Source organism: Pseudoalteromonas sp. TAP-3C, assembly GCF_059888565.1.
Genome location: NZ_CM187618.1, coordinates 692,059 through 807,401, shown reverse-complemented (window position 1 = coordinate 807,401; position 115,343 = coordinate 692,059). Strand labels below are relative to the sequence as shown.

Sequence of the window (115,343 nt, the reverse complement as noted above, 5' to 3'; positions counted from 1 at the left end):
ACATTGGCTGCCCACTGGTGCTCGCAGGCCTTTGGCTTCAAGTGTTAAACCAACAACACGGGTTAAAATGCCTGCAACGGCAGGCGCTGGAATTTTAATATGCTGTTGGTATTGAGATAAGCGTTCGCTTAATGAAGTATCGCTCACAGACATGGCACGCCAATAAAAAAGTTAGATACCACTGTTATGCAAAAAACTATCCAATGTTTCTTTGACTCGCGTTTTCAAGGTCATATCTAAAGACGATAGCGTTGTTTTAACTTCACAACCACCGCGTTCTAAAGTAGGCTCTGCAATTAACTGCCAATGATTATCTTCAATAGCTTGTTCGCCATAACTGGTGTTTATCAGCGCAATATCGTCTGGATGTAGATGAATTCGGACCTTTTCTTGTTCCACATCGAGTGCATCTATGCATTTTTTCAAGGTGTGTAAAATAATATCAGGGGAGGTTTTTACTTCTTGATAAATAATCGCTTCACTTAGTACAGTAGCCAAATGTACAAGTTGCCTCTCTGCTTGCTCATCCACGTTTTTAAGCGGGTCGGTTAAATTGTCTAATAAGCTGCGCAGATTCGTTAATTGCTCATCGATTAATGGCTTAACGTCTTCTTGGCCTTGCATTTTGCCAAGTTCAACACCTTCTTTGTAACCCGCTTCTTTGCCCTCGGTTACACCTTTATCAAAACCATCAATATAGCCTTGCTCGTGCCCCTGCTTAAGCCCTTCTTCATAAGCGTCTTGACGAATACGCTCAAGCTCTGCCATCGTAAGCGAAGGAATTTCGGGTTCTTCAGGTGTTTCAACCTGTTCTTTAACGCTCTCTTTATGGTACAACTCAGCCAAAGGTGTGCCATACGCGGTAGAGCGATTACCAAAGCTACGCTCATCGGGAGCAACATCTGGTATCGGCCAGTTTTTTAATAACTCATCAGCTTCATCTGCGTGTAATGGGCGACCTTTAGAGTGACTCATAGATTATAAGAACTCCTCACCACCGCCACCACCAAGCTGAATCTCACCTGCATCAGAGAGGCGACGTGCCGTTGCTAAAATTTCTTTTTGCGCCGCTTCTACTTCACTTATACGTACCGGTGCCATGGCTTCTAAGTCATCGGCAAGCAGCTCTGCGGCACGTTTTGACATATTACCTAATAGTTTATCTTTAAGTGCATCATCGGTGCCTTTAATAGCTTTCATCAACACATCTTGTGGCACTTCACGTAAAATAGCTTGTATACCTCTATCCTCTACGTCAATTAAATTTTCAAATACAAACATTAAGTCTTGAATTTGTTGCGACATTTCTTCGTCATGCTCACGAATTGAATCCATTAATTGCCCTTCAATGTTAGTATCAAGGTAATTCATAATATTTGCCGCTGCTTTTAAGCCGCCCATTTTCGCAGCTTGCGCCCCCGCTTGACCGGCGAATTGTTTTTCCATAATTTCGTTAAGTTCTTGCAATGCTGCCGGTTGCACTTCTTCTAAATTGGCAATGCGCATGGTTAAATCAAGGCGCACTTTTTCAGGAAATTGCGCTAAAATTTCAGCCGACTGCTCAGGCTCTAAATAAGAGAGCACAATCGTTTGAATTTGCGGGTGCTCATTACGAATAATATTAGCCACCTGTTTAGAGTCCATCCATTTTAATGAATCAAGCCCTTTCGCACCTGAGCCCATGACAATTTGATCTATTAAGCTGGCGGCTTTATCTTCACCTAATGCGGCTGTAAGCGCTTTTTTAATGAAATCTTCAGACTGGAAGCCAATAGTACTAAAGCTTTGAATTTGCTCAATAAACAAATTATGAACCGCAATTATTTTAGCCTGCGACAAATCATCAATCGCCGCCATAGCCATCCCCACTTTTTGCACTTGCTTTGGCTCTAAATGTTTAAGAATTTGCGCTGCATCTTCTTCAGATAAGCTCAATAATAATATTGCTGCTTTATCGACACCATCGAGCTTATCAACATCAAATGCTTGAGGTAATTTTTTTTGTTCTTGATCAGTCATCTTCTGTTAACCACGCTTTGACTACTTGTGATGATAGTTCTGGTTCATTAGCTACCAGGGCGCGAACCGCTCTTAATAAATCTTCGTCGCCATGTAAATCTGGTAACTGTAGTTTACCATCGCTGGAGAAGCCAATAGAAGCAGAATCAAAATCATTGTTTAGCATATCTAAGGTACTATCGCCAATATCAACACCTGAGCTGAGAGAATCCTCATCGTATTCATCAAGCGTATTATCTGGGTAAATTAGGCGTTTAAGCATAGGTCTTACTACTGCCATAATCAACACAATAATAACCAGTGCACCTAATACTAAACGCAGCATTTTCATAAACCAATCTTGCTCCCATAGTGGGATTGCAAAATCAAGCGCTGAGTCTTCACGCACAAATGGCACCGTGACCACTTCAAGTGCATCACCGCGTTGCATATCAAAGCCTACCCCAGCTTGTAACAGGCGACGAATATTTGACAAGGCTTCAACCGAACGCGGAGTCATGGTTGTTTCACCGTTTTCACCCACTGTCGGTAAGTAATCAACAGCAACGGAGACGCTTATTCTGCGGATCACCCCTGTTTGCTGACGCGTATGCGAAATAGTGGTATCAAGTTCATAGTTGCGGGTTGCCTCTTTATGAGTACGACTTGGTGGAGTCGCCGTTCCTGCCCCGCCCTCCATCGCATCTTCAGGAATATCTGCATTAACAGGCGGCTGATTAGTCAGTGCCCCTGGAATACCGACCGCTAATCCGCCTATGTTATTTTCTTCAAATGTGGTTTCACTTCTTATTGCCGGTAAATCTGGGTTATACCGCCTTTGTGTTTCTTCAACCGCGCTAAAGTCCATACTTAAATCAACTTGTGCAGTGTAATTACCTAAACCAACCACTGGAATTAAGATACTGTCGATTTTTTCTAGGTATTCAAGTTCGCGTTTACGCTCTAAATCGTACTCTTTTCGAGAGCGCGCGGCCAAAGATGTTTGCGAACCTGAATTTAATAAGCGACCATTTTGATCGGTTACGGTTACGCGTGAAGGCTCAAGTCCTTGCACTGCTGAGGCTATCATATCAACCACAGAATCTACTTCTTCACTGTCTAATGAACGGCCACGTCTAAGGGTGAGTACCACAGTTGCAGAGGGTTTTTTCTCTCGACGAGCAAAAACATTTTCTTTTGGAATAGCGAGCAATACTCTGGCGCGATTAACATTATTTAGTTCTTCTATAGTGCGAGCAAGTTGTTGCTCGCGGCCGTGTTTAAGACGTTCACGCTCTAATCGTTGGCTTACTCCAAATCCCATGTCTTGCATAATAATGTCACTACCTGATGTGGGACCTTGCTCTAAACCTTCGCGGGCCATCAATAACTTAATATTTTGATACTGAGTTTCATCTACCGACACCACATCACCATCAAGTTGGTAGTCAATTTTTTGTGCATCTAAAAAATCGAGCGTTTCTATTAATTCTTGCGTTTGCATTTTGCCTAAAGGGCGCATATCTGGTTGGCGAGCCCAAATAATAACGAAAATAGCAATGGCTAAACAAATTCCCAGTGCAACAACTAGAGTAATTTGACGTAACACATCAACACCACCAAGGGCACTGAAATAGCCTGATTTTTGCTCTTGTTGATCATCATTATCACCTTGCTCCATGGTGTCATCAGCAAGTGCCAGATCTGTAGATTGATTAGATTGCGCCACAATAATTCTCCACTACCTAGTTAAACAGGCATGTTCATAATTTCTTTATAAGATTCAACAAGCTTATTACGAACCTGTACTGTAGCTTCAAATGCTACAGACGACTTTTGCGAAGCAATCATTGCCTCAGCGAGCGATACACTTCTGTCGCCCATTTCAACCGCTTTTACTTTTTGCCCGGTGTCTTGCTGTAACTCATGCACAGTATTGAGCGCATTACTGAGCATGTCACCAAACTGCGCCGTAGAAGTCGATTGAACTTGCGTGGCAAAATTATTAACCTGGTTACTACGTGTGGCCTCTGCAGCCATAGATTGCATTTCTTGAAATAAAGCATTGTTTTGAATTTTCATAATTGTCTCTGATAATGCAGTAAACTCTTAAATAGAATAAAGCACAAAGCATGCCAAAAATAAAAGCGCTTTAAAACAATGATTTAATATAAAAATAACGGGGTCAGAGTTTTGACAGCCCTAAATTTAACACTTAGGGCTGATGAGATTATGCAGGGAGGGAAATACCTAAATCGCGCATTTGCGCTAATTTGTAACGTAAAGTACGTGGGCTGATACCTAAGGTTTCGGCCACCTCTTTGCGTTTTCCTTGGCAACGCGCCAACGTGTCTAAAATAATGCGATGCTCTTTATCTTTAAGCTCATCTTTATAACTACCGGTATCAATAGCGAGTAAGTCATTTTTTTGCTCATCAGAGGCTACTTTTTCATCATAATAGGCGTTAATTTCATTGTTTTTTATAGGCTCTGCGGCTTTCGTTTCTGCCACAAATTGAGTCGCTGCCAAATTTTCAATAAAAATGGCATGCTCATCAATGCTATTGCCACTACGTAAAATTAAAGCGCGTTGAATCACATTATCTAGTTCTCGGACATTACCAGGCCAACTATGGCTCAGTAATTTTTGCTCGGCGCTACTGTCTAAATACGCCATTGGCTCTTTGCTTTTAGTTAAATGGCGCTCAATCAAGTGCTTAGCCAGCACAATAATATCGCCCGGGCGTTCACACAGTGGTCGCCATAACAGTGGAAAAACATTGAGCCGGTAATATAAATCTTCACGGAACTGATTATCAGCAACCGCCTCTTTTAATTCTCGGTTACTAGTCGCTAATACCCGCACATCAAGCGATATTGTTTTACGCCCGCCTAGTCGCTCAACTTCACGCTCTTGTAAAACCCGTAGCAATTTGGCTTGCAGGCCTAAATCCATTTCGGTAATTTCATCAAGTAAAATAGTGCCGCCTTGCGCTTGTTCAAATTTACCTGGGCACGCTTGTATCGCACCGGTAAACGCGCCCTTCTCATAACCAAATAAGGTGGCTTCAAGCATGTTTTCAGGGATTGCAGCGCAATTAATTGCCACAAATGGTTCGTTACAACGTTTTGACTTATCATGAATATAACGCGCCAATACCTCTTTACCAGAACCACTTGGCCCTAGCACCATCACACTGGCGTCTGAGCGAGCGACTTTAGCTGCAAGCTCTAATAACTGGATACTGCTGGGATCGGCTACAATGGGACCGTCTGTTTCTTTTTCCTTTTCAGGCAAGTAACGGCTCACCATATTTAATAATACTTCTGGGGCAAATGGCTTAGCCATATAATCAATCGCACCTAGGCGCATGGCCTCTACCGCATCATCAATCGTGGCATAGGCCGTCATCATCAATACAGGTAAATCAGGGTGATTTAATTTAATACTACGCAATAAATCTAAGCCACTCATTGCGCCCATTTGCACATCACTAACCACCAGTGAAAATACCTCTTTTTTCAATAGTAACATAGCTTGCTCTGCACTATTGGCCGCCACGCAGGCTATACCAGACATTTCTAAGGTATCAATTAACGCTTCACGAAGCCCGGCATCATCTTCAACAACTAAAATAGTGTTACTCATTATGACTCCCCTAATTTAGATGTGACACTAATGGGCAGCAACACATTAAAAATTGCTCCCCCCTCTGGGTTGTTATTTGCTTCAACACGTCCTTGATGTGCACTGGCCACTGAACTGACAACGGCAAGCCCTAAGCCTGTACCTTGGCTTTTAGTGGTATAAAAGGGTTCAAATATTTTTTCAATTTTTGTTATATCAATCCCTGGGCCGTTGTCACTGACACTAATGCGAACATAATCAGGGTTTTGCTTATCGCGTAAAGCACTTAAGTGCACCTGTGCACCACAGCCTATGACTTGAATACTGTTATGAATGAGGTTTTGAATAGCGCTTGCCAATGCTGTTTTATTACCCATAATTTCAATGTCGGGCTCAGGCAAGCTCACATTTAACTGGCTTTCATTGAGTGCGACCATGGCATCTGCACCCGTTTTAACCTCACTGAGTAACTGCTGCATCGACACATGCTCAACAACTTGCTGATCACCACTTTTGGCAAATAGCAGCATATCGTTTACTTGGGTTTCTAAATCTTTTAAGCGTGACATCAACTTAGTGTGAAAATTACCACGAGAGGCTTCAGGCAACCGCTTAGAGCCTAAATTAGCGGCATACAACATAGCTGCTGATAACGGTGTGCGTACTTGATGGGCCAAAGAGGCCACCATTTTACCTAACGCACTTAAACGCTGCATATGCGCGACGCGTTTTTGTAAGCGCCGTGTTTCGGTCAAATCGGTCATTAATATAAGTTGCCCGGGCTCTGGCGCAAGTGCGGTTATATCGAGTTTAATTAAGCGCCCATCTTTTAAAGACACTTCATGACCATCATCTTGATGAGGACGAAATGAGCGCTGAATAACATTAAACCATTTTTCACCTTCAAGGGGCTCACCGAGCATGTCAATGGCGATTTGATTGGCTTTGGCGATCATCCCTTTACCGTCAAGTACAATCACGCCCGCAGGCATAGTATCCACTAAATGAGAGAGCCAACTTGCTTGCTGACGCAAATCACTCAACTCACCAACATACTCCTCTTGCAGTAAACATGGGTTATACTGGTTAGCAGAAATAAACGGGTGTTTTAGCACACTTGCAAGGACCATAATCAACTCTCTAAAATAATCTTGTTATAATGGTTAATGCACAATATGTACCAAAAATATTTAACAATATATTCAAAAACTTAAGTAGACTTTAATACGTGACGTAAAAATGACGCGCTAAGGAATAAGCATGAATAAAGAGACTAACAATCGCTGCCCATGGCTCGATACCTCAAAACCAGACTATGTTGATTACCATGACCATGAATGGGGCGTGCCTGTGTATGACGATCAGCCGCTTTTTGAGTTTTTAACCTTAGAGTCGGCTCAAGCAGGATTAAGCTGGTACACCATATTATCGAGTAGGGTGAGGCTTTTGCCTCATCCCTCTCACAGAACCGTACGTACGGGCCTCGTATACGGCTCCTGTATTCCTCTATCCCTTCGGCTTATTTACTAAACGCCGATTGAGCAAGCCATCCTGTACTTACTTTTTCCATTGAATATAAACCTAGCTCTTCAAACCATTGGTTTGGCATTGCTACACTCGATAATGGACTTAGGGAGTTTCGCCATGAGTTCATTTTTATAAACTTAAATGGCGGCTTTTTCCCTAATTGTTTTAGTCGTTTATGCAATCTCGCTGGATTTTTCCACAACCTTAACTGAATGGCCCTTAATCGGCGTCTTAACCACCCCGCAAGCTGGTTTAATGCTCGTTTACAATTGGCTATACTGAAATAATTTACAAAACCACGCACCACTGGGTTTAGTCTTTTTATTATTTCAACTAAGTTCATGCCGCTATTTCGTTTTGTTAATCGTTTAACTTTTTGTTTAAAGCCTTTGAGTTTTGACCCTTGGATCCGTGTCCAATTACACCCTATCTCCACTCCCAAAAATTTTACCCCTTCACTGCTATGCGCTATGTGGGTTTTCTTTTGGTTGACTGTTAACTTCAAGTCTTTCTCCAGTATCTGAGTTGCTACAGTGAGTGCATGTTTCGCTGCTTTTTCTGTGCAGCATAAGATCAAAATGTCGTCGGCGTACCTCACTATTCTGTGATTTCGCTTTTTCATTTCTTGATCGAACGCATCTAGGTAGATATTTGCCAACAATGGACTGATAACCCCTCCTTGTGGACTCCCTACCTCACTCGCTTCCCAATGATTGCCTATCATTACCCCACTTTTTAAAAACTGATTGAGCAGCTTTAAAATGCTACCGTCTGTCACTTTACGTTTGACGCTGCTAATAATTAAATCGTGATCTAACAGGTCAAAGCACTTCGACAGATCCATATCAACCACCCACTCACGCTGATATTTACGAATAAATACCGTGGCTTTGCTGATGGCATCATGGCAGCTTCGTTTCGGCCTGTACCCATAACTTGATGGGTGAAAGTCGATGTCGAAGATCGGTTGGAGAATGTTCAATAGCGCTTGTTGTACTATGCGATCGCGAACTGTTGGAATGCCCAGCAATCTCACGCCGCCATCGTCTTTCGGTATTTCTATCCGTTTGACCGGCTGCGCGCGATACTGCTTGCTTTGCAGTTCTCGTTGCAGTTGTTTCAAGTTTTCTTCTAAATTCAAGGCGAACGCGGCTATGGACTGCCCATCTATTCCGGCGGCTCCTTTTGCTGTTTTCACTTTTTTGAATCCCTTGTACAGGTTATTAATATCTAATAATTGCCCATACAAGCTGTAGTAAACTGTCATCAATTGCCTTTGCTTGCGGTATGTCTGTCGTTTCACATTGATGTATAGTGGTGTCCTTCATGATGACATTAGGTGTGCTAGCCCAGTGGCAATCTGCCTAAGTGGTCAATCATTACTCCCGTGCTCGGCCTTTAATTCTCAGCGTCCACATTCCTGCTTAGCCGTCATCTCTTGCCTATTTCCGTCGAAATACATGTGAGCCTATACACCGATATTCCTGATTTTCATACACTTAAAGAATACTTCCCCCCTTCGCAATCAATTAAAACTTTTGATTTAAATTGACCCTATCAGACACGCTGCTGATAGTCGGCTTGGTTTTGCCCTCCACACCATTACTGGCTTTCATCGGCCTAGCCTTACTCACTACTACGGGTTCATCTGCCACCTCACACCGACGTTAAACCTTGGGTTTCCCCTTGAGTTTAGGCCACTTATTTACACTAAGTTTAGATGCCAGGCTTCCCCAGTTACTGTGCTGGCTCCCTGTTAACAATCCCACCCTCAAACACAGTATAGGTCTGACTGAGTATCGGGCTTTGCGCTATTTTGCACGCTTACCCACCTACACTGCCGAAACAGGTTCACTTGCGTTGTGTACTGTTAACTTCCTATCGCTTCCTTCAGACCCTGCCGTTGGCCAGCAACGCCCTTACGATTCGGATTATCTTCCCCTCAGTCGGGGTGATTCAGATTTCTTTCAACCTGACGGGTTTGCCAGCTTCGCTGGGCAAACAAAAAAACGCGCTGGCTATCGACGCGCATTTTTGGATTTTGACGTAGAAAAAGTCGCACAAATGAGCAACCAAGATATTGAGATCCAACAAGAGTTTGGCAGCTTTAGTAACTATCAATGGCAGTTTGTTGACGGTAAGCCATTAGTAAGTGATTTAGATAAACTGAGTGACTACCCTGCAATTACCGAGGCATCCACTGCTTTTGCCAAAGACTTAAAAAAGCGCGATTTTAAGTTTTTAGGCCCAACCACAGTGTACGCCCATATGCAGGCCTGTGGTATGGTCAACGATCATAGTAATAATTGTTTTAGGAAGGAAGAAGTTAAAAAGCAAAGCTAGCTGCGGGTTACGAGACGCGGGGTAAGCCCGCTGACAAGTGTAGTGCCGAGCTTGCATTGGACGCGGTGTTTAGTTTTTCTAACCTAACACCTACTACCTAACACCTGCCCTTAACCTTAATCTCTCGATAGGTTATATTTTTTCATCTTTTCAACCAGTGTAGTGCGCCTTACCCCTAGCACCTCAGCGGCACGGGCAACAACATAATCAAAGCGCTCCAATGCTTGGGTTATTAAGCTAATTTCAAGTTCGGCTAAGTACTCTTTAAGCTCAATACCATCATCGGGTAACAGGCCGGGCGCCGCTTGAACAAATTCATTTTCAAGTTCTAATTCGTTCTCATTAAACCCACTGCTAAATATATCGTTAAACGCGTCGCGCTCCATGAGCTCTTCTGGGTATTGTGGCTCATACGCTTCAACTTCAATGTAGCGATATTTGGTGGGTAAATCGGGGATATCTACCACTTTATCTGGGAACATAATTACCATACGCTCAACAAGATTAGCCAGCTCACGAATATTACCCGGCCACGAATGCTCTTTTAAACTATCAATAGCCCGCTCTGTAAATTTAGCCGTGGTGCCGCTTTGCTCATTTACGCGGCGCATCAACTCTTTTAATAATAGCGGAATGTCATCAGCACGCTGAGTAAGCGAGGGGCTTTCAATCGGGAAAACATTTAAACGATAGTACAAGTCTTCTCGAAATGAGCCTTTCTCTATCATATTTTCAAGGTCACGATGGGTTGCAGCAATCACTCGCACATCAGCCTGAATGGCTTTTGTTCCACCAACTCGCTCATAACTTCGCTCTTGCAACACTCGCAGTAACTTAACCTGCATTTGCAGTGGCATATCCCCTATTTCATCTAAAAATAGCGTGCCACCTTGGGCTAGTTCAAACCGCCCTTTACGAGCAGAAATGGCGCCAGTAAATGCGCCTTTTTCATGGCCAAATAATTCACTTTCGAGTAACTCACCCGGAATAGCACCACAGTTTACCGGTACAAATGGCCCTTTATTTCGCTTAGAAAATAAATGTACATTGCGTGCTACTACCTCTTTACCAGTACCCGACTCCCCTAAAATAAGCACATTAGCATCGGTTTTTGCAACCTGAGTAATTAAAAAACGTAAGTCTTTTACCGCTTTAGTTTCACCCACTAAGCCATCAAAAGTGCTTTTCTCTTTATTATGTTTATGCTCATGGGGTAGCATTCGCTGATATTGTTGGCAGTCATGTAATAGCTGTGTTGTTACTTCATGTGAAAATGGCTCGCAAATTAACCCCACTACATTAGCTATGCTTAGTAGCGGTTTAAGCGTTTCGCCAATTAATAAAAAAGGCAATGTAGGGTAGCGTTTAATTAAGCTTTCATGATCTAATGATTGCAACGCGCCTAGCACCACAATACATTCTTTGTTTTGATACTGGCTACATGCCTGTTCAAAATCTGCTTCTGTTTGCATCTGTACCGACTCACCAATAAACGTAAGCGATGCATGTAGCCCAATAGAGCGATTATTATTATTATCTAAAATTAAGATCATTCTTAGCGAGCCATTTATTTCACTAATTTATTTTATGTATCAAATTGTAAGCCAGTTAAACTTGGATGCAAGTAATAGCGGCGATTTTTTGACATTAACGCCAAAAAACAGACACCCACGCTACAAAATAAATACTTTATCATTAAAAATTCATGTATTTATCTAACAAGCCTACTCAGTTATACTGATTAATAAGATTATATCTGTTCATTTTATGATGTGTAATGCAGCGTAAAGAAAACCGATAAAAAGTGCTATTATTGCTTAAAGGTGTGACTGTTTTTGCCGATAAGTAATAGTCAAACTTATGTTGGAACTAAACTTGCTTAAGTTTAAAACATGTAATTAAAATTTGAGGAATTACCCATGGCCCATGCATCAATTAATAAATACCGTCAGATAACAGTCAGCAGCGTAAAAGAAATGACGCCTTACGAACAGGTTAAACTGGTGTTTGTGAATATTGTTGGCAAGCTCTCAGCTGCAAAAGGATTTATTGAACGAAAAGAGTTAGAAAAAAAAGGCACGGCTATTTCTGATTGTATTGTTTTACTTGGTGCGCTTCAGCAAGTACTTAATTTTGAAAACGACAACGAAATTTCTGCTAATCTTGACTCACTCTACGACTATTGCCAGCGCTGCTTACTTAATGCAAACCTTGAAAACGATATCAATAAAATTGATGAAGTAATCATTTTAATCAAAGAAATTAAGTCAGGCTGGGAAGCCATTCCGTTTGATCAAAGAGAAACGCAGTTATAATGGTTTTAAAACAAGTCACTAGCCCACAAGTTGCTGATAGTAAGACGCGCGAATATTGTAATGAGCTGGTAAGTTTAATTGCTGATACTCAGGATTGGGATATTGAGCAAGCGCTTACTATTCACAATCAGTTAGACAGCTACATGAGTGAATCTTTAAAGCATAACCCAGGTTTTTACTCTGAATCTGAGCTTGCGTTTTTAATTAACCTGACAAAGCAGCTATCTGCTAAAATAGAAGCTCAAAAGCAACTATTAGCAGTTAAAATAGTTGGTAATCAAAAAAATAAAAAAGCTGTTAATAAGTATAAATCTAACTCCTAAAAAGATTTTAAAATATTAGGCTGGTTATCTGTGGAGAAAAACACATGTTTAATGGAAAGGTTGTTTTAATAACGGGTGGAACCGGGTCGTTTGGTAAAAAGTACGTCAAAACTTTATTGGAACGATATAAACCAAAAAAGATTATTATTTTCTCTCGTGATGAGCTAAAACAATTCGAAATGCAACAAGATTTCGATCAGCCTTGTATGCGCTATTTTATTGGCGATGTTCGCGATAAAGATCGCTTACGCCGTGCGATGCGGGGAGTTGACTATGTAATTCATGCAGCTGCCCTAAAACAAGTACCTGCCGCAGAATACAACCCAATGGAGTGTATTAAAACCAACATTAATGGTGCGGAAAATGTTATAAATGCTGCGCTTGATAATGACGTTGAAAAAGTAATTGCACTTTCCACTGACAAAGCCGCAAACCCAATTAATTTATATGGTGCGACTAAATTAGCTTCTGACAAACTATTTGTAGCAGCAAATAACATTGCAGGTGGACATAAAACGACATTTTCTGTTGTACGTTATGGCAATGTAGTTTGTTCTCGTGGGTCAGTCGTGCCAATTTTTCAAAAATTTATAAATGAAGGCCGTGATCACATCCCTATTACTCACGACGAGATGACTCGTTTTTGGATAAGTCTTCAGCAAGGTGTAGATTTTGTTTTAACTAACTTTGAACGCATGCTTGGTGGTGAAATTTTTGTACCTAAAATACCATCAATTCGTATTGCTGATTTAGCGAAAGCAATGGCACCTGAGTTACCCATAAAAATTATAGGCATTCGCCCCGGCGAAAAGTTACATGAAGTGATGTGCCCTGCCGATCTTTGCTTTGAAACTTATGAATATAATGACCACTACGTCATTGCCCCAGGCATTAAATTTAGTAGTCGTAGTAACGACTTTACGGTTAATGCACTTAATGAAAAAGGTAAAAAAGTTCAACAAGGTTTTGAGTACAACTCTTTAAATAACCCACATTACATGACGATTAAAGAAATTGAAGCTTTTAATGTAGAAGCCATGATTTAGAAGTAAAAACCTTATGATCCCATACGGCAAACAAGTTATCTCCGAGCAAGACATCGCTGCAGTCGTTGATGTATTAAAATCAAACTGGTTAACACAAGGCCCTAAAGTGCCAGAGTTTGAACACGCTATTGCAGATTACTGTCGCGCGTTGTATGCGTGTGCAACCAATAGTGCAACATCAGCACTGCATATTGCTTGCTTAGCGCTGGGGGTTGGTGAGGGTGACACTGTTTGGACTTCACCTATCTCATTCGTCGCCTCGGCAAATTGTGCTTTATATTGTGGCGCTCAAATTGACTTTGTTGATATTGATTTAGCAACGGGCAATATGTCTACTATTGAGCTTGAAAAAAAATTGATTGTTGCCAAAAAGAACAATCGCTTACCTAAAGTTGTTATTCCAGTGCATCTTGCAGGCCAATCTTGTGATATGAAGGCTATACACAAACTAGCAATTGAGTATGGGTTTAAAATTATTGAAGATGCCTCTCACGCTATTGGCGCAAAATATAAAGGAAAGTCAGTTGGTTGCTGTGATTATTCTGACATCACGGTATTTAGTTTTCATCCAGTTAAAATTATCACCTCTGCTGAGGGCGGCATGGCGGTAACAAATTGCGATGTGCTTGATAATAAAATGAAACGCTTACGCAGTCATGGTATTACATCCAACGTAGATGAAATGAGTGAACCAAGTCACGGTCCTTGGTACTACCAGCAAGTTGAACTAGGTTTTAACTATAGAATGACTGAACTACAAGCCGCGTTAGGATTAAGCCAACTCACGAGACTTGATGAGTTCGTTGCCAAGCGTAACAATATAGCAAAACGCTACACTAATGAATTTAAAGAGTTACCGCTTGCACATCTTACACAATCCCCTAGCAGCTATTCTAGTTATCATTTATATATTATAAAATTAACGGGTAATGCAACTGAGCACCACAAATCCCTTATCTGTAATTTAAGAGAGCATGGTATTACGAGTCACTTACATTATATTCCCATTCATATTCAACCATATTATAAACAGCTAGGTTTTCAAGAAAATGATTTCCCAAATGCAATTGCCTATTATAATTGTGCGCTTACCATACCACTGCATCCTGAGTTAACAAGTGCAGAGCAAAGTCACATAATAAACACAATTACTGAACAACTATGAAAATCGCTTTAGGGACTGCCCAGTTTGGCTTAAATTATGGCATTAGTAACACCTGCGGACAGGTAAAAGCTGATGAGATTAAACAAATACTTAATATGGCACTAAAAGCTGGGATCACAGTGGTTGATACAGCATCAGCGTACGGAAACAGTGAGAAGAATATTGGTAACTCAGGTTTAAGCCAAGCTCTATCTATTATCACAAAAGTCTCATCTAAAAATGTTTATGAACAGGTAATAAACAGTTTAAAAAATCTAAACTGTGAAACACTAGACGCAGTATTATTTCATAATTGTGATTTGCTTTTAGGCGAAGCAGGTGAAGATTATTTTTCGCAGCTAGAACAATTAAAAGCTCAAGGAATCGTTAAGCGAATAGGTATTTCTGTTTACACCCCTGAAGAATTTGAAATACTAAGCGATAAGTTTAATTTTGATCTAGTTCAAGCACCTGTTAACTGGTTAGATCAACGCTTTATACAACCAAAAATCATCAATAGGCTACTAGAAAAAAATATAAAACTTCATGCTCGTTCAATATTTTTGCAAGGGCTGCTCTTAGAACCACATATTCAAAAAAGCGCCTATTTTTCCCAATTTAGTAATGCGTTTTCTCGTTACAATCGTATTATTAACGAATTGAACTGCAGCCGACTCACCTTTGCATTAGCAATCATTGCTCAAAAAGCGCCACATATTGAAAGTGCAATTATTGGCTGCTGCTCACAAGAGCAGCTAACACAATTAATAGATAGTTACGGTATTGCAAAAGAACTTACACTTCCCTCTGATGACGTATTAACTTCTTTAGCTTCAACTGAATTAGCATTGATCAATCCATCGCGATGGATTGGTTAATTAAGCGCTAGGATTAATAAACATGATAAATGCATTTATGCAAACAAGAACCGGGTCAACACGCTTGCCTAATAAAGTGTTGAAAGATCTTTTTGGTCTACCTATGTTCATCCAGCAAGCTAAGCGAGTTCAACAGGCCAAATTAATAGATGAACTTGTTATTATAACGAGTACCGATAAAAGCGATGACATTATCGAAGAGTTATGTAAAAAAAATCATCTATTATGCTTTAGAGGCAGTTTGAGCAATGTACTCAGCCGATACTTTAATGCAGAACTCAATTATCCTTGTGATGCTATTGTTAGAATTACCGCTGACTGCCCTGTGATTGATCCTGGACTGATAGATGATGTCATAAGTACGCATTTAAAAAACAACAACGATTATACTTCAAATTGTTTAATTGCTTCATACCCTGATGGTCTTGATGTTGAAATAATGAGTAAAAAAGCGTTACACGATGCGTATAAATTTGCAAAAAAACCGTCTGAATTAGAGCATGTTACCCCTTACATTACCAGCAACCCTAATACATACAAATTGCAAAATATAAAAAGTAAGCAAGACTTATCTAATTACAGATGGACGGTTGATGAACCAGAAGATTTTGCATTAATATCATTAATATATGAGCACCTATATAAAAAAAAGCCTAATTTCACTTACCACGATATATTGGCACTTTATACTCATAAACCTGAGCTAAGCTTAATAAATGCCCAAATTTTTCGAAATGAGGGAATGGTTAAATCATTACAAAAAGATAAAGAAGAAGGCTATGAATAATTACGCTAAATCAGGCCAATGGCTTCAAAGGGCAGAAAAAACAATTCCTCTTGGCTCTCAAACCTTTAGTAAAAGCAAAATTGCATTTCCACACAATGCTGCTCCCTTATTTATTGAACGCGGATTAGGATCTAAAGTGTGGGATGCTGATACTAATGAGTATATAGATTTTGTGAATGCACTGTTATCTGTATCTTTAGGCTATTGTGATATTGATGTAAATCAAGCAGTAACTGATCAACTCGCCTTTGGCGTCACTTTTTCACTTTCCCATAAACTTGAAATAGAAGTTGCAGAGGAGTTAGTAAAGCTTATACCTTGCGCGGAAATGGTACGCTTTGGTAAAAATGGCAGCGATGCAACATCAGCTGCAATAAGGCTTGCAAGAGCTTACACTAATAAAGAGCATGTTGCTGTTTGCGGCTATCACGGTTGGCAAGACTGGTATATTGGCTCAACAACGCGAAATTTAGGCGTCCCTAAATGCGTGCAAGCACTTACTCATGCCTTTACATATAATGATCTTAGCTCATTAGAAAAACTTTTTCTTGAATACCCAGATAAGCTAGCCGCTGTAATTATGGAGCCCATGAATACAACCTACCCTAAACCGGGATTTCTTGAGGGTGTAAAAGCCCTCTGCCTAAAATACGGTACTGTGCTTATTTTTGATGAAACTATAACCGGATTTCGGTTTGACTTGCATGGTGCTCAAGGATTATTTAACGTCACCCCTGACCTAGCAACTTTTGGCAAAGGAATGGCAAATGGCTTTCCTATATCAGCTGTTGTTGGTAAAAAAGAAATAATGACGTTAATGGAAGATATTTTTTTCTCAGGCACATTTGCTGGTGAAACAATGTCATTAGCAGCTAGCAAAGCAACATTAAAAAAAATACAACAACATAACGTACTTCAGCATATTCATGGTTTAGGTGAAAAGCTAATTTATGAGCTTAATATATTAATAGAAAAACACGATGTAAAAGATTGGCTGAGCACTGCGGGTCACCCATCGTGGTCTTTTATTATTATTAAAGACACGCAAAAATACTCTTCATTAGAGCTGAAATCCTTATTTATTCAAGAGATGTGTGCCAGAGGTATTTTAATTGGGGGAAGCCATAACCTTAGTTTTGCTCATACGGTTAGCGATATAGATAAGCTTATTAATGCATACGATGAAGTTATTGCCATTTTAAAAAATACAATAAAAGCGCATAACTTATATGATATTTTTAAAGGTGACTTATTAAAGCCAGTGTTTAAGGTTAGATAATGCTAAAAATATGCCACTTCTTTAATTATATCTCTGTAGGATAAAAAATATGAAAGTTGCAATAATTATCGCCCACCCTGACGATGAAACACTCGGCTGTGGTGCCACAATAGCGAGCCATATTGAAAAAGGTGATGATATATATATTCTGGCGCTTTCTAATGGAGTTAGCTCGCGTCTAAAGCACAATGAAACAGATATTGAAACACGACAAGCTGCCTTTTTAAATGCAACCCAACATTTAGGCATTTCACCTAAGCAGTTAACATCGTTGGACTTTCCTGATAATGAATTCGATACAGTGTCGCTGCTGAAAATAGCGCAAGCTATCGAACTATTTTTATCTAAAAATATAGTTACACGCGTTTATACCCACTATCATAGCGATTTAAATGTTGATCATCGAAAAACTTATGAGGCTGTTTTAACAGCCTGCAGGCCACAACCTGCACAAACCGTAAAGCAAATATTTTGCTTCGAAACACTGTCAAGCACTGAGTGGGCGAGTCACCGTTATGAGGCATTTAAACCCAACTACTTCGTCAATATCGAGCATGTATTTAATAAAAAAATAATGGCTTTAAAAGCTTATAGTGATGAAATGAGAGAAGCCCCACACACTCGGAGCATTGAGAATATTGAAGCCCTCGCTAAATTTAGAGGTATGTCTATAGGCATTCCACTTGCCGAAGCATTTTATATTGAACGTTTTATAGATTAACCAGGCTCATTACCCTCAATATTAAATCACAGTTTTAATAGGTACTTAGGATAGAAAATAAAATGATAACATTAAGGGAAGCCGAGCAAAGTGATTGTACTACTTTATACAAGTGGGTTAATGATCCCGTTATTCGCAGCTGCGCATTAAAAGACGAGACGATTTCCTTACAGAATCACTTAATTTGGTTTAAAAAACAACTAGCATCCCTTAATAGTAAAATTTATGTTGCGACTATCGACAACAAACCCATCGGACAAGTCAGATTTAACAAAACAGCCCCAAATACTTATGAAATAGACACGCATTTATCGCCCCTTAGTAGAGGCAATGGTTACGGTAAAGAAGTTTTAACACAAGCACTTAATCTGATAGATAAAAGTATAAAGAGTACATTTATTGCAACTATTTTAATTGAGAATAAAGCATCTATTAAATTATTCGAAGCCTGTAATTTTAAGCGTGAAAAGGAAACAACAATAGAAAATAAAAAATGTTTTATTTACATCCGTAAAGAGGTTTTAGAAGGTGAGTATTAACGTAGACAAAGGTAATTTCAAAAATCCCAAACAATTATTAAACATTGCTTTTCGAGTTGATGCTTCTTCAAATATTGGTTCGGGCCATGTGATGCGTTGCCTTACATTAGCAACAGCAATTAGCAAAGCTGCCAATGTTAATATTACTTTTTTCTGTCGCGATACCACCGGCAATTGCAATGAAAATATAATCCAATCAGGGTTTGAGCTTGTAAAAATGGCTCCTCCAAAAAGTACAATCGATTTAGAAAGTTACAGCTCATGGCTTGGTGCTAGCCTCGATGACGACAGTGAAGAATTTTTACAATTAACAGCCGGGATTAATTACGATTTAATCGTAATTGATCATTATGCTATTGATATCCATTGGCATAATAAAGTAAAAAACATAACCAAGAAAATTATGGTCATTGATGACCTTGCGAATCGAAAACACAACTGTGACTTATTATTAGATCAAACCTACCAATGTCCGACAGTTAAATACACACACTTGGTAAATAGCCATACTCAACTATTACTTGGCTCACACTTTGCTTTATTAAGGCCTGAGTTTTTAGAATTTCAAAAAGTCTCAACTGAAAAAAAAGAGCGCACCTTACTCATAATGTTTGGAGGGACTGATCCAGACAACTTGACTCTACAAGTTTTGATGATAATAGTTAAAATAAATTACTTTGAAAAAATAAATGTAATCCTAAATAAAACAGCAAAAAACGTAAAGTCAGTGTTTGATTTTGCCCAACTCCATGAGAAAGTCTCTTTATATATATCGCCAAACAACGTTGCAGAGATAATGTCAACAGCCACATTAGCGATTGGTGCAGCAGGAACAACGTCATGGGAAAGATGTGCTTTAGGCCTTCCTGCTGTTGTTATCGTACAGGCAAACAATCAGCAAGAGATAGCTAATGCGCTTCAATTAGCTGAAGTGATCCGCTTTATTTCAATTGCAGAGATTGAATGCAAGTTAATTAAAGAAGTTGAATTTTGGCAAAACAAACTAAAATTAGATAAAGACGTTTATAAAAATTGCATTAATATTTGTGATGGCAAAGGCAGTATAAGAGTCGCTAACGAAGTGCTAAAAATCATAACATAGCAATTTACTTGAAGCTGAATAATTATTAATTTGATTATAGAGATCACGTCTCTAAAACCGATAAGCGATTAAACATGAACAATTACGTTGTAGCTACAATTAAAGACTGGAATATTGCTCAATATAATAAACGCACGCCAGCTTACAATGGGAACTGGCATTTAATTACTGACAAAAAAGAGCTCACTTATAGTCACTTAAAACACCTAAACCCTAAGTGTATATTTTTTCCTCATTGGAGCTGGATTGTCCCAAAAGAAATAATTAACAACTTTAATTGCGTATGCTTTCATATGACTGATTTGCCTTATGGGCGGGGCGGAAGCCCAATGCAGAATTTAATTTCTCTTGGCCATACCACCACAAAGTTAAGTGCCCTAAAAATGGAAGAAAGTATAGATACAGGACCTATTTACCTAAAAAGGCCGCTATCTTTGGAGGGCACCGCGCAACAAATATTTTTACGCTGTTCAACCTTAACTTTTGATATGATTGAGTTTATTGTTAACGAAACCCCTCAAGTAACACCTCAAGAAGGCCCTGTAACAGCATTTTCAAGACGCAATCCAAGCCAAAGTGCTATTGATACGAACTTAGAGCTGGATGATATCTTTGATCATATTCGCATGTTAGATGCTGATAGTTACCCAAAAGCATATATAAAACATGGAAAGTATAAGCTTGAGTTTACTAATGCCAAAAAAGGCAATGGCACTTTAACTGCTAATATAAAATTAACTTTATTTGAGTAACAATGAAAAATAAATTTGTAGAAATTGATGGACGAAGAATAGGGTTAGATTATGAACCTTACATCGTTGCTGAGCTTTCAGCTAACCATAACGGCGATCTTAAAGAAGCGCTAAAAACAATCGAAGAAGCGGCTAAATGTGGAGCCGATGCAATAAAAATTCAATCATATACACCCGATACAATGACTATCGACTGCCATAAAGACGAATTTCAAATTAAAGGCGGGTTATGGGATGGATATAACTTATATGAATTGTATAAATGGGCCCATACTCCTTTTGAATGGCACAGTGCGCTGTTTGAAAAAGCCAAAGAAGTTGGTATTACTTTATTTTCAACACCATTTGATGAAACAGCAGTTGAGTTACTAGAACAATTAAATACCCCAGCTTATAAAGTCGCTTCTTTCGAATTAACCGATCTACCTCTCATTAAGCGGATTGCAGAAACAGGTAAACCTATCATAATGTCTACAGGTATGGCCAACGTCAAAGAGATAGAGGAAGCCATTAGCGCAGCTAGAGATAATGGCTGTGACGAACTTATAGTACTACATTGCATAAGCGCTTATCCAGCCCCATATGAGCAAGCTAACTTAGCGACAATCGCGGATATTGCAACACGCTTTAACGTTATTACAGGCTTATCTGATCATACCTTAGGCACAACGGCAGCAATTGCCTCAGTGGCTTTAGGAGCATGCTTTATTGAAAAGCATTTTATTTTAGATAGATCTAAAAAAGGGCCTGATTCAGAATTTTCAATTGAGCCTGAGCAGCTTAAATCAATTGTTTGTCAAAGCAAAGAAGTGTACAAATCGATAGGTAATCCAGGATATGAAGTAAAATCAGCTGAAAGCGAAAATCTAAAATTCAGACGCTCTATTTATTTTATTGAAGACGTACCAGCAGGTACAGTCATAACAAAAAAACACATAAAAAGAATACGCCCAGGCTTCGGTCTCTCCTGTAAGTATTACGATACGCTGATTGGTAAAAAAACTGCCGTTAATATAACAAGAGGAACAGCTACTAAATGGGGGCTAATTGATGAATAATCCAATTAAAATAACAAGTAATGAGGTGAAAGGTATTTTTTTACAAAGTATATCTTTAGACGATGCAAATGAAAATTATGTTGCTTGGCTTAATGACCCCTTAGTAAATCAATACTTAGAAACTCGTTTCAGTAAACAAAATCTTAACTCTGTTAAAAGCTATATCTCTGCTAATTTAGATAACCCACTTGAACAATTATTTACTATCAGAACGAGCAATAATGATAAGCACATTGGGAATATAAAAGTTGGAAATATAAATAAGACTCACAATATAGCTCAAGTGAGTCTGTTTATTGGTGAAAAAGAAAGCTGGGGAAAAGGCTATGCTTATCAATCTATTAGGCTAATAAGTCAATACGCTTTTGATATCTTATCACTTAGAAAACTAACGGCAGCAGCATATTTTAATAATATCGCAAGCACAAAAGCTTTCTTGAAAGCAGGTTACAAAATAGAATGTAGACTTAAAAATCATTATATTTTGAATGGGGAGGCTTGCGATCTAATTCAGGTTGCAATGTTTAAAAATGACATTGTTTTCCCCATTAAAGTGGTCAACATTTCAAATGAAGGCCAAAGTTAAACTTTGGCCGGTTTATTATAATTTTCAATAAACTCTAAATAAATCCCCTTAACGTGCTCATGAAACGCATTAATACATGCATTTATAAAGCCCGCGCGCTTTTCTAAGTCACTGTAATAGTAGCTACTCGTCATTATATACGCTTGAAAGTATCTAAAAGAGCCCTGAATTAACCAATAAACCACGATATCATCGGCACTACCATTACGTAGTGTCAGTAATATTTTATTTTGTAAGTTAAACGCATCGGCAAGCTGCTCACGTGTTTCAAAATATTGAGAGGTAATAGACAACTGCTGCTCAAGCACCTCTTTAGTTTTAGCTTTAATTAAATCCATCTTAGTGTTGATATTGCCTACTGATAATTGCTCCAAAGACGTGGCTTTATTGAGAAGCTTTGCTACTTCATTTTGCTTACTATTAATTGCCTTTATTTCACCTATCTGCTTAATATGTTTAGGCTCTGTGTATTTAATAAACACACCATTAGCAGTATTAAACACTTTAATGTTTAGGTGTTCTTGTAATAAGAGCTCTAGATTACCTTTTGATGAATCAAATATAGGTGTTGTGAATACCTCTTGTGTAAAGTTACCTTTAACAGCAAATGCACCTTCAATACCTTTTTCAACTGATTCTTTATGTTTAAAGTCCTTATCAAAATATATGCTGTGCCTAGAGTGGTGATGCTCTTTAGATACAAAGCCCAAGTCAGTACCAACTAAATATACTGTTTTAAAACCCAGCTCAATAGCCGTAGCAAGCGCGGTATTTGATACTGTAGGATTGCTATAATCAGGATAAGCAAATTGCTTTTTTGTATCCAAAGCACGAATAAAGCGCCCGCCCGCATCATTAACTTTTGATAACAAATGCGCGCTTTTAAAACGCTTTAAAATATTATCGTATACGGTATTAAGTGCAACAATATTAATTTCATCAAGTTTAATTGATATTTTAGAAGTACCATCAATCGATTCTATCCACTCTAACAGCCCAGCTGTACGTTCCATTTCAATGTGAATATCAGGCTTAATATTATTACTCAGTAACGCTCTTAAAGCGGTACCACAAGAAATGATAATAATATTATCTTGGTTCGTTTTTAAAAACTCAATAGCGGAGTCTAAAGATGGGCCATTAGCAACAATAAATACAGGGTGATCACCCAGCGAATTTTTAACTAGTTCAGGCTTTTTCAACACTGGAAATTTAGCTTTCAGATTAGCTAAGGTATGAGACACACCAATTATTTCATCTTCAAAAAATCCCCACCCGGCAGCCCAACGATGGCCAATGCCTTTAATTCGATCAATTGTTTTTTCAATCAACGGGCTATCATAATGTTTAAAAAACAATATTTGACTGATATTAAAGTGACCTTGATTAAATAAAAATCTAGAGATCTCGTTAATTACGCCATCTTCACCACCAGCAACGCGTATTGAAAACTGTCCGCCATTTGCCATACACTTTTCAAACAATGGCTTTAACTCTATACAATGTAATAGCGCATAAAAAGCATCTTTACTTGGCTCGAATAAAAATACATTAAGTACCTCTTTTTTATTGAGAAGCTCTTCAATTTGGTAACCTAAGCCTCCTCCTAAAAAGCAAACAAAATCAAGGCGTTTTTCCTCTGCTGGATTGTTTATTTTATTATTCGTTTCAGCAGTGCGTACATTGTAAATAGACTTTAAAAGTGCGGCATGTTCAAAAACAATTTCACTGTCAGGTTGGTGATTTAATTGATATTTAAAGTAAGGCGGGTCATTTAAAAATTCAACAACTTGTTTTTTTGCAAACTCTTTTGGTGCTTCTTGATAAACAAATTCATTATTATTAAAAAGGTTTACTTTATCAGTGTCATCAATTGCTACGCCAGTATCACTTGGCGTGTAATCTTTAAATACAGTGTATATAGCTGGCATTTGCTCTTGCAGTAGAGCTAAGTTTGTAAGCAATGTTGCTTGTAACATCATTTTTGTTAATTCTTGTTGATTAGCGTCCAAATTTTACTCCGCTTAACTTGATTTTTTAACTACCCCAGGCAAGTTTGCTAATTGTTGTTGCAAATAGCTGCCTGTTGAATTTAAATTAGCAACCAATAAATCCATGGCATTATATTGGCTATATAATCTTTTTTCATATTGCTCCATGCGACTATTAAAAGCATCAACTTCGTCTTGTAGCTTAACTAGCTGGGATTCACGCCCTTCAATACGTGAGCTTATAACGCCATCGGAGGCAGTGTAACCTTTAATGACCGTATCTAATTGAGCAACGAACCCCCCTTCTTCTTTCTCACCTACAAAAAACGTTTGGATGGCTTGTGGATCGCTTTCTACCGCTGCTTTTAATGCATCAGAATCTATGCTTAATTTACCTGAAAGCTCAGTTCTAATACCAAAATTCGCTAAAAAGTCTTTATTACCATTACCCGTGCTAAACTCTGAGGTTAATAGCGAGCGCACCTGATTCACGGAGCCCCTAAGTAATGAGTCACCAGCAAGCGGACCGACTCCTTTTTCGGCACTTGAGCGCCCAAGCTGTTCTGATAGTTCAATTAAAGCGTTAAATTTATCTACAAACGACTTTAACCCAACTGCAACATTATTATTATTTTCAGTTATGGTTGCTTTACTTAAATCATCATCTGCGCTGTGCATTTTTTTAGCATTAATAGTAACGCCTTCAATAACATCTTTAAACTCATTGGTGCTGCTAGTTGCCACAAGCGTGCCATCAATAGTAATGGAGGCATCGGCCGCGGCTGTAACTTCATTTAAGTTTTCAGCATAAGTTGTTGATGTTGTATCGTTATCATACGCTAAGCGCGATAAACCTGTCATATCTGTATTATTAGTATCAACGTCATCAGCCACAATTTTTATTGCGTTTTCAGAACCCGTCTCTTTGCTAGATAACACTAATCGCTGACCGGTATCGTCAGTAATAATAGTCGCATTAATGGAGTCGTTATCGGTTGAATCATTAATTGCATCACGGATATCGGCAAGGGTTGCAGTATCAGACACATTAATATCAAATGTGTTACTGCCTGACGTTAAAGATAATTTACCCTCTCCCACAGCTTCATCACTGGCTACAGCCGCTGATGTTAACTTATGGTTTTCAGCTAAACTATTAACTTTTATAGAATAGTTATTAGTTTGTGCATTTTTTTCAGAGCTTAACGTCACAAACTCATCACTACCACTGATAGTACGTTTTTGAAAGTTTTCAACATCCCCTAACGACTCTAGTGAGCCATTGAGCTCTTCTAAGGAGGCTTTTAATGTGCCTACTGCGGATATGTCGGTAGTATAGTTAGCTTGTTGTTTGGTAACACGTGCTTGATAAGGGGCTTTTTCAGCATTAACTAAAGCACTTACAATTTCGTTAACTTGTAACCCTGAACCTATACCTGTAAATGAAATAGCCATAACGCTTACCCTCTTAAATTGCTTTGTAACTAAACTTTAAAATCAACCAATACACCTGTAGCCTCAGCTAGTTTAGCGACAATACCAAGCACTTCTTCTGATGGGTATTGCTTAATTAAGTCACCGCTGTCTTTATCAATAACTTTAATAACATTACGGCCAGAGTCTTCATCAACCTTAAACTGTAAACTACGGTTCATTTCGCCCATAAACTCTTGCAATTGTTGTACCACTTTCTCGAGCTTATCGGGCGATAACTCAGTTTTAGATACAGCATTACTATTTTCAGCCTTAACAACTGGTAAGTTGTTATTTTTTTCAGCGTTTTGATTAGCTTGAGATGGGGCTTTATAACTTGAGGAAACCTCGCCTTTTTGCGCTGAGCTGATATTTAAATTTAAACTTTGCGTTTCCATAATTCGCTCCTACTATAAAGCGATAAAAGCTTTATACCTATACAAGAAAGGAAGGGTTGCCCCTTCCTTAGTAGTTAAAGTATAGAGCTTATTGTTAAATTAACCTAATAAGCTAAGTGCGGCCTGTGGTAACTGGTTAGACTGCGCTAATATGGTAGTACCCGCCTGCTGCATAATCTGATTTTTTGTCAGCTCTGCGGTTTCTGCCGCGTAATCGGTATCTTGAATACGGCTTCTAGACGCTGATACATTTTCAGATACGTTAGCAAGGTTGGCAATGGTAAAACCAAAGCGGTTTTGAACCGCACCTAAATCAGCTCGTTGAGCATCAATTTGCGCAAGCGCCGCATCAATAGTGTTAATTGCATCTTGCGCCCCTTTAGAAGTAGCACCTGAAATATCAATTGATTCAACTGAAGTAAGTGCACTTCCACCACCTGTAGACGCAATTGCTGCAGCACCTGTGCCAAAGATCTCATTAGCCGTTGTACCAGAAATACCAATCTTATCAGCTGAACTCAAATTAAGCTCTGATGATATACTTAGAGAACCATCCGTACTGGCGACTGCTTGACCGCCTATTTCAAAGCCACTTGTATCACCTACACCAGTAACATTTATACCATCGATGTTTGTTGCTTTAAAAGTAATAGTCTCAGTTGAATCATCATAAGTAGCGTCATAACCATCCGCTAGCATATCTTCGGCTAAACGATCCATACGACCACCATAATCACCTAAATCATACGAATCAACTGCTGTACCGCCTTTTGAAATTTCAATTGTTGAATTACTTCCTGTATCAATACCGCTAATGGTAGTTTCAAGTTTTGCTTCAGCTCTAACACCCGCACCAGATGAATTAATCGTATCTGCAATAGTGGCTGCACCCGTATTTGCACCAACAACAATGTCTGTTCCGTTAATGCTCAATGTATCTGTAGATGTAGCCATGTTTAGTGCCAATGAAAGTGTTTGAACATCACCTAGGGCTGAAACTGTTGAATTTGCAGGGCCTTTAATTTCATTCGCACCGATAGCATCAGCCGATACATCACGAAGGCTTACGTTAATAGTTTCATTAGCGTTTGAACCTACTTGAAACTGCTTAGTACCAAATGAGCCATCTAGTAAGCTAGTGCCACCAAATTTAGTGGTTTCTGCGATACGCGTTAATTCTTGTTGTAGTGCGCCTACTTCTTTTTGCAGTGCCGCACGTGCATCAGCATCGTTTGAACCATTTGCTGACTGCAGTGCTAAGTCACGCATACGTTGTAAGATATTTGATGACTCAGTCATCGCACCTTCAGCGGTTTGCGACATTGAGATGCCGTCGTTCGCGTTACGCTGCGCAACACCTAAACCGTTTATTTGTGAAGACAAACGGTTAGCGATTTGTAAGCCGGCCGCATCATCTTTTGCGCTGTTAATTCTCATACCTGACGATAAACGTTGCATTGATGTACCTAATGCTTCGCTCGATTTTGATAAGTTTCTTTGTGCATTGATTGATGCAACGTTAGTATTTACTGATAAAGCCATGTTATAACTCCTGATTACTTTCGTAATGCAACTAAGTGATTTTAACCAAGAGCCATCACAATAAATTCTGTTCAAGCTCCGTTCTAGTTAAGTTAACGGCATGAATGGAATTAACTTGAGGTTTATTTTAAAAAAATTAGTATTTTTGATTGTTTTTTTTTTAAGTATTTGCTTTGTATGAAATTAAATTTTAGGTGTTAGGTGTTAGATGTTAGATAGAGATTACAGAGCATCGCATTTAATACAAGCGCGGTGTTTAAAAAACAAAAGCGCACCTACATAGGTGCGCTAAATAAATTCTAATTTTATAAAAATAACGGCTTAACCACCTAACAAGCTTAATGCTGCTTGCGGTAACTGGTTTGCTTGCGACAAGATAGTGGTACCGGCTTGTTGCATTATTTGGTTTTTAGTCAGTGTCGCGGTTTCAAGCGCGTAATCGGTATCTTGAATACGGCTGCGCGATGCCGATACGTTTTCAGATACGTTGGCAAGGTTAGCAATGGTAAAGCCAAAACGGTTTTGCACCGCACCTAAGTCGGCCCGCTGCGCATCAATTTGCGCCAGTGCAGCATCAATCGCTTTAATTGCATCTTGCGCACCTGCCGAAGTAGCACCTGAAATATCAACATCTTCAATGCTTGTTAGTGAACTAGTACCACCTGACGATTGTATCGCAGCCGCGCCTGTACCAAACAACTCATTCGCCGTTGTTCCTGAAATACCTATTTTATTCGCTGATGACAGGTTTAACTCTGCAGAGACACTAAATGAGTTTGCGGTAGAGGTTACTGCACTACCACCCACAGTAAAACCGCTAGTATCTGTACCGGTAATATCAATTCCATCAATATTTGTTGCCTTAAAAGAAATTTCAGAAGTTGCAGGGTCATAGATGGCATCATAACCAGCTTGTTGCATGTCATTTGTTAGGCGCTCCATTTCACCACCATAATTACCTAAATCAAATGACTTTTCAACAGCACCATTTTTCTTAATTTCAATAACACCTTTACTTTCTGAAGTGATTCCCGCAAAAGTAGTATCAATTTTCGCCTCTGCAACCACACCTGCGCCAGACCTGTTGATTGTATCGGCGATTACAGCTGCACCAGAACCACCAGCAATAACAATATCTGTACCATTAATATTAACCGTATCCGCACTTGTGCCATGGTTAGTTGCTAAATTCACAGTTTGCACATCACCAAGTCGCGTGTTTGCATCTGCAGCATTGGCTGGGCCTTTAATTTCATGCGCACCAATTGAGTCAGCCGCCACATTACGTAAACTTACGTTAATGGTTTCATTTGCATTAGCGCCTACTTGAAATTGTTTAGTACCAAATGTGCCATCTAGCAAGCTGGTACCACCAAATTTGGTGGTGTCTGCAATTCGCGTAAGCTCTTGTTGCAAGGCTGCAACCTCTTTTTGCAAAGATGCACGGTCAACTGCACTGTTTGAACCATTGGCTGATTGCAGTGATAAGTCACGCATACGTTGCAGAATGTTTGCAGATTCTTGCATTGCACCTTCAGCGGTTTGCGCCATGGAAATACCATCGTTGGCATTACGCTGGGCAACTGTTAGGCCATTTACTTGAGAGGTTAGTCGGTTGGCAATTTGTAAACCTGCAGCATCATCTTTGGCGCTGTTAATACGCAAACCAGATGATAATCGCTGCATTGAGGTTTCAAGTGCCATGCTAGATTTAGATAGATTGCGTTGCCCATTTAATGATGCAACATTTGTATTTACGCTTAAAGCCATTTTACCATCTCCTAGTTTCAATCAGAATGTGGTTCAAAGTAACTAAGCAAAGACCACACGTTCTATGGCTAGGTAAATGCATTACTTGTGCCAACTGGTAAAAAAAAATTAAACCGATGTTTTATAACAACTAAATTACATTTAATGAGGGTTTTAATAAGCGGTGAGCTATTTTTTGACAGAGGATAAAAAGTGGGTGACAGTTTTTTGCCGCTTTGTTTTGGCAAGTTATTACCTATTTCGTAATAACTTGCTAAAGCAACGCTAATTTATAAGTAATCAAATAATGAAAGCTTAGCCAAGCGCCCAAAGGTAGCCTGTGAGGCTTGCAAACCAGACTCTTGTTTAATCAGTTCGCTGGCGGCTTTTGCAGGGTCAATTTCTATTAAACTCGAGCGATTACCTTGATTGTTTATATCCAAGGCACTGTTAGAATCAAACACGCGTTCAACAACATTCATGCGTCCACCTAAACTTGCTTGAATAAATACAATTTTTTCACTGGCATTCTTAAGCTGAATAAGGCCATCGGATAACACCTGGTTTAATTGTTTTTCATCAAGCAAATCATTATTTAAACCCGTAATTAAATCTTCCAAGGTGTTAAGTACATTTTCTTTACTTGGTTTTTCAAGTGTAAAATCAAGTTGCCCTGGCGCAGTGCCTTGAACTTGAATTTCCATACCGGCAAATTGAATAGGCTCATCTGTTACCTCTCCGGTAACCGGGGGAACTAGAGGAGTGCCATCACGTAATATTTCATATTGGTCGGGTGATGAGGGAGTGGCTCCTGGGATCACATTAATATTATAAGTATTGATCGTAGGTGAAATTAAGGGATCCGGATCTGCGTTATAATTCTCTTTGTGAAATTTATTAAACTCACCCTGATTTTCAACATACACAGTCCCGCCAGTAATACCACCGGTTGCCACACCCGCATTTGAAACAACATCAAGTCGAGCATCTACGCGTTCAAATACATCAAACCCGTTATCGCTAGATTTAATTTCAACGCCTTTAGCTATGGTAACTTCGTGCTGCCCTTGATCGCCTTGATACTCGTATTTACCATTAGTGCTATTAAATGAATAAGTTTGCATATCATCTTGATAGCCAGAAAATATATATTTACCATCTTCAGATTGGCTATTCATTAAGTTTAATAATGATTTTTGCAGCTCTTTTAACTCACCTGCAATTGAGGCTAAATCATCTTTACTGAGTGAGCCATTACCAGCCCGAATTGTTTTCATTTGGGCGTCTAATATGGTGTCGTTCATTCCTTTAAGTACACTTTCTTGCGTTGCTAAGCGGCCATTCAATTGCTTGATATTTTTAGTCAGTTGTTCGTTTATTTCTATTTTGTTGGTATACAGCATCCCTTGCGATACAGAAGCAGGGCTTTCTGACGCAGTTAAATATTTTTTACCTGTATTAACACGCTCTAACGCACCAGCAACCCCTTGCTGATTTTCTAGCATTTTATTAATACTGCTTTGATACATTAAGTTATTTGATAAACGCATAATTACCTCGCTGCACTAATTAAAGTGTCAAAAATAGCGCGCGCTGCAGACAATACCTGTGCAGATGCGGCATACGATTGCTGAAAACGCAGCAAGTTAGCCGCCTCTTCATCTAAATTCACCCCTGATAACGATTCATACCAAGCTTCTGATTGTTGCGCTAATGCATCAAATGCAGCCCCATTGGTTTTTGCCTGACCTGTCACCGCGCCAATATCGGTAACAAGCCCTGCATAGGATTGATTAAATGTTTTATGGTTATTGGCTGAGGTGCCAGCTACAACATTTTGACGGACAAGTTCATCATTTTGTAAATTGGCCAATTTTTGCCCATTGCGGTTATCATCAAAACCGCCCTCATTAAATTCTAGTTTGAAGGTATCGCCGGTTGCTGGTACACCTGCAATATTAAAATCAAAGCCGTAGCCATCGTAAGGGGCGCCTGCTTGGGCTAAAATATTATTAGCAGGAGGAGTTACCGTAAATGTGGTTGTACCGCTGCCATCGGTAAGTTGATATTCGTTAGCATTGGCGGTTTTAACAATATTAATGGCCCCATTTGCAAGCCCTAAAGGAGCAGTGGTAAAGCTACCTGTGGTCACATCATTTACATCACCGGGTGAAATATTAGCTGTCCCCGTATTATCAAGGCCATTGGCTGTTCTTATCGGGGATGCTAATGCAATATCTTCGCCTCGACCTGTAGTGAGTGATATGTTGCCCGCAGCACCACTATTAAGCTTTACCTGAAATTGGTCGCCTGCATTACCTGCCCCCGTAACACTTATTTGTAAGCCAAATGATTCACCACTGGTGATTGCTGCCGAGTCAATAATGCCACTGGGTGGAATAATTGCCAAAGAAGGCGTACCTAGAGGCTCGCCTTTATTATCAATTGGCTGAATACTCACTTCGTCAGGGTTACCCGTGTAAGTGATCACAAAATCGCTCGCAGGTAATTCACTTCCCATACCCGCCTCAACGGTGGCCGTTATTGAAGCCGCACCAGTATTTGCTTGATAAGCATAACCATTGACAGAAGGAATAGTAAAAAGGTCTTTGCCTAACTCACCGTTAGCATCCATTCCCAGGCGATTTTGCTGATTAAATGAATCGGCAAGTGCAATCCCCATTTGGCCTATTTGATTTTGTGTTGGTATTAAAATGTCATCTCTAAACGCCAGTAAACCACCAATTTTACCTTTGAGTTTACTTGCGTCTATTTCTACTGGTATAGCTTGGCCACCGTCTATATCAAGGCGAAGTTCTTTAAAATTGGCATCAGGGTCGCCACTAATCGAAAATAAATTAAACGAGCCATTTTGCATAACAACGGCTTCACCTGTGCCCATAAACACTTGTTTTTCACCATTTGGGCCATCGAGTGTTTCAATATCTATCAACTTTGATAAGTCGCGAATTGCCTTATCTCGTTCGTTATAAGCAGAGCTGGCATCAGCTTCATTTTTAGTGCCATCAACACCCGAAATTTGCTGATTAAGTGTATTAATACTTTTTATGAGTGTATTAGCTTCTTCTGAAAAAATTTCTAATTGCTCATTAACCACGGCTTTTTGCTCAGAAACTATGCCTGCCAGTCTGTCCATTTGATCAATTAAATTTTGTGCATCGCTCATTACTAACGAGCGAGCCACTGATGATGAGGGCTGGTTTAGCGCTTCTTGTACATTGTTAAACATTGAGTTAATACTGGTTGATAAACTATTGGACTCTTCAGAAAAAAGTTTATCGACCCGGTTTGCTTCGCTAACAAATTGATCAAAAAAACTTTTATTTGAGGTATCTCGATTTAATTGCTTTTGTGCAAACTCATTTAATAACCGATATGTTTGGCCGCGTCCCACTTGGTTATCAATCATAGTAGTAAATTCAGTGCGCTCACGCACATACCCTTCGGTATTAACATTTGCGATGTTTTTACTTGTCGTTTGCAAAAGCTCAGAGTTTGCTCTGATCCCTGAACCCGCAATGTTTAATAAATTAAACGACATATTACTCTACTCCTTGGCGAATAACGCCTGAGACGATATTCTTTAATTCGTTACTATTAAGCACTCTTTTTATTTTTTCAGCATAATTTGGATCGGTCGCATAACCTGCTTGCTGTAAAGAGTCTAAAAATTTATCTGGCTTTGCGGTGTTGTTTAGTGCTTCTTGATAGCGTGGGTTTTGCGATAAAAAATCGACAAAGTCATTTACACTGTCTTTAATCGAATCATACGCTCTAAAGCTCGCTTGTTTTTTAATCGCAGCGCCTTGTTCAAACTCAAGTGTTAATTTACTGGCTTTTTCGCCATCCCAACGGTTATCGGCTTTAATATTAAATAAATTATTGGAGCTATTACCATCGCCTTTATTAATAATGTGTTTACCCCAACCGGTTTCTAGTGCCGCTTGGGCAACCATAACCGCTGGATTTAAACCAATTTTTTTAGCCGCCGTTTTTGCGTGCTCCCACACTGTACTTACAAACTGCTGCGCATTTTCAAACGCTGCAGGAGATGCGTTTTGCTCGGCTTGCTCAGTTGAAGCAGCTAACGACGCTTTTTTAGTGGCCTTTTGATATTCTTGATGAGGTAAAGCACTCCCCGCACGTTGATCACTAAAAAAATCGGAGGTGGTGCGCAACACAGAACTCGGCATAAAGTTTTTTCCATCAGGCGATAATTGCTGCACAATTAAATCGGCAAGCCCTAAAGAGCCATTTGATGAAAGCTCTGTGGCAAGCTGTTGATCGTGCATGTCTTCAAAAAACTTAACACTACTGGAATTAAACGGGCTTTCTTTATCTTCAAACGCTTCATTGGCTTTACGCATACTTTTAAGCAGCATTTGAGTAAAAATAGCTTCAAATTGTGCCGCCGCTTTTTTTAAAGCCGCTTTAGAAGCATCAGTTGATGCATCACCACTTTTTAGTGCATCCTGACGCAACGTATTAAGGTTGCTTAAATCAAAAAAGTTTTGTTTATCTAGATGATTTGTTTCCATCAGCTTTTTGACACAATAATTAATAATGTATAAAGCTTTGCAAAAATTGAGCCAAGCGAAGTGAAAGGTTCTAGGTTCTAGGTTCTAGGTTCTAGGCAGAAATTCAGCCAAGTACAGTGAAAGACGCGAGGTAAACTCGCTGCTACTTATTGTGTAGGGTTATATTGCTGTGGTAGCAGCGGCTTTATGCCGCGTCTTTTTTAGGTTAACTGTTAAAGACCCTAAATAGGGTCTTATAAAGCTAAATTACGACAAGCTGACCGTTTATGGCGCCGGCTTCTTTGAGTGCTTCTAAAATTGCCATTAAATCACCAGGAGCAGCGCCTACTTCGTTTATGGCTCGCACTAAATCGTCAAGGGTTACACCAGGGTTAAATACAAACGCTTTTGAATTTTCTCTGTCTACATCAATAATGGTTTGGTTGGTAACTACCGTTTCACCCTCTGCCAGCGCATTTGGCTGATCAACATTTTGTTGCTCGGCAATACTCACTGTTAAACTACCGTGCGTAATTGCGGCTGGTTGTAGCCGTACATTTTTGCCAATAACAATCGTGCCTGTACGCGAGTTCACGATAATTTTTGCTGAAGTATCGCCGGGGGTAAACTCTAAATTTTCAAGGGTTGATAAATAAGAAACGCGCTGCGAGGCGTCACGCGGTGCAATAACTCGAACCGATGCCGCATCAAGTGCTTGCGCGCTGTTAGGGCCAATTAAATCGTTAATGGTTTTTTCTAAGCGCTTGGCAGTGGTAAAGTCTGGGCGGTTTAAATTAAAGGTTATGTAATCATTTTGCATAAACGGGCTTTTTACTGCACGTTCAACAGTGGCGCCATTAGGTATACGCCCTACGGTTGGGGTATTAATAACCACGCGACTGCCATCAAGGCCTTCAGCCCCTAAGCCACCTACAATTAGACTGCCTTGGGCAATGGCGTAAACATTGCCATCAACCCCCTTTAAAAATGTTTGTAATAATGTCCCGCCACGTAAGCTGCCTGCGCTACCAATAGATGAAACGGTAATATCAATGGTTTGTCCTGGTTTTCTAAATGCGGGTAATTCTGCATTTACGGCAACCGCGGCAACATTCTTAATTTTTGGTTTTAAACTCGCAGGTAACGTAATGCCAAAACTATTTAGCATGCCTTTAAAGCTTTGCTCAGTAAAGCGACTTTGCTCACCGGTACCAGGTAAACCCACCACCAGGCCATAGCCAACTAACTGGTTCGAGCGTACCCCCTCAACCATAGACACATCTTTAATTCGCTCAGCACTGGCAGTAAACTGCCACCCCAGTAGCACAGTAAAACAAAAAACTTTAAAACCATTCATAGTGAATGTCCTCTAAAAGGGAAATAATGAGCTACTAAAGAAACGCGTTAACCACCCAGCACTTTGTGCTTCTTGGGTTTGACCTTTACCTGAATATTGAATGCGCGCATTAGCAATACGGTTTGACTGTACGGTATTATCGGCATTTACATCTTGTGGGCGCACTAATCCTTCTAAACGAATAAACTCTTCGCCCGTATTCAGCGTTAACCATTTTTCGCCACGAATAACTAAGTTACCATTGGGTAATACCCGCATCACATTCACCGAAATATCACCCACTAAACTATTGGATTGATTTGATTTTGCATCCCCTTTAAATGATGAATCGCTACTAATACCAAATTGTAAGCTGTTACCTTTAAAGTTTACCGGTAAACCACCTAAACCAATAACAGGGTCTAAACTGGCATCCGTTTCTTTGTCGGTTTCTGTTTTAGCCGCTTTTGTTGCTTGGGTCGACTCTTGCAATTTTACCGTGATAATATCGCCTGTACGTAGTGCTTTTTTATCTGCATATAAATCATTGGATGACAAGGTACTAAATAACGAACCCGTTGCCACTATGGGCTCCATATTAGGCTCAGGATACATAGGCGCATAATAAGGGTCGTCTTGGACTACTTCATTATTTTGTGTGGATACACAACCGCTTAACAACAAGCTCCCTACAACAAATAACATAATATTACGCATACAACCCCCACTTACTATAACTGTTGATTGATGTAACTCATCATTTCATCAACGGCTGAAATCACCTTTGAGTTCATCTCATAAACGCGTTGGGTTTCAATTAAATTAACCAATTCTTCGGTTACATTCACATTAGAGGTTTCAAGTGCTCCTTGAACTATCGAGCCTAATCCTTCAACCCCTGGATTACCTTGCACTGGCGCGCCACTTACCGCTGTTTCGGTATATAAATTTTGCCCTATCGGCTCAAGGCCTGACGGATTAATAAAGTCGCTTATTACAATTTGACCAATAACTACGTTTTCAGCTTGGCCTTGAACACGCACTGACACTTCACCGTCTTGAGAGACTGTAATTGACTTTGCATCATCAGGCACTATCATTTCAGGCTGAACCACAAAACCAGCCCCTGAGGTAACAACACGTCCGTCTCCATCGGTAGTAAACTGGCCGTTGCGTGAATAGGCAATATTGCCATCGGGTTGCAGTACCTCAAAAAAGCCAGGCCCTGAGATCATCCAATCCAAAGAATTTTCAGTAGTGAGCATATTACCTTGCGAAAAGTTTTTTTGATTCGCTACCACTTTTGTACCTGCACCAAGCATCAAGCCTGAAGGCATTTCAGTATCTTGCGATGAGCGCCCACCAGGCTGGTTAATATTCTGATAGAGCAAATCCTCAAAAACAGCGCGGCTTTTTTTGTAACCCACCGTACTGGCGTTGGCAAGGTTATTAGAAATAACCGATATATCAGTTTGTTGAGCGTCAAGCCCTGTTTTACTTATCCATAATGCTGGATTCATAATAGTACCCTCACGTTAAAGTTAAACGATGCGCATTAGCTGCTCTTGACGTTCGTCAATTTCTTCAGCTGTTTTCATCAGTTTTACTTGTAATTCAAATTGGCGCTGATGGCTGATCATATCAACCATTTCATGCACAGGATTTACATTAGACATTTCTAGCGAGCCGCTTAACACTTGGACATTGGCAGTCACTTCTGCAACTTCACCTGGTTTTGGCCTAAATAAGCCATCATTGCCTTTTTCTAGCGTGGCATTATTGGCCTCAACCACTTTTAATCGGTCAACTTCTTCTAAAAAGTTAGCCGGTGCACCTTGAGGACGTACTTGAATTGTGCCGTCTTTACTAAATTCAATTTTTTCAATCGGTACAGGTAGAATGATAGGACCACCTTCGCCAATAACTTGACGACCATGACTGGTGATCAGCATGCCTTCGGCGGTGATGTTCAGCGTACCCACTTTTGTATAAGCTTCGTTACCGTTATCATCTTGAACACTCAGCCAAGCATCATCGCCCATTGCAATATCTAAATCGCGCCCAGTCGCTATGATCCCGCCCGCTTGCATGTTAGTGCCTGGGCGCTCTTGCATTGAAAACACACGCGTTGGTAAACCTTCACCAAACGCTTGCATTGAGCGTGCCTGTGCAAAATCAGATTTAAACCCTGTGGTATTGGCATTTGCCAAATTATTGGCTTTTAAACCCAACCCCAACAAGCTTTGCTTAGCGCCAGATGCCGCTATGTACAGCATTTTATCCATAACATCGACTCATTAAGAAATCTATATACAAACAAATGCAATATAAGTGCCAGATTAGATTCTGGCCTAAAATAACAACAAACATCGAGTAGGGTGAGGCTTTTGCCTCATCCCTCTCACAGAACCGTACGTACGGACCTCGTATACGGCTCCTGTATTCTTCTATCCCTTCGGCTTATTTACTAAACGCCGATTGAGCAAGCCATCCTGTACTTACTTTTTCCATTGAATATAAACCTAGCTCTTCAAACCATTGGTTTGGCATTGCTACACTCGATAATGGACTTAGGGAGTTTCGCCATGAGTTCATTTTTATAAACTTAAATGGCGGCTTTTTCCCTAATTGTTTTAGTCGTTTATGCAATCTCGCTGGATTTTTCCACAACCTTAACTGAATGGCCCTTAATCGGCGTCTTAACCACCCCGCAAGCTGAGTTAATGCTCGTTTACAATTGGCTATACTGAAATAATTTACAAAACCACGCACCACTGGGTTTAGTCTTTTTATTATTTCAACTAAGTTCATGCCGCTATTTCGTTTTGTTAATCGTTTAACTTTTTGTTTGAAGCCTTTGAGTTTTGACCCTTGGATCCATGTCCAATTACACCCTATCTCCACTCCCAAAAATTTTACCCCTTCACTGCTATGCGCTATGTGGGTTTTCTTTTGGTTGACTGTTAACTTCAAGTCTTTCTCCAGTATCTGGGTTGCTACAGTGAGTGCATGTTTCGCTGCTTTTTCTGTGCAGCATAAGATCAAAATATCGTCGGCGTACCTCACTATTCTGTGATTTCGCTTTTTCATTTCTTGATCGAACGCATCTAGGTAGATATTCGCCAACAATGGACTGATAACCCCTCCTTGTGGACTCCCTACCTCACTCGCTTCCCAATGATTGCCTATCATTACCCCACTTTTTAAAAACTGATTGAGCAGCTTTAAAATGCTACCGTCTGTCACTTTACGTTTGACGCTGCTAATAATTAAATCGTGATCTAACAGGTCAAAGCACTTCGACAGATCCATATCAACCACCCACTCACGCTGATATTTACGAATAAATACCGTGGCTTTGCTGATGGCATCATGGCAGCTTCGTTTCGGCCTGTACCCATAACTTGATGGGTGAAAGTCGATGTCGAAGATCGGTTGGAGAATGTTCAATAGCGCTTGTTGTACTATGCGATCGCGAACTGTTGGAATGCCCAGCAATCTCACGCCGCCATCGTCTTTCGGTATTTCTATCCGTTTGACCGGCTGCGCGCGATACTGCTTGCTTTGCAGTTCTCGTTGCAGTTGTTTCAAGTTTTCTTCTAAATTCAAGGCGAACGCGGCTATGGACTGCCCATCTATTCCGGCGGCTCCTTTTGCTGCTTTCACTTTTTTGAATCCCTTGTACAGGTTATTAATATCTAATAATTGCCCATACAAGCTGTAGTAAACTGTCATCAATTGCCTTTGCTTGCGGTATGTCTGTCGTTTCACATTGATGTATAGTGGTGTCCTTCATGATGACATTAGGTGTGCTAGCCCAGTGGCAATCTGCCTAAGTGGTCAATCATTACTCCCGTGCTCGGCCTTTAATTCTCAGCGTCCACATTCCTGCTTAGCCGTCATCTCTTGCCTATTTCCGTCGAAATACATGTGAGCCTATACGTCGATATTCCTGATTTTCATACTCTTAAAGAATACTTCCCCCCTTCGCAATCAATTAAAACTTTTGATTTAAATTGACCCTATCAGACACGCTGCTGATAGTCGGCTTGGTTTTGCCCTCCACACCATTACTGGCTTTCATCGGCCTAGCCTTACTCACTACTACGGGTTCATCTGCCACCTCACACCGACGTTAAACCTTGGGTTTCCCCTTGAGTTTAGGCCACTTATTTACACTAAGTTTAGATGCCAGGCTTCCCCAGTTACTGAACTGGCTCCCTGTTAGAAATTCCACCCTCAAGCACAGCATTGGTCTGACTAAGTATAGGGCGTTGCGCTATTTTGCACGCTGACCCACCAATGCTGCCGAAACAGGTTACGGTTAGTTGTGTACCTCTAACTTCTTATGGCTTCCTTCAGACCCCACCGTTGGCCAGTGACGCCCTTGCCATTCAGATTATCTTCCCCTTAGTCAGGGTGATTCAGATTTCTTTCAACCTGACGGGTTTGCCAGCTTCGCTGGGCAAACAAAAAAGGCTGCGTTAAGCAGCCTAAATAAATCAAAGTGTGGTTATCGGATCTGCAGAATATTCTGCTGAATAGTTGAGTTGACTTCAAGCGCTCGGGAGTTTGCTTGGAAATTACGCTGTGCGCTGATTAAGTCAACCAGCTCGGTGGTTAAATTAGTATTTGATTGCTCAAGGGCTGAGGAATTAATTTTACCCAAGGTGCCTGTTCCCGGCTCACCCGCTATAGGCTCACCTGAGGTTAAGCTTTTTTTCCACGAGGTGTCACCTACTTGTTGTAGCCCTTGCGAATTTGCAAATCGAACCATGGCTACTTGGCCCAAGTACGAAGAATCACCATTACTGTAGGAGGCCACCACTTTTCCATCTGTGCCAATATCAACACCCGCTAAACGTCCCACTGTTGCACCATCTTGAGCAAGTGCTTTTACTTCAAATCGATTCGCGTATTGTGTAGGTATTTTACCAGTTGTACCCGCCTCATCTCGCCACTGAATTGCAATATTATTAAACTGCGCGCCGTTGGTTAATAACCCTGAAAAATTCGCGGCATTTAAATTTACATCATCGAATGTTGAACCTGTAATAGGTACGCCATCGGTGGTTTCTGGTGTACCACTTGCGTTAAATCCAAACGTACTAAGCGGGCTAGGTGTTCCAGGTGGTGCTGGTGCCGCACCGGTTGCATCAAATGGTTTTTTATCTAATGTACCATGTACTTGCCATTCATTTGGCGCCGCTTTAACGAAATAAAACTGCATAACATGCGGCTCACCCAACGAATCATAAATTGTAGTTGAAGTTGAAGAATTATACGTAGTGCCGTCGGTCGCATCAAAAGGAACTGTTACTACGCTGTCACGAGAATCAACATTAAAAGAAGTGTAAACGTTCGAGGTTGAGCGTGGCGACCCTGATGAGTCGGGTATTTGTAGCGCAGATGATGTACTTAAACTAACCGAGGTCGTATTACCACTAACCTCATCAACAGGAAAGCTCTGCAAAAAGTTACCCTTGGCATCAACCACAAAGTTGTCTTTGTTAAGTTTGAAAGCACCTGCACGGGTAAAGCTAAAATCCTGTGAACCTAACGCTTGGCTAGTAGCAAAATAGCCATCACCGGTAATTGCTAAATCCAATGAGTTATTCGTAAACTGCAGTGAACCTTGATGAAACTGCTGGGCAACCATAGTGGTTTGTACACCATCACCACTTTTAGTTTTACCGGCACTGAATACTGATGATGCATACACATCGGCAAATTCAGCACGTGACTCTTTAAAACCCGTGGTATTTACGTTAGCAATGTTATTGGCGGTAACATCTAAGTCTTTTTGTGCGGCGGCAAGGCCTGTTAATGCAATATTGAAGCTCATAATTAACCTCTAACCTAAAGTATTTAGCCTACTGGCTAAATGATATATAAAATTTACTACGCGATTTCTGCGACATCCGTCAGCCTAACCGCACCTTCTTTTGTATTAATAATAATGCCGCTTGAGCCATTAATATTAACACTCTCAATATTTTTGAAGGTCGCAATAGGGAGGCTTGAAAATTCCCCATTAGTACTGCCTTCTGCTTTTACTTTGTATTCGCCCGGTGGTAGGCGCTCTCCCGCTTCATTAGTACCATCCCATGCAAAGCGAATAGCACCCGCAGGTTGTGTGCCTAAATCAATGGTTTTAACCAACTGACCTGATGCATCTTCAATACGAAGCATTAAACTATCAACTTCCTTTTCAGCAACAATCGAGCCTCGCGATTCACCAGATTCATTCAACTCAAGCGTATTCGATTCCAGTAACGCTTGCTTGCCTACTAACGTGGATGCTTGCAGTGCAGAATTTGATGTCATTGACGCTGCTAAAGATTCAAAGCGTGAATTAAGGTTGGATATACCCTCAGCCATAGTAAAGCTGGTCATTTGCGCAATCATTTGGTCGTTATCAGCAGGTTTACTTGGGTCTTGATACGACAATTGCTGTGTTAACAACGAAAAAAAATCTTCTTGGGTTAACGCATCATTCTCTTTTTTAGTTGGCACTTGCTTTTCTTGCCAACGTATAGCATCCATATAGGATGATGAGGTGTTAATATCGTTACTCATGAGCTACCCTCTGTTACCGCTGACCTAGCAGCAGTGTTTTACTTAACATTTGTTTAGCTGCATCAGCAACTTGAACATTTGTTTGATAAGAACGAGAAGCAGAAATCATATTTGCCATCTCTTCAACAACATTCACGTTGGGTTTATAAATATAGCCATTCTCGTCCGCACTTGGGTGATTGGGGTTATATTCAATTTGTAGTGGTTTATTACTCTCAACCACGCCTAACACTTTTACACCAACGGCAGAGCCCTGTGGATTACTTGCCGAAGCAGACGCTTTGGTAAGCTCGGCCGCAAAAACAGGGTGACGCGCTCGGTACGTTTCGTTTTGTGAAGAACTAATCGTATTGGCATTAGAGATATTACTTGCCGTAGTATTTAATCGCACATTTTGTGCGCTCATACCAGAACCTGCAATATCAAACACATTATATAAACTCATAATTAGGCTCCTTGACTACCGAGGGCTTTTTTCAGGCCTTTAAATTTACCATTAAGAAATTGAACACTGGCCTGATACTCCATAGCATTCTGTGTATACAAGTTCCGTTCCACCTGTATATCAACTGAGTTACCATCACCCGTATCCGCTTGATTTGGCGTACGAAATAATTCATTACCACCTACACTTCGGGTGCCACCGGCAATGTGTTTTTCATTAGTTCTTACCATAGTATTGCCGCTTAGTTGGTTTGACTTTGCCGTTTTTAACGCTGAGGCAAAATCGATATCTTTTGCTTTATAGCCGGGCGTATCAGCATTTGCGATATTAGTAGCGAGCATTTCTGCTCTTTGCGAACGGATCAACATCGCATGCGGATGCACACCTAATGCTTTATCAAAACTGATAGCCATAACTACCTCCAAAAAATTGACTTGGTTTTAATAAAGCAATAAATAAGCCAGCAATGAAGATAACATGGATATTAAACAAAAACGGCACATTAAGTGCCGTTTAAGGAAGGAGTCGTAAAGCGGATTTATTTCTTTTGGTAAATAATACCGGGGTTACAGCGCACCATATCAAAATCAGTACTTAAACCCGACATAGACTCTGAAGCACCTAAAAACAAATACCCTTTCGGGTTCAATGCTTGAGAGAATTGCGCAATGATTTTAGCTTTAACTTCTGGTGCAAAATAAATTAAAACATTTCGGCAAAATATAATATCGAATTTACCCATCAAAGAGTACGAATCAAGCAAATTTAAATGCCTAAAACTGACTTGTTTTTTTAATGAGTCAACAACTTGTGCCATCCCATTGCCACTGTCTTTAAAAAACTTTTTACGGCGCTCAGCCGACAGACCACGAGCAAGCGCTAATGCGTCATATTCTGCATTTTTACACATATCGAGCATGGTATTTGATATGTCGGTGCCAATGATTTGAGCCCCCATTTTTAGAACACCTGGGCTACTTGCCTGAAATTCTGCAACCGACATAGCTATTGAGTAAGGCTCTTGTCCTGATGAACTCGCAGCAGACCATATTTTTAGCGGTCTATTTAATGTTTTAAACTCAGGAAATAATTTAGTTTTGAGTAGCTCAAATGGATATTGATCTCTAAACCATAATGTTTCATTGGTTGTCATAGCATCGACAACGGCTGCACGTAATTGTCTTTCGTGCACACCAAGCGTTTTGCTAACCAGCTCTGATAATGAACCTACATTAAATCGCGACATTAACGGAGCCAAACGACTTTTAACCAAATATTGCTTATTCTCACCTAAAACAATACCGCATTGTTGTTCTAAAAATAAGCGAAACTGGTCGTATTCGTTTTGCTGTAAATCTTTATTAGTCAAATCAATAACACCTATGCTTATTAATCACAATGTACCCATTTATTAACGGCTGTAGCAAGTTCATCTGGGTTAAACTTTGCTATAAAATCATCAGCGCCTACTTTTTCAATCATTGCTTGATTGAAAACACCGCTCAATGAAGTATGTAGAATAACATGCAGAGGCGCAAGTTTGGGATCAGCTCTAATCTCTGCTGTGAGCGTATAGCCATCCATTTCTGGCATTTCTACGTCAGAGATAAGTAGCCCAACGCGCTCTGTAATATCGTTAACGCAATCGTGTTCTGCTATTTCTCTTAATCTTATTAAGGCTTCTTTACCATTTTTAGCAAGCTCTGTGGTAACACCTAGTGGCTCTAATGCTCGTTTAACCTGATTTCGTGCAACGGCTGAATCATCTGCTATGAAGACTATTCTTTCACCTAAATCTTTTTGTATAGTACCCTGCGCCGCAACATCATCACTGACAGTGGTGTTAACTGGGCAGATTTCGTTTAATATTTTTTCTACATCAAGTATTTCAACTAACTCGTTTTCAATTTCAGTTACGGCGGTTAAATAAGAATAACGCCCTGCTCCCGATGGCGGAGGCATTATTTTTTCCCAATTCATATTAACAATGCGCTCAACCCCGCCGACTAAAAAACCCTGTACTGTCCGGTTATACTCTGCAATGACAATAAAACCGTCTTCTATGCTTTTTATAGGGCGACCACCTACCGCCAAAGATAGATCAATAACTGAAATTGTTTGCCCGCGGATGTGAGCAACTCCCCGTATGTGGGGATTTGATTTTGGCATGCTGGTTAATGGCGGGCATTGAAGAACTTCTCTGACCTTAAACACATTAATACCAAAGCGCTGACGCCCGTTAAGCTTAAATAATAGTAATTCTAAGCGGTTTTGCCCAACTAGCTGAGTGCGTTGATTTACTGAGTCTAAAATACCAGCCATTTAAATCTCCTAAGAAAACAAATATAAGGAATGATAATTGCTTTCAATTCATAAAGCGTCATAACACAACGGGGGCGTCTATATTCTGACGCTAAATATTTATACCCTGTTTGCAACCATAAGCATAGTCGAAACATTATGAGTTTGTTAAAAAAAATCAGAAGATACAGTGTTTTTTATTTTCTTGCCAGCCTCTGCTTTACTTTGCCATTGAAGGCTCAAGTATTTAGCAAAGAATTGCTTCAAGAAATGGCTGCATCTTATGTTGCTCAAAAAGCAACCACCACAGGTGATAACAATATACAGTTTAGCGCATTACCGCTAGATAACCGTATTTCTGATCGTCAATGCAATTCTAAACCAGCACTCTCAACGCCGAGTGAGCCTCCTTTTAATCGCCAAGTTACCATTCAAATAAAATGTAACGATACAGATACTTGGGCACAATATGTTCATGTTAGGATCACAGAATCGGCACCGGTTGTTGTTGCCTCTACTAATCTAGCACGAGGTGAAGTAATTACTCCATCCCATTTGAGTGTAGACATGCGTCCTGCGCATTTTATTCGAGCGCAATACCTTGATAATCCTAAAGTGCTTATAGGTAGTAGAAGTAAACGTAATATTCGTGAAGGAATGCCTGTACTGTTAAATCAAATTTGCATGGTCTGCAAAGGTGACTCAGTGACAATTAACGCTAATATTAAAGGGTTAAGAGTAAAAACCACGGGGATTGCGTTAGAAGATGGTACTTTAGGCGAACAAGTAAGGGTAGAAAACAAAAAAACAGGTAAAGTTTTAAATGCGCGTGTAGATGGTGTAGAGTCTGTACAGATAAATATTTAATGTAAATTTATGCTAAAGTATCTCTAATCAATGCCGATATAATGGCATACGTTGGGTAACATATAGGTTTTTTATCATGGTCGGTCAAGTAAACAAATCGAATCAACAGCCAAGTGTTTTAACTAACACTCAACAGCAAAAAGTTGATTTAAATAAAGATAATGCTAATACACAGGCGGCACAATCACCTGCAGCAAAAGCTGCTAGCGATTCTGTGAGCTTAACGCCGCAGGCAAAGCAATTAAAATCACTGCAAGAAAAAGCAGAGCAATCTTCAGGTTTTGACAGCAACAAGGTTGCAGAACTTAAAAAAGCGATTACCGAAGGCAAGTATCAAATTGACAGTGAAAAACTTGCTAAAAACTTAGCCGACTTCGAGTTTAATGTTTATGGCTGATCACAATAGTTTAATCTCCATTAAACTAAATGAGCAAATTGAGTGTTTGACAATACTCAGTGACTTACTTGATCAAGAGCTTACTGCTATTGCTTCACGCAGAGGTGACGGTTTAAAAGAAATTGCCCAACAAAAAATGTCTTTTTTAACCAATTTAAGTACGCTTGATAAAGAGCTTGGTAAGTTGATAACCAATAACGATGAGCAAACAGATGAAAACGCTGACTTAATTGAGTTGATCCGCGATAAACTCAAGCAGTGTCAAAAACAAAACGAAGTAAACTCTCACGCAGCACACCAAGCACAGCTAAGTGTGAAACAGTTAAAAGGTATTTTAATTGGCGCTACTTCGTCAATGACCTACGACCAAGCTGGGAGTGTGGTCAGTACCGACAATAAAATAGTACGCAACTTAAAAGCATAAAAATACAGACAATTAATAATAGGTTATCTTTTTAACTTCACGCGGTTTTATTTCACCTATGTATAAGTCGTGTACGCGTTTCATATTAAGTTCAAGCTCTGTAATGTACATATCGTTAACGGCATATGTTTTTATAATTTGCGCGCCTTTAATAATCCCCTGCACTTTGCTTTGTAAGTAATCATCTTTTGCAACTGAACCTGCAATGGTCGTTCCTGCGGTAATTTTTTGCCCATACACTTGCTCTGTTAATTCACGATAAGCTTCAAGCTTTGAAGCTTTAATTGCCATGAGCTGTTTTTGCGTATCACTACTTCCCAACTGCAAACTAATGGGCGCATAACCTACCGCTTTTAATACCGGGTAATTGTTTGGCTCAACATATTTATATTCAACGTGCTTATCAAACACAGAACTACATCCGCTTAACGTTAAGCAGCCTAAGGTGATCATTACTGGTATTACTCGCATCATACTGGGCCTATAAAAACTAATTAATTTCAGTTATGCATGTTTAATGCCAGTGGTCGCACTTTTAAATAGATACTAAACAATAGTGGTACATTACTTGCTGAAGTTGACTAACGCTAACGTTTAATTGGAGTAACAGTATGAAGTCGTTTTTAAAAGCAGTATTGGCAGGATTAAGCACCACTGCTGTTTTAACGTTTTCTTCTTCTATTCAAGCTCAGTGGTATGAGTCAACAGGCCATGCTGTTATTCAAAATAGTGACATTCCAAGCGCAAAAGCGGCAGCAATAAAAGATGCAATAACACAAGCATTAGTTTTTTCTGGCGCCAGAGTCAGTTCGGTACAAACCCTTGTAGACGGCGTATTAACCCAAGATCAGCTAAAAATAAGTAGCCAAGGTGAAATTCAAAAAATAGAACTTGTTAGTGAAAACCGCAGTAATGATGAATTTGCCATTACCCTACGCCTAGATATTTTTGCATCAACCGAGCAGTGCCCACAAAGCAACTTTAATAAGTTTATAGCCGTAACGCAAAGCCAATTAACAAATCGCGAACAGGCCAGAATGGGTCAAATATTTGACATTAACAAAGCCGTGAGCAAAAACATTTATACCGAATTGCAAAAATCAAGAATGAGCGCAATACCCGTTGCCTATTTTAATAAAGCGATAAAAGTCGATACCTACTTTAATCAACAGCATGACTATTCTAACAACCAGTTAGAAGAAATTTCATCGCGCAGCAACGCACAATATGTATTGCTGAGCCAAATAACCAGCTTATCAACCAGCGATAAACTCAACAGCCAGCTTGCATTTTGGCAAGACGATCACTACCAGCGTCATTATCAAATAGAATTTAGCTTATTTGATGGCACAACATATGAGCCTTTATGGCGTAACAGCTATCAAAGCGACACGGTTTGGCCATTTGAAAAGACCGCAATAGTTGATGTTAATAGTAATCAATTTTGGCAATCATCTTATGGGCAAAGCATTAACCAAATAAATCAAACGCTAAGCTACGATTTGCAAACCGCCATGGCGTGTCTACCTACTCAAGGTAAAATATTGCATATGGAAAATAATAAACTAGTGATTAATTTAGGCAAAGCACATGGTTTAGAAAAAGGCCAACAGCTCAGTATTGCGCATCGCAACTATTTAACTGACGCGCAAGGTAATACGATGGCGCATACCATTACTACACTAAACCGTGTTCGCGTTGAGCAGTTATACCAGCACAGCGCCATTGCCGTTAGTATTAATGATCAGCCCTTACCTGGTGTACAAATCAATGATATTGTCGAAATTGCCGAGCTATAACTTCAGTTTAGAGTGATTGCCCTAGCTTCACTTTTAAATTAGCGTGAACACTTAACCAATGTGCTAACTGCTCAACGCCAGATAAATGCGGGTAATGCTTTCTACAGGCAACAACTATGTTACGTTGTTGGTTAGGAAAAATAGGCAAATAATAAATTCCTTCTCGGGGAGTTGCAGCTAATTTAGGCACAAACGTAACGCCATCATCCATAGCCACCAGCGCTAGTAACGTTTCTAAGCTATTACCTTGATATTGATTAGATACATCTACGCCTGCAGAAAAACAAAACTGCTGGGCTTGATCTTTAAAGCAATGCCCATCACTTAACATTAATAAATTGCTATTTTGTAACGCTTGCAGTGCTACTTTTTTATTTTTAGCCAACACGTTATCAGCAGATACCGCCACCAAAAAATCTTCTTTGTACACATTAATAAGGTGATAACTTTTTAGTTCGGGTACGTCTGCTAAAATAGCAAAATCGACCTCGCCATTATCTAACGCAGCTAAAATAGTTGAAGTTTGCATTTCAATAAACGAAAACTGGCTTTGGTTAAATGCCGCTTTCATTGAGGTAAGTAAAGTAGGCAACAAATAAGGGGCTATGGTGGGAATAATGCCAATACTTAGCTTTCCCTGTAACGGGTTGTTTGAGGTAGCAGCAAGCTCTTTTAATATTTGAGTTTGATCTAAAATGAGCGTTATTTGTGTCAACAAACGGTCACCTTTTTTTGTTAAGGTAACATGCTTAGTAGAACGGTCAAATAAGGTCACTCCTAATTCTTGTTCAAGCTTTTTAATTTGTCCGCTTAAAGTAGGCTGGCTGACAAAACAGGCATCGGCCGCTTTACGAAAATGTTTATAGTGGGCAACCGCTTTTACATACTCTAAATCTTATTAAATTCATATTTACACTCAAACTGATAGTTTATACCTATCACTTTAATACAAACAAACGATTGGAACTATATTTAATTGTTCGCCATAATGGCTATCAACAAATCAAGAGGAACTAAAAACATGTTAAACAATATTGAAGGTCAAACAATCCCAAGCGTTACATTTGCAACGCGTCAAAACGACGAGTGGAAATCAGTTACTACTGATGACATTTTTAAAGGTAAAACCGTGGTTGTATTTTCACTCCCAGGTGCATTTACACCCACGTGTTCATCAACTCACCTACCACGCTACAACGAGTTAGCGGGTGTACTTAAGCAAAATGGCGTTGACGACATTGTTTGTGTATCAGTAAACGATACCTTTGTAATGAACGCATGGGCTGAGCACCAAGAAGCACAAAACATTACCCTGTTACCAGATGGTAACGGCGAATTTACTGACGGCATGGGCATGTTAGTTGATAAAAACGATTTAGGCTTTGGTAAGCGCAGCTGGAGATACTCTATGCTGGTTAAAGATGGCGTAGTAGAAAAAATGTTTATCGAACCAGATTTACCAGGTGACCCGTTTGAAGTATCAGACGCTGACACTATGCTTGATTACATCAATCCTACTCAAGTAAAGCCAGAAGCAGTAACCCTGTTTACTAAACCAGGCTGCCCATTTTGTGTAAAAGCTAAAAAGTTACTCACAGAAAATGGCCTTACATATGAAGAAATTGTGATGGGTGCAGGTGCATCACTAACCAGCCTCAAAGCCGTATCGGGTCGTGAAACTGTGCCACAAGTTTTCATTGGCGGTAAGCACATTGGCGGCTCTGAAGATTTAGAAAAATACTTTGCTTAATTAAGTAAATTAAATGGAGGTAAATTTGCCTCCGTTTACTAAAGGAAAAATACTATGAAAGAATTGCAAACCGACGTGGTTGTTATAGGTGCCGGTACTGCCGGGTTAAGTGCGTACCGTAATGCTAAACAGTTTACCCCGCATGTACTTATGATTGAATCAGGCCCATATGGTACAACCTGCGCACGCGTTGGTTGCATGCCAAGTAAATTATTAATTGCCGCCGCAGAGGCCGCGCACTCGATAGAAATGGCGCCTGCATTTGGTGTTCACAGCTCTAAACCTGTTATTGACGGTAAAGCCGTGATGGCACGCGTAAAAAGTGAACGCGATCGCTTTGTAGGATTTGTTGTCGAAGCCGTAGATGACATACCCGACAGTGACAAAATTCGTGGTTATGCACAATTTTTAGATGCCAACCGCGTGCAAATAGATGAGCACACCATTATTAGTGCTAAACGCTTTGTAATTGCTACGGGTTCGCGCCCTTCATACCCTGGCGTATTTAACAATTTTGGCGACAGACTCATTATAAATGACGATGTATTTGACTGGGATGATTTACCAGAATCAGTGGCTGTATTTGGCCCAGGTGTTATAGGCCTTGAAATTGGCCAAGCGCTACATCGCTTAGGTGTAAAAGTAAAATTATTTGGTGTTGGCGGTGCAATAGGACCATTAACTGACCCAGTAGTTAAAGATTACGCTAACACCGTATTTGCAGAAGAGTTTTATGTTGATACCGATTCAAATGTCTCAGACATGAAGCAAGTAGGTAATAAAGCAGAGCTAACCTTCACTGACAAGCAAGGTGTTAAACACACCGAACAATTTGACTACGTATTAGCTGCAACTGGGCGAGTACCTAATACAGATAAACTCGGTTTAGAAAACACAGGCATAAACCTTGATGAACGCGGCGTACCGATTGCCAATATACACACTATGCAATGTGGCGACTCGCACATATTTATAGCAGGCGATGCCAGTAACATGCTTCCACTGCTTCACGAAGCATCCGATCAAGGCACTATTGCCGGGCAAAACGCAGGCCGTTACCCGAGTGTGCGCACAGGCTTACGCCGAGCTAAAATAGCCGCCGTTTTCAGTGACCCACAAATTGCCATGGTTGGTGAAAGCTTTAAAGAAATTAGCGAGCGCTTAGGGGGTTGTGATTGCTTTGAAACAGGTGAAGTCAGCTTTGAAAACCAAGGCCGCAGCCGTGTTATGCTAAAAAACAAAGGCCATATGCGGGTATATGCTGAACATGGTACAGGCTTATTTTTAGGCGCAGAATTTATAGGCCCACAAGCAGAGCACATAGCCCACTTATTAGCATGGGCTGTACAAAACAAAATGACTGTACCGCAAATGCTCGACATGCCTTTTTACCACCCCGTGATTGAAGAAGGCCTACGCACAGCACTGCGTGATTTAAATGCTAAATTAAAATTTGGCCCAGATATTATTAACCACTGTATGGAATGTGGCCCAGGCGCATAACACATTACTCATACACACTTGCTACTCAAAGCCAAAACCCTTGTTTTGGCTTTTTTCCGTGTTAAATTTTTGTATATAAAAAATTTGTTATGCTGTTACACTAAGATCAATAAACAAACAAAAATGGATCTACAATGAGCAACAATAAATATAGACTCGTCACTCGCAGCGATTTTGATGGCCTAGTGTGTGCCGTATTACTTAAAGATTTAGACTTAATTGATGACATTCTGTTTGTGCATCCAAAAGATATGCAAGACGGTAAAATAACGATTACCAGCAACGACATTACCACAAACCTCCCCTACGTTGCCGGTTGTCATATTGCATTTGACCATCACTTAAGTGAAACCGTTCGTAACGCAAGCGGTATTAAAAACCACATTATTGACCCCGATGCGCCCTCTGCGGCACGGGTTGTTTATGACTATTATGGTGGCGCTAAAAAATTTCCGAGTATTTCAACACACATGATGGAAGCCGTTGATAAAGGGGATTCAGCTCAATTTAGCAAAGACGAAATTTTAAACCCGACAGGCTGGGTACTGATGAACTTTATTATGGATGCGCGCACAGGCCTTGGCCGTTTTCGCGAATTTAAAATCTCTAACTACCAGCTTATGATGAAGTTAATTGACGCCTGTAAAGATCACAGCATTGAACAAATATTAGCAATGGAAGATGTTGCCGAGCGCGTTGCTTTGTACCACGAGCACAACGCACAAGCTAAAGAGCAAATAGACCGCTGCTCAGCAGTTCACGACAACTTAGTGGTACTCAATTTAACCGAAGAAGAGACCATTTACGCCACCAACCGCTTTGTTATTTACGCCATGTTCCCAGAGTGTAATATCTCAATTCATAAAATGTGGGGGCTTAAAAAGCAAAACGTGGTATACGCCATTGGTAAATCAATCACTAACCGCAGCTCAAACACTAATGTGGGTGAGTTATGCCTTAAATATGGCGGCGGCGGCCATTTAAATGCTGGTACTTGCCAAGTAGAAACCAGTAAAGCCGAAGAGGTATTGAGTGAACTGATTGCCACGATTACGAGTGATGGCTGAGTTGTAGGTTCGGGGTTCGGGGTTCGGGGTTCGGGGTTCGGGGTTCGGGGTTCGGGGTTCGGGGTTCGGCAAAGTATTTTATAAAGCGGGCTACTTGGTAGCTCGCTTTAATTATTTATTTATAAAGTTTAATATAAGCAATAAAGGAAAAATAATCGCTTAAAAGGGAATTAGACTCTAATGAATAAAATCGAAAACTTTTAAAATATCCTATATAGAGAATCAAAATTAGCATTCACTAAAATTATTAAAGACCACGGTAGCGAGCTTTATGTTATTGGGTTTTACTTCACAGGAAGCTACAGCCTACTGCCAATGTTTAATACTTTATCCGATTTAAAAGAAGTCTTTGCAGAAGAATACGACAATGAAGACGATGACTTTTTGTTAGCTAAATGCGGTGTTTAAAAAGGGTAGTAAATTTAATTCACACAAGATAATCACACTTATTTGCGCACAAAAGTGTAGAAAAACACTTTTATTCGCGCGTAAAAGTGTGGAAACTTGCTTTTATTCGCGCAATAAAGTGTAATGGTAGTGTAATTAGTAATGTGAGAACCTGCCATGCAACGATTAATTTTAGAAAAGTTATTAAATTGGAAATCTAAACCAGTACGAAAACCATTATTAATTGATGGCGCTCGCCAAACAGGTAAAACTTATTTATTACAAACGCTATTAGGCAGTACTTTTGCAAACGTGATCCGCATCGATTTCTTAGAGTCCCCACAAATGAGCGAAGCGTTCGAGGGCTCGTTATCACCCGATGACGTACTCTCTAACATTGAGCTACTTACAGGAAAAACGTTTGACCCTAATACAGATCTACTGATCCTTGATGAAATAGGCGAATGCCCTAAAGCCGTCACATCTCTCAAATACTTTGCTGAACAAGCGCCGCATATGCACATTGCCGCCAGTGGTTCTAATATCGGTTTATTAAACTCCTTTCCGGTAGGTAAAGTGGAACAACATAATCTGCACCCTCTCACATTTCGTGAGTTTCTGATCGCCTCAAAAGAAACCGCTCTAATTAAGGTATTTGCAGCACAAACAAACTCAAGTGCAGCGCATAGTAAATTATTTGCAAAGCTCACTGATTATTACTTTACTGGTGGTATGCCAGAAGCTGTGAGTACATGGTTTGGTTTATCTGATCACAGCATCATTGACCGCGTTCAAGCTGTAACTGAGATTCATAAAAACTTAGTACAGGGCTATCAACGAGACTTTGGCAAATACTCAGGAAAAGTAGATGCAGGTTTAATCGAAGCTGTATTTAATAATGTTCCAGCACAGCTATCGTCAGTGATGGATGAGTCTGTTAATCGCTTTAAATTTAAAGGAGTGCACGATAAAAAATCTCGCTATGGTGATTTTGAAAGCGCTATTACTTGGTTAAACAAGTGCCGCTTGGTACTCAAAAACCACCCTATTGATGGCACACCTAAAAGCCCATTAGCAGCTTATAAAAAAGATAATATCGTTAAATTATTTCTTTTTGATGTGGGCTTATTAAATCATATGCTAAACATTGGATACAAAGAGATAAAACAACAAGGCTATGAATACAAAGGCTTTGTGGCCGAAAACTTTGTACAACAAGAGCTCGCTGCGCAAGGCATTGACCCAACATATTCATGGGGTGATGCAAGAGCGGAGATCGAATTTGTGGCCTCTGATGACGAAGGCAATATACTGCCTATCGAAGTAAAAAGTGGTAAACGCACCAAAGCAAAATCACTGCAATCGTACATAAATAAATGCCAGCCCACCAAAACAATTAAACTCACAGGCACGCAAGGCTCATCACCACTGGAAAAGGAATATATAGTCTTGCCGCTCTACTACAGTGAATATGTAGTAAGCAAACACCTGAGGCTGATGAATTAGTAAAAGATAGACCTATCAAATTACACACCAATTAAAACATCGTTGAGGAAACTGGCGAGTGCTTACAAAGCTATTATGATGGTGAACTGATACTCAAAGTAAAAGGCTTGTGGTTCGCTGCTAAAGCCATAATCACAAGGCATTACTCATGGAAGGTGGAAAAGGCATAACAATATTATTTTAAGTAGCTAAAGCTCTATTATGAGCTTTAGCTATCAAGTCATACTCAAAGCATTGTTTTGATGCTTTTCAGAAGACCTAAAGCTATAAAATGAGCTTTAGGCAGTTAAAATCCTCTACCTAACTTCAAAAATCACTTTTAGCTCGCCATTTGCCAAAATGGCAAAAAAGATCTTACTTGGAGTTCTGTAAATAACTGTACTGAATAGCTAAATATGCTTATATTAACATACGGTTAATAGTAGCAAGGGTTAATGGAATAAATGATAGATTATAATAGGCAAATACTTGCTCTTAACGATGTAGAGTTAGAAAAGTTGGTAAGAGAGTGGGTTGATAAACAAACTAATAAGTATAAATCTGTTAAACGCTTTGCAGGTGCAGGAGATATGGGCAGGGATGTTGTCGGTTTTAGCACTGAACAAAAACATGAAAGTAAGTGGGATAACTATCAGTGTAAGCAATACAACAAATCACTTCCAACAGCAACTTCAATACTTGAAATCGGAAAAATCATCTACTTCTCACATCAAGGTAACTTCATACTCCCAGAGAACTACTATTTTGTTGCTCCAAAAGGAGTTAATAGAAATTTGGAAAAATATATCTACAATCCTTCGAGTTTTAAAAAAATACTTTTAGATGAATGGGATAATTATTGTAGAGAAAAAATCACAAGCTCTTTCCCTGTTGAACTGACACCCGAATTGATCGAACATATTGAAAAATTCAATTTTTCGTCAATACAAATTATTGATTTAGATACTATTGTAAGTGACCAAACCTTTCGACCAGTCCTTGTTAACTGGTTTGGGGGAGAATTACCTCAGGGGACACTCGAAACAGATGTTCCCGATGAAATTCAAAGCCATGAATCTAACTATATAAAAGAAATACTAGCTGCGTATAGTGATAAAGATAAGAATGTTTACCCTACTTATAAAGACATAAAAGGTCATTCTAGTTTTGAAATCGACTTTGATATGCAAAGAGAACGGTTTTTCAGTGCTGATGCATTTAAACATTTATACAGAGATAATACATTCCAAAAATATACCGAACAATTAGAAAAACAAGTGTTTATGGGAGTTCACCCCTCTTTAATGAATGAGTACGATAATGGGTATCAGCGTATGTGTTCAGTATTGAGTCAAGCAGCAAATATAGAGCCTACAGGAAAGTTATCAGCTAACGCCAGCGTTATGGTTAAACAAGGATATTGTCATCACTTCGTAAATGGAGGGAAGTTTAAATGGATAAAGTGAAAATTTTTAATACAGATGTTGAAGCTGGCCTTAGGAGCATATCTTTACTAAATGCTATATACCCTGAATCAATGGGTTTCGAAGATTTGCTGAAGTTTGATTATATTTTAATTTATTCAGGTGATTTTGAAGGCCCAGATAGTCTTCATCCACAACTACCCAACCGAAAGGGAGAGCTTGCTGTAAGAAGAAGCTTAGTAAGAGAAGGTATAGCCCTAATGAAAAAGTTTGGTATGATTCAATCCAAATGCAGAAAAGGCGGTATCTTTTATTCTGCAACTGAAGAAGTTGAACCATTTCTCAAACTAATGAAATCTGAATACAGCGCTAAGTTAAAAGATAATTCTATTTGGTGCGCAAATAACATAGCATTCTTAAAAAAAGCTAATTTAAATGTTCTTTTCAAGGATTAGGCCTTCTAATGATTAAAACGGATTCAAAAATGCACCTCCACTCAATTTATTTTTTAGGAAACAATGTAAAGCCTAGAGGAGTAAACTTTAATAAGAACGTAAAAATTATAAATGGTGCATCAAATACAGGTAAATCATTTTTAGTTGAATCTTTAGAGTATATGCTAGGTAAAGAATCAATAGACCAGATAGATGAAAGTAAGCAGTATACAGAAATATTACTTAAAGTTACTTTAAATTCAGAAGATTACACCTTTTTAAGGAGCTTCAATTCGAAAGTAGTTGACGTTTTCAGAGGCCATATTGATCAAATAAAATCCTTCAAAGTATTTTCAAGTCTTAAGATTGGTAGTTTAAAGAAAGGAGAGCAAAGCTTTAGTACTTTCCTTATGAAAGAATGGCACCAAGAAGACGTTGAGCTAGTTAAAAACCTTTCAGCTAAAAAAGCAAAACTAACTATAAGGTTACTCTCAAATATTTATATTTCCGAAGAAGATAAAATAATAAGTAAGCACTCTCCAATTGAGAGTGGTATCAGAGATGAAAAAACAACAAACAGAGCGTTATTTACTTATTTACTTACTGGGAATGATAATAGTTCTCTTGATGAATTAATTACCCCAGAAATTTTTAATAGTAAAAAAAGCGGAAGAACTGATTTACTTAATGAGTTAATAGATGATTATAAGTCGGAAGTTACGTTTAAAAATGACTCTCTTCAAACGTTAAAAGAAAGTTTAGAAAAAAATAAACTTATCCAAGATACTATTAAACAAAAACTAAATAATTCACGACAAACCATCGCTTCACTTTTAATAAACAAAAAAGATATCTCTAGAGAAATAGCAACCAACCATCTAAGAATTAACGATATTAAAAGTAATCTATCAAACTTTAAATCACTTAGAGATATTTATGAATCAGATATTAAAAGGTTAGAGTCCCAAGAAGAAGCCGCATTTTTACTATCAAGTAATCACAATGGGTATTGCGGTACATGTGGACAAAAATCTGACAATATTTGTGACGATTTAGAACAATTAGAGATACTTAGGATTGCATCTTTAGCTGAAATACAAAAAATAAAATCTAATAGGAAAGGCTTATTAGAAACAAAAGAAAAACTTGAAAAGCAGCTAATTAATATCGAAATTCAAAATGAAGAACTTAAAAATAAGCTACGTTTTATAGAAGAAGAAATTAATCTAAAGACTCCATTTTTAGAAAGTAATGAAATTTTAAACTCTGAACAAACTGAAAAAAGAGAAGCTATTCTAAGAGAAATTAGCCTATTGGAAAAAATCCACAACCTAAAGCTTAAGCTTCAAGAGGCCGACGGTGAAAAGCCACCAAAAAGATATAAAAGTGAAGACTTTTTGCCAACAGAGGAGGCTATTAATAACTTTTGTGAAATTTATTCAGAAGTCTTAGATGAAATTAAGTTTCCTGGTAATAAATTAGTTACTTTTGATTACAAAGATTTTGATGTTGTCATCGATGGGAAACATAGAAGACTCAATGGCAAAGGAGTGAGAGCGATCCTGCATTCCGTATTTAAAATAACGTTACTTATATATTGTTCAAGAAAAAAGCTATTCCATCCAAAAATATTAGTGTTAGATTCCCCTCTAGTGACTTATAGAGATCCAAAGGATAGTAAGCATGGAGAGCTAGACAATGATGAAAAAATCATTGCAAATACAAAACTCAGTTTTCACTTTTTGGACTATTTAAGTAAGCTTTCAAACATAGCTCAATTTATAATTATAGAAAATATAGATATCCCAGCTATAAATGATGAAAATTTCACTGTGGAAACATTTCATGGAAAGAATGCTGTAGGAACAGAGAGAAACGGGTTATTTTGATGCTACATATGTGCTACACAGAAAATGAAAAAGTGGAAAGCAAAAAACATAACTCATTGATTTTATTGGTAGCCCCTGCAGGAATCGAACCTGCAACTGCCCCTTAGGAGGGGGCCGTTATATCCATTTAACTAAGAGGCCACATTCGAGCTTCGAGCTTCGAGCTTCGAGCTTCGAGCTGATAGCTGATAGCTGATAGCTGATAGCTGATAGCTGATAGCTGATAGCTGATAGCTGATAGCTGATAGCTGATAGCTGATAGCTGATAGCTGATAGCTGATAGCTGATAGCTGATAGCTGATAGCTGATAGCTGATAAGAAATTATAACGGTATCTGGTTTTTAATATCAAGTCTCAATTAAGTTAATTGCTTGATAAATATATATCTTCTTTATTTAATACGTATAGCGGGATGAATATTCGGCTACTGGCAGCTAGGCGCTTATTTTTAACATTAATCACACGCGCATTAATCACCACGCCATTTTCACGGTAAATAAGTGTACCCGATAATACGTGGCTGGCTATATTCGTTCCAGCAAGTTTACGCGTATCGCGGGTAAATACAAAGTCACCTCGGTTGTTAACTGTGATCAAATTGGCTGTTTTAAAATCAACGGCGCTATAACCAAACTTTTGTAGCTGGTGTATAAAGGTTTCTGATAACTGATTACCCAGCTGGCTGGCTGTATTTAAACTGGCATCTAGGTCAACAAATGAAGTCACGGCAATCGCTGCATCTTCTGGGGCAACTTGCATGGTGTCGGTTAAATCAAGGGCCATTTGCTCAACATAATTAACTAAGCTTTTGTGATGCTTGTGAGGGTTAAATTGTGTTGTATCTGCATATTGCTCTTGCTCGTCATTACGTTGCATTTGCGCCATGATCTGATCAAAATCAAGATTACTTACTACGGTTTGCTCACTTTCAACCTTAGCGGAATCGGCTGTGGTTGATTTTCCTAGTAAATTACAGCCTGAAAGTAAAAGTGCAAACACACCAATACTGAAAAGAGCCGATTGCTTAGCTAAATTAGCCATGATAAACCTCACTTACTCGCTTGTTTTAGCATAACGCCATCGGCAGTGTTGCTGCTATTTAACGCGTCAATCACTGACTGCGGAATAAAGCCCTGTGCAGAGCCTACAACCGCTTTACTTGCTAAACTTACAATACGAGCATTCACTAATATACCGCCTTGGTGGTTAACTAACGTGCCCGCTAATACGTAGCTAAAGTTTTGCTCTTGGTTAAGCTCTAAGTAGTCGCGACTAAACACAAAATCACCAGCAGGTGTAACGCGCATGAAATTGGTGGTTTTAAAATCAATCACCGGCACACCAAAATTATGTAGCTCATGCATAAAGCTTTCAGAAATTTGATTGCCCACTAGTGTAGCGTCATTGTAGTCATGATCTAAAAATACAAAGCTCGATACCGCCAAAGCCGTTTTATTATTTACGTATTGTAAGTTTTCGGCCATATCTTGCATTATGCCGCGCACATAGTGATTAATATTTTTTTGGGTTGGCGTATTTACTTGCTTATTTTTATTCATTATTGCGGTTTTATTTTGATACAGTGAGTCACTATTATTTGGTGCGGCAACAGGGCGCTGCTCAAAAAATAAAGGCGCATCGTCAGTAACTTGTGTATCGTTGTTAGTTGCTAACTGTGAGCAACCAAAGCCCAGTGGCAAACATAAAGTTAAAAGTAGGCGTTTCATGTGTGCTCCTAATTAATATTCACTGCGGTAAATGTAGTCACCGCGCTGCTGTATTTTTTCATGACTCCACATCACATTGATGGGGATTTCAGTATTGGCGGCAGAGACAACTTGATTGGTTTGCATGTTAACCATGCGGGCGTTAACAATATAAGCATGCTCTTGGCGAGTTAACGTACCTGTAATTACAAAGTCAATAATCTGACGCTGTTTTAAGTTACCAGTATGGCGGCTTAATACTGAATCTGCATTCGCTGATAAGTTAAGTTGGTTTTCAAGCCGGTATTCAACCATGTTATAACCTAGTTGAGTGAATTGGGTTATTAGGCTTTCCTGAATTTGCTGGCTAAGCCCTGCCCCTTGCCCTTGGGCAAGTTGCGAATCTAAGGCATTAGCCAAATAAAAGCTACTGACCGCAATTGACGCGGTGCTTTTAAAGGGCTCTTTAATATGGCTAAGCTGAGCACTTAAGTTACTTACGTACTGGTCGAGCGTATAAGGTGCCATTACCGCTTTAGGCGCATCAGTGCTAATACTTGGCTTTGGCTGAGGTGTTAAGCTACAGCCCGCTAAATTTAATAATAGTAAGGGTAACAAAAGGCGCATAGTTGCCATCCTCTAAAAACATAATACTTATAAAGCAATTATTATGCCGAATACCCTAGGTGCATAGTTATTTTAACGGCTGCTGGGTGTAATGACTCACAATGCAGTTAATTTGGCGCTGTTTAAGTTTATCGCAATCAGCAGTGGCATTCGCTTGGCTTTGGTAAGCCCCGAGTTTTAAGCGGTAATAAGTCATTCCACTCACATTAATTGTTTCTACATTAGCTACAAACTCGCCCTTAAATAATGAAGAAACACTGGTTTTTATTTCCTTTAAACTTTGGCGAAGCCGGTCTTTATCGGTAACTGCTGCAACTTGTAGGGCAAATAGCGCATTAACCGTTTGGGTTGTATTTGCTGCTGTAGTCGTTGCTTGGTTGGTTTTTTCATTGCTTGTTGAGGCGGCTATTTCAGCTGGGGCTTTAGCGGGTTGTACTACAGCCGTATTTGTTGATGCAGCGCCTTGTTTTGCCACGGCATTTAACTGGCTTATTAATAACTTTAGATCTTGTTCTATCACAAGTAAACGCTCAACACCCGCTTTGGCTGCTTGCCACTGTTGAGACGATGCTTTTAGCTGAGCTAACTCTTCATCCGAAAGACTTACACTGGCTTGTTTAGGCTCTGGCGACTCTACAGCTTTTTGGGGGCTACTGCATCCTGTTACAAAAAGCGCCCCCATACAGGCTATCAGTATTGAGTAACGTTTATATAAGTTAACTTGTTGCATGGTTAAACCTTATTGTTATTAGTGGCTAATAAGCTGCTTTTGCACTTGGCAGCTTAAGCCCTTTGTTATTAATTCACCGCACACTTGCTCAAGCGTGTCTTGCGCAGATTCAGCGTAAGCAATGGCTAAAATATACCGTTTTTGTTCATCGTCTTTTATATAAAACGCATCACGCTTTGATTGCTCATTTAAATGACGCTTAATAAGCTGATAATACGCTTTCATAATGGGTAAAGATGAAAAGCCACCCGCATTGGCAATATACGCTGGTGTTTGTGTTTTTTCTTTCAGTTCAAAGTCAACGCCCATGACGACTTCACCTTGAGCAGGTAAGTTTACCGTTACTTGTTGCGTATCTTTGAGTGATTTACGTTGTTTAAACTCATCATCTATTACGGCTTTGTATTCACCTGGTCGTAAGTCGGTAAACAAATAGTAACCGTCGTAGGCGGCTTGCGTTTGTGCCACTTGCTTGCCTTGCTTATCGAGTAATTTAACGCTCGCAAAGGGCTGCACTTCACTACTACCTTGCTCATTTTTTGTGTAAACAGTGCCCTCAACCTCGCTACTGTGATTAAGGGGTATTTCCATATATTCAACAAAGCCTGCACGGGGTGTAATAGAAAAGCCATCGGTAGCGGCAACTAAAAAAGGCTCACTAATACTACCAGGCTCAATCACTATGTCGGTGGTTAAGTTAGCTGGCATACCTGATAACAAAGCCATCCCGTTTTCATCAGTTATAGCTCTCCTATAATTTTGTACCCCTTTAACTTTTACCCCTTTTAAATTTTGCTCGCCTTGGTCATAAACCCCATTATTATTTTCATCTAAGTATACGTGCACCATTAACGACCCCGACTGTACTAAGCTGCGCCTATTAATAAAGTAATCGTTATTTTTAGTATCAAACCCTAAACTAAAGCGGCCAAATAAACCAATTCGCCAATTATCATTGGTGTCGTAGTTAACATTACTATTTAAACTAAATAAATCTGTTTGCCAGTTTAATCCCAACTCAGCAAATTTAACGTCTGTTTGTAATTCATGGGTAAGCGTTAATTCGCCTTGCAGGTTTGATGTAAGCGAGCGACTAAGTTCGGTTGTGTAACTGGTAATCTCAGTTGTAGGCTCTAAGGCGTAGTTAATCCCAAAACGCGCACTTAAACGCCCAAAGCGTTTTTGTAAACGGCTGCTGCCAAAAAAGCGGTTATTGTCGGCCCACTGTAGGTTATTATTAAACGCATACCCGCCAGCAGTATAATTTAAAATATTACCAAAGCTAGCAACACTGTCTCTAATGTCGTCATCGGTATAGCTTGCGGTGTTTTGATAACTTAATCGCCCATAGCTATTTTCCATCAGGTTACCTGAAAAAAACAATTCATAGCTATCTGTATTATTAAATACATTATTTTGCTGGATTTGGTTTTGTAATTGCGAAGCTTTACGCAAACTCAGCCTAATCGATTGCCCTAAAAGCTCAGAGCGAGTAGAAAGCTTTAATTCTTTTTCTTCACGGCTATTTTGTTCATAATCTAAATTAATGAGCACTTTGTTAAATACACTTAAATTAGAGCCAAACGCGTAATTAGTTAAGTTTTCTGCTTTATCGCTTTTTAGCGCAGACACCCCAGTGTAAAAAGATAAATAATCAGTGATGCCTTTTTCATAACGCCCCGATAACAACCAGCCTTCTTCACCCGCTACCGTATTGCCAGCATTTAATAACTGCTCACCTTGCTCGGTCAGTGATAACTCATAAAAACCCTCGCCACCTGCTAAGCTATTGCCATCAATAAGGTACTCTTCAACTTTGCGTTCAACTTCGCCTTGCGGCCCATAAAATATGAGCTCAAATGTGTTTGTACCAAATAATAAGTCTACATTTTCAAACAGATAGCGCCCGTCGGGTAAGCTTAATTGTTGATCAATCAAAATTTTATTACGATACAGCTCTACATCCCAACCAGCTTGAATAGCGCCAGTTAATGTTATTTGATTGCTGTTTATTTTTTTATAAAGTGGGGCATTGTTTACTTTTACACCCCGTGCATAATTACTTTTAAAGCGGCTGCCTATTTGTGTGGGCAACACATCACCAAATTCAACACGTGTGGCGTTTAGTGGACCGAGTAAATTACCCTCAGCGCTTTCACGATTAAAAGACAAGCGAGAATCTCTAATTACATCGCCCTGTGTACCCGTTATATAGTACTCACTATTAAAGTAAGCTAAATCTTGTGAGCCCAATATCGAATAATTAAGTATCCGGCTATTTTGTGAGGCTGAATAATTTAATTGCAAGTCGGCCACAGGCGAAGATACGGCTTTATATGGGCTGGCTTTCCAAGGTAATGTGGGAATCGTATTCAATGAACTTGTGTATAAAGTACGTTGTTGTCGCTGTAGCTTTTTTCTATAGGAAGAGTGTCGATTGGTGATAACCCTAACTCTAAGGAATTGTAATTTGCAACCATTCCTAACCCAAACCACTTGTTTAATAATGTAGCATCTATGTATATATCACCTGAATCTATATAGTAATCCAATGCTTTAAGTGGCTGTTCATCACCATTCAATTGCACAATTTTATTATTAATGTTTAAACTAAACGAGTTACTCTGTGAAATGTACCACCCTTGTGCCGTCAACATATCGCGATTAATCTCAATAGCAAAATTAAGCTGCTCAAATAAGCTATTTAGTTCAATCCAAGCCCCTGTTTCACTTTTAATACCAATTAACTCACCTAAATAATATTTACCTAAATAAGTAGAAAAAAATAACAGTTCACCAACAGGGATCCCTGTATTAATTTGCTGTGCACTGGTTATTGGTAGCTTACTTGATGGATCAGTGGTAACAATAGCAGGATCGCCTGCTGTAATGTTGTTTGGAGAAACACTTTGGTTGGTATCAAGATTGTCACTATTAGCTTGCTGTTCACTTAAGTTTTGCCATTTTTTTTCAATATTTAAAAGTATATTATGAACATCGTTAAGTCTTTTTTCAGCAGCATTGCAGCTAAAGCTCGTTACTAAAAGTAACAAACTCATACCGAGAAAATAGCAGGCATTCTTAATCAGTTTAGTAACCCTACAGAATTTGGACCAATAGATACTGTTTTTTCAGCAAATATTACATTTTGGTATTCTTTTAGCCCCGTATAAACAACTCTTAGTTTCCCTGGTTTTTTTATTGCGTTATTTTCAAAAAAATTCAGAGTTAATTTAGCTTCAGGTACCTCAGAGTAAATACTGTAATTACTAACCATCGCTACTTTTAATTCTTCTTTAGAGCTGTCTGCTGTGTAAAACGCTTCTACTTTACCAAAACTACTGTAATTACCCTCTTTTGGAAGTGAGATAAGCAGTGATTTATTATTTTGATTACTATTTAGCGTTATGTTTTTTATATCAACCTCAGGTAATTTTATACCTTGGCGTAAAATTACAGGAATAGAATAGCTTAATATCAAGTTGATTTTAATCCCTATTCCTTGTGTGGCGGTCTGTTCATCATTTGGTAGAGCTTGAAACAATAAATGCGAGCGATATTCCTGCTCGGTTAAATTTTGTGGCTTTCTAAGTGCTAGCTTTACGATTTGTCTTTCCCCGGGTGCCAAACGCACTTGCGATGGGCTCATACGTACCATAGCGCTTAATGCAGTCGCTGGCGGTGCATCTGGTTCTAACCTGATATACCCACCTTCAGGTTTTGCTATTTTTTCTTCCCAAGCCAAGCGGTAAGTTTTGTACTCCTCACTATTATTGATAACAACCACTTTGGCAACTCGCTGACGCTCATCAAATGTCACCCGAGTTGGCGAAATAAGTAAATTAGCGTGTGTATAAAAGCTAGTAAATATTAGTTTAAAACATGCACACAAAATAATTACTTTACATATATTCATTATTATTTTTCTCTTAGTAAGTGATGGTTATTTCAACGGTGGTACTGTATTTATCATCTAAATAAGGCTGGCCATTACCACTGGTACTTAATTGCCCGCCTATTTTTACCGTCGCCATACCATAAGCGTTTGTCGTAACAACCTGATTAGAGTAGCTAATATTAGACAACGTAAATGCATTACCACCATTTACGCGTGATAACGCAGGAAACACCCCAGCATCGCTAAAACTTATTTGCACACCAGCTCCTATCCCTTCAATTAACAACTCGGCAGGGTGGCCGCTCTGCATTAAATAGATATTATTACTGGTACTTGACCCATTAGGAAAAAGCGTTATTGAACGTACAGCTGTATTATTAGCAACTGCAATCGTACCGAAATTAAGCGGCTCAATAATAGTCACCTGTGCCACGCTACTAAAACTATAAAAAGAAATAGTAAAAAGTATATACCTTAGCATAAAAAAACACCTGCCTATTTCAGGCAGGTGGCTGTTTGTTAATAATCGAGTGTTAATGCAAATGTACCTCTGTACTCACCATCAATGTAACCAGCTGTAGTTACAGCGGTATCAGTAGTTAGTGTTGCTCCCATATTAAAAGTGGCCTCACCGGCAGCATCAACCTGCAAAGTGGTCGTAAATGCGGCACCGGCACCAGTCCCACCAGTGAGTAACCAAAAAGTAGGTGTACCGATCGTAAATTTAGGAGTACCTGGAGGCGCAGTTACAGCTAAAATATCCCCAGTTATACCCGCAGGATCAAGCGTAAGTGTTGCAAAAGGCGCAACGCCTGAAACAGTAAATAATGCTCTTTCGCCACGAACTAACTCAGCAATTGACGCGTCAGCCCCATCTGTAGCCACTGGAGCTGCACCAGGATTAGCAGGCATAACAATTGTTGCCGTTGTGGTGCCAGCAGGATCTGCTGTTGCACGAATGGTACCAAAATTTAATCCTGTATCATTTGTAAATGTAAATGCATTTTGCACAGTGACACTTGCTTGAACATCTGCACTCTCTAGAGCCGTTGTATTAAACGCAATTAGCGAAAGAGATGTAGCTACAGCTACTTTAGTAAATAATTTTTTCATAGTTTTCCCTTAGATATGTATCATTAACCTATTAGTCAGGTTATGTTAAGTATCGGCCAAAATCACTAAAAAGTTAGAAAATATTTACTTTATTTTTATACCTAGGTTAATGTAGTGCAAAATAAGCGTTAAAAACTTAAACACCCTCTGAAAATGTCGCTAAGCTGCAGTTATTGCCTATTCTGTAAAAAAACAAGCACAACTGCGCTGCTTGCTGTTGGTTTTTCAGCGGGCCTGCTACAACATTATAAAACGTAGTTGATTGTTTTTTTTGCTCATTAATGCGGTATTGCAAAATAGTGTTTAATTGCGGGTATTGCTCTTTTAGTCGCTGCACCTGTTTTTTAGCGCCATTAACAACTAAATAGCGACCAATTTGCACACCGTACATTGCTTTATTGGTACTAGCAACATTATTGGGTAAAGCAACGTCTGAAGAGGGTTGTAAAGATTGTTTAGCGCCATACTCAATACGTTTAACTTGTTCTTTCATTGCCTCGGGTACGCTATCAATATCTGTTTGCGCTGAAAGCGCTTGAATCAATAACGATAAGTCTTCTTCCATGGTGCTTAAGCGCGCTATTTGCTCTTTATTATTGTCCCATTGTTCTAGGTAAGGTTTTATATCTTGCTGACGTACAAGCTTATCGCTTTGTGAATCTAAGGGTATTAGCTGGTTACTACAACCAACTAATGCAAATGGTATTAACAATAGTATTAAACGAAGTTTCACTTTACCCACCCATTACAAAAATCTGCCATCTATAACTATTATGCAATAAAAGCGCCAATTAAGTTGTTTATTTAATTACGTTTTATTAGGCGATATGAAAGTGATAATCAAAAAAGCACCCTATAGGCGTTTTGTATAAATTTATTTAAATTAAGGTTTTAATAAAGGTTTTAAGCTCATCTTTGAATTCATCACGACGAAGTGCAAATTCTATGGTTGCTTTTAAATAACCAATTTTACTACCGCAATCATGGCTTCGGCCTTTTATAGCGTAGGCATCAACCGGTTCATTTACCATTAACATTGCAATGGCATCAGTAAGTTGAATTTCATCACCTGCGCCTTGCGGTGTTTTTGCCAATAATGGCCAAATATTTTTACTTAATACATAACGCCCTACAACAGCAAGATTAGAGGGAGCTTGGTCAACAGCTGGCTTTTCTACCATGCTCTTTATTGGTGAGCTTTCACCTTGGTTTAATTCAACATCCCCTAAATCCACCACGCCAAATTTATCTACGTCCTCTTTAGGAACTGGCTCAACCATAATTTGGCTGTGTTTGGTTTCTTTAAAGCGAGCGATCATTTCAGCTAGGTTGTCTTTGGTGAGATCACTTTCTACCTCATCAATAATAACGTCGGGCAAAATAACCACAAAAGGCTCGTCACCCACAATAGGAGCAGCACAATTAATGGCATGGCCTAACCCTTTAGCTTCACCTTGGCGCACATGAATTATGGTGACGTCTTTAGGGCAAATAGACTGTATTTCGGCAAGTAATTGCCGTTTAACACGTTTCTCTAAAGTGGCTTCTAATTCAAAACTGGTATCAAAGTGGTTTTCAATCGAATTTTTACTCGAATGTGTTACTAGTACGATTTCTTTAATACCCGCGGCAACCGCTTCGCTAACAACGTACTGAATTAATGGGCGGTCTACAACAGGTAACATTTCTTTGGGAATCGCTTTTGTTGCCGGCAACATACGTGTTCCAAGGCCCGCTACTGGGATTACTGCTTTCATTATGCTCTCCTTAACTGTTTTTTAAACTGAAAATGGGTATTGAATAGGCTCATGGCATTGATAACCAATAACCTCAAAATCATCTCGTGTTACCCATGTTTCTATGTCTTCAAGCGACTTAATCTGTGGGTTAATTTTTAACTGGGGTGACGCAAACGGCTCACGCTTTAATTGCACATCTCGCATTAAATCTAGCTGGTTTTCGTAAATATGGGCATTAGTAATTTTATGATACGCTTTACCCGCTTTATGACCGGTAATTTGCGCAACCAGAGCTAACAATACAAAACATTGAATTTGATTGAAATTGAGCCCCAGCGGCACATCACAACTTCGTTGATACGAAGTTAAATACAAAGTATCGCCAAGTAATGAAAAGGTATGCGTGTGCATACAAGGGCGCAAACAGCCAAGTTCAAATTCACCTGGGTTATAAAAAGTAATGATCTCCCCGCGATCGTCTATGCCATTTTTTAAGTTATTAATCACTTTAGCTAGCTGATCTAGGGTTGAGCCATCGGGTCGTTGCCAGGCTCGTCCTTGCACGCCATAAACGCGCCCCATATCATCGTCACCTTTGCGATTAGGGTTATTTAACCAGGCACTATTTTCGTTAGCGTTAGCATCCCAGGTTTTACAGCCGATATTACGAAACTGCTCAGCACTATCATAGCCTCTTAAATACCCTAAAAGCTCAGCTATCGCCGCTTTATAATAGCTTTTGCGTGTGGTGATCATTGGGAACTGATTATTAGCCACATCGTATTCTAAATCTGCGTTTATAACCGTTAGGCAACGTGTACCTGTGCGCTTGTTTTCAACCCACTGTCCGTGCTCAACAATGCGCTGACATAATTGTAAATATTGTTTCATTTAACTTCTTCTTTTAAACTTTTGCGGCTGTTTGCGATTGGGGTTGTTTGTAAGCCCAAATAAGTAAGCCTAACCCGCCTATTATCATCGGTAGCGATAAAATTTGCCCCATAGAAATAAAGTCGGCAAATAACCCCAATTGTGCATCGGGTTGACGAAAGTACTCTATGCAAAATCTAAAGATACCGTAGCCTAATAAAAATACGCCCGATACACTTCCCGCAGGGCGTGGACGCTTAATAAACCACAATAATATGACAAACAATACAAAGCCTTCAAAAAAAGCTTCGTAAAGTTGTGATGGATGACGAGCAAGCGGGCCTCCAGTAGGAAATACCATTGCCCACGGCACATCAGTGGTGCGCCCCCAAAGCTCACCATTAATAAAGTTACCTATACGCCCAGCCAATAAACCAACCGGCACTAAAGGGGCTACAAAATCACCGACTTGCAATAATGATTTTTTACGCGTCCAAGCAAAAATAGCAATCGCGGTGATCACCCCCAGTGTGCCGCCATGAAACGACATACCACCTTGATCTATCCTAAATAAATATAAAGGGTTTTCGATAAAATAACTAAATTGATAAAACAATACATAACCAATACGCCCACCGAGTATAACGCCGAGCATACTATAAAATAGCAAATCGCTAACTTGGTCTTTTGTCCAACCTGAACCGGGTTTATTAGCTTGACGATTAGCAAACCACATTGCAAATGCAAACCCAATTAAATACATTAGCCCGTACCAACGAACGCTAAGTGGTCCAATAGAAAATATTATTGGATCAATTTGAGGAAACTCCAGTGCCATAAAAATAAACCTTTAGCTAAAAACCATTTTAATAGCGATGATAACAAGTAACATCGCGAATACTTTCTTAATTGTATTTACAGGTAAATAATGCGTTGCCCTAGCCCCTATTGGCGCCATAAACCAGGAGGTAATAACAATTCCAAATAATGCAGGTAAATACACAAAACCCATAAAACCATTTTCTAAGTCAGTCACTTGCCAGCCAGCGCTGACATAACCAATAGAGCCAAAAAAGGCAATGACAATACCACATGCCGCAGCGCAGCCAATTGCCTTTTTAATATCAACCGAAAAATAATGCAACATAGGCACAAGTAATGCGCCGCCACCAATGCCAATTAACCCAGACAAAGCGCCCATTATGGCACTGATACTGCCAAGCACAGGACCTTTAGGCAAAGGCTGGTCCGGATTAGTTTTACTACCAACAGAAAGCACCATTCTCATTGCAATAAAAACCACACTGAGGGCAAATACTAATCGTAACATTTTCTCAGGTATAAAGCTGGCAGCAAAGCCACTAACCAATGCACCAAAAGCGACACCCGCCATGACCCAAGGGGCAATTTCCCAAGGCAGATTATCATTTCTATGATGAGCTAACGCTGAAGAAGTCGAAGTAAATAAAATAGAAGCTAAAGATGTGGCAATGGCAATAACCATTATATGCTCAGCACTGGCTACGTCAAAACCGAGTAACAAACTCGTTAGCACGGGGACAATAATTAAACCACCGCCTATGCCTAACAATCCTGCTAAAAAACCAACAATACAGCCTAAAAGTGCACAACTTGCGACTAGCAGCCCTAGTTCATACATAGTTATCTCAAATATATTTTTAATCTATTATATCAACAATAACAGCACTATTTATCACTTAGGTGCTGACGAATCCCCACAAAATAAAAATTAATGGTAGACTCTCATGATTATTTGTGATCAAATTTTTTCACTATAAAAAAACTCACTCATAATCATGAAAGCCACCGAAATATTACACAAAGATATTGCCATTGCCTACCCTGAAATTCATAAAACACGTTTAAATACAGTCTTTACGTTTGTTAACTCAGGCTTGCGTGACCAGCGCGTTACTGTCACTTACCTAGGCCGCGGATTAAAATCATTTTCTAATACCGATAAAAAACATGATATTAAACGCGCAGACCGTTTGATTGGTAATGCTAACCTGCATCAAGAACGTCTTTGTTTCTATGAACATATGACCGAATGCTTAGTAGGCCAGCAACAACACCCACTTATTATCGTTGACTGGTCACCTATTAATGGCGGCGAAATATTTCAAGTGCTCAGGGCAAGCATACCAATGGGGGGAAGAGCGTTAACGCTCTATGAAAAAGTGTATCCTGAAAGCGAATTAAATACCGAAGCGGCTCATCAACACTTACTCGATAGCTTGGCACAGTGTTTACCTGCAGATTGTCAGCCTATTATTTTATCTGATGCTATTTTTAGAACGCCATGGTTTAAAGCCATAGAAGATAAAGGCTGGTATTGGCTTGGGCGCGTCAGAGGCAATGTGACCTTATCTAGCGACCTTGAGACATGGCGAAATTGTAAATCATGGTTTGAGCAAGCAACAGATAAACCACACCTTCTGACACAGATTTACTACGGAAAAACAGTTCGTTTCGCGTGCCAAGGTGTTTTGTTTAGAGGGAAAAACAAGGGACGTAAAAAAATCAAAAAACGGGGTGGGCAATCTCAATGTACAACGGTTAAATACCAACAACAAAAGGCCAAAGAGCCTTGGCTACTTGTGTTTAATTTACCTACACAATTTACAGATAAGCCTCAACGGATTGTGACTTTATATAAACAACGTATGCAAATAGAAGAAAGTTTCAGAGACACTAAGAATGCAAAACTTGGCATTAGTTTAGCCTTTGCAAATTCAAGAAGCGCAGAAAGGTTTGATAATTTATTGCTCATAGCGGCGTTAATGTTGTTTGTCTTATGGTGCATAGGGTACACCGTGTCGGCACAACAAGGGGATGCGGCATTACAAGCGAATACAGAGAAAAAACGACGAGTATTGTCCTATATTTATCTTGGCAAAGAAGTGGTTGATGATCCTAGGTATGAGCCTGATGGGCAGTTCATTATTTATGTGTATAGCCAGTTGTCACTTCTGACTATACAAATTGATAATTTAGGCTAAATTCGTGGGGATCTCTCAGACTTAGGTGTATAAAATAAATCGCCTAGTTGGTGCTCTATCATAAAGTGACGGGTTAATCGTAATACTTGTTTAGCGTTTGGCTGGGCTAAACACTCGCTAAGTAATGTCTCCATATCACTCACATTCAAACGCCTTAGCACCCATTTAACTTTGTTTAACGACGATAAGTTCATACTTAAACGCCTGTATCCCATGGCAATGAGCAATATAGCACCTTCAGGATCGCCGCCAAGCTCCCCACATAAACTAAAGGGTAATTCATAGTGCTCACACTCGCTGGCAATATTATTTAATACGCGCAAAACAGCTGGATGATAAGGGTTAAACAAATCAGCCACTCGGGCATTTGATCTGTCTACCGCTAGCAAATACTGGGTTAAATCGTTACTGCCTACTGAGCAAAAATCAACTTTTTTAGACCACTCTGGCAACATAAATACACTAGAGGGCACCTCGAGCATAATGCCAATATCTGGTTTTTCAATAATTTGCCCTGGAAAAGCTTCATTTAACTCGAAATAAGCTTGATTGAAAAGTGTTAGCGACTCTTCAACCTCATCGGAACCACTGATCATAGGTAGCATAATTTTTAAATTACCTAAGCCTATGTTGGCCTTTAACATCGCCTTGAGTTGATCAAGAAAAAGTTCTGGATGATCTAAGCTGATCCGAATACCACGCCAACCTAAAAATGGATTTTCTTCGGTAATATTAAAGTAATCTAAGACTTTATCGCCGCCAATATCCAAGGTACGCATAACAACCGGGTCTGGGTAATAACTACTGAGTACTTCTCGATACCATTTTTCTTGGTCTTGTTGCGATGGGAACTGCCCTTTTTGCATGAACCATGCTTCAGTACGATACAAGCCAACCCCATCACAAATATGCGCGCTATTTTGTTGTGTATTTAGTTCAAGCCCTGCATTAAGTAATAAACTAATATGTTCCCCATCTAAAGTGGTTGCAGGCAATGATTGCTCTTCTAGGAAACGATTATTAAGTAGATTATCTTGGTGTTGGAGTTGCGTATATTCATCAATTAGCATTTGCGAGGGTGAAATATATAAACGCCCTGAAAAAGCATCTAAAATCATTTCTTTGTTATCAAACTGCAATAGCGGCAAATCTTCAATACCCCAAATTGCAGGCACCCCCATAGCGCGAGTTAAAATAGAAGCGTGGCTGTTTGCTGAACCATTAATGCTTACTACCCCCGCTAAACGCTCGTTGGGCACCTCTGCTAGCATGGCAGGCGTTAATGTGTGCGTTATTAAAATAGTGTTTTCAGGGTACTCTTTTATAGCATCTTCAGTATTCACTAAATGATGAAGCACCCGCAAACCTATGTCTTTAACATCAACGGCACGTTCTTTAATATAAGGGTCTTGCATTTCGTTAAACTGAGCAACTAAACGTTCAATTACAATTTTTAAAGCACTCTTTGCACACCAACCTTCTTGCAGTTGTACTTCAACATTATGCCCTAAGCTTTTAGTATCAAGTAACTGCTGATATACATCAAACACAGCCAGCGCCTCTTGTGGTATGGCATCGCTTAATGTCATCGACAAAGCGCTAAACTCTTTACGCGTTGCTGCAATCGCTTGAGTAAATAAACGGCGCTGTTCATTCACATCGCTATTTTTAGTGAGCTCTATTGATTTAAAGTTAAGCTTAGGAATAACTACAAAAGCTTTACCTATACTAATACCGGGGGTGCTTGAAACTCCTTTTAACACTGATGTTTGATGAGATGACTCATCTTGGCGCAATACTTCTTTTATTTCAGCATGCGCTAATTGCGACGCAAGCTGAGCCGAGAGGGTAATTAAAAATGATTCTTCATCTTGAGAAAATACCCGAGCCATTTTTTGTTGCACTACAATAACGCCTAATACCTTTTTTTGATGAACAACGGGTACAGACAAAAATGCGTTATAACCTTCTTCGTTAACTTCAGGGGAGAGCTTAAAACGAGGATGAGACTTAGCAAACGCAATATTAATGGGTTCTTCACGTTGTGCAACCAGACCAACTAGCCCCTCAGTAAAACCCATTCGAAACTTGCCCACTGCATCAGGGTTTAAGCCTTCGGTGGCCATAAGTACAAAGTTATCTTGGCTGTAATCGGCAAAATAAATGGAGCAGCATTGAGTGTTCATGGCATCTTTCACCATTTTCACAAAGCACGCTAACGCACTGTCTAAATTCGCTTGTTGCGAAACAGACTCAGCAATCGATCTGAGTGATGCCAGCATACACTGCTCCCTATTTATGTAAAACTACCTTTTATTTCGCCAGTTATCTTTATGTTGCTCTCGTTTATTAAAAGGCATTGCAAAAGGAGCAAACTCTTTCATAACACGCCGATAAACATCCCGTTTAAACGATACAACCTGCCTTACAGGATACCAATAGCTCACCCATCGCCAATCATCAAATTCGGGGTGATGGGTTTTAAGTAAGTTTACATCTTCATCTTTACAACGTAATTTTAATAAAAACCATTTTTGTTTTTGCCCAATACACACCGGACTTGAGTCGCGGCGAATCAATCGTTTGGGTAACTTATAGCGTAACCAATGTTTTGAGCTTGCAACTATTTCTACATCTTCTGGTCGCAAGCCTACTTCTTCGTGCAATTCACGGTACATCGTTTGTTCTGGTGTTTCACCATCATCAACCCCCCCTTGAGGAAATTGCCAAGAATGTTGGCCATAGCGTCTGGCCCAAAATACTTGCCCTTGATTATTGCAAATTACAATTCCGACATTGGCACGAAAACCTTCGGCATCAATCACCTTAGTGCCTCATTTGTAAGTCGATTTTTTATGATTGTTCCACATTAGCCGCAATACGGCAAATACTATTATAAGTAAGCCTTATTGACCCCGCTTGTTGAGGCAAATTAATCTGCATATGAATAACAAACAACACTGATATTTTATGAGCATGGATAAACACATAAAAACCTCACTGTTTACGCTGGTTACTCACAGTTTGTGCATAACTTTTATAAAACACGCTCATTTAGCAAACAAATCCACAATGCGACATCTAAAAAGCGATGTTCTCCACAAATTCTGTGGATAAACTTGTTCATAGTTCTGTATTTATCCTTATAACAAATATAGATATTAATTAAAGCTGATTACTAAAAGCAAAAAAAACATTGTAGTTCAGGTGTTTAGATAAATTTATAATTTAAAAACAGTGCATAAAATTACACCAAACACTGCCAGTACAAAAATCAACCAACCTCAAAAGATATCCACTACTAAGCTAATTTGCTATCATGACTGTAGTATTTATTCAACTAAAATAAACAGCATGCAACCTTTAAAACCTAATTCAATCAATCAATTAATGCAACGCGTTAACGCTATTGCTGGGCTCACACTTGGGCAATTAGCACAACAGCATCACTTTAAAACACCTGATGATTTATTGCGTGAAAAAGGCTGGACAGGTCAGCTGATTGAATATGTTTTAGGGGCAACAGCCGGTTCAAAACCGCTCCCTGACTTTGAAGATTTAGGCATAGAGCTTAAAACATTACCCATTTCATATAAAGGTAAACCGCTAGAAACTACCTTTGTGTCGGTCACCCCGTTAATGAATGTAACCGGTATGACCTGGCACACCAGCAGCGTACGTAAAAAGTTGAATCATGTTTTATGGTTACCTATTTTAAGTGAGCGCGATATCGCCCCGTTTGATAGAACCATAGGCAGTGGCTTTTTGTGGCAACCCTCCCAAGCACAAGACGCACTATTACAACGCGACTGGGAAGAACAGATGGAGCTTATAGCGCTTGGTCGAGTTGATGAGATATCAGGGCATTTAGGCGATGCAATGCAAATACGGCCAAAAGCCGCTAATAGCCATGTCGTTACCGATGCCATCGGCCCAAACGGGCAAATAATTAAAACACTGCCCCGTGGTTTTTATTTAAAAACTAGTTTTACCGGCGAGATTTTAAAGCAGCAATTTCAGCTTTAATTGATGAAAAGTAATTAGCGTTTGACTCGGCTAGTTGCTAACTAATGCCTATCGCCTAATGTCTACTTTCTTACTTTTTTTAACCTAGACATTCGCACTGGTTGCTTAACGTCCGTAGCTCGATGCTCGTAGCCCGTTCCCTTTGTCTCTTTTTTGCTATTTTTTACAAAAAAATCCTCGCATAGGCGAGGATTTTTATAATCTTAAATTTCAGACTCTAAAGAATTACTGACCTTTCACTTCTTTTAAACCATTGTACGGTGCTTTAGCGCCTAATTGCTCTTCAATACGAAGCAATTGGTTGTACTTTGCAACACGGTCAGAGCGGCTTAATGAACCTGTTTTAATTTGGCCTGCAGCTGTACCTACGGCTAAATCAGCAATGGTTGCATCTTCTGTTTCACCAGAGCGGTGAGAAATAACCACTGTAAAACCTGCGTCTTTCGCCATTTTTATGGCTGCTAACGTTTCGGTTAGTGAACCAATTTGGTTAAATTTAATTAAGATTGAGTTAGCAATACCGTTATCGATACCGCGTTTTAAAATCTTGGTATTGGTTACAAACAGATCGTCGCCCACTAATTGAACTTTATCGCCCATTAGTTTAGTTTGGTGAGCAAAGCCATCCCAATCAGACTCATCTAAGCCATCTTCAATTGATACAATTGGGTATTGCTCAGTTAAGTCTTTTAAGAAGTAGTTAAACTCTTCAGATGTGAATTGCTTGCCTTCACCCTTAAGATCGTAGATATTTGCTTCTTTGTCATAAAACTCAGAGGCAGCACAATCCAGTGCAAGGGTAATGTCTTTACCAAGCTCGTAGCCGGCATTAGCAACCGCCACTTTAATGGCGGCAAGTGCTGCTTCATTTGAGGCAAGGTTTGGTGCAAACCCCCCTTCATCCCCCACCGCTGTTGAATGGCCATCCGCTTTAAGTACTTTGGCAAGGCTATGAAATACTTCAGCGCCCATACGTAGTGCTTCACGAAAGCTAGTAGCTCCCACTGGCTGAATCATAAACTCTTGAATATCAACAGAGTTATCAGCATGCTCACCACCATTGATGATGTTCATCATTGGCAATGGCATAGAGTAAACACCCGGCGTGCCATTTAAGTCAGCGATGTGCTCGTAAAGCGCTACTTTTTTAAATTGTGCAGCGGCTTTTGCGTTTGCAAGGGACACGGCTAAGATGGCGTTGGCACCTAGTTTTTCTTTGTTTTCAGTGCCGTCTAAATCAAGCATTACTTGGTCTACATCACTTTGAGCAAGTGCATTTTGACCTTTTAGCGCTTTAGCAATGTCATTATTAATAAAGCCAACTGCTTTTAACACGCCTTTACCTAAGTAACGCGTTTTATCGCCATCACGTAATTCTAATGCTTCGCGAGTGCCGGTAGATGCACCAGATGGTGCCGCAGCACGGCCCCATGAACCATCAGCTAAATACACTTCAGCTTCAACAGTTGGGTTACCACGCGAGTCCATAATTTCACGACCGATTACTTTTACGATTTCTGACATCTTGATTCCTCTATATTCCCAAAATGGTGAGTATGGCTAACTTAAGCCAGCCTTAGAAATAAAAAAGGCCATGCAATATGCACAGCCTTTTATAATTACGAAGATGCTTTTTGATAGGCGTGAGCCGCAGCCACAAACCCTTCAAATAGCGGGTGACCATCGCGTGGTGTTGAAGTGAATTCCGGGTGGAATTGCGCTGCAATAAACCAAGGGTGATCTTTATTTTCAATGATCTCTACTAGTTTTTTATCTTCAGATAAACCTGTAAAGCTTAAACCTGCTTCCTCAAGCTGTGCTACAAAGTTGTTGTTAACTTCGTAACGGTGGCGATGGCGTTCAACAATTTCGTCACTACCATAAACACCATGCACTTTAGAGCCAGGGATTAAATGACATTTTTGAGCGCCTAAACGCATAGTGCCACCTAAATCAGATTTTTCATCACGTACTTCTATATTACCTTCAGCGTCTAACCACTCAGTAATTAAACCAACCACTGGGGCTGTTGAATTTGCATTAAATTCAGTTGAGTTGGCATCCGTTAAACCCGCAACGTTACGTGCGTATTCAATTAAAGCAACTTGCATACCTAAACAAATACCTAAGTAAGGCACTTTATTTTCACGGGCATATTTAGCCGCTAAAATTTTACCCTCAACACCGCGACCACCAAAACCACCGGGCACTAAAATAGCGTCTAAGCGAGAAAGGATATCTGTGCCTTTCGTTTCTAGGTCTTGTGAGTCAACATATTGAATATTAATAGTTAAACGATTTTTTAATCCAGCATGCTTTAATGCCTCGTTAACTGATTTGTAAGCATCGGGTAATTCAGTGTACTTACCTACCATACCAATGGTCACTTCACCCGTTGGGTTTGACTCTTGATACAATACTTGTTCCCATTCAGCTAAATCAGCCTCTGGCGCGTCTAAATGAAAACGTCGGCAGACGAAGTTATCTAGCTCTTGCGATTTTAATAGTGCAGGAATTTTATAAATACTGTCTACATCTGGGAGTGAAATAACGGCTTTTTCTTCAACGTTGGTGAACAATGCAATTTTTGCACGCTCATTATTTGGCAATTTACGATCTGAGCGACAAATAAGAATATCTGGTTGAATACCTACCGAGCGTAACTCTTTAACTGAGTGCTGAGTTGGTTTTGTTTTCACTTCACCGGCAGGGCCTAAGAATGGCACTAGGGTTAAGTGAATGAAAAGTGCGCGTTCACGACCAATTTCTGTACCCATTTGACGAATCGCTTCGATAAATGGTTGTGATTCAATATCACCTACCGTACCACCAATTTCAACGATTGCTATATCATGGCCTTCTGCGCCATCATAAACACGTTGCTTAATGTCATTGGTAATATGAGGAATAACCTGAATAGTTGCGCCAAGATATTCACCACGTCTTTCACGACGTAGTACATCTTCATATACGCGCCCTTGCGTAAAGTTATTACGACTGGTCATTTTGGTGCGAATAAAGCGTTCGTAGTGACCTAAATCAAGGTCGGTCTCTGCGCCGTCTTCGGTAACGTATACTTCACCATGTTGAATTGGGCTCATTGTGCCTGGGTCAACGTTGATGTAAGGATCCAGCTTTAAAATGGTAACATCTAAGCCTCGGGCTTCTAAAATAGCGGCCAACGATGCTGCTGCAATACCTTTACCCAACGAAGAAACAACTCCGCCAGTAACGAAGATAAATTTTGTACTCATGCGAACCCTAGAATATCAGGAATTAAAAGAAATATAATACCCAAACAAGTGATTTTGGAATATAAACAAGACGGGATAAAATTGTACCAAAACATAGCTGAGCAATCCAGCTATAAATGGTAAATCTATGCACAAAAAACAAGCACTTTTATGGGCCAGCTTATTTAATTTTTTTTATCGCATCCCATGCTGCATCCATTTCCTCTAAAGAGGCTGACTCAATACATTTACCTTGTGCAATTAAGTAGTTTTGTACCTTTTCAAATCGTGCAGAAAACTTGTCGTTAGCACTGCGCAATAATTGTTCGGGGTCACGCTTAACATGACGCGCTACGTTAACGGTTGCAAACAGTAAATCGCCTAACTCTTCTGCCGTATGCTCTGAGTATGGGTTATGTGCTAAGGCTTCTTTAACTTCTTCAACTTCTTCACTCACTTTGTCAATAGCACCGTGATAGCTAGGCCAGTCAAAACCAAGTGCAGCGACTCGTTGTTGAATTTTTTTAGCTTTAGCTAAGCCCGGCAAACTGCTTGGTATGCCTTGCCAAAGCGATGAGCTTTGATGCTTAGATTTAGCCGCACGCTCTTGTGCTTTTATTGCTTGGAACTGCGCTGCTAATTCGGCATCGGTTTTAGGTGTTGCTTGCGCTGTAAATACATGCGGATGACGACGCACCAGCTTTTCGTTTAACTGTACTACAACATCATTAAAATTAAATAATTGCTGCTCTTGTGCTAATTGCACATAAAATACAATTTGAAACAGTAAGTCGCCTAGTTCATTTTTTAAATCGCTTAAATTGTTCGATTCAATACAATCAGCTACTTCGTAAGCTTCTTCTAGGGTGTGTGGCACAATTGACGCAAACGTTTGCTTAAGATCCCAAGGGCATCCACCCTCAGGGTTTCTTAGTGTTTGCATTATTTCAAGCAGTTGGCTCACTGCCTCATTGCTGGTGTTATTATTGCCCTCGCTTTGCACTGTGCACCCCTTCAATTTGGTGTAGCTTAGAAAGCACTTTATTGGTGCCCTGTAAGTCATGCACTTCTATTTGCATCACAAAAATAGCGGTTTGCGTGTTATCAACCGTATTGACATTCATGCTGAGCACATTAACTTTTTCATTGGCCAAAGCTGAACTAATATCACGAATTAATCCAGAACGATCGCTGGCTTCAATACGAATAGTCAACGCATAAGAGCTGCTGATATCGTCTGACCAACTCACTGAAATAACACGCTCTGGGTGCTTATTTTTTAAATTACTAAACGAGTCACAATCATCTCGGTGTACGCCAATGCCACGCCCTTGGGTAATATAACCAATAATTTCATCCCCTGGCACTGGGCGACAGCATCTAGCGACATGACTCATTAAGCTGCCCACACCATCAACCACAATGCCATTGTTGTCGCCAGTTACTTTGCTAGGCGATTTAAAGCGAATAACGGGTTCGTGTTCTGCTTTGTCGGTAATAAAGTTAAGCATTTGGTTAAGGCGAATATCGCCCGCACCAATGGCCACCATCAAGTCATCCAGCTCTCTAAAATTAAAGCGCTTTATAGCTGGGTCTAAATCTTTGTAAGTCAGCTCTAATTTTTGTAATTCGTTATCAAGGATTTCTTTACCCGCGCTTAAGTTTTTATCGCGATCGAGTTGTTTAAACCAATGATGGATTTTGGCTCTTGCACGAGATGATTTGATGTACCCTAACGACGGGTTCAACCAATCACGGCTTGGATTTGGCTGCTTTTGGGTCAGTATTTCAACCTGATCGCCGGTACTTAATTGATGTGTAAACGGCACTATTTTGCCAAATATTTTTGCGCCAATACACCGATGCCCCACATTGGAGTGAATGTAGTAAGCAAAATCAAGTGGCGTTGCACCAAGTGGCAAGTCAAAAATATCGCCACGTGGCGTGAACACATACACACGGTCTTCAACCACTTGGTTTTTGAGCTCTTGTGCTAAATCGCTGCCATCAACCACTTCCTCTTGCCATTGCAATAATTTACGCAACCAGCTAATTTTTTGCTCATAGCCAGAACCCCGCCCTGGTAATGCCCCTTCTTTGTACATCCAATGCGCAGCCACCCCCAACTCTGCATCTTGATGCATATCGTGGGTTCGAATTTGAATTTCAACGGTTTTACCCTCAGGGCCAAAAACTACGGTATGAATAGATTGATAACCATTTTGTTTTGGAGTCGCCACATAATCATCAAACTCCTTATTTAAATGGCGCCAATTAGTATGCACTATACCTAGCGCACCGTAGCAGTCTTGTAATCGTTCAACCACAATCCGCATAGCGCGGATATCAAATAGCTGATCAAACTCGTAATTTTTTTTCGCCATTTTTTTATAAATACTGTAGATGTGTTTTGGCCTGCCGTACACCTCAGCTTTAATACCCGCTTCATGTAAGCGTTGTTTTACCAGCTCGACCATATCAGCCATATACGCTTCGCGGGCAAGGCGTTTGTCATCCAGTTGTTTGGCAATATTTTTATAAATATCTGGGTGTAAATAGCGAAAGGCTAAATCTTCCAGCTCCCATTTTAATTGACCAATACCAAGGCGATTAGCAAGTGGTGCAAATATATCAGCGGTTTCTTTGGCAGCTATGACCCGCTCTTCCTCTGCGGCATCTTTTACATTGCGTAAATGGCACACTTGCTCGGCTAATTTAATAACCACAGCACGTACATCTTCAACCATAGCCAGTAACATACGACGAATATTATCAACCTGTACCGTGCCGTTACCTTGATGAGCTAGCGTGCTTATGGTGGCCATTTGCGACACGCCGGTTAATAGCACAGCAACATGATTACCTAGATGCTCCTCTACAGCGTCAATGCTCACTATGTCATTTAAATAATAAGGCGTTAAATAAGCTGTGGCTAAGGAGTCGGCATCTAAATTTAGCTCAACTAGAATTTCCACCATTTCTATCGCTGTATTTTGACGCTCGCGATTATCGCAAGTTTGGCAAAGTTGGTGTGCCTTTTTCAGCAAACTGATTTTTTCTTGAGACAAATCAAGAGACTCTACCCGAGTAAAAAAATCACCCGCTTTGTCATGTTGATGAGATTGACGTGTTGCTACCATAATGCGCTTTACCTCCGTTGAAATAACGCCATAGTTTCGATATGTCCCGTATGAGGAAACATATTCATTAGCCCTATTTTATTGAGCTCAAAGTTAGCTTGCGAAATAATAGCGCTGTCACGGGCTAGAGTAACAGGGTCGCAAGAAACGTATAAAATCGCTTTAAACTGGGTCAATGGAAGCTGTTCTAACACTGCCATAGCACCAGTACGTGAAGGATCGAGCACTAAAATATCTAATTGTTGATTAAACCACGCTGCTTTTTTAATACTATCGGTTAAATCAAAACAATGAAACTGTGTATTGGTAATAGAGTTAGTGTGCGCATTTTGAGCCGCTAATGCAACCGCCGAAGCCACGCCTTCAATTCCTATTACAGTGTTAGCTTGACGAGCCAACACTAAAGAGAAATTACCAATACCACAAAATAAATCCAAGACATTTTCATCACCTTTTAAAGCAAGCCAATTTAACGCTTGAAGTAACATTGCTTGGTTAACACAGGCATTCACTTGAATAAAGTTGCTAAGTCCAAATTCAAATTTTATCCCCAACTGTTCAAGCTTATAAAATGGCATCGCTAAATGTGAATGTTCAATTGTATTGCTATCACTTTGCCAAACTAGCTGCCAATGGTGCGCTGTCGCAATATGCTCAACAATCGCTTTGTCGCTTGGAGCAATCATTTTTGTATGGCGAATAACAATATAACTTTGCTCATCAGCAGCGCACAACTGCAAATGACTTATACTGTGCAGCGCTTTATATTGATTAATAACCTTATCAAAAACCCTAAACACATCGCTAAATACATCATTTAATACGGGGCATTTATTAATACTGACAATACGTTTAGAGCCATTTGCCCTGTAGCCTACCCGCATTTTTTTTGCCGTTTTATCATACATCACGGCAATGCGGGCACTGCGTCGATAACCAGATGCTTTGCTAAGCAGTGGTGCTTGCCAATTTAAATCGGTTAATTTTGCAAACTTTTCAAATAATTGATTTACTGCTTTTTGTTTTTCAACCACTTGCTGTGTGGCAGCTAAATGTTGCAGTTGGCAACCACCACATTGGCCATAGTGCTCACAAATAGGCACAGTACGAAATTCACTGCCTTTGAGTACGTTAAGCGTATCGGCTTGGCTGTAGCGCGCTTTATCATCAATTAGCGTTGCTTTTACACGCTCACCAGGCAATGCCCCACTAACAAAACATACTTTATTATTATATTTTGCAATACCACGACCATGATGATCCATAGCCGTAATATCCAACTCTAGCGATTGTTGCTGAAGTGGCTCTTTCTTTGCTTTAAATATTTGCGCCATGTGGCATTACCTTAAAGGGTTGATGGTTATGTCTTTACATACTTTGAGAATAGCGATGAGTATGTATATACTCACAATCAATAATAATGATAACAACATTCAAATTATGACTAAATTAGGCTTGCGCGATTCTGTTTTAACTCTCACCTTAATACCTACAGTGATCATTGGGTTATTACTAGGTGGTTATTTTACAATAAATCGTTACATTGAGCTTGATGAAATTTTATATCAACAAGGAATCACTATTTCTGAGCCACTGGCTATTGCGCTTGAACAACCCCTACTTGAAAAAAATAAAAAATTGCTTAATCGTGTTATTAGCTATACACACAACAAGCATTCTCCTGCAATTCAATCGATTGCAATATTTAACGATAACAATCAACTCATTATAACTAGTAATTACCATCGCTCCTTCGACACTTTAATTGAGCAAGCGCAATTAAATAATTTTAAAGCGACCTATGTTCGACAAACAGAAGACTTAGTAACCTTTTTCACCCCTATTATTAACCATTCAACCCCCGACAGTGGCTGGAACACCTCTGAGTTTCAAACATCATTAGGCACTGTGGTGATCCAACTTAACCGCGACAAAGCGGTTATTGGTCAGCAACGCGCATTATTAGTCAGCGGTATCATTATTATACTTGCTTTAGTTTTAGCGGCTATTTTAGCACTAAGACTGAGTCGTATGTTTATGACCCCACTTAATAAGTTAGTACTTGCTATTGATAGATTAATTGAAGGTAAAAGGCAAACCGGATTAACCGAACCAATGAGTGGCGAGTTTGAGCTGTTACGTGAAGGACTTAATACCATCTCTCATTCAATGGTAATGCAAAAAGATGAGATGCAAAAAAATATTGATCAAGCAACCAGCGATTACCGTGAAACACTTGAACAATATGAAACTCAAAATATACAGCTCACTATGGCTAAAAAGGAAGCCCAAGATGCCAACCGCGTTAAGTCTGACTTTTTAGCTAAAATGAGTCACGAATTACGTACCCCACTCAATGGGGTTATTGGCTTTACTCGTCAGCTGCATAAAACACCACTTAATAAAAACCAAAAAGATTACCTTGATACTATTGAGCTCTCAGCTAACAGTTTAATGACTATAATCAGCGATATATTAGATTTCTCAAAATTAGAAGCGGGTGCGATGGAGCTTGAGTCTATTCAGTTTCAACTTCGGGATAGTGTTAACGAAGTCATGACATTACTGGCACCGAGTGCGCACGACAAACAGCTTGAGTTATCTATTTATGTTAATCCTCAAGTGCCTGATCATTTAACAGGTGATCCCACTCGGTTTAAACAGGTACTTGTAAACCTTTTAAGCAACGCAATTAAATTTACCGAAAAAGGCGCAATAAAGGTCGATATTAGTCATCGATTACTTGATGAAGAGCGCGCCTCAATTTTAGTGTCAGTTGCAGATACGGGAGTGGGTATTCCCGCGGATAAGCAAGATGCCTTATTTACCGCATTTGGACAAGCCGACTCCAGTATTACTCGCAAATTTGGCGGCACCGGTTTAGGGCTTATTATTACCAAACATATTGTTGAAGCAATGAGCGGGCGCATCACGCTTAATTCGGCTCCTGGTAGTGGTACTTGTTTTACCTTTAACAGCGTATTTAGATTACCAAATCATGTGTTTACTAACGATTTACCTACTCAATCACTTATTGGCAAACGTGTACTTTATTTAGAACCTCATAAACACACTCACCATGCCATGGTCTCATTATTAAAAGAATGGAAAATCAGTGTTACCTCTTGCTACAACGAAACTGAATTTTTAGAGCAGATAAAAAACTTAAACATTAATTTTGATATTTGCCTGATTGGTCATATGGCATCGGTTGATGACATGCAGCGCTTAAAAAGCTATGTAAAAGCAGTAAGGGAGTCAACCGACTATTTATATTTAATGCTCAATACTGTTTCTCATAATATGCGCGAAGCCTTTATTGGCAGCGGTGCTGACGCGTGTTTAAGTAAACCCCTTAATCATCGTAAATTATGTGAATTACTCGCAGCGCCCTATCGGTTGGATCATCCGGCGCACAATATAGATCAACATGAGCAACCCCTATTGCCATTAAAAGTATTAGTGGTTGATGATAATGACGCAAACTTAAAACTAATTTACACTTTACTAAACGAGCAAGTTGAACTTATAGATTCGGCTCATAATGGCTCACAGGCGTATAGTTTGAGTAAGAGTCATAAATATGATGTGATTTTTATGGATATTCAAATGCCGATAATGGATGGCATCACCGCATGTAAACTAATCAAAGAGTCATCACTTAATGAAGATACCCCAATAATAGCTGTAACCGCGCATGCACTAAACAGTGAAAAAGAGCAGTTATTAAAAGATGGTTTTGAGGGCTACTTAACCAAACCGATTGACGAGGACATGTTAAACCAAATAATTTGCGACTACAGTGCGCAATTACCAAAAAGTCGTGATAAACAAAAAAACACAACTGAACATAGCTGTGCCCCTTTCAACAGCCCTCGGCTTGATTGGAACCTAGCACTGCAACGAGCTGGGGGTAAAACAGAATTAGCCAATGAAATGCTTAATATGTTATTGCTAAGTGTACCCGAAACCCTTGCCTTGCTAAATCAAGCAATAAGCAGTGAAGATTGCCAACAGGTTTTAAGCGTTATTCATAAATTTCATGGCGCCTGCTGTTATACGGGTGTGCCAAAATTAAAAAACTTGACTGAAGTAATAGAAACCTCACTTAAAAGTAAGTGTACGCTTGATAATATAGAGCCAGAGCTATTTGAGCTGCAAGATGAGCTTAAAAACTTACTGATTGACGCCAATATTAAGCACCAAAAAGACGAGTGATAACTCGCCTTTAAATTATTGATTTATATGCTTTTTACTTATTTAAGTGCGAGCTTCAAGCATTAGACGTTTCATATCGCGAACAGCTTTATCTAAGCCATCAATGGCAGCACGAGCAATTATGGCGTGGCCAATATTTAACTCGTATATTTCAGGCATCGCTGCAATTGGTTTTACGTTGTAGTAATGCAAACCATGCCCTGCATTAACAATTAAACCAATACTCGCGGCATATTGTACACCTTGGCGAATATGCTCAAGCTCTACAGCGGTGTCTTCATCGTTTGTTGCATCGGCGTATGCACCAGTATGAATTTCCACATACGGTGCGCCACAGACTTTTGCAGCATCTAATTGTGCTTTATCAGCATCAATAAATAATGATACTTTAATACCCGCTTGCGTTAATGTTTTAGTTGCTGCTGCTATTTTTTCGATATTACCTGCTACATCTAAGCCACCTTCGGTGGTAAGCTCTTCGCGTTTTTCAGGCACTAAACATACATATTCAGGTTTAACCTCAAGTGCAATGGCAATCATTTCATCGGTGACTGCGGTTTCAAGGTTCATCCGTGTTTGAATGGTTTTAGCCATGACATACACATCACGGTCTTGAATATGTCTGCGGTCTTCGCGTAAATGAATAGTAATACCATCAGCACCGGCATGCTCTGCAACGCTTGCGGCATGTGCTGGATCAGGGTAGGAAGTACCGCGTGCTTGGCGAAGCGTGGCAATATGGTCTACGTTCACGCCTAAAAGAATATCTTTCATTTTTTTACCTATGAAATTTGTTAAGAGCTAATAAATAACTCACGACTTTTTAGTGGTTTATTGCCCAATAATGGTTTTAATAAATAGCGACTTAATTGCTTTGCCATGTATAACACATCAGCCTGGCTAAAGTCATGATTTGCAATGGCATTGAGCTGCAAACCGGTAAATCCAGTGCGTGTATCTTGCTGCACTGAAAATCCTACTTCAGCGAAATAGCTATACGTTTTTGTATCATCAATTGGCTCACCCTCAGCATCAAAACAAAAATCGACACCGTAGCCTAACAACGCTAATAATTGAAACTCGTAAGAGCGCAGTACCGCTTGCATTTCACTACCACTATTGAGGTTTTCTAAGTGGGTTTTGTAAAGCTGAAAAACCTGATCGATTGGTTCGTTAATCGGCACAATGCGATTGGTTAACTCATTTAAATAAAAGCCACAGTAAAGCTTATCACCGTTTAAAAACAATGGGTTACCATGAAGCTCAAATTTATTAATATATTTTAAATCGTATTTACCGTTGTAGTGGACAAGTAAGGCTTGAAATGGTTGGAGTTGGGCTTTGTGTTTAGTGGCCTGACGGCCACTAACTCGTGCGAGCATTCTAAGTTGGCCAACGCCTTCAACGAGCATATCGAGCATTACTTGCGAGTCGCTATAAGGGCGCCGATGTAATAAATAAGCTTTGTAAAAGTCGCTGTCCATATTAGGCTATTTGATACTTTTTAATCTTCACCGTAACCTAAGCTTCTTAACGCACGCTCGTCGTCAGCCCAGCCCGATTTGACTTTAACCCACAGCTCTAAAAATACTTTGTTTTCAAGCATTTCTTCTAGGTCTTTACGTGCTTCACGGCCAATAACTTTTAGCTTTTCGCCTTTATTGCCAATAACCATGCGCTTTTGGGTTTCGCGCTCAACTAAAATTAAGCCATTAATATGCCAAACACCGTTTTCTTGCCATTTAAATTGCTCTATTTCAACAGTGACTGAATAAGGTAGCTCTTCACCCATAAAACGCATTAGCTTTTCACGGATCACCTCTGCTGCCATAAAACGCATTGAACGGTCAGTTACGTAGTCGTCAGGAAAATAAAACTCGCACGGCGGTAAGCGCTTAGTTACTTCATCTTTGATCAGGTTAATGTTTTTACCCTGAGTCGCAGACACAGGCATAATGCCTATAAAATCAAACTTATCACCTAACCATTTCATATGTGGTAATACTAAGTCACGATCTTTTACTTGATCAATTTTGTTAATCACTAACAAAACAGGCTTACCACTTTGGCTCACTTTGTTAAGTACCATGTCGTCATCGGCATTCCAATGCGTGCCCTCAACAACAAAAATAATCAGCTCAACATCACCAATAGAGCTCGATGCTGCACGATTCATTAAACGGTTAATTGCACGTTTTTCTTCAACATGAAGCCCAGGGGTATCTACGTACACCGCTTGGTGTTTACCCTCAGTATGAATCCCCATAATACGATGACGCGTAGTTTGTGGCTTACGCGAGGTAATACTCACTTTTTGCTGAATAATTTCATTAAGCAACGTTGACTTACCCACATTAGGGCGACCAACTATGGCAACCATGCCACAGAATGTGTCTACTTCGCCTTCATGAGGCTGTTTTAAGGTATCAAGATTCATTTTTAAGTATCTTCAATGCTTTTTCAGCAGCTTTTTGTTCAGCTTTACGCCTTGAGCTACCAACAGAAATAATGCTATCCATTCCATCAACAATACATTCAACCGTGAATGTTTGATTGTGTGCCTGGCCTTTAGTATCAACTACAGTGTAACCAGGTAACGATAGCCTGCGAGCTTGCAGATACTCTTGCAGCAGGGTCTTAGGATCTTTTTGGTTAAGCCCTGGTGAAATAGCATCTAAACGTGGTTCATACCAGTCTAAAATTAGCGAACCGCAACGCTCAATATCCGAATCTAAAAATACAGCGCCAATAATGGCCTCAACGGCATCAGCTAATGTTGACTCACGTCTAAAACCGCCACTTTTAAGCTCGCCTGGCCCTAAGCGTAGGTAATCACCTAGCTCAAATTCAAGACCAAATTCAGCTAACGTTTGCCCACGTACTAAAGTTGAACGCATTCGGCTCAAATCGCCTTCGCGTGCCTTTGGAAATTTAGCATACAATGCATTGGCAATAACAAAGCTCAGTATAGAGTCACCCAAAAATTCGAGTCGCTCGTTGTGTTGACCTTTATGGCTGCGATGCGTCATTGCTTGCTCAAGTAATCCTTGATCAGCAAATGTGTAGCCTATTCTTTTGTATAATTCTGTTACATTTTTTTTCATTGTTACTGAATATTACCTAGGCGTTCAAAACGAACACCAGTTGGAACCCATCCTGGTAAAATGTCATCTGGGCCATTATCAAATTCAAAACTCATCCATATAAAGACAGCTTTCCCCACCAAGTTTTCTTTTGGTACAAATCCCCAAAATCGACCGTCTTCACTATTATCTCGATTATCTCCCATCATAAAATAGTGATCTGCGGGCACAACCCACTCATCGGTGCGAGTACCTGCTTGTCTAAAGTAACGACCTTTTTTCTCAGGCAGTTCAGGGTAAATTAAAATATCGTGACCCCCTTCTGTGAGTGATTCATTTACTCGAACCGACTCCATGCCTCTGAGCATGAATTCACCTCTCTCTTTAACTTCCATGTCGATTTTATTGTATTCACCACATTGCAGATTATCGCGGCTTGATTCACCATCAGCACATTTTGGCTGAATATAAAGATGCTTATCGCGATAGACGACTTTATCGCCAGGTAACCCTATTGTTCTTTTTATGTAATCAATTGTTTCATTGCCCGGAAACTTAAAAACAACAATATCACCACGCTCCGGTTCACTTACATCAACTAATTGACTGCGCCATACTGGATCTTTAATTCCATAAGCATACTTTTGCACTAAAATAAAATCGCCCACTAATAATGTTGGCATCATTGACCCTGATGGAATTTGAAAAGGTTCAAAGATGAACGATCTAAAAATAGTGATAGCAGCAATCATTGGAAAAATAGACTTTGCCGTTTCAGTAATCACTGGCTCAGGGGCAATCAGTGCTGCTGTTTCTTCATCAAGTTGGCCGCCGGCGGAACTTTGCGCTATGGCTAAACGTTCCTGCCTTTTAGGGGCAAACATTAAGTGATCTATTAACCATATTAGGCCGGAGCCCAAGGTTAATAAAACTAATAAAACTGAAAAATAACCAGCCATTTATAATCCTTTGTTTTTATTTACCAACTTTCAAAATAGCTAAGAACGCTTCTTGAGGTACTTCAACATTACCCAGTTGCTTCATACGTTTTTTACCATCTTTTTGCTTTTGAAGTAACTTTTTCTTACGACTGACGTCGCCACCGTAACACTTTGCAATCACGTTTTTACGTAGTTGCTTAACAGTAGTACGGGCAATAACATGCTGTCCAATGGCAGCCTGAATCGCAATATCAAACATTTGCCTAGGAATAAGCTCTTTTAACGCATCAGCTAATTGACGTCCGCGTGATTGTGCGCTTTCGCGGTGAACAATAATCGCTAGCGCATCGACACGCTCACCATTAATGAGTATATCTACACGCACCATGTCTGAGGTTTGAAAATGCTTAAAATTGTAATCAAGTGATGCAAAACCACGACTGGTTGATTTTAATTTATCAAAAAAGTCCATCACCACTTCAGCCATTGGTAGCTCATAAGTTACAGCCACTTGCTTACCATGATAAGTCATTTTAGTTTGCATACCGCGCTTATCAACACATAAGGTGATCACGCTACCTAAATATTCTTGTGGTACCAGTATATTTGCTTCAACCACAGGCTCACGAATCTCTAAAATATCGTTAACTGGCGGTAAGTCAGAAGGGTTGTCTATTTGTGTGGTCCCCTCTTTTGTGACCACTTCATAAATAACCGTAGGCGCCGTAGTGATCAAATCAATGTTGTATTCACGCTCTAAACGCTCTTGAATAATTTCCATGTGGAGCATACCCAAAAAGCCACAACGAAAACCAAAACCAAGGGCGGTTGAATTTTCTGGCTCAAAAAATAACGACGCATCATTTAGGCTTAATTTATTAAGCGCATCGCGAAATGATTCATATTCATCAGAAGCAATAGGGAACATACCAGCATAAACTTGTGGCTTAATTTTTTGAAAGCCAGGTAGACGCATTGGCGCAGCATTTTTTTGATGAGTGATGGTATCGCCCACCGGCGCGCCGTGTATTTCTTTAATACCCGCAATAACAAATCCCACCTCACCGGTGCGTAAAATACCCGTGTTGGTCTGTTTAGGCGTAAAAATACCCACCTGATCAGCAGTATGAATATGTTCATTTGACATGATTTTAATTTTATCGCCTGTGCGCAACTCGCCATGCTTAATACGCACAAGTGATACAACGCCTTGGTATGGGTCAAACCATGAATCGATAATAAGCGCCTGCAAAGGCGCCTCTTTGTCACCCACCGGAGGGGGGACATCTTTAACAATCATTTCAAGTACTTCAGCAATGCCTACACCTGTTTTAGCACTGCATTGCACGGCATCCAGCGCATCAATACCAATAATATCTTCAATTTCTTCGGCAACACGAAGTGGATCAGCTTGCGGTAAGTCAATTTTATTAAGTACAGGTATAACTTCCAAGTCCATTTCAATGGCGGTATAACAGTTAGCCAGTGTCTGTGCTTCAACACCTTGGCCAGCATCAACAACCAATAATGCACCTTCACAGGCCGCTAACGAGCGGGATACTTCATAAGTAAAGTCTACATGCCCTGGGGTATCGATAAAATTAAGCTGGTAGGTTTCACCGTCATTGGCTTTATAGTTTAAGGTTACACTTTGTGCCTTAATAGTGATGCCGCGTTCACGTTCAATATCCATTGAATCCAGAACTTGTTTTTGCATTTCGCGGTCGGTTAGGCCCCCACAAACTTGGATCAAACGGTCTGAAAGGGTCGATTTACCATGGTCAATGTGGGCGATGATCGAAAAATTACGGATATGCTTCATAAACTGGATTCTAAACTTCTATTTTAAGGGACTAAGGCCATATGCCTAAATAACTTGAAAATACGTGCTGTGCATTTTCAAGTTATTTTCAAGTTACTGTGACATAAAAACGCAATTTTACATTTAATTGGCCTCAATCACCATCTATTTGAGTTAAAGGGAGACTAATTGGATGAATTTTTATCACTTTAATCTCATGTCTAAGTGATTTCACCCATGTTTTAGCCATTAAAAAGCCACTAATCCCCCCCGCTAACGCCGCTAAAATTTGCCAGCCTTCAGTGAGTAACATAAATTCACTGGCGACTAAGGCAAATACCAAGCTAGCCAATAAAGGTAGCATGTACACCGCAAAAGCATGTTTTACAACATGACTGTCATCCAGTGACAAAGTGACTTTTTGCCCTATTTCTAATTGCGTTTCAAATTTGTAGGGCAGCGTTTTTTTTGCGCTACCAAATAATTTACTAAATATTTGTGAGCCACAACGGCCATTACAGCCTTCACAAGCTTGTTTTTGTTGAGCTTCTAAATGCGCAACGTGGCCACTAAGGGCCACGACGGTTAACGTTTGTTCTATCATAATAACTTATAATGCCCGCGATACAGACTCAGCAATAGCTTTAGCACTGGTAGTCGGAATATTCCCCACTACCGACACATCAAAATTTCTGCCATTGTGCACATAAATGGTGGTCGCTCCAGAGGTTAATGCTCCATTTAAACGTTTGCCTGGCAATGGTCGTTGAACAAATACCGACACCTCAACAAAACCATCTGAATATAGATAATAGTCTGTTAGCTCATTGTTCAAATCCAGTTTATGTCTGTCTGACTTCAGCAATTCAAATCCAGTTGGTAACCAACTAATTTGCCAATTCATAGCATTGGCTTGAATTTCTTGATCAACTGAGTTGGCAGGTAATGGCGTTGGAAAGTTACGATTAAGCACCTCTAACAGTAGGCTCGCTGGTTGCTCAGTCACGCTAATATGAGTAAGCTGTAGCTGTTCTAGCGCTTCCCCTTGCTGATTAACATAAGCCGCTTTTAATAATAATGACGATTCTGTGTCTATCCATATCCAATAGTTATATTTATCATCGTTTTTAGATTCAATTCGCACAAGTTGCGCAGGACGCCCGGCAATACGACCTTTACCACCAAGTACAAAGTCATAATGTGTACTTAAACGATTTATATCTTTAAACAACACCTCTGGAATAGGCCCTGCAATCGAATCGGTCTTTAATGAATAAGGCGCTGATTGTGGTTCGAAATAAGTAACTTGGTCATTAATGCGGATCATTTCAAGGCCCGCACCATTAAGTAAACTAAGGTGTTCGAGTTCTACATCACCCTGTTTAGCGTGCACCCAACGATAGGGCTCCATGCTTTTGCCTTTAACAACCACAAAGGAGGCATCAAAATTACGAGTATGAACGGCATTAGCCATCTCAAGCAGTAAATCTTTGGCGGGATTGTTGTCATTGGCAAAGGTATTAAAACTTAATGCCAACGACATAATAAAAGTAATTACTTTCATTTAATTAGTTTTTTTCCTCTTGCGAAGTATCGACTGATTTTGCCGCTTTTAACGAATGGGCAACACGTGCTTGACGCTGATGTTCCAGTACCAGTGCACCTATACGTTGTTGCTGAAGCTCTCGCAACCCTTGCTCTGCATTTTCAAGCGCTGGTGCCGATGAGTAACTCACTGGCGAAGCCATGCCTGTTAATGGTGTGGTTTGCAATAAAGGAATTTCATTTTGTACTGACTCTTCACCTTGTGGCAAAGTATTAATACCAACAATGGTAAACATCGCTACGCTCGCTGCAATCGCTATTTGAGCCACAGGTTTGCGCCAGTTAAACGCCACTACTTTATCGTTTGTTTTAGTATCTATTTGCTTTAGCGAATTATCAAACTGGCTAAAATCGGCATAAACGGGCTCGCTCTCAAGTGCTGACGAAATGCGCTCGCTGATATCAAAATCCATATTATTGTTATTTACTTTAGCTCGCATTGCGTCACCAATTAAAGCGTAACGGCCAAATGTAGCTACATCAGCAGATGCAATCGCTGCATCATTTAATGCTTGCTCACCGTCAAGTAATGCTGATAACGATTCGTTATCTAAGCGGTTAACGTGTGCTTTTGTCATACTAAGACTCGCCTATTAATGGGTTTAATTTGTTATCAATTGCTTCACGGGCACGAAAAATACGCGAACGTACCGTCCCGACTGGGCAATCCATCACCACGGCTATTTCTTCATAGCTCATACCCTCAATCTCTCTAAGAGTAATCGCGGTTTTAAGATCTTCAGGCAAACTATCAATGGTGTTAAAAATAACAGCGCGTACTTCGTCGCTTAATAGTAAATTTTCAGGTGATGCGTTAGAACGCATAGAATCTGCACCCTCATAAAACTCGGCATCGTCAGCATCTATATCGTTTGCTGGCGGCTTACGCCCTTGAGCCACTAAATAATTTTTAGCACAATTAACGGCGATACGATAAAGCCAAGTATAAAAAGCACTGTCACCTCTAAAGTTTGGAAGTGCACGATACGCTTTAATAAACGCCTCTTGTGCTACATCAGCAATATCACCTTGGTTTGACACATAACGTGAGATCAAACCAGCGATCTTGTTTTGATACTTCTTAACTAATAGGTTAAAGGCGTTTTTATCTCCTTGCTGAACCCTTTTCACTAACGCTAAATCTAATTCCTGCTCGCTCATTCGAGCCGGCACTCCTCTGATTGATTCTTGCTTATTATTCATAGTGTCGCCATTGTTCACATTTACTCTGACCCTTAAATGAATAAAAAGTTCTCACTCATATTATTTTTTATTAAATAGCTAAAAATAACGCACTTATACGCTAAAACCACTTCATGCTTGTGCTTTAAATATGGTACAACTATAAGCCTTGAAAAATAAATATTGCTCTACCTGAGCATTGTAACCGCAAAGTACCCCACAGATGAACCAAAATAAATATCACATTACAGATGTCGCTATTATTGGTAGCGGCGCAGCGGGCTTATCTCTTGCCTTATCCTTGGCTAATTACTGTAACGTTACCGTGATCAGTAAAGGAGAGTTAACCGAAGGCTCTACTTTATATGCTCAGGGCGGCATTGCTGCGGTTTTTGATAAAAAAAATGACAGTATTGAGTCCCACGTTGAAGATACCTTAGACGCCGGTGGCGGTTTATGTGACAGGGAAGCTGTTCACTATACAGCAAGTAATGCTCATGACTGTTTGCAATGGCTTATTGATCAGGGTGTGCCTTTTGATATGGAGTTTGATAGCAAAGGTAAAGAACGTTTTCATCTTACTCGAGAAGGTGGCCATAGCCATAGACGTATTTTACATGCGGCAGATGCCACAGGCAAAGCCGTACAAACGACCCTTATTAGCCAAGTACAAACACATAAAAATATTACTTTGCTAGAGCAATACAATGCAATCGATTTAATTTCAGATAAAACAATCGGAACAAAAGGCTCACATGTGCATGGCATGTACGTGTGGAACAAAAAAGCGCAAAGAGTAGAAACTATCAGCGCTAAATTTGTGGCGCTTGCAACCGGGGGCGCAAGTAAAGTATACCTTTACACTTCTAACCCTGATGTATCTAGCGGTGATGGAATAGCCATGGCATGGCGTGCAGGTTGTCGTGTTGCTAATATGGAATTTAACCAGTTTCACCCTACGAGTTTGTATCATCCAGAATTACAAAACTTTTTAATCACCGAAGCTATGCGCGGTGAAGGAGCATACTTAAAGCGCCCTGATGGTACGCGGTTTATGAAAGAATTTGATGAGCGAGAAGAACTAGCCCCTCGCGATATCGTTGCGCGCGCCATTGACTTTGAAATGAAGCGCTTAGGCGCAAACTGTGTTTATTTAGATATTAGCCACAAAGACAAAGATTTTATTATTGAACACTTCCCAACTATATACGCTAAATGTTTGAGTGTAGGGTTAGATATCACTAAAGAAGCCATTCCAGTCGTTCCCGCGGCACATTACACCTGCGGTGGCGTAATGACTGACTTTAACGGTAAAACCGATTTAGCTAATTTATATGCCGTGGGCGAGGTAGCTTACACGGGATTACATGGCGCAAACCGCATGGCGAGTAATTCATTATTAGAATGCATTGTATTTGCCCATGCTGCGGCAAAAGACATTTTAAGTAAAATAGAGACCGCACCAGCATTAATTGAGCTACCTAGTTGGGATGAAAGCCGCGTATCTAATTCCGATGAAGAAATTGTCATTACTCACAACTGGCATGAACTTAGATTGTTTATGTGGGACTACGTAGGAATTGTTCGCTCAACCAAGCGTTTAGCAAGAGCACTAAGTCGAGTCGAGTTATTAAAAAAAGAAATACATGACTATTACTCAAATTTTAGAGTGAGTAATAATCTGCTTGAATTACGAAATTTGGTGCAAGTTTCAGAGCTTATCATCAGAAGTGCGATGGAGCGAAAAGAAAGCCGAGGTTTACATTTTACAATTGATTACCCAAATCAAAATGACAATCCAACCCCCACTATTTTGACCCCGCCACGCAATTAATTGCCGCAAGTGTTGCGCGTTTTAAACGCGCATAGCTTTGCTCATCAATACTATTGGCTGAGATAATCAGCCAATAATTTTCACTGAAGCCATTAATATACAACCACACACTGCGACCAAGTAATCGGCTTTGTTTGCCAATGATACCTTGAATTTGCCTGTCTGAACTTTCAAAGCGAAATTGATTCGGCGCTAATATAACCACCCCCTTGTTAGGTTGCGCTAGCACTATTTTGCGCCAAAGAATAACCCCAGCAACAAGGTTGAGCACAATACAAACTATAACCGCCGCAATAGAGGTCATAAACAAACAAAGTACTAAAGTCAGTACACAAAAAAAGACCACAATGGGTTTGTGGTCTGGTTGGTTATTTGTAACCGTAAACCTATACACGAACTCGGTCTAAAATTAACTGGACCATAGTGTTAAGCTCAGCGTCTTTACATTCTTCATGACCCATAAACCAAGCGAACAAATCTGGGTCCTCTTGGGTTAACAAGCGCTGAAAAGCAGCCTGCTGTTTAGCGTCAAGCGAATCATAGGCTTGTTCAACAAACGGCATAAACAAAACATCTAGTTCTAACATGCCACGACGGCAAGCCCAACGGATACGTGCTTTACTATGTATTTCAACCATGCTAAACCTCATATTTAAGTAGCTTGAGTTTAACAAATACACGTTAATTTAACAGCACTAAATTATAAAAAAACAACGTCTGTTGGTGGCTGTACCATACGCTTTAACTACGTTATTATGTGGCCTCATTCGTTATTGCAAAAGAAGGTGTTTATGTCTCTGGTCTATGCATGTCCTTTATCACATCAGGTTATTAGCCTTTCAGGCGCAGATAAATTATCGTACCTACACGGACAAATCACTCAAGATTTAAATAAACTCAACAACAACAACTTTTTATGGACAGGGCATTGCAGCGCAAAAGGTAAACTTTGGGGCGTATTTAAGTTATTTTCTTATCAGCAAAACTATTACTTAACTGGCTCAAAAGCGGAGGTAGAGCGCTCACTGGCTGAACTTAAAAAATATGCCGTATTTGCTAAAGTTGATATTAACCAATCTTCTGAGCGATTAATTGGCCTACTTGGTGATGATTTAACAGACTTATTAACACAATTAGACATTCACTTTACTGACGACGTTACTGCCTGCGACTTCGCCCACGGCAAAGCACTTAAACTTGCGCCAAACCGCGTTTTACTCATGGTTGATAGCCAATTTTGCCTACCTGATGAAGTATCCACGTTAGAAAGCGATGCTATATGGCAACAAGCCTCACTGTTGGCTGGTGAGCCACAATTAAGCGTAGATGCAATTGATGAATACGTACCACAAATGGTTAATCTGCAAGCGATTAATGGCATTAGCTTTAAAAAAGGTTGCTACACTGGCCAAGAAACGGTCGCGCGTATGAAATACCTAGGTAAAAATAAACGCGCCATGTATATCGTTTCAGGACAAAGTGAAGGATTGCTCGATGCCCCTGATATTGAAACTCAGCTTGGTGAAAACTGGCGTCGAGCGGGTAAACTTATCGCACAAAGTTTTAATGAACAAACACACACTTTAACTGGCTTAGTTGTGTTGCCAAACGATACTGACACCGAACAGGTTCTTCGTGCAAAACACACCCCTTCGGTAGAGCTAAACATTCTGCCTCTCCCTTACTCTCTTGAAGATGAATAATAGGAATGACTATGATCGTTGCAGCAAATAAAGTGGTAAAAATGCATTACTCTGTACTAGATAATGACGGCAATACCATTGATAACTCATTTGGCGGTGAGCCATTAATTTTTATCGTTGGTACAGGCTACCTGATTTCAGGGCTGGAAAACGCGCTGCAAGGCAAACAAGCTGGCGATACACTAAGCGTAAAAGTAGAACCTGAAGAAGGTTACGGTGAGCGTCATGATAACCTAATGCAAGCCGTGCCAAAATCAATGTTTGAAGGCATGGAAATTGAAGTGGGCATGCAATTTCGTGCAACTACCGATGATGGCGATCAATCAGTGATGATCATCGATATTCAAGACGAAGAAGTGATTATTGATGGTAATAACCCACTTGCCGGTATTACGCTTAACTTTGATGTAGAAATTTTAGAAGTACGTGATGCAACGGCCGAAGAGCTTGAGCATGGCCATGTCCATGGTGAAGGCGGTTGTGGTCACGATCACTAAAGCCACATAAAGTAATAAAAAAAGCGCCCTAGGCGCTTTTTTTATAGCATATTATTATAAATAGGTAATTTAGCTTGCGGCTGTTTTGCAACGGGTGCTTCGCCAGGCGTTATTTTATCTTCAAGCGCTGCCACTAATTCAGCTTGATCATTAGTGCCCAAACGATATTGGCTGCCATCTTTTAGCGTTAATTGCACGGCACTAAAACCTGATACTGAATAAATCCAACCATCATGAGTAATTCGAATACCAATACCATGACGATATGAGTTTTGTACTGCTTTTACATCAATTATATCTTTTAATGCTAATTTTTGACCCGCAACGCCTGGACCAAATGCCCAGCTAATATGAACCTCATCGACTTTAATGGTTAAACCATGAAACAAAAAACCCACCAGCAGTAAAATACCCGCAAACACCATTAACGGCACATCGGCACCGATTAAACTCCATGCAAGTGCAACAAAACTACCTATCCATGCCAATACTACAAATATAAATACCGCATACTGCTTATGCTGATACATAACACTCTCAATTAAAAAGTTAAAATTAAAAACTGTATACTAACGTTGCGCTAAGCTCTGAATCATATTTAAGCTTATCTTCTTCAGGTTTAGAGTTGTAACGGTACATATAAGCAAACTTGAGCGATACTGCCCCAACCACTTGGCTAATTAATGCCGTTTCAGATTTAAACCGTGAGTTTAGCCCCGACAAAGACTGCTCAATACTAATATCTTGATTAAACCGAGTGCGCTCAGACACTAACCGTTCCCATTGCATTGCAATGCGTAACAAATAGCCCATTTTGTTTTTATCATCTTCAAGTGCAGTTGACTCATCATCCGCGACTGAACGATATAAACCGGGACCAATATCTATATCGACTTTATTTTTAACCCCCTGATAAACACGTGCTCCATAACCCGTTGCCACTGTGCTTTTAAAATCAAGACCGCTAAATTCATCTTCTTCGTAATCACCATAAATAAAAAAGGACGAATTTTTAACGCCGACTTTATAGTTTCCTTGTGCAGAGACAAACACACGGTTAGCAGTAACATCCGACTCGCCAGTTTCTTCATTTTCGTCACGTTTGTATAAAGAATCTACTTTGAACTGATTTCGCCAGTTTTCGAAATCTTGGTAAAGATTACCTTTGAGCTTAAAGCTGGTTGAGTTGGTATTACCTCTGCTCAAAATAAAGCCAAATTCAGTATCACCATACAGCATTTCGCCTTTATGTAACTGATGAATTTCTTCATCTGAAAGCTCACCGTATTCATGAAAGTCTTCAAAGGGGTCAACAGCCCAGCTAAAAGAGCTAAAGAGTAAAAACAGTAATATAAGGCACTTTGGCAAAATACACTCTCTTACGAATGACGATAGCAAAAAGGCATCGAAAAAGTTATTCACTTTCTTTCCATAGAATATGACAAAAAGGTGCATCTTTATCACGGCTAATTAAAATTTTAGCAAATAAAACATCTTCACTGTCAAATTCAAGCCCGACTAATACTTGAATAAAATGCTCAGGCTCTATCTCTAAGGCAACAAAATTTTGCCATTGTTCGTCAGGCTCATCTTCTTCAATAAAGCCAAGCTCTTCACGGTGTAAGTTAAACTCTTCAACGTCTTTATCACTGAGGTTGTTGGGCGCAAGCTGCAAAAAAATATCGTAAGCTTGATGGGTTGCTTCTTCTACCGAAAATAAACGTGGGCCTGACATGAATAATAAACCTCTGAGCTTTGTAATTGGTCGTTATAGTATCAAAAGTTGTTAGTGTTTTGATAAAAAAACACGTTAAATTCTGACTTTTTTATCTTAATCTAACCCTTATTGATTTATTGATGATTTAATTATAAAAGTTCATTTTGCTTTTATTCATCCTCATCCACTTTACTTAGCACTAAGAAGAACATAAGCTCAAACAACAGGTCAGAGGAGTGCGAAATGATAAAACTAGAAAAAAAACAGGGCATTGCTACCATCACACTAAACCGAGCAGAAAAACAAAATGCCTTAAGTTTTGCTATGTTTATTGAGCTTGACAAAGCAATTAAAAATATTAAAAAAGATCCCGATATTCGCGCGGTGGTATTAACCGGTGAAGGAGAACATTTTTGTGCAGGGCTGGATATTATCGCTGTTATGGCCTCACCTCTGAATATTGTAAAGCTGCTATTTAAATGGCTTCCTGGTAATCAAAACTTAGCGCAAAAAGTAGTGTTGGGTTGGCAGTCATTAAAAGTCCCTGTTATTGCCAAAATACGCGGTAATTGCCTTGGTGGTGGTCTGCAAATCGCGCTTGGAGCCGATTACCGGATTGTGCATACAGACGCTAAATTTGCCATTATGGAAGCTCGCTGGGGGTTGTGCCCTGATATGGGGGCTAACGTTATGTTACCGGGGCTAATAAAGCGCGACCAAGCACTGTGGTTAGCAAGCCACGCTAATCCAATTAGCGCACAACAAGCCAGTGAGCTGGGCTTAAGCACAATAACAACAGACGATATCGATAAAGCCACTACAGAAATGCTTAACACACTATTTGAACGCTCTCCAGACACACTTGCTGCAATTAAACGTGTAACTCAACAAAGCTATAAAGCCTCACAACGAAAAATTCTAGCCACAGAGACATGGAGTCAAATTCGTTTGTTAATCAACCCAAATACCAAGCGAGCCATTGCTAAAGCCAAAGGAAAAAACGAGATTAAATTTGCAAATGCCAAGCGCTGGTAAGGTGAAGAAGTAATGTATTAAGGCGTTTAATTTGTTAAAGTTACCGTCTTCTCGTTTATTGAGCTGTGATCATGAAATACATTTTCAGTAGCACTATAATTTTATTTTGTCTCGCCGCCAGCAAACTTATTATGCATTTTGTCGATGCTGGCTTTCCTGCACCGTTATTAGCGATGGTTATTTTACTGGTGCTACTTTTACTGGGCATAGTTAAAGAACAACAACTAATGCCTTGTGCCTCGCCTCTTTTAAATGTTATGCCTATTTTCTTTATTCCTGCGGGGGTAGGGTTTATTGAGCATTTAGAGCTTATAAAAACGCATTGGCTATTTTTAACTACAGTGATGATTTTAGTGCCCTTAAGTAGCTTAATCTTAGCAGCAAGTATCGTCGGTTACTTTAAAGGAAAAGACAGCAATGAATGACATCTTAACTGTCATAACACCCAGTTTATGGTGGTTAAGCACCCCTTTTATTATTGCTCTTTTTTTAGGGTTAAAAATGATCAATATAAAAATTAATCACAGCATTTTAAAATCCCTAACCAACCCTGTTTTTTTAAGCATTGGCATTATTGCCTTATTATTAGTTAACCTTAAATTACCCTATTCACAATTTGCATCGCATAGTCAGCTGCTAAGTTGGTTATTAGAGCCAGCCATAGTCGCGTTAGCTTTACCGCTTTATCAGCAATTTATGCATATTCGAAAAAACTTTTTGCTCATCGTTTTCACTTGCAGTGTTGGTATTATTAACGCCACATTCGTTGCTTTTGTTTTAAGTATTATATTTGCAGTGCCTTCCCAATTAAGTGCATCCGTTGCGGCGCTGAGTGTCACCACCCCTATTGCATTACTTGTTACTGATTCTCTTGGCGGTATTAGTTCACTGGCCGCTGCCATGGTTATTTTTATTGGTTTGTTAGGCGCTTTATTTGGTTTTTTATTATTCAAATTGGTTAACGTCTACAACTTTGAAGCGCAAGGAATAGCAATGGGTACCGCGTGTCACGCTATTGGCACAGCAGCCGCAATTGCAGAGCATCCAAAAATAGGGGCATTTTCATCGGTGGCTATGGCACTGAGCGCATTATTAACTGCGGTGATCGTGCCATTATTATATCCTATTTTAGTTAACACTTTGTTATAGTAAGTAGATAACAATCTCGCTAAAAATAGAGCCCCGCATGATTAGTTCCGAAATTCAGCAGTTTGAAAAATACTACGTCCTACTCACCGAATATTTAGTTACCTACAGTATGCAAATAGTCGGCGCTATTTTTATATTATTGGTTGGCTTTTGGGTAGCTAAAAAGCTTGCGGATGTAGTTGCCAATTTAATGACTCGTCACAATATAGACATTACTCTGACTACCTTTGTCAGTAATGTGGTAAAAATACTGTTGATCATTATGGTGATCATTATTGCTTTGGGTAAAATTGGCATTAGTGTTACTCCCTTTGTTGCAGCAATTGGTGCCGCATCACTTGGCGCAGGTTTAGCATTACAAGGGATGCTTTCAAACTATGGCGCAGGCCTTGCCATTATTGCAACTCGCCCATTTGTAGTTGGCGATACCATTGAAGTAAAAGGGGTTAGCGGCCAAGTAAAAGTAATTGAACTAGGTCACACCGTATTAGTTAATGAAGAAAAAGTGGAAATAACCATCCCTAACAAACACATTGTTGGTGAAATTCTACATAACTCATTTAATTATTCACTGGTCAAAGGTGAAATAGATATTGCTTACAGTGCCTGCAGTGATACCGCAATCAGCCTAATTGAAAACGTGTTAGTCAATCACCAACTCGTTGCTAAAACGCCTAATGCACAAATTGGTATAGAATGCTTTGCCGATAGCGGCGTTACTATTAGCTACCGCTATTGGGTGCCCACCACTAAAATAATTGAAACTAAGCTCGCTATAAATGGTGGCGTTTATAAAGCGATTAACGATGCAGAGGTAGAAATTCCGTTTCCACAGCGTGTTGTTACATTTAACAAAACTAACTAAAAATAATGAGTCAATTATGCACCAAGCTCCATTTTATTTAGGCGATTGGCAGGTAACTCCTGCCAGTAATACAGTTCAACGTTCTGAAGAACAAAAGCAGCTAGAGCCCAAAGCCATGGATGTATTGGTGTACTTATGTCAAAACCAAGCACAGATTGTTAGTAGCGAAGCGTTATTAACTCACTGCTGGGCTAACACAGAAACGGGCGATAACCCATTACATAAAACTATTACTCAGCTGCGAAAAGTTTTGGGTGATAAAGCCAGCGCCCCTCAGTACATAGAAACCATTCGTAAACGGGGGTATCGCGTTATTGCAGCGGTTGAGTTCCCATTTGCAGAAGATACATCAAGCCCTGTAAATCCATGGCAGGGCGGCTCCCCATTTGTAGGGCTCAGTGCGTATAACCCAACCGATAGCCATTTATTTTTTGGCCGTCATCAAGCCATTACCACCTTGCTAGAAAACGTGTCAAACCAAGTGAAATTGCAGCGCGCTTTTTGTTTAATACTTGGCCCAAGTGGTACAGGCAAATCATCGTTAATCAATGCCGGCATACTACCAAAGCTACTTGATAAACGCGGTTATAATGGTATTGGTGTTGTTGCATACACTCAGCTTGATTTTGCTGATGTACATCAAAATAGACTGTATTTAGACTTAGCCTCAGCCATGCTAGATTGGGATATAAACGATATACCAGTATTCGCAGGGTTAAGCGCACAAATGCTAGCGCAACAACTAGAAAACGCGGTAGATAAAGTTATTAATAGCTTACAAAGCGCACTTGCTAGCACAAAAACAGCGGCTAAAACGCCACAGTTTTTTTTATTTATAGACCGCTTAGAGGTACTGCTTTCATCGCCACTATTTAGTCGCGACATCCGCCGTCATTTTTTATCGGTTATTGAACGTTTAGCTACCTCTAAAACAGTCATCGTATTTAGTGCCTGTCGTAACGACTTTTACCCGTTAGTGGTAGAGCAACCTAGCCTTATGAGCGCAAAAGCACATGGTGCCCTTTATGATTTAACGCCGCCCAACCGTCAGGAGCTGCAACAAATTATTCGCTTGCCAGCATTAACCGCTAATTTAACCTTTTCATACGACCCACAAACCAAAACCCCGCTTGATGAAATACTGTGTGCCGATACCGCCAACAACCCAGATGCATTGCCTATGTTGCAATACACACTGCAAGAACTGTATTTACAGCGCAGTGAAAATAATGAGTTATTGCACAGCGTGTATGAAAAACTCGGCGGTATTGAAGGCGCCATTGGTAAAAAGGCAGAAGATGTTTTTATTGGGCTAAGCGCAAAACAACAACAGCAGCTTAAAAACGTGTTATCGCAATTAGTGACGCTAAATCCAGATGGTAAAACCATTACTAGCCGTGCAGCCCGCTTACAAGCATTAACCAACAGCAGCCAAAAAGAGCTCGTACAAGCCATGGTCGACAGTCGCTTATTTGTATCGCACTTACAAAACCAAGAAGCCTGTTTTAGCCTTGCCCACGAAGCTCTATTACGTCAATGGCCACGTGCCAAACAGTGGATTAATGACCATAAAGATGCCCTTGCTATTAAAAGCCGTTTGCACCATCTCACGCAGCAGTGGCTCAACGAGCACAAAAGTAGTGCTTACCTATTAGCACCGGGTAAACCACTGCAAGAAGCGCTCACGTTATTAAACGACAATATATTCAAACTAGACAATGACGAACGCGCCCTTATACATAGCTCCCTTAAAAATAGTAAAACAAAAACAATAATAAAACGCGGCACGGTCACTCTACTTTGCTTACTTACCTGTGTAGCCCTATTCATGAGTTTTACCAGTTTTCAAGCACAACAGCTTGCACAACAAAAACGCCAAGAGGCCGAAAGCTTATTAGGATTTATGGTGGGTGACTTTGCCGATAAACTACGTAGCGTTAAACGCATGGATTTACTCGATGGTATTAGCAATAAAGCGCTTGAATACTTTACCAATCAAGCAGAAGAGCCCAGCTCTCTTTTTAGTTTTAACAACCCAAAAACCGAGTTTAACAACCGTTTTCAATACGCACAAACCCTTGAGGCTATGGGCGAAGTGGCCTATTCCCGCGGCAAAAACGACGAAGCCTTCACTGCCTTTGAAAACGCCCGTACCCGCCTTGAGGCATTATTAAACATCCAGCCAAACAATTTAGAACTATTAACGCTTGCCGGTGCTAATGCCTTTTGGCTCGGCCAGCTTCATTATGATAAAAGTGATTACGCCGCCACTGAGCCAATGTTTAAAAAATATCATGCCTACAGCGAAAAAATGTACTCACTAGCCCCCAATGATTTTAACTCCATTATGGAGCTGTCGTATTCACACAATTCGCTAGGGTCTTTATACACAGAGAAATTTGACTACACAGGCGCAAAACAACGCTTTACAAAATCGCTGGCCCTTAAAAATAAAGCCCTTAAGCTTAAACCCAATAATAAAAACTTACTGCGTGATAAAGCAGATACCATCAGTTGGCTTGCAAAAACTGAAGGTAACTTAGGTAACTTTAATGCAGCAGTAGATATGTTGGAAAGTGCCGTTAGTGTGGTCAAAAAAATGGCTTCTAACCAACCCAATGATGCAAGCCTTCTTTACATGAATGCAAATATACACATGCAACAAAGTTTCTTACTGAGTTATTTAACCGATAAACGAATAGCCTATCAAAAAGCACTTTTTGCTAACAACATGATAAGCAAGGCTTTAGAACAAGACCCCAAAGACAATAAATTCCAACTTATGTATTACCTCTCTTTAGCGCACTTACTAATGCTGTCTAACGATAAAAATATTGATTTAAGAATAGAAGAAACTATTAAGTTCTTAAAATCACAAAGCTTTAATAATATCAGACCTATCAATATACAAATTAGTTTGATTCACTATTTCATTGACAGAAACCTCTCAATCAAAGCACAAGAGTTATTAACGATCCTTGAAAGTGATGTCGAATATAAAAGATACATAACTAATAAAATGAAAAATAAAGATAACTTAGCCCCCATAAATATAAACCTACTCAAAGCTAAATTAGCAACAACCAGTGAACAACGAGAGCAATTTTGCTTAAATGCCTTTAACGCCATTATTCAAACAGTAAAAATAAACCAAAGCATTCACGTAAAGTACCCACAGGTGCAGACGTACACTTGCTTAAACCGAGCAAACGAAATCCCCGAAATAAAAGCAAGCCTAGTTAAATTAGGTATAACAAACTTTCAACTTTAACCATGAATACAAAAGGAAATAATATGAATAACACTCAAAACCTAATTCACTTTACTGTCAATATTGAACTAGACAGTAACAACAGCGCCAATTTTACATACTTTAGAGATAACAAAGAAGTCTCTGGCGGTGGTGTTGTCAGAACCGAAACTGCGGGTATTTATAGCTTAAATGAAACAACTCTTGGCAAAGGTTTTTTATTCACCGGCGCTACTATCACCGATAAAGAAGGGGACTGTGCTGGTGATTTTACATCAGAAGTCAATGATGACGGCCAATCAATCACCATCACAGACAGCCATGAAAATAATGGCACGGTGTGTTTAATTTTTAACGTTGTTTGTAAAGGAAAAGCATATGAAAGTGCCGATCCACAAGTCATAAATGAAAAAAAATTACTCAGCAACGATTAATTTTTACTATTTAAATTGCACAGGGCTGATTTATCCCTGTGCAATTTTTTATAACCAGACACCCAAACGTCAACACTTACGCATTAGCGTCCGCAATAACCAATTTTTTATCATTACTCCCTAATAATAAACCAAACTTTTAATTGCTTAATGCTGACGAATCCCCACAAAATAAAAATTAATGGTAGACTCTCATGATTATTTGTGATCAAATTTTTTCACTATAAAAAAACTCACTCATAATCATGAAAGCCACCGAAATATTACACAAAGATATTGCCATTGCCTACCCTGAAATTCATAAAACACGTTTAAATACAGTCTTTACGTTTGTTAACTCAGGCTTGCGTGACCAGCGCGTTACTGTCACTTACCTAGGCCGCGGATTAAAATCATTTTCTAATACCGATAAAAAACATGATATTAAACGCGCAGACCGTTTGATTGGTAATGCTAACCTGCATCAAGAACGTCTTTGTTTCTATGAACATATGACCGAATGCTTAGTAGGCCAGCAACAACACCCACTTATTATCGTTGACTGGTCACCTATTAATGGCGGCGAAATATTTCAAGTGCTCAGGGCAAGCATACCAATGGGGGAAGAGCGTTAACGCTCTATGAAAAAGTGTATCCTGAAAGCGAATTAAATACCGAAGCGGCTCATCAACACTTACTCGATAGCTTGGCACAGTGTTTACCTGCAGATTGTCAGCCTATTATTTTATCTGATGCTATTTTTAGAACGCCATGGTTTAAAGCCATAGAAGATAAAGGCTGGTATTGGCTTGGGCGCGTCAGAGGCAATGTGACCTTATCTAGCGACCTTGAGACATGGCGAAATTGTAAATCATGGTTTGAGCAAGCAACAGATAAACCACACCTTCTGACACAGATTTACTACGGAAAAACAGTTCGTTTCGCGTGCCAAGGTGTTTTGTTTAGAGGGAAAAACAAGGGACGTAAAAAAATCAAAAAACGGGGTGGGCAATCTCAATGTACAACGGTTAAATACCAACAACAAAAGGCCAAAGAGCCTTGGCTACTTGTGTTTAATTTACCTACACAATTTACAGATAAGCCTCAACGGATTGTGACTTTATATAAACAACGTATGCAAATAGAAGAAAGTTTCAGAGACACTAAGAATGCAAAACTTGGCATTAGTTTAGCCTTTGCAAATTCAAGAAGCGCAGAAAGGTTTGATAATTTATTGCTCATAGCGGCGTTAATGTTGTTTGTCTTATGGTGCATAGGGTACACCGTGTCGGCACAACAAGGGGATGCGGCATTACAAGCGAATACAGAGAAAAAACGACGAGTATTGTCCTATATTTATCTTGGCAAAGAAGTGGTTGATGATCCTAGGTATGAGCCTGATGGGCAGTTCATTATTTATGTGTATAGCCAGTTGTCACTTCTGACTATACAAATTGATAATTTAGGCTAAATTCGTGGGGATCTCTCAGTGCTTAATGATTTAATATACGAAACAACCTTCTAATAGATTGATTTATAGATAAAAAAAACAATAAAAATCAAAACCTTAAAAACAGAAGATTACCAGAAGGTTTATTTGCAGTTTTTTATATAAATTTGTAGACATCAAAAACGTCTGTACCATGCTAAGGCTAAAACGTGTCTAAACAAATGAATAATAAAGAGACTGCAGCGGTTAAAAACGACAAAGCACTCCCCTTCGATTGCGCTTTATCGAGCCCTTTTTCTCATACCCAATTTGGCGCTTTAATTGAATTATTTAATGGCACCGCCGAAGGCATTTTTGTGCTTAATGAACACGGTGGTTTTGAGTTTGCAAACCCAAAAGCAGCACAGCTATTAGGTTATTCTCAGCAATCTCTGATAGGCGAAAATTTACTGTCGTTTTTTCGTGGTGCCGATCTTAATAAATACAAACAAACCTTATTAAATTGGGAAAGCATTAAAGACGCTTCTCTGAGCTTAGGCCCAAATGAAGTAACTATAAATAAAGCCAATGGTGATATCATCGAAGCAGACTTATCAATATCAAGTATGCCAAAAAGTATTGCATCGGCGCAAAAATTATACGTTTGTATACTTCATGATCTTAGTACCCATAAAGCGATGTACAACCGTTTAAAAATACAAGCTTCAACCGATCACTTAACTGGGCTTGCTAATCGTTTAGCTTTAGATGAGTCATTAAAAAAATACTGGCAAGAGAGTATTCAAAGCCAGCAACCTTTAACCAGTATATTGATTGATGTAGATCACTTTAAAAAATTTAATGATACCTATGGGCATATTAAAGGTGATAAATGCTTACAAAAAATTGCAAAAATGCTTTTGCAATGTATTCCGTCAAGAGAATGTTTGGCGGCTAGGTATGGCGGTGAGGAGTTTGCTATTATTTTACCCCGTTGCGATATACAAAGAGCCACAATTGTTGCCAAGCATGTACAACAACAAATTAATGCAATGACATTTACAGATATAGGCCTACCACCAGAGGTTAAGGTTAGTGTGAGCCAAGGGATTGCCTGTGAGCATAATAGTCAGTACCGCACCTACGAAGCGTTGTTGTACGCCGCTGACACTGCTTTATATCGCGCTAAAACAGAAGGCAGAAATAAAATAAGCACAGTTGTTTAAAACTTAAAAAGTGCCACTGCATCGACTCTAAACGCCACTAAATTGAATTACTTTACTGACGTTTAGATTAATTTTTTAAATGCTGTAGACCAAAGGTTAATCCTTGTATAAAAAATTACAGTAGCAACAAACTACCTAATCCTAAAAAGGTCACAAAGCCAACAATATCAGTGACCGTGGTTAAAATCACTGAGCCTGATAACGCGGGATCTATCTTCATTTTATCTAGAATGGAAGGGATAACCACGCCCGCTAACGATGCGGCCACTAAATTAAGTAATATCGCCACTGTAATGGTAATACTGAGCATAAAATCACTAAACCATAAATAAGTGAGTGCGCCAATCACAAAGGCCCACACCAAACCATTTACTGCTCCTACTCGCAACTCTTTTTTAAGTAGTGCTTTACGGTTTGAGTCAGTCACTTGACCCAGTGCAAGGCCGCGCACTATAACGGTTAAGGTTTGGCTGCCAGCAATACCGCCCATTGATGCAACAATAGGCATGAGCACAGCAAGTGCTACTACTTGCTCTATGGTTGCGCCAAATAAGCCTATAAACCATGAGGCTAAAAATGCCGTCGCTAAATTTATACCGAGCCAAATACCTCGGTTTTTAGCACTTTTACGCACACTGGCAAACAAGTCTTCATCTTCACGTAAACCGCCGGCCTTTGCCGCCGCTTCATCAGCTATTTCTTGGCGCAATTCATACGCCGATGCAATGGTTAATCGCCCTATTAACTTGTTATCCACATTAACCACGGGCATGGCCATTTGCTCACTATGAATAACCACAGTTGCGGCTTCATATAAATCATCGTCTGCGTGCAATGATGAAAAGTCATGATTCGCAAGGGTCATTAAACTCTCATTATCATCTGCTTTGATTAGATCATTAACAGCAACTTCACCGATGAGGCTACCTTTGCGGCTCACTAAATAAATAACTTCGCTGTATTGTGGTAAACCTTTTTGCAGTAACTTTTTAGCACCAGCTGCGGTGAGTTTTTCTGACACTTTTAAAAAATCAAAGCCAATCCAATGACCCAATTGTTCTGGAGTATATTGCTGAGCAAGTTCATATTGCTTAGTTTGTGCTTCATCGAGTTGCTTTTTAGCATAATCAATAAAGCGCTGTGGAATAACTTCTTCTAGCTCAAGTAACTCGTCAACATTAACTTCGTCTAATAATTTAAAACCATCGCTATCATCAAGTGTTTGCAACAGCCATAAACAGCTGCCCTCACTTAAATTAACAAATATTTCGTGTTGTGTGTCCTCATCGAGTAAATGCCAAATTTCAAGGCGCTGCTCTTTAGGAATAGCCTCAAAAAGCAGTGATAAGTGCTCAGTAGATAAAGTTCGCTGAGCATCTATGAGTAATTTATTTTTACGCTCAGTGGTATCACACTGTAATAAGTCGTCTATGAGTTGTGGTAACTGATCAACTGGATACTCTATCATTTAAAAATCCTAAAATGGTCATTCACGAAAATTTACTGTAATAAGTGAGCACTTATTAATGAGCATGACTCATAGTGTACATGAGACACCAATAAAATATTAAAAAAATCACTGTATTGTTAAATATTTATTGTTGTAGCACGTTATAAAATTATGACAAATATATAATGGCTAAACTAAAAACAAAGCCAATAAAAAAAGCCGTAATAGCATATATTACGGCTTAATACAGTTATCATTTTAAAGCGCTTTATATTTTAAACTGCCCTACTAAATCGCCTAAGTTTTTACCTCGTCCCGCTAAATGTTGACTAACAGAAGAGGTTGTTTTGCTTGATTCGGTAAGTTCATTCACAATCTCTTGTATTGCATAGACGTTACGGTTAATTTCTTCTGTTACACTACTTTGTTCAGTTGCCGCCGTTGCTATTTGTGTACTCATATCGTTAATAGTCGTCACGGATGTAGTCACCGCCCCTAAGCTTTCAGATATTGCACGAGAAGATTCAACAGAGCGGTTACAACTTTGCTGACTCGCTTGCATTGCATCCACTGCTGCAGTAACTAAATTGTGTAACTCACTGAGCATTTCATTAATTTCTAATGTGCTATCTTGAGTACGACTTGCTAGGCTTCGAACTTCATCAGCAACCACGGCAAAACCACGACCTTGCTCACCAGCGCGTGCGGCCTCAATAGCGGCATTCAACGCCAATAAGTTAGTTTGTTCAGCAATGCCGCCTATCACACTCAATACACTATTAATTTTTTTAGATTGCTCACTTAACGAGTTAACCTTTTCAGCTGCTTGGTTAATTTCGCCCATTAAGTTTGACACTTCACTAAGAGAAACATCAACACAATTTTGAGCATTCGCTACCTCTTGGGTTGCAGCCTGAGTTGATACGGCAACTTGTGTGGTGTTTTGCGCTACTTCTTGAGATGTCGCAGACATTTCAGTAATGGCGGTGGCGACAAGCTCAGTTTCGTGATTGTGTTTTAATAATTTATCCTCAATTAATAAAGTTTGCGTATTAATATCTTTTGAGGCTGTTTTAACATCGCTAGTAACATCAACTACACCTGCAATAATGCCATGTAATTTACTTACAAATACATTAAACGATTCGCCTAATTGGCCAATTTCATCATGGGTGTCTATTTTTAAACGTTGCGTTAAGTCGCCATCACCTTTGGCAATATCGTCTAAGCTTTGCACCATACGCTCAATTGGTTTAATCATATTATTAGCTGCATACAACACCCCAGCGATAGTAAGTACTAATAACAACACAGAAATTGCAGCTAACGTTGTCATTTTTTCGCCCAAATGCTGTTGCATAGTCGTTCGGTATTTTAGCAATTCGGCTTCAATATCATCCATGTATGTACCTGTACCTATCATCCAGTTAGTCCCTGGTATCATAGCTGCATAGCCTATTTTTTCGACTAAACCTTGGGTGTTTGGTTTTTTAAAATCATAAATAAAAGACCCCCCACCTTTTTGCGCTTGCTCTAATAGCCCTACAATTATTTTTTTCCCATTAGGGTCAGTCATAGCTATTTTATTTTGCCCTTCTATTGCATCACCTAACAATGCATGGAAAATGCTGACCCCTTCAGTGTCATAAATAAAATAGTAACCATCTTCGCCAAACGTTAGGTCACGTAACGCATCTTTTGCATCTTGCTCATTACCTTGTGCTAATTGGTATTGCACCACCTTTGAGCCAATTTCAATCTCTGTTTTTAGTAGTGTTTGCTTGTCTTGCAATAGCTTTGTTTTGAACTCATTAAAATTTTGCTGTTGGTTTTGCTTTTCTAAATAGTAAGAGCTCGCCATAAAACTGATTAGCAACACAATTAATGGTAAAACAGCCAAAATTAGCAATTTATTTTTTAAGCTTAAATTACCCATTATTTCTCCAATTTACATTAATAAGCGATTAAACTTATTTATACCGCAGCCGATCAGCTACACAATTTTCCATTTTTGCATTACTTGAAATAACGCTACCTGCATATTAATTAAGCACAAACAGTTACATTTAGCAAAAACACTTCACATAATTAAAACACACCAATGAATACTTTATAATTAGACAATGGTATAAAATCAATTAAAAATAACTAATTTAACTGACAACTTTAAATGACTAATACACAGCGTATTAAAATGATGTAAAGCAAAATTAACCTCGGTAACGTCATTTTAGCGTTAATTAAAATTAAACATTAGCCACAACATAAAGGGCTTGCTTTGTGAATTAAAACACCAATAATAAAGCAACTAATCACTGGGTAAGAATGAGGAAAATGAGTTATATATTAACCACCCAATGCACCGACGGCATTGGTTTAATCGCCAAAATCACTGGATTATGTCATGCGCACAATTTAAATATTATTCGCAACAATGAATTTGTAGATAAAGATGCACAGCGTTTTTTTATGCGTACAGAACTGACCGGTAAACCGCATGCTGAGTTCTTAGCGCAACTGCGTGAAGCGCTACCGCACGGCGCTAAGGTGGCACTTCATGGTGAAGAAAAAACCAAAGTTGTATTATTAGCCACTAAAGAGGCACATTGCTTAGGTGGCATGTTATTAAAGCAATTTGAGCAAGCCCTAAATATTGAAATACTTGCTGTCATTGCCAATTACCCTACCTTAGAACCTTTAGTAAGAGGATTTGATATTCCTTTTCACGTGGTTTCGCATGAAGGGCTTACGCGTAACGAACACGATGAAAAAGTGGCTGACTTGATTGCTAGCTACAACCCAGACATTATTGGTTTAGCTAAATATATGCGTATTTTAAGTCCGGAGTTTGTTGGCCGCTTTGAAGGCAAAATTATTAATATTCATCACTCTTTTTTACCTGCATTTATTGGTGCAAAACCCTACCACCAAGCCTTTGAACGTGGTGTAAAAATTATTGGTGCTACCGCCCACTTTGTAAATAATGAACTTGATGAAGGGCCTATTATTTTACAAGACGTGACGAATGTGACCCATGCAGATACAGCTCAAATAATGGCAAAAATGGGCAAAGACGTAGAAAAAACCGTGTTTTGCAAAGCGCTGCAGCTTGCATCTGAACATAAATTATTTATTAATGGCAATAAAACCGTTGTGTTTTCGTAAGTCATTTTCTAAATACAAACAATGCCAGCAAAACTGGCATTGTTTATATAAGCTGCGTTTAAGGCGTGTAGTAAGTGGGTGAATTTGGACCAACAGGCATACCCAATACAAATACCCATAAGTAAAACAACACAACCCAGCCAATAAAGAAAATAATACTGTATGGCAACATAGTCGCTACCAATGTGCCTATTCCCATATCTTTTTTGTATTTAGTGGCTACAGCCAATATTAAGCCAAAATAACTCATCATCGGGGTAATTAAGTTAGTCACCGAATCTCCGATACGATAAGCCGCTTGTATTGTCTCAGGTGCATAACCAATCAACATTAACATAGGAACAAATATAGGTGCAGTGACAGCCCACTGCGCTGAAGATGAGCCGAGGGTTAAGTTAACTAACGCACACATTAAAATAAACAGCACAAATACTTCTGGGCCTGTTAAGCTAAGCGCTTGTAATAATGCAGCGCCATTAATGGCTAAAATAGTGCCTAAATTTGTCCATTTAAAAAATGCCACAAACTGGGCTGCAAAAAACACCAATACAATGTACATCCCCATAGAGCTCATGCTTTTGCTCATAGCGTTTATAACGTCTTTATCGTTTTTCATGGTGCCAACAACACGACCATAAACAAAACCAGGAATACCAAAGGTTACAAAAATAAAAACCACTATGCCTTTTAAAAATGGGGAGTTAGTGACTAAGCCTGTTTCTGGGTTGCGTAAAATACCACTTTCAGGAACGATGGTCCAAGCCAGTAATAATGACATCACAAGCAATGACACACCGGCCCATTTTAAACCTGACTTTTCTTTAGCGGTTAAACCCGCAATATTATTTTGCGTTAAGTCTTCACTCGCTTC

The 115,343-nt window shown here is 39.6% G+C and carries 107 protein-coding genes, 1 tRNA gene and 4 pseudogenes (2 of these 112 only partly in view); 41 read left to right on the top strand and 71 right to left on the bottom strand.

All coding sequences use genetic code 11. The features are described from left to right. The 7 genes from fliI to AC6H44_RS03710 all read right to left on the bottom strand — a co-directional run. Positions 1 to 153: the start of a flagellar protein export ATPase FliI gene (gene fliI / locus AC6H44_RS03740; RefSeq protein WP_500737586.1), read on the bottom strand. 1,182 nt of this gene lie to the left of the window's left edge; 153 of the gene's 1,335 nt are visible here — the first part of the coding sequence; it begins with the start codon at positions 151 to 153; its stop codon lies beyond the left edge, outside the window. Positions 154 to 171: 18 nt separating this feature from the next. Next, a complete protein-coding gene (fliH, locus tag AC6H44_RS03735; RefSeq protein WP_500737584.1) occupies positions 172 to 975 on the bottom strand; it encodes a flagellar assembly protein FliH in 804 nt (267 codons plus the stop codon). 3 nt (positions 976 to 978) lie between these two features. Continuing rightward, positions 979 to 2,019, bottom strand: a complete 1,041-nt coding sequence (gene fliG, locus AC6H44_RS03730) for a flagellar motor switch protein FliG (RefSeq protein WP_500737583.1) — start codon at positions 2,017 to 2,019, stop codon at positions 979 to 981. After that, entirely contained in the window at positions 2,012 to 3,727 is a 1,716-nt protein-coding gene (gene fliF / locus AC6H44_RS03725; protein ID WP_500737582.1) for a flagellar basal-body MS-ring/collar protein FliF, read from the bottom strand. Before fliF ends, fliG begins: the two co-directional genes overlap by 8 nt. Positions 3,728 to 3,747: 20 nt before the next feature. Beyond that, complete coding sequence (gene fliE / locus AC6H44_RS03720; RefSeq protein WP_500737581.1) at positions 3,748 to 4,080, bottom strand: flagellar hook-basal body complex protein FliE; 333 nt, start codon at positions 4,078 to 4,080, stop codon at positions 3,748 to 3,750. A 148-nt stretch (positions 4,081 to 4,228) separates the two neighbouring features. Next, a complete protein-coding gene (locus AC6H44_RS03715; protein ID WP_500737580.1) occupies positions 4,229 to 5,647 on the bottom strand; it encodes a sigma-54-dependent transcriptional regulator in 1,419 nt (472 codons plus the stop codon). Next, on the bottom strand, positions 5,647 to 6,756 hold the full coding sequence (locus AC6H44_RS03710; protein ID WP_500737579.1) for a sensor histidine kinase: 1,110 nt from the start codon (positions 6,754 to 6,756) through the stop codon (positions 5,647 to 5,649). The genes AC6H44_RS03715 and AC6H44_RS03710 overlap by 1 nt, the downstream gene beginning before the upstream one ends. 130 nt (positions 6,757 to 6,886) lie before the next feature. Between AC6H44_RS03710 and AC6H44_RS03705 the strand changes: the two are divergent. Then, a pseudogene (locus tag AC6H44_RS03705) lies at positions 6,887 to 7,063 on the top strand (DNA-3-methyladenine glycosylase I); the annotation flags it as partial. Positions 7,064 to 7,145: 82 nt separating this feature from the next. Here the strand turns inward: AC6H44_RS03705 and ltrA (AC6H44_RS03700) are convergent. Then, positions 7,146 to 8,420, bottom strand: a complete 1,275-nt coding sequence (ltrA, locus tag AC6H44_RS03700; RefSeq protein WP_500737578.1) for a group II intron reverse transcriptase/maturase — start codon at positions 8,418 to 8,420, stop codon at positions 7,146 to 7,148. Positions 8,421 to 8,959: 539 nt separating this feature from the next. On the opposite strand from ltrA (AC6H44_RS03700), the gene AC6H44_RS03695 reads away from it, so the two are divergent. Then, positions 8,960 to 9,496 (top strand): DNA-3-methyladenine glycosylase I, encoded by a 537-nt coding sequence (locus AC6H44_RS03695; protein WP_500737577.1) that lies wholly within the window; start codon positions 8,960 to 8,962, stop codon positions 9,494 to 9,496. A 116-nt stretch (positions 9,497 to 9,612) separates the two neighbouring features. On the opposite strand, the gene AC6H44_RS03690 is transcribed toward AC6H44_RS03695, so the two are convergent. Beyond that, the gene (locus tag AC6H44_RS03690) at positions 9,613 to 11,049 is read right to left on the bottom strand and encodes a sigma-54 dependent transcriptional regulator (RefSeq protein WP_500737575.1); all 1,437 of its coding nucleotides are present in this window, start codon (positions 11,047 to 11,049) and stop codon (positions 9,613 to 9,615) included. Positions 11,050 to 11,415: 366 nt separating this feature from the next. Here AC6H44_RS03690 and fliS point away from each other — a divergent pair, with 366 nt between their 5' ends. From fliS to AC6H44_RS03625, 13 genes are all read left to right on the top strand, one after another. Next, entirely contained in the window at positions 11,416 to 11,811 is a 396-nt protein-coding gene (gene fliS / locus AC6H44_RS03685; protein ID WP_500737574.1) for a flagellar export chaperone FliS, read from the top strand. Next, positions 11,811 to 12,134 carry a hypothetical protein gene (locus tag AC6H44_RS03680; protein ID WP_500737573.1) on the top strand — a complete coding sequence of 108 codons (324 nt, stop codon included), beginning with the start codon at positions 11,811 to 11,813 and terminating at the stop codon, positions 12,132 to 12,134. Before fliS ends, AC6H44_RS03680 begins: the two co-directional genes overlap by 1 nt. Before the next feature lie 44 nt (positions 12,135 to 12,178). Then, the gene (gene pseB / locus AC6H44_RS03675) at positions 12,179 to 13,180 is read left to right on the top strand and encodes a UDP-N-acetylglucosamine 4,6-dehydratase (inverting) (protein ID WP_500737571.1); all 1,002 of its coding nucleotides are present in this window, start codon (positions 12,179 to 12,181) and stop codon (positions 13,178 to 13,180) included. Positions 13,181 to 13,193: 13 nt separating this feature from the next. Beyond that, complete coding sequence (gene pseC, locus AC6H44_RS03670; protein ID WP_500737569.1) at positions 13,194 to 14,345, top strand: UDP-4-amino-4,6-dideoxy-N-acetyl-beta-L-altrosamine transaminase; 1,152 nt, start codon at positions 13,194 to 13,196, stop codon at positions 14,343 to 14,345. After that, entirely contained in the window at positions 14,342 to 15,202 is an 861-nt protein-coding gene (locus AC6H44_RS03665) for an aldo/keto reductase (protein WP_500737568.1), read from the top strand. The genes pseC and AC6H44_RS03665 overlap by 4 nt, the downstream gene beginning before the upstream one ends. Before the next feature lie 22 nt (positions 15,203 to 15,224). Continuing rightward, positions 15,225 to 15,989, top strand: a complete 765-nt coding sequence (locus tag AC6H44_RS03660; protein ID WP_500737567.1) for a cytidylyltransferase domain-containing protein — start codon at positions 15,225 to 15,227, stop codon at positions 15,987 to 15,989. Beyond that, complete coding sequence (locus tag AC6H44_RS03655) at positions 15,982 to 17,268, top strand: aminotransferase class III-fold pyridoxal phosphate-dependent enzyme (RefSeq protein ID WP_500737566.1); 1,287 nt, start codon at positions 15,982 to 15,984, stop codon at positions 17,266 to 17,268. Before AC6H44_RS03660 ends, AC6H44_RS03655 begins: the two co-directional genes overlap by 8 nt. A gap of 49 nt (positions 17,269 to 17,317) precedes the next feature. Beyond that, on the top strand, positions 17,318 to 17,989 hold the full coding sequence (locus AC6H44_RS03650) for a PIG-L deacetylase family protein (protein ID WP_500737565.1): 672 nt from the start codon (positions 17,318 to 17,320) through the stop codon (positions 17,987 to 17,989). A 62-nt stretch (positions 17,990 to 18,051) separates the two neighbouring features. Beyond that, positions 18,052 to 18,528, top strand: a complete 477-nt coding sequence (locus AC6H44_RS03645) for a GNAT family N-acetyltransferase (RefSeq protein WP_500737563.1) — start codon at positions 18,052 to 18,054, stop codon at positions 18,526 to 18,528. Next, the gene (gene pseG / locus AC6H44_RS03640) at positions 18,518 to 19,630 is read left to right on the top strand and encodes a UDP-2,4-diacetamido-2,4,6-trideoxy-beta-L-altropyranose hydrolase (protein WP_500737561.1); all 1,113 of its coding nucleotides are present in this window, start codon (positions 18,518 to 18,520) and stop codon (positions 19,628 to 19,630) included. The genes AC6H44_RS03645 and pseG overlap by 11 nt, the downstream gene beginning before the upstream one ends. 74 nt (positions 19,631 to 19,704) lie before the next feature. Further along, positions 19,705 to 20,382: a formyl transferase gene (locus AC6H44_RS03635; protein ID WP_500737560.1), complete on the top strand. Its 678-nt coding sequence runs from the start codon at positions 19,705 to 19,707 to the stop codon at positions 20,380 to 20,382. 2 nt (positions 20,383 to 20,384) lie between these two features. Continuing rightward, a complete protein-coding gene (gene pseI / locus AC6H44_RS03630) occupies positions 20,385 to 21,440 on the top strand; it encodes a pseudaminic acid synthase (protein ID WP_500737559.1) in 1,056 nt (351 codons plus the stop codon). Then, entirely contained in the window at positions 21,433 to 22,026 is a 594-nt protein-coding gene (locus AC6H44_RS03625; RefSeq protein WP_500737558.1) for a GNAT family N-acetyltransferase, read from the top strand. Before pseI ends, AC6H44_RS03625 begins: the two co-directional genes overlap by 8 nt. On the opposite strand, the gene AC6H44_RS03620 is transcribed toward AC6H44_RS03625, so the two are convergent. From AC6H44_RS03620 to AC6H44_RS03525, 20 genes and pseudogenes are all read right to left on the bottom strand, one after another. Continuing rightward, a complete protein-coding gene (locus AC6H44_RS03620) occupies positions 22,023 to 24,038 on the bottom strand; it encodes a motility associated factor glycosyltransferase family protein (protein ID WP_500737557.1) in 2,016 nt (671 codons plus the stop codon). The two genes, AC6H44_RS03625 and AC6H44_RS03620, sit on opposite strands and share 4 nt — an antisense overlap. A 12-nt stretch (positions 24,039 to 24,050) precedes the next feature. Further along, positions 24,051 to 25,472, bottom strand: coding sequence for a flagellar filament capping protein FliD (fliD, locus tag AC6H44_RS03615; RefSeq protein ID WP_500737555.1), 1,422 nt, complete (start codon positions 25,470 to 25,472; stop codon positions 24,051 to 24,053). 29 nt (positions 25,473 to 25,501) lie between these two features. Beyond that, the gene (locus AC6H44_RS03610) at positions 25,502 to 25,888 is read right to left on the bottom strand and encodes a flagellar protein FlaG (protein WP_500737554.1); all 387 of its coding nucleotides are present in this window, start codon (positions 25,886 to 25,888) and stop codon (positions 25,502 to 25,504) included. Between the two features lie 99 nt (positions 25,889 to 25,987). Then, positions 25,988 to 27,430: a flagellin gene (locus tag AC6H44_RS03605; RefSeq protein ID WP_500737552.1), complete on the bottom strand. Its 1,443-nt coding sequence runs from the start codon at positions 27,428 to 27,430 to the stop codon at positions 25,988 to 25,990. Between the two features lie 321 nt (positions 27,431 to 27,751). Then, positions 27,752 to 28,351 carry a flagellin gene (locus AC6H44_RS03600; protein WP_500738371.1) on the bottom strand — a complete coding sequence of 200 codons (600 nt, stop codon included), beginning with the start codon at positions 28,349 to 28,351 and terminating at the stop codon, positions 27,752 to 27,754. A gap of 438 nt (positions 28,352 to 28,789) precedes the next feature. Next, positions 28,790 to 29,200, bottom strand: a pseudogene (locus AC6H44_RS03595) (flagellin N-terminal helical domain-containing protein); the annotation flags it as partial. Between the two features lie 269 nt (positions 29,201 to 29,469). Then, positions 29,470 to 30,729: a flagellar hook-associated protein FlgL gene (gene flgL / locus AC6H44_RS03590; RefSeq protein WP_500737551.1), complete on the bottom strand. Its 1,260-nt coding sequence runs from the start codon at positions 30,727 to 30,729 to the stop codon at positions 29,470 to 29,472. A gap of 2 nt (positions 30,730 to 30,731) precedes the next feature. Next, positions 30,732 to 32,741: a flagellar hook-associated protein FlgK gene (gene flgK, locus AC6H44_RS03585; RefSeq protein WP_500737549.1), complete on the bottom strand. Its 2,010-nt coding sequence runs from the start codon at positions 32,739 to 32,741 to the stop codon at positions 30,732 to 30,734. A gap of 1 nt (position 32,742) precedes the next feature. After that, complete coding sequence (gene flgJ / locus AC6H44_RS03580) at positions 32,743 to 33,738, bottom strand: flagellar assembly peptidoglycan hydrolase FlgJ (RefSeq protein ID WP_500737548.1); 996 nt, start codon at positions 33,736 to 33,738, stop codon at positions 32,743 to 32,745. Between the two features lie 241 nt (positions 33,739 to 33,979). Then, positions 33,980 to 35,074: a flagellar basal body P-ring protein FlgI gene (locus AC6H44_RS03575; protein ID WP_500737547.1), complete on the bottom strand. Its 1,095-nt coding sequence runs from the start codon at positions 35,072 to 35,074 to the stop codon at positions 33,980 to 33,982. Positions 35,075 to 35,086: 12 nt separating this feature from the next. Then, positions 35,087 to 35,770: a flagellar basal body L-ring protein FlgH gene (flgH, locus tag AC6H44_RS03570; RefSeq protein ID WP_500737545.1), complete on the bottom strand. Its 684-nt coding sequence runs from the start codon at positions 35,768 to 35,770 to the stop codon at positions 35,087 to 35,089. Between the two features lie 14 nt (positions 35,771 to 35,784). Next, positions 35,785 to 36,573, bottom strand: a complete 789-nt coding sequence (flgG, locus tag AC6H44_RS03565) for a flagellar basal-body rod protein FlgG (RefSeq protein WP_500737544.1) — start codon at positions 36,571 to 36,573, stop codon at positions 35,785 to 35,787. A 21-nt stretch (positions 36,574 to 36,594) separates the two neighbouring features. Next, on the bottom strand, positions 36,595 to 37,338 hold the full coding sequence (locus AC6H44_RS03560) for a flagellar basal body rod protein FlgF (protein ID WP_500737543.1): 744 nt from the start codon (positions 37,336 to 37,338) through the stop codon (positions 36,595 to 36,597). A 175-nt stretch (positions 37,339 to 37,513) separates the two neighbouring features. After that, the gene (ltrA, locus tag AC6H44_RS03555; protein ID WP_500737542.1) at positions 37,514 to 38,788 is read right to left on the bottom strand and encodes a group II intron reverse transcriptase/maturase; all 1,275 of its coding nucleotides are present in this window, start codon (positions 38,786 to 38,788) and stop codon (positions 37,514 to 37,516) included. A gap of 778 nt (positions 38,789 to 39,566) precedes the next feature. Then, positions 39,567 to 40,898, bottom strand: a complete 1,332-nt coding sequence (gene flgE / locus AC6H44_RS03550; RefSeq protein ID WP_500737540.1) for a flagellar hook protein FlgE — start codon at positions 40,896 to 40,898, stop codon at positions 39,567 to 39,569. 56 nt (positions 40,899 to 40,954) lie between these two features. After that, the gene (locus AC6H44_RS03545; protein WP_500737538.1) at positions 40,955 to 41,632 is read right to left on the bottom strand and encodes a flagellar hook assembly protein FlgD; all 678 of its coding nucleotides are present in this window, start codon (positions 41,630 to 41,632) and stop codon (positions 40,955 to 40,957) included. Between the two features lie 13 nt (positions 41,633 to 41,645). Further along, positions 41,646 to 42,077 carry a flagellar basal body rod protein FlgC gene (flgC, locus tag AC6H44_RS03540; RefSeq protein ID WP_500737537.1) on the bottom strand — a complete coding sequence of 144 codons (432 nt, stop codon included), beginning with the start codon at positions 42,075 to 42,077 and terminating at the stop codon, positions 41,646 to 41,648. 2 nt (positions 42,078 to 42,079) lie between these two features. Further along, positions 42,080 to 42,490, bottom strand: coding sequence for a flagellar basal body rod protein FlgB (gene flgB, locus AC6H44_RS03535; RefSeq protein ID WP_500737536.1), 411 nt, complete (start codon positions 42,488 to 42,490; stop codon positions 42,080 to 42,082). Between the two features lie 125 nt (positions 42,491 to 42,615). Beyond that, on the bottom strand, positions 42,616 to 43,446 hold the full coding sequence (locus AC6H44_RS03530) for a CheR family methyltransferase (protein ID WP_500737535.1): 831 nt from the start codon (positions 43,444 to 43,446) through the stop codon (positions 42,616 to 42,618). A 20-nt stretch (positions 43,447 to 43,466) separates the two neighbouring features. Further along, complete coding sequence (locus AC6H44_RS03525; protein ID WP_500737534.1) at positions 43,467 to 44,399, bottom strand: chemotaxis protein CheV; 933 nt, start codon at positions 44,397 to 44,399, stop codon at positions 43,467 to 43,469. 138 nt (positions 44,400 to 44,537) lie between these two features. On the opposite strand from AC6H44_RS03525, the gene flgA reads away from it, so the two are divergent. The 3 genes from flgA (at position 44,538) to flgN (ending at position 46,066) form a co-directional block, all read left to right on the top strand. Further along, the gene (gene flgA / locus AC6H44_RS03520) at positions 44,538 to 45,245 is read left to right on the top strand and encodes a flagellar basal body P-ring formation chaperone FlgA (protein ID WP_500737533.1); all 708 of its coding nucleotides are present in this window, start codon (positions 44,538 to 44,540) and stop codon (positions 45,243 to 45,245) included. 76 nt (positions 45,246 to 45,321) lie between these two features. Beyond that, positions 45,322 to 45,642 carry a flagellar biosynthesis anti-sigma factor FlgM gene (gene flgM / locus AC6H44_RS03515; protein WP_500737531.1) on the top strand — a complete coding sequence of 107 codons (321 nt, stop codon included), beginning with the start codon at positions 45,322 to 45,324 and terminating at the stop codon, positions 45,640 to 45,642. Continuing rightward, positions 45,635 to 46,066 (top strand): flagellar export chaperone FlgN, encoded by a 432-nt coding sequence (flgN, locus tag AC6H44_RS03510; RefSeq protein WP_500737530.1) that lies wholly within the window; start codon positions 45,635 to 45,637, stop codon positions 46,064 to 46,066. The genes flgM and flgN overlap by 8 nt, the downstream gene beginning before the upstream one ends. Before the next feature lie 12 nt (positions 46,067 to 46,078). Here flgN and AC6H44_RS03505 read toward each other — a convergent pair whose 3' ends face one another. Beyond that, positions 46,079 to 46,537, bottom strand: coding sequence for an LPP20 family lipoprotein (locus tag AC6H44_RS03505; protein WP_500738370.1), 459 nt, complete (start codon positions 46,535 to 46,537; stop codon positions 46,079 to 46,081). 140 nt (positions 46,538 to 46,677) lie between these two features. Here AC6H44_RS03505 and AC6H44_RS03500 point away from each other — a divergent pair, with 140 nt between their 5' ends. Then, entirely contained in the window at positions 46,678 to 47,865 is a 1,188-nt protein-coding gene (locus AC6H44_RS03500; protein ID WP_500737529.1) for a flagellar assembly protein T N-terminal domain-containing protein, read from the top strand. 7 nt (positions 47,866 to 47,872) lie between these two features. On the opposite strand, the pseudogene AC6H44_RS03495 reads toward AC6H44_RS03500, so the two are convergent. Further along, positions 47,873 to 48,760, bottom strand: a pseudogene (locus AC6H44_RS03495) (LysR substrate-binding domain-containing protein); the annotation flags it as partial. 126 nt (positions 48,761 to 48,886) lie between these two features. On the opposite strand from AC6H44_RS03495, the gene AC6H44_RS03490 reads away from it, so the two are divergent. The 7 genes from AC6H44_RS03490 (at position 48,887) to AC6H44_RS03460 (ending at position 57,804) form a co-directional block, all read left to right on the top strand. Beyond that, a complete protein-coding gene (locus AC6H44_RS03490) occupies positions 48,887 to 49,615 on the top strand; it encodes a glutathione peroxidase (RefSeq protein WP_500737528.1) in 729 nt (242 codons plus the stop codon). 54 nt (positions 49,616 to 49,669) lie between these two features. After that, entirely contained in the window at positions 49,670 to 51,118 is a 1,449-nt protein-coding gene (locus AC6H44_RS03485; protein ID WP_500737527.1) for a dihydrolipoyl dehydrogenase, read from the top strand. A gap of 134 nt (positions 51,119 to 51,252) precedes the next feature. Further along, a complete protein-coding gene (locus AC6H44_RS03480) occupies positions 51,253 to 52,185 on the top strand; it encodes an exopolyphosphatase (RefSeq protein WP_500737526.1) in 933 nt (310 codons plus the stop codon). Between the two features lie 564 nt (positions 52,186 to 52,749). Then, positions 52,750 to 54,078, top strand: a complete 1,329-nt coding sequence (locus AC6H44_RS03475) for an ATP-binding protein (protein ID WP_500737525.1) — start codon at positions 52,750 to 52,752, stop codon at positions 54,076 to 54,078. 443 nt (positions 54,079 to 54,521) lie between these two features. Then, entirely contained in the window at positions 54,522 to 55,523 is a 1,002-nt protein-coding gene (locus AC6H44_RS03470; protein ID WP_500737524.1) for an ABC-three component system protein, read from the top strand. Then, on the top strand, positions 55,511 to 55,936 hold the full coding sequence (locus AC6H44_RS03465) for an ABC-three component system middle component 2 (RefSeq protein ID WP_054453841.1): 426 nt from the start codon (positions 55,511 to 55,513) through the stop codon (positions 55,934 to 55,936). The genes AC6H44_RS03470 and AC6H44_RS03465 overlap by 13 nt, the downstream gene beginning before the upstream one ends. A gap of 8 nt (positions 55,937 to 55,944) precedes the next feature. Further along, positions 55,945 to 57,804, top strand: a complete 1,860-nt coding sequence (locus AC6H44_RS03460; protein ID WP_500737523.1) for a coiled-coil domain-containing protein — start codon at positions 55,945 to 55,947, stop codon at positions 57,802 to 57,804. A gap of 66 nt (positions 57,805 to 57,870) precedes the next feature. On the opposite strand, the gene AC6H44_RS03455 is transcribed toward AC6H44_RS03460, so the two are convergent. The 15 genes from AC6H44_RS03455 to AC6H44_RS03385 form a co-directional block, all read right to left on the bottom strand. Beyond that, positions 57,871 to 57,945 (bottom strand) — tRNA-Arg (locus AC6H44_RS03455). A gap of 222 nt (positions 57,946 to 58,167) precedes the next feature. After that, a complete protein-coding gene (locus AC6H44_RS03450; protein ID WP_500737522.1) occupies positions 58,168 to 58,845 on the bottom strand; it encodes a FlgO family outer membrane protein in 678 nt (225 codons plus the stop codon). An 8-nt stretch (positions 58,846 to 58,853) separates the two neighbouring features. Next, a complete protein-coding gene (locus AC6H44_RS03445; RefSeq protein WP_500737521.1) occupies positions 58,854 to 59,531 on the bottom strand; it encodes a FlgO family outer membrane protein in 678 nt (225 codons plus the stop codon). 12 nt (positions 59,532 to 59,543) lie between these two features. Next, positions 59,544 to 60,137, bottom strand: coding sequence for a FlgO family outer membrane protein (locus AC6H44_RS03440; protein WP_500737520.1), 594 nt, complete (start codon positions 60,135 to 60,137; stop codon positions 59,544 to 59,546). Between the two features lie 67 nt (positions 60,138 to 60,204). Then, positions 60,205 to 60,867: an SPOR domain-containing protein gene (locus AC6H44_RS03435; RefSeq protein WP_500737519.1), complete on the bottom strand. Its 663-nt coding sequence runs from the start codon at positions 60,865 to 60,867 to the stop codon at positions 60,205 to 60,207. A gap of 18 nt (positions 60,868 to 60,885) precedes the next feature. Next, entirely contained in the window at positions 60,886 to 63,243 is a 2,358-nt protein-coding gene (locus AC6H44_RS03430) for a carboxypeptidase-like regulatory domain-containing protein (protein WP_500737517.1), read from the bottom strand. Further along, positions 63,240 to 63,926 carry a hypothetical protein gene (locus AC6H44_RS03425; RefSeq protein ID WP_500737516.1) on the bottom strand — a complete coding sequence of 229 codons (687 nt, stop codon included), beginning with the start codon at positions 63,924 to 63,926 and terminating at the stop codon, positions 63,240 to 63,242. The genes AC6H44_RS03430 and AC6H44_RS03425 overlap by 4 nt, the downstream gene beginning before the upstream one ends. Before the next feature lie 26 nt (positions 63,927 to 63,952). Further along, complete coding sequence (locus AC6H44_RS03420) at positions 63,953 to 64,783, bottom strand: fimbrial biogenesis chaperone (RefSeq protein ID WP_500737515.1); 831 nt, start codon at positions 64,781 to 64,783, stop codon at positions 63,953 to 63,955. A gap of 13 nt (positions 64,784 to 64,796) precedes the next feature. Beyond that, positions 64,797 to 65,246 carry a DUF4402 domain-containing protein gene (locus tag AC6H44_RS03415; RefSeq protein ID WP_500737514.1) on the bottom strand — a complete coding sequence of 150 codons (450 nt, stop codon included), beginning with the start codon at positions 65,244 to 65,246 and terminating at the stop codon, positions 64,797 to 64,799. A 38-nt stretch (positions 65,247 to 65,284) separates the two neighbouring features. Beyond that, positions 65,285 to 65,878, bottom strand: coding sequence for a hypothetical protein (locus AC6H44_RS03410; RefSeq protein WP_500737513.1), 594 nt, complete (start codon positions 65,876 to 65,878; stop codon positions 65,285 to 65,287). A gap of 136 nt (positions 65,879 to 66,014) precedes the next feature. Continuing rightward, positions 66,015 to 66,611: an SPOR domain-containing protein gene (locus AC6H44_RS03405; RefSeq protein ID WP_500737512.1), complete on the bottom strand. Its 597-nt coding sequence runs from the start codon at positions 66,609 to 66,611 to the stop codon at positions 66,015 to 66,017. Between the two features lie 145 nt (positions 66,612 to 66,756). Then, positions 66,757 to 67,635 carry a UTP--glucose-1-phosphate uridylyltransferase GalU gene (galU, locus tag AC6H44_RS03400; RefSeq protein ID WP_500737511.1) on the bottom strand — a complete coding sequence of 293 codons (879 nt, stop codon included), beginning with the start codon at positions 67,633 to 67,635 and terminating at the stop codon, positions 66,757 to 66,759. 21 nt (positions 67,636 to 67,656) lie between these two features. Continuing rightward, entirely contained in the window at positions 67,657 to 68,508 is an 852-nt protein-coding gene (locus AC6H44_RS03395) for a thymidylate synthase (protein WP_500737510.1), read from the bottom strand. A gap of 13 nt (positions 68,509 to 68,521) precedes the next feature. After that, entirely contained in the window at positions 68,522 to 69,325 is an 804-nt protein-coding gene (gene lgt, locus AC6H44_RS03390) for a prolipoprotein diacylglyceryl transferase (RefSeq protein WP_500737509.1), read from the bottom strand. A gap of 12 nt (positions 69,326 to 69,337) precedes the next feature. Further along, entirely contained in the window at positions 69,338 to 70,147 is an 810-nt protein-coding gene (locus tag AC6H44_RS03385) for a sulfite exporter TauE/SafE family protein (protein ID WP_500737507.1), read from the bottom strand. A gap of 157 nt (positions 70,148 to 70,304) precedes the next feature. On the opposite strand from AC6H44_RS03385, the gene AC6H44_RS03380 reads away from it, so the two are divergent. Beyond that, positions 70,305 to 71,510 (top strand): IS4 family transposase, encoded by a 1,206-nt coding sequence (locus AC6H44_RS03380; protein ID WP_500735106.1) that lies wholly within the window; start codon positions 70,305 to 70,307, stop codon positions 71,508 to 71,510. Here the strand turns inward: AC6H44_RS03380 and ptsP are convergent. Together ptsP and rppH are read right to left on the bottom strand one after the other, a co-directional pair. Further along, positions 71,507 to 73,792: a phosphoenolpyruvate--protein phosphotransferase gene (gene ptsP / locus AC6H44_RS03375; RefSeq protein ID WP_500737506.1), complete on the bottom strand. Its 2,286-nt coding sequence runs from the start codon at positions 73,790 to 73,792 to the stop codon at positions 71,507 to 71,509. The genes AC6H44_RS03380 and ptsP overlap by 4 nt on opposite strands. A 24-nt stretch (positions 73,793 to 73,816) precedes the next feature. Further along, positions 73,817 to 74,335 carry an RNA pyrophosphohydrolase gene (gene rppH, locus AC6H44_RS03370; RefSeq protein ID WP_500737505.1) on the bottom strand — a complete coding sequence of 173 codons (519 nt, stop codon included), beginning with the start codon at positions 74,333 to 74,335 and terminating at the stop codon, positions 73,817 to 73,819. A gap of 529 nt (positions 74,336 to 74,864) precedes the next feature. Between rppH and mutH the strand changes: the two genes are divergently transcribed. Further along, complete coding sequence (mutH, locus tag AC6H44_RS03365) at positions 74,865 to 75,536, top strand: DNA mismatch repair endonuclease MutH (RefSeq protein ID WP_500737504.1); 672 nt, start codon at positions 74,865 to 74,867, stop codon at positions 75,534 to 75,536. 225 nt (positions 75,537 to 75,761) lie between these two features. Here mutH and eno read toward each other — a convergent pair whose 3' ends face one another. The 5 genes from eno to rlmD all read right to left on the bottom strand — a co-directional run bounded on the left by eno (position 75,762) and on the right by rlmD (position 83,243). Further along, positions 75,762 to 77,060 (bottom strand): phosphopyruvate hydratase, encoded by a 1,299-nt coding sequence (eno, locus tag AC6H44_RS03360; RefSeq protein WP_500737503.1) that lies wholly within the window; start codon positions 77,058 to 77,060, stop codon positions 75,762 to 75,764. Between the two features lie 95 nt (positions 77,061 to 77,155). After that, positions 77,156 to 78,790 (bottom strand): CTP synthase, encoded by a 1,635-nt coding sequence (pyrG, locus tag AC6H44_RS03355; RefSeq protein ID WP_500737502.1) that lies wholly within the window; start codon positions 78,788 to 78,790, stop codon positions 77,156 to 77,158. A 160-nt stretch (positions 78,791 to 78,950) separates the two neighbouring features. After that, on the bottom strand, positions 78,951 to 79,772 hold the full coding sequence (gene mazG, locus AC6H44_RS03350) for a nucleoside triphosphate pyrophosphohydrolase (RefSeq protein WP_500737501.1): 822 nt from the start codon (positions 79,770 to 79,772) through the stop codon (positions 78,951 to 78,953). Beyond that, on the bottom strand, positions 79,753 to 81,909 hold the full coding sequence (gene relA, locus AC6H44_RS03345) for a GTP diphosphokinase (protein ID WP_500737499.1): 2,157 nt from the start codon (positions 81,907 to 81,909) through the stop codon (positions 79,753 to 79,755). Before relA ends, mazG begins: the two co-directional genes overlap by 20 nt. Before the next feature lie 8 nt (positions 81,910 to 81,917). Beyond that, complete coding sequence (gene rlmD, locus AC6H44_RS03340) at positions 81,918 to 83,243, bottom strand: 23S rRNA (uracil(1939)-C(5))-methyltransferase RlmD (protein ID WP_500737497.1); 1,326 nt, start codon at positions 83,241 to 83,243, stop codon at positions 81,918 to 81,920. Between the two features lie 106 nt (positions 83,244 to 83,349). On the opposite strand from rlmD, the gene barA reads away from it, so the two are divergent. Continuing rightward, positions 83,350 to 86,127: a two-component sensor histidine kinase BarA gene (gene barA, locus AC6H44_RS03335; protein ID WP_500738369.1), complete on the top strand. Its 2,778-nt coding sequence runs from the start codon at positions 83,350 to 83,352 to the stop codon at positions 86,125 to 86,127. Between the two features lie 42 nt (positions 86,128 to 86,169). Here barA and pdxJ read toward each other — a convergent pair whose 3' ends face one another. From pdxJ to rpoE, 10 genes are all read right to left on the bottom strand, one after another. Continuing rightward, entirely contained in the window at positions 86,170 to 86,901 is a 732-nt protein-coding gene (pdxJ, locus tag AC6H44_RS03330) for a pyridoxine 5'-phosphate synthase (protein ID WP_500737495.1), read from the bottom strand. A gap of 20 nt (positions 86,902 to 86,921) precedes the next feature. Further along, positions 86,922 to 87,611 carry a DNA repair protein RecO gene (recO, locus tag AC6H44_RS03325; RefSeq protein WP_500737494.1) on the bottom strand — a complete coding sequence of 230 codons (690 nt, stop codon included), beginning with the start codon at positions 87,609 to 87,611 and terminating at the stop codon, positions 86,922 to 86,924. Positions 87,612 to 87,631: 20 nt separating this feature from the next. Then, on the bottom strand, positions 87,632 to 88,564 hold the full coding sequence (gene era, locus AC6H44_RS03320) for a GTPase Era (protein WP_500737493.1): 933 nt from the start codon (positions 88,562 to 88,564) through the stop codon (positions 87,632 to 87,634). Then, positions 88,554 to 89,231 carry a ribonuclease III gene (gene rnc / locus AC6H44_RS03315; RefSeq protein WP_500737492.1) on the bottom strand — a complete coding sequence of 226 codons (678 nt, stop codon included), beginning with the start codon at positions 89,229 to 89,231 and terminating at the stop codon, positions 88,554 to 88,556. Before rnc ends, era begins: the two co-directional genes overlap by 11 nt. A gap of 2 nt (positions 89,232 to 89,233) precedes the next feature. Beyond that, positions 89,234 to 90,169 carry a signal peptidase I gene (lepB, locus tag AC6H44_RS03310; RefSeq protein ID WP_500737491.1) on the bottom strand — a complete coding sequence of 312 codons (936 nt, stop codon included), beginning with the start codon at positions 90,167 to 90,169 and terminating at the stop codon, positions 89,234 to 89,236. Between the two features lie 16 nt (positions 90,170 to 90,185). Continuing rightward, a complete protein-coding gene (lepA, locus tag AC6H44_RS03305; protein ID WP_500737489.1) occupies positions 90,186 to 91,973 on the bottom strand; it encodes a translation elongation factor 4 in 1,788 nt (595 codons plus the stop codon). A 133-nt stretch (positions 91,974 to 92,106) separates the two neighbouring features. Next, complete coding sequence (locus AC6H44_RS03300; protein ID WP_500737488.1) at positions 92,107 to 92,556, bottom strand: SoxR reducing system RseC family protein; 450 nt, start codon at positions 92,554 to 92,556, stop codon at positions 92,107 to 92,109. 6 nt (positions 92,557 to 92,562) lie between these two features. Next, entirely contained in the window at positions 92,563 to 93,516 is a 954-nt protein-coding gene (locus AC6H44_RS03295; RefSeq protein WP_500737487.1) for a MucB/RseB C-terminal domain-containing protein, read from the bottom strand. Between the two features lie 4 nt (positions 93,517 to 93,520). Continuing rightward, the gene (locus AC6H44_RS03290) at positions 93,521 to 94,135 is read right to left on the bottom strand and encodes a sigma-E factor negative regulatory protein (RefSeq protein WP_500737485.1); all 615 of its coding nucleotides are present in this window, start codon (positions 94,133 to 94,135) and stop codon (positions 93,521 to 93,523) included. Position 94,136: 1 nt separating this feature from the next. Next, entirely contained in the window at positions 94,137 to 94,718 is a 582-nt protein-coding gene (rpoE, locus tag AC6H44_RS03285; RefSeq protein ID WP_500738367.1) for an RNA polymerase sigma factor RpoE, read from the bottom strand. Positions 94,719 to 94,962: 244 nt separating this feature from the next. Here rpoE and nadB point away from each other — a divergent pair, with 244 nt between their 5' ends. Next, positions 94,963 to 96,573, top strand: a complete 1,611-nt coding sequence (nadB, locus tag AC6H44_RS03280; protein WP_500737484.1) for an L-aspartate oxidase — start codon at positions 94,963 to 94,965, stop codon at positions 96,571 to 96,573. On the opposite strand, the gene AC6H44_RS03275 is transcribed toward nadB, so the two are convergent. Then, positions 96,548 to 96,877, bottom strand: a complete 330-nt coding sequence (locus AC6H44_RS03275; protein ID WP_500737482.1) for a hypothetical protein — start codon at positions 96,875 to 96,877, stop codon at positions 96,548 to 96,550. The two genes, nadB and AC6H44_RS03275, sit on opposite strands and share 26 nt — an antisense overlap. Before the next feature lie 82 nt (positions 96,878 to 96,959). After that, positions 96,960 to 97,211, bottom strand: a complete 252-nt coding sequence (locus tag AC6H44_RS03270) for an FAD assembly factor SdhE (RefSeq protein WP_500737481.1) — start codon at positions 97,209 to 97,211, stop codon at positions 96,960 to 96,962. A 153-nt stretch (positions 97,212 to 97,364) separates the two neighbouring features. On the opposite strand from AC6H44_RS03270, the gene ygfZ reads away from it, so the two are divergent. Then, positions 97,365 to 98,276: a CAF17-like 4Fe-4S cluster assembly/insertion protein YgfZ gene (gene ygfZ, locus AC6H44_RS03265; RefSeq protein WP_500737480.1), complete on the top strand. Its 912-nt coding sequence runs from the start codon at positions 97,365 to 97,367 to the stop codon at positions 98,274 to 98,276. An 11-nt stretch (positions 98,277 to 98,287) separates the two neighbouring features. Further along, positions 98,288 to 98,773, top strand: a complete 486-nt coding sequence (locus tag AC6H44_RS03260) for an FKBP-type peptidyl-prolyl cis-trans isomerase (protein ID WP_500737479.1) — start codon at positions 98,288 to 98,290, stop codon at positions 98,771 to 98,773. Between the two features lie 41 nt (positions 98,774 to 98,814). Here the strand turns inward: AC6H44_RS03260 and AC6H44_RS03255 are convergent, their stop codons facing one another. From AC6H44_RS03255 to AC6H44_RS03245, 3 genes are read right to left on the bottom strand one after another with little or no spacing between them, the layout of a single operon-like run. After that, the gene (locus AC6H44_RS03255) at positions 98,815 to 99,303 is read right to left on the bottom strand and encodes a hypothetical protein (protein ID WP_500737477.1); all 489 of its coding nucleotides are present in this window, start codon (positions 99,301 to 99,303) and stop codon (positions 98,815 to 98,817) included. Positions 99,304 to 99,328: 25 nt separating this feature from the next. Then, positions 99,329 to 100,195, bottom strand: a complete 867-nt coding sequence (locus AC6H44_RS03250; RefSeq protein ID WP_500737476.1) for a DUF481 domain-containing protein — start codon at positions 100,193 to 100,195, stop codon at positions 99,329 to 99,331. After that, entirely contained in the window at positions 100,188 to 100,508 is a 321-nt protein-coding gene (locus tag AC6H44_RS03245; protein WP_500737475.1) for an HI1450 family dsDNA-mimic protein, read from the bottom strand. Before AC6H44_RS03245 ends, AC6H44_RS03250 begins: the two co-directional genes overlap by 8 nt. A gap of 225 nt (positions 100,509 to 100,733) precedes the next feature. On the opposite strand from AC6H44_RS03245, the gene AC6H44_RS03240 reads away from it, so the two are divergent. The 8 genes and pseudogenes from AC6H44_RS03240 to AC6H44_RS03205 all read left to right on the top strand — a co-directional run bounded on the left by AC6H44_RS03240 (position 100,734) and on the right by AC6H44_RS03205 (position 109,857). Next, positions 100,734 to 101,525 carry a crotonase/enoyl-CoA hydratase family protein gene (locus AC6H44_RS03240; RefSeq protein ID WP_500737474.1) on the top strand — a complete coding sequence of 264 codons (792 nt, stop codon included), beginning with the start codon at positions 100,734 to 100,736 and terminating at the stop codon, positions 101,523 to 101,525. A 71-nt stretch (positions 101,526 to 101,596) separates the two neighbouring features. After that, positions 101,597 to 101,950: a CidA/LrgA family protein gene (locus AC6H44_RS03235; protein ID WP_500737473.1), complete on the top strand. Its 354-nt coding sequence runs from the start codon at positions 101,597 to 101,599 to the stop codon at positions 101,948 to 101,950. Continuing rightward, on the top strand, positions 101,943 to 102,674 hold the full coding sequence (locus AC6H44_RS03230) for an LrgB family protein (protein ID WP_500737472.1): 732 nt from the start codon (positions 101,943 to 101,945) through the stop codon (positions 102,672 to 102,674). The genes AC6H44_RS03235 and AC6H44_RS03230 overlap by 8 nt, the downstream gene beginning before the upstream one ends. Before the next feature lie 37 nt (positions 102,675 to 102,711). Continuing rightward, complete coding sequence (locus tag AC6H44_RS03225; protein ID WP_500737470.1) at positions 102,712 to 103,539, top strand: mechanosensitive ion channel family protein; 828 nt, start codon at positions 102,712 to 102,714, stop codon at positions 103,537 to 103,539. A gap of 16 nt (positions 103,540 to 103,555) precedes the next feature. Continuing rightward, a complete protein-coding gene (locus AC6H44_RS03220) occupies positions 103,556 to 106,810 on the top strand; it encodes an nSTAND1 domain-containing NTPase (protein ID WP_500737469.1) in 3,255 nt (1,084 codons plus the stop codon). Positions 106,811 to 106,833: 23 nt separating this feature from the next. Continuing rightward, on the top strand, positions 106,834 to 107,223 hold the full coding sequence (locus AC6H44_RS03215) for a DP-EP family protein (RefSeq protein ID WP_500737468.1): 390 nt from the start codon (positions 106,834 to 106,836) through the stop codon (positions 107,221 to 107,223). Positions 107,224 to 107,468: 245 nt separating this feature from the next. After that, a pseudogene (locus tag AC6H44_RS03210) lies at positions 107,469 to 108,673 on the top strand (IS4 family transposase). A 188-nt stretch (positions 108,674 to 108,861) separates the two neighbouring features. Beyond that, positions 108,862 to 109,857 (top strand): sensor domain-containing diguanylate cyclase, encoded by a 996-nt coding sequence (locus AC6H44_RS03205; RefSeq protein WP_500737467.1) that lies wholly within the window; start codon positions 108,862 to 108,864, stop codon positions 109,855 to 109,857. 115 nt (positions 109,858 to 109,972) lie between these two features. Here AC6H44_RS03205 and AC6H44_RS03200 read toward each other — a convergent pair whose 3' ends face one another. Together AC6H44_RS03200 and AC6H44_RS03195 are read right to left on the bottom strand one after the other, a co-directional pair. After that, positions 109,973 to 111,325 carry a magnesium transporter gene (locus tag AC6H44_RS03200; protein ID WP_500737465.1) on the bottom strand — a complete coding sequence of 451 codons (1,353 nt, stop codon included), beginning with the start codon at positions 111,323 to 111,325 and terminating at the stop codon, positions 109,973 to 109,975. Between the two features lie 250 nt (positions 111,326 to 111,575). Further along, on the bottom strand, positions 111,576 to 113,243 hold the full coding sequence (locus AC6H44_RS03195) for a methyl-accepting chemotaxis protein (protein WP_500737464.1): 1,668 nt from the start codon (positions 113,241 to 113,243) through the stop codon (positions 111,576 to 111,578). Between the two features lie 398 nt (positions 113,244 to 113,641). On the opposite strand from AC6H44_RS03195, the gene purU reads away from it, so the two are divergent. Beyond that, positions 113,642 to 114,472 carry a formyltetrahydrofolate deformylase gene (gene purU / locus AC6H44_RS03190; protein ID WP_500737463.1) on the top strand — a complete coding sequence of 277 codons (831 nt, stop codon included), beginning with the start codon at positions 113,642 to 113,644 and terminating at the stop codon, positions 114,470 to 114,472. 58 nt (positions 114,473 to 114,530) lie between these two features. On the opposite strand, the gene AC6H44_RS03185 is transcribed toward purU, so the two are convergent. Next, a protein-coding gene (locus tag AC6H44_RS03185; RefSeq protein WP_500737462.1) for an AbgT family transporter crosses the window boundary here: on the bottom strand, positions 114,531 to 115,343 show its 3' portion. It continues 786 nt past the right edge of the window; the window shows 813 of its 1,599 coding nt (coding positions 787-1,599); its start codon lies beyond the right edge, outside the window; its stop codon occupies positions 114,531 to 114,533.

Bases quoted from the DNA above. Each gene is read 5' to 3' on its own strand.
- fliH (WP_500737584.1), bottom strand. From the start codon at position 975: ATGAGTCACTCTAAAGGTCGCCCATTACACGCAGATGAAGCTGATGAG.
- fliG (WP_500737583.1), bottom strand. From the start codon at position 2,019: ATGACTGATCAAGAACAAAAAAAATTACCTCAAGCATTTGATGTTGAT.
- fliE (WP_500737581.1), bottom strand. From the start codon at position 4,080: ATGAAAATTCAAAACAATGCTTTATTTCAAGAAATGCAATCTATGGCT.
- AC6H44_RS03715 (WP_500737580.1), bottom strand. From the start codon at position 5,647: ATGAGTAACACTATTTTAGTTGTTGAAGATGATGCCGGGCTTCGTGAA.
- AC6H44_RS03710 (WP_500737579.1), bottom strand. From the start codon at position 6,756: ATGGTCCTTGCAAGTGTGCTAAAACACCCGTTTATTTCTGCTAACCAG.
- ltrA (WP_500737578.1), bottom strand. From the start codon at position 8,420: ATGACAGTTTACTACAGCTTGTATGGGCAATTATTAGATATTAATAAC.
- AC6H44_RS03690 (WP_500737575.1), bottom strand. From the start codon at position 11,049: ATGATCTTAATTTTAGATAATAATAATAATCGCTCTATTGGGCTACAT.
- fliS (WP_500737574.1), top strand. From the start codon at position 11,416: ATGGCCCATGCATCAATTAATAAATACCGTCAGATAACAGTCAGCAGC.
- AC6H44_RS03680 (WP_500737573.1), top strand. From the start codon at position 11,811: ATGGTTTTAAAACAAGTCACTAGCCCACAAGTTGCTGATAGTAAGACG.
- pseB (WP_500737571.1), top strand. From the start codon at position 12,179: ATGTTTAATGGAAAGGTTGTTTTAATAACGGGTGGAACCGGGTCGTTT.
- pseC (WP_500737569.1), top strand. From the start codon at position 13,194: ATGATCCCATACGGCAAACAAGTTATCTCCGAGCAAGACATCGCTGCA.
- AC6H44_RS03665 (WP_500737568.1), top strand. From the start codon at position 14,342: ATGAAAATCGCTTTAGGGACTGCCCAGTTTGGCTTAAATTATGGCATT.
- AC6H44_RS03660 (WP_500737567.1), top strand. From the start codon at position 15,225: ATGATAAATGCATTTATGCAAACAAGAACCGGGTCAACACGCTTGCCT.
- AC6H44_RS03655 (WP_500737566.1), top strand. From the start codon at position 15,982: ATGAATAATTACGCTAAATCAGGCCAATGGCTTCAAAGGGCAGAAAAA.
- AC6H44_RS03650 (WP_500737565.1), top strand. From the start codon at position 17,318: ATGAAAGTTGCAATAATTATCGCCCACCCTGACGATGAAACACTCGGC.
- AC6H44_RS03645 (WP_500737563.1), top strand. From the start codon at position 18,052: ATGATAACATTAAGGGAAGCCGAGCAAAGTGATTGTACTACTTTATAC.
- AC6H44_RS03635 (WP_500737560.1), top strand. From the start codon at position 19,705: ATGAACAATTACGTTGTAGCTACAATTAAAGACTGGAATATTGCTCAA.
- pseI (WP_500737559.1), top strand. From the start codon at position 20,385: ATGAAAAATAAATTTGTAGAAATTGATGGACGAAGAATAGGGTTAGAT.
- AC6H44_RS03625 (WP_500737558.1), top strand. From the start codon at position 21,433: ATGAATAATCCAATTAAAATAACAAGTAATGAGGTGAAAGGTATTTTT.
- fliD (WP_500737555.1), bottom strand. From the start codon at position 25,472: ATGGCTATTTCATTTACAGGTATAGGTTCAGGGTTACAAGTTAACGAA.
- AC6H44_RS03610 (WP_500737554.1), bottom strand. From the start codon at position 25,888: ATGGAAACGCAAAGTTTAAATTTAAATATCAGCTCAGCGCAAAAAGGC.
- AC6H44_RS03605 (WP_500737552.1), bottom strand. From the start codon at position 27,430: ATGGCTTTATCAGTAAATACTAACGTTGCATCAATCAATGCACAAAGA.
- AC6H44_RS03600 (WP_500738371.1), bottom strand. From the start codon at position 28,351: ATGCAACAAGCTGGTTATGATGCCATCTATGACCCTGCAACTTCTGAA.
- flgL (WP_500737551.1), bottom strand. From the start codon at position 30,729: ATGCGTTTATCAAATAACTTAATGTATCAAAGCAGTATTAATAAAATG.
- flgK (WP_500737549.1), bottom strand. From the start codon at position 32,741: ATGTCGTTTAATTTATTAAACATTGCGGGTTCAGGGATCAGAGCAAAC.
- flgJ (WP_500737548.1), bottom strand. From the start codon at position 33,738: ATGGAAACAAATCATCTAGATAAACAAAACTTTTTTGATTTAAGCAAC.
- AC6H44_RS03575 (WP_500737547.1), bottom strand. From the start codon at position 35,074: ATGAATGGTTTTAAAGTTTTTTGTTTTACTGTGCTACTGGGGTGGCAG.
- flgH (WP_500737545.1), bottom strand. From the start codon at position 35,770: ATGCGTAATATTATGTTATTTGTTGTAGGGAGCTTGTTGTTAAGCGGT.
- flgG (WP_500737544.1), bottom strand. From the start codon at position 36,573: ATGAATCCAGCATTATGGATAAGTAAAACAGGGCTTGACGCTCAACAA.
- AC6H44_RS03560 (WP_500737543.1), bottom strand. From the start codon at position 37,338: ATGGATAAAATGCTGTACATAGCGGCATCTGGCGCTAAGCAAAGCTTG.
- ltrA (WP_500737542.1), bottom strand. From the start codon at position 38,788: ATGACAGTTTACTACAGCTTGTATGGGCAATTATTAGATATTAATAAC.
- flgE (WP_500737540.1), bottom strand. From the start codon at position 40,898: ATGAGCTTCAATATTGCATTAACAGGCCTTGCCGCCGCACAAAAAGAC.
- AC6H44_RS03545 (WP_500737538.1), bottom strand. From the start codon at position 41,632: ATGAGTAACGATATTAACACCTCATCATCCTATATGGATGCTATACGT.
- flgC (WP_500737537.1), bottom strand. From the start codon at position 42,077: ATGAGTTTATATAATGTGTTTGATATTGCAGGTTCTGGTATGAGCGCA.
- flgB (WP_500737536.1), bottom strand. From the start codon at position 42,490: ATGGCTATCAGTTTTGATAAAGCATTAGGTGTGCATCCGCATGCGATG.
- AC6H44_RS03525 (WP_500737534.1), bottom strand. From the start codon at position 44,399: ATGGCTGGTATTTTAGACTCAGTAAATCAACGCACTCAGCTAGTTGGG.
- flgA (WP_500737533.1), top strand. From the start codon at position 44,538: ATGAGTTTGTTAAAAAAAATCAGAAGATACAGTGTTTTTTATTTTCTT.
- flgM (WP_500737531.1), top strand. From the start codon at position 45,322: ATGGTCGGTCAAGTAAACAAATCGAATCAACAGCCAAGTGTTTTAACT.
- flgN (WP_500737530.1), top strand. From the start codon at position 45,635: ATGGCTGATCACAATAGTTTAATCTCCATTAAACTAAATGAGCAAATT.
- AC6H44_RS03505 (WP_500738370.1), bottom strand. From the start codon at position 46,537: ATGCGAGTAATACCAGTAATGATCACCTTAGGCTGCTTAACGTTAAGC.
- AC6H44_RS03500 (WP_500737529.1), top strand. From the start codon at position 46,678: ATGAAGTCGTTTTTAAAAGCAGTATTGGCAGGATTAAGCACCACTGCT.
- AC6H44_RS03490 (WP_500737528.1), top strand. From the start codon at position 48,887: ATGTTAAACAATATTGAAGGTCAAACAATCCCAAGCGTTACATTTGCA.
- AC6H44_RS03485 (WP_500737527.1), top strand. From the start codon at position 49,670: ATGAAAGAATTGCAAACCGACGTGGTTGTTATAGGTGCCGGTACTGCC.
- AC6H44_RS03480 (WP_500737526.1), top strand. From the start codon at position 51,253: ATGAGCAACAATAAATATAGACTCGTCACTCGCAGCGATTTTGATGGC.
- AC6H44_RS03475 (WP_500737525.1), top strand. From the start codon at position 52,750: ATGCAACGATTAATTTTAGAAAAGTTATTAAATTGGAAATCTAAACCA.
- AC6H44_RS03470 (WP_500737524.1), top strand. From the start codon at position 54,522: ATGATAGATTATAATAGGCAAATACTTGCTCTTAACGATGTAGAGTTA.
- AC6H44_RS03465 (WP_054453841.1), top strand. From the start codon at position 55,511: ATGGATAAAGTGAAAATTTTTAATACAGATGTTGAAGCTGGCCTTAGG.
- AC6H44_RS03460 (WP_500737523.1), top strand. From the start codon at position 55,945: ATGATTAAAACGGATTCAAAAATGCACCTCCACTCAATTTATTTTTTA.
- AC6H44_RS03450 (WP_500737522.1), bottom strand. From the start codon at position 58,845: ATGGCTAATTTAGCTAAGCAATCGGCTCTTTTCAGTATTGGTGTGTTT.
- AC6H44_RS03445 (WP_500737521.1), bottom strand. From the start codon at position 59,531: ATGAAACGCCTACTTTTAACTTTATGTTTGCCACTGGGCTTTGGTTGC.
- AC6H44_RS03440 (WP_500737520.1), bottom strand. From the start codon at position 60,137: ATGCGCCTTTTGTTACCCTTACTATTATTAAATTTAGCGGGCTGTAGC.
- AC6H44_RS03435 (WP_500737519.1), bottom strand. From the start codon at position 60,867: ATGCAACAAGTTAACTTATATAAACGTTACTCAATACTGATAGCCTGT.
- AC6H44_RS03425 (WP_500737516.1), bottom strand. From the start codon at position 63,926: ATGAGTTTGTTACTTTTAGTAACGAGCTTTAGCTGCAATGCTGCTGAA.
- AC6H44_RS03420 (WP_500737515.1), bottom strand. From the start codon at position 64,783: ATGAATATATGTAAAGTAATTATTTTGTGTGCATGTTTTAAACTAATA.
- AC6H44_RS03415 (WP_500737514.1), bottom strand. From the start codon at position 65,246: ATGCTAAGGTATATACTTTTTACTATTTCTTTTTATAGTTTTAGTAGC.
- AC6H44_RS03410 (WP_500737513.1), bottom strand. From the start codon at position 65,878: ATGAAAAAATTATTTACTAAAGTAGCTGTAGCTACATCTCTTTCGCTA.
- galU (WP_500737511.1), bottom strand. From the start codon at position 67,635: ATGAAAGCAGTAATCCCAGTAGCGGGCCTTGGAACACGTATGTTGCCG.
- AC6H44_RS03395 (WP_500737510.1), bottom strand. From the start codon at position 68,508: ATGAAACAATATTTACAATTATGTCAGCGCATTGTTGAGCACGGACAG.
- lgt (WP_500737509.1), bottom strand. From the start codon at position 69,325: ATGGCACTGGAGTTTCCTCAAATTGATCCAATAATATTTTCTATTGGA.
- AC6H44_RS03385 (WP_500737507.1), bottom strand. From the start codon at position 70,147: ATGTATGAACTAGGGCTGCTAGTCGCAAGTTGTGCACTTTTAGGCTGT.
- AC6H44_RS03380 (WP_500735106.1), top strand. From the start codon at position 70,305: ATGAAAGCCACCGAAATATTACACAAAGATATTGCCATTGCCTACCCT.
- ptsP (WP_500737506.1), bottom strand. From the start codon at position 73,792: ATGCTGGCATCACTCAGATCGATTGCTGAGTCTGTTTCGCAACAAGCG.
- mutH (WP_500737504.1), top strand. From the start codon at position 74,865: ATGCAACCTTTAAAACCTAATTCAATCAATCAATTAATGCAACGCGTT.
- eno (WP_500737503.1), bottom strand. From the start codon at position 77,060: ATGTCAGAAATCGTAAAAGTAATCGGTCGTGAAATTATGGACTCGCGT.
- pyrG (WP_500737502.1), bottom strand. From the start codon at position 78,790: ATGAGTACAAAATTTATCTTCGTTACTGGCGGAGTTGTTTCTTCGTTG.
- relA (WP_500737499.1), bottom strand. From the start codon at position 81,909: ATGGTAGCAACACGTCAATCTCATCAACATGACAAAGCGGGTGATTTT.
- rlmD (WP_500737497.1), bottom strand. From the start codon at position 83,243: ATGGCGCAAATATTTAAAGCAAAGAAAGAGCCACTTCAGCAACAATCG.
- barA (WP_500738369.1), top strand. From the start codon at position 83,350: ATGACTAAATTAGGCTTGCGCGATTCTGTTTTAACTCTCACCTTAATA.
- pdxJ (WP_500737495.1), bottom strand. From the start codon at position 86,901: ATGAAAGATATTCTTTTAGGCGTGAACGTAGACCATATTGCCACGCTT.
- recO (WP_500737494.1), bottom strand. From the start codon at position 87,611: ATGGACAGCGACTTTTACAAAGCTTATTTATTACATCGGCGCCCTTAT.
- era (WP_500737493.1), bottom strand. From the start codon at position 88,564: ATGAATCTTGATACCTTAAAACAGCCTCATGAAGGCGAAGTAGACACA.
- rnc (WP_500737492.1), bottom strand. From the start codon at position 89,231: ATGAAAAAAAATGTAACAGAATTATACAAAAGAATAGGCTACACATTT.
- lepB (WP_500737491.1), bottom strand. From the start codon at position 90,169: ATGGCTGGTTATTTTTCAGTTTTATTAGTTTTATTAACCTTGGGCTCC.
- lepA (WP_500737489.1), bottom strand. From the start codon at position 91,973: ATGAAGCATATCCGTAATTTTTCGATCATCGCCCACATTGACCATGGT.
- AC6H44_RS03300 (WP_500737488.1), bottom strand. From the start codon at position 92,556: ATGATAGAACAAACGTTAACCGTCGTGGCCCTTAGTGGCCACGTTGCG.
- AC6H44_RS03295 (WP_500737487.1), bottom strand. From the start codon at position 93,516: ATGAAAGTAATTACTTTTATTATGTCGTTGGCATTAAGTTTTAATACC.
- AC6H44_RS03290 (WP_500737485.1), bottom strand. From the start codon at position 94,135: ATGACAAAAGCACACGTTAACCGCTTAGATAACGAATCGTTATCAGCA.
- rpoE (WP_500738367.1), bottom strand. From the start codon at position 94,718: ATGAGCGAGCAGGAATTAGATTTAGCGTTAGTGAAAAGGGTTCAGCAA.
- nadB (WP_500737484.1), top strand. From the start codon at position 94,963: ATGAACCAAAATAAATATCACATTACAGATGTCGCTATTATTGGTAGC.
- AC6H44_RS03275 (WP_500737482.1), bottom strand. From the start codon at position 96,877: ATGACCTCTATTGCGGCGGTTATAGTTTGTATTGTGCTCAACCTTGTT.
- AC6H44_RS03270 (WP_500737481.1), bottom strand. From the start codon at position 97,211: ATGGTTGAAATACATAGTAAAGCACGTATCCGTTGGGCTTGCCGTCGT.
- ygfZ (WP_500737480.1), top strand. From the start codon at position 97,365: ATGTCTCTGGTCTATGCATGTCCTTTATCACATCAGGTTATTAGCCTT.
- AC6H44_RS03260 (WP_500737479.1), top strand. From the start codon at position 98,288: ATGATCGTTGCAGCAAATAAAGTGGTAAAAATGCATTACTCTGTACTA.
- AC6H44_RS03255 (WP_500737477.1), bottom strand. From the start codon at position 99,303: ATGTATCAGCATAAGCAGTATGCGGTATTTATATTTGTAGTATTGGCA.
- AC6H44_RS03245 (WP_500737475.1), bottom strand. From the start codon at position 100,508: ATGTCAGGCCCACGTTTATTTTCGGTAGAAGAAGCAACCCATCAAGCT.
- AC6H44_RS03240 (WP_500737474.1), top strand. From the start codon at position 100,734: ATGATAAAACTAGAAAAAAAACAGGGCATTGCTACCATCACACTAAAC.
- AC6H44_RS03235 (WP_500737473.1), top strand. From the start codon at position 101,597: ATGAAATACATTTTCAGTAGCACTATAATTTTATTTTGTCTCGCCGCC.
- AC6H44_RS03230 (WP_500737472.1), top strand. From the start codon at position 101,943: ATGAATGACATCTTAACTGTCATAACACCCAGTTTATGGTGGTTAAGC.
- AC6H44_RS03225 (WP_500737470.1), top strand. From the start codon at position 102,712: ATGATTAGTTCCGAAATTCAGCAGTTTGAAAAATACTACGTCCTACTC.
- AC6H44_RS03220 (WP_500737469.1), top strand. From the start codon at position 103,556: ATGCACCAAGCTCCATTTTATTTAGGCGATTGGCAGGTAACTCCTGCC.
- AC6H44_RS03215 (WP_500737468.1), top strand. From the start codon at position 106,834: ATGAATAACACTCAAAACCTAATTCACTTTACTGTCAATATTGAACTA.
- AC6H44_RS03200 (WP_500737465.1), bottom strand. From the start codon at position 111,325: ATGATAGAGTATCCAGTTGATCAGTTACCACAACTCATAGACGACTTA.
- AC6H44_RS03195 (WP_500737464.1), bottom strand. From the start codon at position 113,243: ATGGGTAATTTAAGCTTAAAAAATAAATTGCTAATTTTGGCTGTTTTA.
- purU (WP_500737463.1), top strand. From the start codon at position 113,642: ATGAGTTATATATTAACCACCCAATGCACCGACGGCATTGGTTTAATC.